At 38.6% G+C, this 115,343-nt stretch carries 121 protein-coding genes and 1 riboswitch (1 of these 122 cut by a window edge); of the genes, 48 read left to right on the plus strand and 73 right to left on the minus strand.

Annotated features, from left to right (window positions below; translation table 11 throughout):
- Nucleotides 1–254: 254 nt before the first annotated feature.
- Nucleotides 255–620, plus strand: coding sequence for a YugN family protein (locus tag ACDX78_RS00560; protein ID WP_486024455.1), 366 nt, complete (start codon nucleotides 255–257; stop codon nucleotides 618–620).
- 303 nt (nucleotides 621–923) lie between these two features.
- A complete protein-coding gene (ytvI, locus tag ACDX78_RS00565; protein ID WP_486024456.1) occupies nucleotides 924–1,982 on the plus strand; it encodes a sporulation integral membrane protein YtvI in 1,059 nt (352 codons plus the stop codon).
- 37 nt (nucleotides 1,983–2,019) lie between these two features.
- On the opposite strand, the gene ACDX78_RS00570 is transcribed toward ytvI, so the two are convergent.
- The 7 genes from ACDX78_RS00570 to ACDX78_RS00600 all read right to left on the minus strand — a co-directional run bounded on the left by ACDX78_RS00570 (nucleotide 2,020) and on the right by ACDX78_RS00600 (nucleotide 8,600).
- Nucleotides 2,020–2,475 carry a DUF420 domain-containing protein gene (locus ACDX78_RS00570; RefSeq protein WP_486024458.1) on the minus strand — a complete coding sequence of 152 codons (456 nt, stop codon included), beginning with the start codon at nucleotides 2,473–2,475 and terminating at the stop codon, nucleotides 2,020–2,022.
- 162 nt (nucleotides 2,476–2,637) lie between these two features.
- Complete coding sequence (ctaG, locus tag ACDX78_RS00575) at nucleotides 2,638–3,540, minus strand: cytochrome c oxidase assembly factor CtaG (protein ID WP_486024459.1); 903 nt, start codon at nucleotides 3,538–3,540, stop codon at nucleotides 2,638–2,640.
- Nucleotides 3,541–3,916: 376 nt separating this feature from the next.
- Nucleotides 3,917–4,240, minus strand: a complete 324-nt coding sequence (gene ctaF / locus ACDX78_RS00580) for a cytochrome c oxidase subunit IVB (RefSeq protein ID WP_486024460.1) — start codon at nucleotides 4,238–4,240, stop codon at nucleotides 3,917–3,919.
- Nucleotides 4,241–4,243: 3 nt separating this feature from the next.
- On the minus strand, nucleotides 4,244–4,867 hold the full coding sequence (locus tag ACDX78_RS00585; RefSeq protein ID WP_486024462.1) for a cytochrome (ubi)quinol oxidase subunit III: 624 nt from the start codon (nucleotides 4,865–4,867) through the stop codon (nucleotides 4,244–4,246).
- A 1-nt stretch (nucleotide 4,868) separates the two neighbouring features.
- Nucleotides 4,869–6,725, minus strand: coding sequence for a cytochrome c oxidase subunit I (gene ctaD / locus ACDX78_RS00590; protein ID WP_486024464.1), 1,857 nt, complete (start codon nucleotides 6,723–6,725; stop codon nucleotides 4,869–4,871).
- Between the two features lie 50 nt (nucleotides 6,726–6,775).
- The gene (coxB, locus tag ACDX78_RS00595) at nucleotides 6,776–7,831 is read right to left on the minus strand and encodes a cytochrome c oxidase subunit II (RefSeq protein WP_486024466.1); all 1,056 of its coding nucleotides are present in this window, start codon (nucleotides 7,829–7,831) and stop codon (nucleotides 6,776–6,778) included.
- Between the two features lie 436 nt (nucleotides 7,832–8,267).
- A complete protein-coding gene (locus tag ACDX78_RS00600; RefSeq protein ID WP_486024467.1) occupies nucleotides 8,268–8,600 on the minus strand; it encodes a UbiA family prenyltransferase in 333 nt (110 codons plus the stop codon).
- Between the two features lie 679 nt (nucleotides 8,601–9,279).
- Here ACDX78_RS00600 and ACDX78_RS00605 point away from each other — a divergent pair.
- The gene (locus ACDX78_RS00605; RefSeq protein ID WP_486024469.1) at nucleotides 9,280–10,239 is read left to right on the plus strand and encodes a COX15/CtaA family protein; all 960 of its coding nucleotides are present in this window, start codon (nucleotides 9,280–9,282) and stop codon (nucleotides 10,237–10,239) included.
- A 184-nt stretch (nucleotides 10,240–10,423) separates the two neighbouring features.
- On the opposite strand, the gene pyc is transcribed toward ACDX78_RS00605, so the two are convergent.
- From pyc to ACDX78_RS00620, 3 genes are all read right to left on the minus strand, one after another.
- Nucleotides 10,424–13,867, minus strand: a complete 3,444-nt coding sequence (pyc, locus tag ACDX78_RS00610) for a pyruvate carboxylase (RefSeq protein WP_486024471.1) — start codon at nucleotides 13,865–13,867, stop codon at nucleotides 10,424–10,426.
- Nucleotides 13,846–15,033: a putative lipid II flippase FtsW gene (gene ftsW, locus ACDX78_RS00615; protein ID WP_486024473.1), complete on the minus strand. Its 1,188-nt coding sequence runs from the start codon at nucleotides 15,031–15,033 to the stop codon at nucleotides 13,846–13,848. Before ftsW ends, pyc begins: the two co-directional genes overlap by 22 nt.
- Before the next feature lie 206 nt (nucleotides 15,034–15,239).
- On the minus strand, nucleotides 15,240–15,521 hold the full coding sequence (locus tag ACDX78_RS00620) for an Fpa/YlaN family protein (protein WP_486024864.1): 282 nt from the start codon (nucleotides 15,519–15,521) through the stop codon (nucleotides 15,240–15,242).
- A gap of 192 nt (nucleotides 15,522–15,713) precedes the next feature.
- Here ACDX78_RS00620 and ACDX78_RS00625 point away from each other — a divergent pair, with 192 nt between their 5' ends.
- A complete protein-coding gene (locus ACDX78_RS00625; protein WP_486024475.1) occupies nucleotides 15,714–16,199 on the plus strand; it encodes a hypothetical protein in 486 nt (161 codons plus the stop codon).
- 233 nt (nucleotides 16,200–16,432) lie between these two features.
- Nucleotides 16,433–17,044, plus strand: a complete 612-nt coding sequence (locus ACDX78_RS00630; protein WP_486024477.1) for a YhcN/YlaJ family sporulation lipoprotein — start codon at nucleotides 16,433–16,435, stop codon at nucleotides 17,042–17,044.
- A gap of 39 nt (nucleotides 17,045–17,083) precedes the next feature.
- Here ACDX78_RS00630 and ACDX78_RS00635 read toward each other — a convergent pair whose 3' ends face one another.
- Entirely contained in the window at nucleotides 17,084–17,395 is a 312-nt protein-coding gene (locus ACDX78_RS00635; protein ID WP_486024479.1) for a hypothetical protein, read from the minus strand.
- Nucleotides 17,396–17,837: 442 nt separating this feature from the next.
- Between ACDX78_RS00635 and ACDX78_RS00640 the strand changes: the two genes are divergently transcribed.
- Nucleotides 17,838–18,038 (plus strand): YlaI family protein, encoded by a 201-nt coding sequence (locus ACDX78_RS00640; protein ID WP_486024481.1) that lies wholly within the window; start codon nucleotides 17,838–17,840, stop codon nucleotides 18,036–18,038.
- A gap of 36 nt (nucleotides 18,039–18,074) precedes the next feature.
- Here ACDX78_RS00640 and ACDX78_RS00645 read toward each other — a convergent pair whose 3' ends face one another.
- Complete coding sequence (locus ACDX78_RS00645) at nucleotides 18,075–18,380, minus strand: YlaH-like family protein (RefSeq protein ID WP_486024482.1); 306 nt, start codon at nucleotides 18,378–18,380, stop codon at nucleotides 18,075–18,077.
- Between the two features lie 446 nt (nucleotides 18,381–18,826).
- On the opposite strand from ACDX78_RS00645, the gene ACDX78_RS00650 reads away from it, so the two are divergent.
- Nucleotides 18,827–19,000, plus strand: a complete 174-nt coding sequence (locus ACDX78_RS00650) for a DUF5325 family protein (protein ID WP_486024484.1) — start codon at nucleotides 18,827–18,829, stop codon at nucleotides 18,998–19,000.
- A gap of 16 nt (nucleotides 19,001–19,016) precedes the next feature.
- Here ACDX78_RS00650 and ACDX78_RS00655 read toward each other — a convergent pair whose 3' ends face one another.
- Both ACDX78_RS00655 and ACDX78_RS00660 read right to left on the minus strand, forming a co-directional pair.
- Complete coding sequence (locus tag ACDX78_RS00655) at nucleotides 19,017–19,826, minus strand: inositol monophosphatase family protein (protein ID WP_486024486.1); 810 nt, start codon at nucleotides 19,824–19,826, stop codon at nucleotides 19,017–19,019.
- Nucleotides 19,827–19,938: 112 nt separating this feature from the next.
- On the minus strand, nucleotides 19,939–20,130 hold the full coding sequence (locus ACDX78_RS00660) for a hypothetical protein (protein WP_486024488.1): 192 nt from the start codon (nucleotides 20,128–20,130) through the stop codon (nucleotides 19,939–19,941).
- A gap of 229 nt (nucleotides 20,131–20,359) precedes the next feature.
- Here ACDX78_RS00660 and ACDX78_RS00665 point away from each other — a divergent pair, with 229 nt between their 5' ends.
- Nucleotides 20,360–20,980, plus strand: coding sequence for a YktB family protein (locus ACDX78_RS00665; protein ID WP_486024489.1), 621 nt, complete (start codon nucleotides 20,360–20,362; stop codon nucleotides 20,978–20,980).
- 332 nt (nucleotides 20,981–21,312) lie between these two features.
- Here the strand turns inward: ACDX78_RS00665 and ACDX78_RS00670 are convergent, their stop codons facing one another.
- The 4 genes from ACDX78_RS00670 to ACDX78_RS00685 all read right to left on the minus strand — a co-directional run bounded on the left by ACDX78_RS00670 (nucleotide 21,313) and on the right by ACDX78_RS00685 (nucleotide 23,910).
- Nucleotides 21,313–21,582, minus strand: coding sequence for a UPF0223 family protein (locus ACDX78_RS00670; RefSeq protein ID WP_486024490.1), 270 nt, complete (start codon nucleotides 21,580–21,582; stop codon nucleotides 21,313–21,315).
- Between the two features lie 19 nt (nucleotides 21,583–21,601).
- Nucleotides 21,602–22,552, minus strand: coding sequence for an NAD(P)H-dependent flavin oxidoreductase (locus tag ACDX78_RS00675; protein WP_486024491.1), 951 nt, complete (start codon nucleotides 22,550–22,552; stop codon nucleotides 21,602–21,604).
- 113 nt (nucleotides 22,553–22,665) lie between these two features.
- The gene (locus ACDX78_RS00680) at nucleotides 22,666–22,782 is read right to left on the minus strand and encodes a GapA-binding peptide SR1P (protein WP_486024492.1); all 117 of its coding nucleotides are present in this window, start codon (nucleotides 22,780–22,782) and stop codon (nucleotides 22,666–22,668) included.
- Between the two features lie 276 nt (nucleotides 22,783–23,058).
- A complete protein-coding gene (locus ACDX78_RS00685) occupies nucleotides 23,059–23,910 on the minus strand; it encodes a polysaccharide deacetylase family protein (protein WP_486024494.1) in 852 nt (283 codons plus the stop codon).
- 230 nt (nucleotides 23,911–24,140) lie between these two features.
- Between ACDX78_RS00685 and ACDX78_RS00690 the strand changes: the two genes are divergently transcribed.
- On the plus strand, nucleotides 24,141–25,685 hold the full coding sequence (locus ACDX78_RS00690; RefSeq protein WP_486024496.1) for a glycine betaine uptake BCCT transporter: 1,545 nt from the start codon (nucleotides 24,141–24,143) through the stop codon (nucleotides 25,683–25,685).
- Nucleotides 25,686–26,205: 520 nt separating this feature from the next.
- Complete coding sequence (locus ACDX78_RS00695; protein WP_486024498.1) at nucleotides 26,206–26,580, plus strand: hypothetical protein; 375 nt, start codon at nucleotides 26,206–26,208, stop codon at nucleotides 26,578–26,580.
- A 175-nt stretch (nucleotides 26,581–26,755) separates the two neighbouring features.
- On the opposite strand, the gene lpdA is transcribed toward ACDX78_RS00695, so the two are convergent.
- The 5 genes from lpdA to ACDX78_RS00720 all read right to left on the minus strand — a co-directional run bounded on the left by lpdA (nucleotide 26,756) and on the right by ACDX78_RS00720 (nucleotide 32,629).
- Entirely contained in the window at nucleotides 26,756–28,162 is a 1,407-nt protein-coding gene (gene lpdA, locus ACDX78_RS00700; protein WP_486024499.1) for a dihydrolipoyl dehydrogenase, read from the minus strand.
- Nucleotides 28,163–28,166: 4 nt separating this feature from the next.
- A complete protein-coding gene (locus ACDX78_RS00705; protein WP_486024501.1) occupies nucleotides 28,167–29,441 on the minus strand; it encodes a dihydrolipoamide acetyltransferase family protein in 1,275 nt (424 codons plus the stop codon).
- A gap of 23 nt (nucleotides 29,442–29,464) precedes the next feature.
- Complete coding sequence (locus ACDX78_RS00710) at nucleotides 29,465–30,442, minus strand: alpha-ketoacid dehydrogenase subunit beta (protein ID WP_486024502.1); 978 nt, start codon at nucleotides 30,440–30,442, stop codon at nucleotides 29,465–29,467.
- A 3-nt stretch (nucleotides 30,443–30,445) separates the two neighbouring features.
- Nucleotides 30,446–31,528, minus strand: coding sequence for a pyruvate dehydrogenase (acetyl-transferring) E1 component subunit alpha (gene pdhA / locus ACDX78_RS00715; RefSeq protein WP_486024504.1), 1,083 nt, complete (start codon nucleotides 31,526–31,528; stop codon nucleotides 30,446–30,448).
- 414 nt (nucleotides 31,529–31,942) lie between these two features.
- On the minus strand, nucleotides 31,943–32,629 hold the full coding sequence (locus tag ACDX78_RS00720; protein ID WP_486024506.1) for a YkyA family protein: 687 nt from the start codon (nucleotides 32,627–32,629) through the stop codon (nucleotides 31,943–31,945).
- A gap of 218 nt (nucleotides 32,630–32,847) precedes the next feature.
- Between ACDX78_RS00720 and def the strand changes: the two genes are divergently transcribed.
- From def to rnjA, 3 genes are all read left to right on the plus strand, one after another.
- Nucleotides 32,848–33,399 carry a peptide deformylase gene (gene def / locus ACDX78_RS00725; protein WP_486024507.1) on the plus strand — a complete coding sequence of 184 codons (552 nt, stop codon included), beginning with the start codon at nucleotides 32,848–32,850 and terminating at the stop codon, nucleotides 33,397–33,399.
- 871 nt (nucleotides 33,400–34,270) lie between these two features.
- Nucleotides 34,271–34,480 carry a DNA-dependent RNA polymerase subunit epsilon gene (locus ACDX78_RS00730; RefSeq protein WP_486024509.1) on the plus strand — a complete coding sequence of 70 codons (210 nt, stop codon included), beginning with the start codon at nucleotides 34,271–34,273 and terminating at the stop codon, nucleotides 34,478–34,480.
- A 3-nt stretch (nucleotides 34,481–34,483) separates the two neighbouring features.
- Complete coding sequence (rnjA, locus tag ACDX78_RS00735) at nucleotides 34,484–36,151, plus strand: ribonuclease J1 (protein ID WP_486024511.1); 1,668 nt, start codon at nucleotides 34,484–34,486, stop codon at nucleotides 36,149–36,151.
- Nucleotides 36,152–36,646: 495 nt separating this feature from the next.
- On the opposite strand, the gene ACDX78_RS00740 is transcribed toward rnjA, so the two are convergent.
- The 6 genes from ACDX78_RS00740 to cbpB form a co-directional block, all read right to left on the minus strand.
- The gene (locus tag ACDX78_RS00740; protein WP_486024865.1) at nucleotides 36,647–38,377 is read right to left on the minus strand and encodes an ABC transporter ATP-binding protein; all 1,731 of its coding nucleotides are present in this window, start codon (nucleotides 38,375–38,377) and stop codon (nucleotides 36,647–36,649) included.
- A 112-nt stretch (nucleotides 38,378–38,489) separates the two neighbouring features.
- On the minus strand, nucleotides 38,490–40,241 hold the full coding sequence (locus ACDX78_RS00745; protein WP_486024513.1) for an ABC transporter ATP-binding protein: 1,752 nt from the start codon (nucleotides 40,239–40,241) through the stop codon (nucleotides 38,490–38,492).
- A gap of 185 nt (nucleotides 40,242–40,426) precedes the next feature.
- A complete protein-coding gene (locus ACDX78_RS00750; RefSeq protein ID WP_486024514.1) occupies nucleotides 40,427–40,867 on the minus strand; it encodes a redoxin family protein in 441 nt (146 codons plus the stop codon).
- 494 nt (nucleotides 40,868–41,361) lie between these two features.
- Nucleotides 41,362–41,607, minus strand: a complete 246-nt coding sequence (locus tag ACDX78_RS00755) for a YkuS family protein (protein ID WP_486024516.1) — start codon at nucleotides 41,605–41,607, stop codon at nucleotides 41,362–41,364.
- 178 nt (nucleotides 41,608–41,785) lie between these two features.
- Nucleotides 41,786–42,772, minus strand: coding sequence for a diaminopimelate dehydrogenase (locus ACDX78_RS00760; protein ID WP_486024517.1), 987 nt, complete (start codon nucleotides 42,770–42,772; stop codon nucleotides 41,786–41,788).
- A 301-nt stretch (nucleotides 42,773–43,073) separates the two neighbouring features.
- Entirely contained in the window at nucleotides 43,074–43,526 is a 453-nt protein-coding gene (gene cbpB / locus ACDX78_RS00765) for a cyclic-di-AMP-binding protein CbpB (RefSeq protein WP_486024518.1), read from the minus strand.
- Between the two features lie 458 nt (nucleotides 43,527–43,984).
- Between cbpB and ACDX78_RS00770 the strand changes: the two genes are divergently transcribed.
- The 4 genes from ACDX78_RS00770 to ACDX78_RS00785 all read left to right on the plus strand — a co-directional run bounded on the left by ACDX78_RS00770 (nucleotide 43,985) and on the right by ACDX78_RS00785 (nucleotide 46,572).
- The gene (locus ACDX78_RS00770; RefSeq protein ID WP_486024520.1) at nucleotides 43,985–44,839 is read left to right on the plus strand and encodes a metallophosphoesterase; all 855 of its coding nucleotides are present in this window, start codon (nucleotides 43,985–43,987) and stop codon (nucleotides 44,837–44,839) included.
- Nucleotides 44,840–45,023: 184 nt separating this feature from the next.
- Nucleotides 45,024–45,257 (plus strand): SCO family protein, encoded by a 234-nt coding sequence (locus ACDX78_RS00775; RefSeq protein WP_486024522.1) that lies wholly within the window; start codon nucleotides 45,024–45,026, stop codon nucleotides 45,255–45,257.
- Nucleotides 45,258–45,794: 537 nt separating this feature from the next.
- A complete protein-coding gene (locus ACDX78_RS00780) occupies nucleotides 45,795–46,259 on the plus strand; it encodes a YkyB family protein (protein WP_486024523.1) in 465 nt (154 codons plus the stop codon).
- Nucleotides 46,260–46,344: 85 nt separating this feature from the next.
- Nucleotides 46,345–46,572, plus strand: a complete 228-nt coding sequence (locus ACDX78_RS00785) for a hypothetical protein (RefSeq protein ID WP_486024525.1) — start codon at nucleotides 46,345–46,347, stop codon at nucleotides 46,570–46,572.
- 318 nt (nucleotides 46,573–46,890) lie between these two features.
- On the opposite strand, the gene ACDX78_RS00790 is transcribed toward ACDX78_RS00785, so the two are convergent.
- Complete coding sequence (locus tag ACDX78_RS00790; RefSeq protein ID WP_486024527.1) at nucleotides 46,891–47,232, minus strand: hypothetical protein; 342 nt, start codon at nucleotides 47,230–47,232, stop codon at nucleotides 46,891–46,893.
- A gap of 293 nt (nucleotides 47,233–47,525) precedes the next feature.
- On the opposite strand from ACDX78_RS00790, the gene ACDX78_RS00795 reads away from it, so the two are divergent.
- Nucleotides 47,526–48,428, plus strand: a complete 903-nt coding sequence (locus ACDX78_RS00795) for a DMT family transporter (protein ID WP_486024528.1) — start codon at nucleotides 47,526–47,528, stop codon at nucleotides 48,426–48,428.
- 71 nt (nucleotides 48,429–48,499) lie between these two features.
- The gene (locus ACDX78_RS00800; RefSeq protein WP_486024530.1) at nucleotides 48,500–48,772 is read left to right on the plus strand and encodes a hemerythrin domain-containing protein; all 273 of its coding nucleotides are present in this window, start codon (nucleotides 48,500–48,502) and stop codon (nucleotides 48,770–48,772) included.
- Between the two features lie 381 nt (nucleotides 48,773–49,153).
- On the opposite strand, the gene ACDX78_RS00805 is transcribed toward ACDX78_RS00800, so the two are convergent.
- Both ACDX78_RS00805 and ACDX78_RS00810 read right to left on the minus strand, forming a co-directional pair.
- Nucleotides 49,154–49,294, minus strand: a complete 141-nt coding sequence (locus ACDX78_RS00805; RefSeq protein WP_486024531.1) for an FbpB family small basic protein — start codon at nucleotides 49,292–49,294, stop codon at nucleotides 49,154–49,156.
- 440 nt (nucleotides 49,295–49,734) lie between these two features.
- On the minus strand, nucleotides 49,735–49,908 hold the full coding sequence (locus ACDX78_RS00810; RefSeq protein ID WP_486024533.1) for a Spo0E family sporulation regulatory protein-aspartic acid phosphatase: 174 nt from the start codon (nucleotides 49,906–49,908) through the stop codon (nucleotides 49,735–49,737).
- Nucleotides 49,909–50,192: 284 nt separating this feature from the next.
- Between ACDX78_RS00810 and lepB the strand changes: the two genes are divergently transcribed.
- From lepB to ACDX78_RS00830, 4 genes are all read left to right on the plus strand, one after another.
- Nucleotides 50,193–50,723, plus strand: a complete 531-nt coding sequence (gene lepB, locus ACDX78_RS00815) for a signal peptidase I (RefSeq protein WP_486024534.1) — start codon at nucleotides 50,193–50,195, stop codon at nucleotides 50,721–50,723.
- A 342-nt stretch (nucleotides 50,724–51,065) separates the two neighbouring features.
- Entirely contained in the window at nucleotides 51,066–52,226 is a 1,161-nt protein-coding gene (locus ACDX78_RS00820; protein WP_486024536.1) for an outer membrane protein assembly factor BamD, read from the plus strand.
- 24 nt (nucleotides 52,227–52,250) lie between these two features.
- Nucleotides 52,251–53,384 (plus strand): S1C family serine protease, encoded by a 1,134-nt coding sequence (locus tag ACDX78_RS00825; RefSeq protein WP_486024538.1) that lies wholly within the window; start codon nucleotides 52,251–52,253, stop codon nucleotides 53,382–53,384.
- 109 nt (nucleotides 53,385–53,493) lie between these two features.
- Complete coding sequence (locus ACDX78_RS00830; RefSeq protein ID WP_486024866.1) at nucleotides 53,494–53,628, plus strand: YjcZ family sporulation protein; 135 nt, start codon at nucleotides 53,494–53,496, stop codon at nucleotides 53,626–53,628.
- Nucleotides 53,629–53,657: 29 nt separating this feature from the next.
- Here the strand turns inward: ACDX78_RS00830 and ACDX78_RS00835 are convergent, their stop codons facing one another.
- From ACDX78_RS00835 to ACDX78_RS00855, 5 genes are all read right to left on the minus strand, one after another.
- Complete coding sequence (locus tag ACDX78_RS00835) at nucleotides 53,658–53,972, minus strand: EAL domain-containing protein (protein WP_486024867.1); 315 nt, start codon at nucleotides 53,970–53,972, stop codon at nucleotides 53,658–53,660.
- A gap of 51 nt (nucleotides 53,973–54,023) precedes the next feature.
- Nucleotides 54,024–54,206: a hypothetical protein gene (locus ACDX78_RS00840; protein WP_486024540.1), complete on the minus strand. Its 183-nt coding sequence runs from the start codon at nucleotides 54,204–54,206 to the stop codon at nucleotides 54,024–54,026.
- Between the two features lie 142 nt (nucleotides 54,207–54,348).
- A complete protein-coding gene (locus tag ACDX78_RS00845; protein ID WP_486024541.1) occupies nucleotides 54,349–54,765 on the minus strand; it encodes a YwpF family protein in 417 nt (138 codons plus the stop codon).
- 231 nt (nucleotides 54,766–54,996) lie between these two features.
- Nucleotides 54,997–56,019 carry a GTP 3',8-cyclase MoaA gene (moaA, locus tag ACDX78_RS00850; RefSeq protein ID WP_486024543.1) on the minus strand — a complete coding sequence of 341 codons (1,023 nt, stop codon included), beginning with the start codon at nucleotides 56,017–56,019 and terminating at the stop codon, nucleotides 54,997–54,999.
- A gap of 4 nt (nucleotides 56,020–56,023) precedes the next feature.
- Nucleotides 56,024–57,355, minus strand: coding sequence for a molybdopterin molybdotransferase MoeA (locus ACDX78_RS00855; protein ID WP_486024544.1), 1,332 nt, complete (start codon nucleotides 57,353–57,355; stop codon nucleotides 56,024–56,026).
- Between the two features lie 135 nt (nucleotides 57,356–57,490).
- On the opposite strand from ACDX78_RS00855, the gene ACDX78_RS00860 reads away from it, so the two are divergent.
- Both ACDX78_RS00860 and ACDX78_RS00865 read left to right on the plus strand, forming a co-directional pair.
- Nucleotides 57,491–57,811 carry a hypothetical protein gene (locus ACDX78_RS00860; protein WP_486024546.1) on the plus strand — a complete coding sequence of 107 codons (321 nt, stop codon included), beginning with the start codon at nucleotides 57,491–57,493 and terminating at the stop codon, nucleotides 57,809–57,811.
- Nucleotides 57,812–58,540: 729 nt separating this feature from the next.
- Nucleotides 58,541–59,284 (plus strand): hypothetical protein, encoded by a 744-nt coding sequence (locus ACDX78_RS00865; RefSeq protein WP_486024547.1) that lies wholly within the window; start codon nucleotides 58,541–58,543, stop codon nucleotides 59,282–59,284.
- Between the two features lie 191 nt (nucleotides 59,285–59,475).
- Here the strand turns inward: ACDX78_RS00865 and ACDX78_RS00870 are convergent, their stop codons facing one another.
- The gene (locus ACDX78_RS00870) at nucleotides 59,476–59,922 is read right to left on the minus strand and encodes a hypothetical protein (RefSeq protein ID WP_486024548.1); all 447 of its coding nucleotides are present in this window, start codon (nucleotides 59,920–59,922) and stop codon (nucleotides 59,476–59,478) included.
- Nucleotides 59,923–60,100: 178 nt separating this feature from the next.
- Here ACDX78_RS00870 and ACDX78_RS00875 point away from each other — a divergent pair, with 178 nt between their 5' ends.
- From ACDX78_RS00875 to ACDX78_RS00905, 7 genes are all read left to right on the plus strand, one after another.
- Nucleotides 60,101–60,307, plus strand: coding sequence for a DUF1657 domain-containing protein (locus ACDX78_RS00875; RefSeq protein WP_486024549.1), 207 nt, complete (start codon nucleotides 60,101–60,103; stop codon nucleotides 60,305–60,307).
- A gap of 160 nt (nucleotides 60,308–60,467) precedes the next feature.
- The gene (locus tag ACDX78_RS00880; RefSeq protein WP_486024551.1) at nucleotides 60,468–60,938 is read left to right on the plus strand and encodes a hypothetical protein; all 471 of its coding nucleotides are present in this window, start codon (nucleotides 60,468–60,470) and stop codon (nucleotides 60,936–60,938) included.
- A gap of 15 nt (nucleotides 60,939–60,953) precedes the next feature.
- Nucleotides 60,954–61,433 (plus strand): stage V sporulation protein AC, encoded by a 480-nt coding sequence (spoVAC, locus tag ACDX78_RS00885; RefSeq protein WP_486024552.1) that lies wholly within the window; start codon nucleotides 60,954–60,956, stop codon nucleotides 61,431–61,433.
- Nucleotides 61,434–62,450 (plus strand): stage V sporulation protein AD, encoded by a 1,017-nt coding sequence (gene spoVAD, locus ACDX78_RS00890; protein WP_486024553.1) that lies wholly within the window; start codon nucleotides 61,434–61,436, stop codon nucleotides 62,448–62,450.
- A complete protein-coding gene (spoVAE, locus tag ACDX78_RS00895; protein ID WP_486024555.1) occupies nucleotides 62,447–62,797 on the plus strand; it encodes a stage V sporulation protein AE in 351 nt (116 codons plus the stop codon). The genes spoVAD and spoVAE overlap by 4 nt, the downstream gene beginning before the upstream one ends.
- Nucleotides 62,798–62,808: 11 nt before the next feature.
- On the plus strand, nucleotides 62,809–63,009 hold the full coding sequence (locus ACDX78_RS00900; protein WP_486024557.1) for a DUF1657 domain-containing protein: 201 nt from the start codon (nucleotides 62,809–62,811) through the stop codon (nucleotides 63,007–63,009).
- Nucleotides 63,010–63,034: 25 nt separating this feature from the next.
- Nucleotides 63,035–63,892 (plus strand): DUF421 domain-containing protein, encoded by an 858-nt coding sequence (locus ACDX78_RS00905; RefSeq protein ID WP_486024558.1) that lies wholly within the window; start codon nucleotides 63,035–63,037, stop codon nucleotides 63,890–63,892.
- Between the two features lie 44 nt (nucleotides 63,893–63,936).
- Here ACDX78_RS00905 and ACDX78_RS00910 read toward each other — a convergent pair whose 3' ends face one another.
- The 6 genes from ACDX78_RS00910 to ACDX78_RS00935 all read right to left on the minus strand — a co-directional run bounded on the left by ACDX78_RS00910 (nucleotide 63,937) and on the right by ACDX78_RS00935 (nucleotide 71,180).
- A complete protein-coding gene (locus tag ACDX78_RS00910; RefSeq protein WP_486024559.1) occupies nucleotides 63,937–64,914 on the minus strand; it encodes a zinc-binding dehydrogenase in 978 nt (325 codons plus the stop codon).
- A 73-nt stretch (nucleotides 64,915–64,987) separates the two neighbouring features.
- On the minus strand, nucleotides 64,988–65,911 hold the full coding sequence (locus tag ACDX78_RS00915) for an ArsA family ATPase (RefSeq protein WP_486024561.1): 924 nt from the start codon (nucleotides 65,909–65,911) through the stop codon (nucleotides 64,988–64,990).
- 46 nt (nucleotides 65,912–65,957) lie between these two features.
- Entirely contained in the window at nucleotides 65,958–66,215 is a 258-nt protein-coding gene (locus ACDX78_RS00920) for a cory-CC-star protein (protein ID WP_486024562.1), read from the minus strand.
- A 126-nt stretch (nucleotides 66,216–66,341) separates the two neighbouring features.
- On the minus strand, nucleotides 66,342–68,081 hold the full coding sequence (locus ACDX78_RS00925) for a carbon starvation CstA family protein (RefSeq protein ID WP_486024563.1): 1,740 nt from the start codon (nucleotides 68,079–68,081) through the stop codon (nucleotides 66,342–66,344).
- A gap of 204 nt (nucleotides 68,082–68,285) precedes the next feature.
- A complete protein-coding gene (locus ACDX78_RS00930; RefSeq protein ID WP_486024565.1) occupies nucleotides 68,286–69,665 on the minus strand; it encodes a Glu/Leu/Phe/Val family dehydrogenase in 1,380 nt (459 codons plus the stop codon).
- Between the two features lie 93 nt (nucleotides 69,666–69,758).
- Nucleotides 69,759–71,180, minus strand: coding sequence for a hypothetical protein (locus ACDX78_RS00935; RefSeq protein ID WP_486024566.1), 1,422 nt, complete (start codon nucleotides 71,178–71,180; stop codon nucleotides 69,759–69,761).
- A 113-nt stretch (nucleotides 71,181–71,293) separates the two neighbouring features.
- Here ACDX78_RS00935 and ACDX78_RS00940 point away from each other — a divergent pair, with 113 nt between their 5' ends.
- Complete coding sequence (locus ACDX78_RS00940) at nucleotides 71,294–71,638, plus strand: YflT domain-containing protein (protein WP_486024568.1); 345 nt, start codon at nucleotides 71,294–71,296, stop codon at nucleotides 71,636–71,638.
- A 277-nt stretch (nucleotides 71,639–71,915) separates the two neighbouring features.
- On the opposite strand, the gene thiT is transcribed toward ACDX78_RS00940, so the two are convergent.
- A complete protein-coding gene (gene thiT / locus ACDX78_RS00945) occupies nucleotides 71,916–72,488 on the minus strand; it encodes an energy-coupled thiamine transporter ThiT (protein WP_486024570.1) in 573 nt (190 codons plus the stop codon).
- Nucleotides 72,489–72,668: 180 nt separating this feature from the next.
- Nucleotides 72,669–72,772, minus strand: a riboswitch (TPP riboswitch).
- 103 nt (nucleotides 72,773–72,875) lie between these two features.
- Nucleotides 72,876–74,681: a M3 family oligoendopeptidase gene (locus tag ACDX78_RS00950; RefSeq protein ID WP_486024571.1), complete on the minus strand. Its 1,806-nt coding sequence runs from the start codon at nucleotides 74,679–74,681 to the stop codon at nucleotides 72,876–72,878.
- A gap of 318 nt (nucleotides 74,682–74,999) precedes the next feature.
- Here ACDX78_RS00950 and ACDX78_RS00955 point away from each other — a divergent pair, with 318 nt between their 5' ends.
- Complete coding sequence (locus ACDX78_RS00955) at nucleotides 75,000–75,536, plus strand: YceI family protein (protein ID WP_486024572.1); 537 nt, start codon at nucleotides 75,000–75,002, stop codon at nucleotides 75,534–75,536.
- Nucleotides 75,537–75,619: 83 nt separating this feature from the next.
- Here the strand turns inward: ACDX78_RS00955 and ACDX78_RS00960 are convergent, their stop codons facing one another.
- Nucleotides 75,620–75,799, minus strand: coding sequence for a hypothetical protein (locus tag ACDX78_RS00960; protein WP_486024574.1), 180 nt, complete (start codon nucleotides 75,797–75,799; stop codon nucleotides 75,620–75,622).
- Between the two features lie 349 nt (nucleotides 75,800–76,148).
- Here ACDX78_RS00960 and ACDX78_RS00965 point away from each other — a divergent pair, with 349 nt between their 5' ends.
- Nucleotides 76,149–76,499, plus strand: a complete 351-nt coding sequence (locus ACDX78_RS00965) for a thiol-disulfide oxidoreductase DCC family protein (protein ID WP_486024576.1) — start codon at nucleotides 76,149–76,151, stop codon at nucleotides 76,497–76,499.
- Nucleotides 76,500–76,504: 5 nt separating this feature from the next.
- Here the strand turns inward: ACDX78_RS00965 and ACDX78_RS00970 are convergent, their stop codons facing one another.
- The 5 genes from ACDX78_RS00970 to ACDX78_RS00990 all read right to left on the minus strand — a co-directional run bounded on the left by ACDX78_RS00970 (nucleotide 76,505) and on the right by ACDX78_RS00990 (nucleotide 81,098).
- A complete protein-coding gene (locus ACDX78_RS00970) occupies nucleotides 76,505–77,371 on the minus strand; it encodes a VanW family protein (RefSeq protein WP_486024578.1) in 867 nt (288 codons plus the stop codon).
- Nucleotides 77,372–77,444: 73 nt separating this feature from the next.
- Nucleotides 77,445–77,696 carry a hypothetical protein gene (locus tag ACDX78_RS00975; protein ID WP_486024579.1) on the minus strand — a complete coding sequence of 84 codons (252 nt, stop codon included), beginning with the start codon at nucleotides 77,694–77,696 and terminating at the stop codon, nucleotides 77,445–77,447.
- Between the two features lie 328 nt (nucleotides 77,697–78,024).
- Nucleotides 78,025–79,239, minus strand: a complete 1,215-nt coding sequence (locus tag ACDX78_RS00980; RefSeq protein ID WP_486024581.1) for an NAD(P)/FAD-dependent oxidoreductase — start codon at nucleotides 79,237–79,239, stop codon at nucleotides 78,025–78,027.
- 433 nt (nucleotides 79,240–79,672) lie between these two features.
- Nucleotides 79,673–80,380, minus strand: coding sequence for an SDR family oxidoreductase (locus tag ACDX78_RS00985; protein ID WP_486024583.1), 708 nt, complete (start codon nucleotides 80,378–80,380; stop codon nucleotides 79,673–79,675).
- 25 nt (nucleotides 80,381–80,405) lie between these two features.
- Nucleotides 80,406–81,098: a hypothetical protein gene (locus ACDX78_RS00990; protein ID WP_486024584.1), complete on the minus strand. Its 693-nt coding sequence runs from the start codon at nucleotides 81,096–81,098 to the stop codon at nucleotides 80,406–80,408.
- A gap of 480 nt (nucleotides 81,099–81,578) precedes the next feature.
- Here ACDX78_RS00990 and ACDX78_RS00995 point away from each other — a divergent pair, with 480 nt between their 5' ends.
- Together ACDX78_RS00995 and uraA are read left to right on the plus strand one after the other, a co-directional pair.
- Nucleotides 81,579–82,082 carry a class I adenylate-forming enzyme family protein gene (locus tag ACDX78_RS00995; protein WP_486024586.1) on the plus strand — a complete coding sequence of 168 codons (504 nt, stop codon included), beginning with the start codon at nucleotides 81,579–81,581 and terminating at the stop codon, nucleotides 82,080–82,082.
- Nucleotides 82,083–82,704: 622 nt separating this feature from the next.
- Entirely contained in the window at nucleotides 82,705–83,988 is a 1,284-nt protein-coding gene (uraA, locus tag ACDX78_RS01000; protein WP_486024588.1) for a uracil permease, read from the plus strand.
- 37 nt (nucleotides 83,989–84,025) lie between these two features.
- Here the strand turns inward: uraA and ACDX78_RS01005 are convergent, their stop codons facing one another.
- From ACDX78_RS01005 to ACDX78_RS01015, 3 genes are all read right to left on the minus strand, one after another.
- Complete coding sequence (locus ACDX78_RS01005; protein WP_486024589.1) at nucleotides 84,026–86,188, minus strand: type IA DNA topoisomerase; 2,163 nt, start codon at nucleotides 86,186–86,188, stop codon at nucleotides 84,026–84,028.
- A gap of 155 nt (nucleotides 86,189–86,343) precedes the next feature.
- Complete coding sequence (locus ACDX78_RS01010) at nucleotides 86,344–87,525, minus strand: cation:proton antiporter (protein WP_486024590.1); 1,182 nt, start codon at nucleotides 87,523–87,525, stop codon at nucleotides 86,344–86,346.
- A 295-nt stretch (nucleotides 87,526–87,820) separates the two neighbouring features.
- On the minus strand, nucleotides 87,821–88,258 hold the full coding sequence (locus ACDX78_RS01015) for a CBS domain-containing protein (protein WP_486024591.1): 438 nt from the start codon (nucleotides 88,256–88,258) through the stop codon (nucleotides 87,821–87,823).
- 149 nt (nucleotides 88,259–88,407) lie between these two features.
- Here ACDX78_RS01015 and ACDX78_RS01020 point away from each other — a divergent pair, with 149 nt between their 5' ends.
- Nucleotides 88,408–88,578 (plus strand): hypothetical protein, encoded by a 171-nt coding sequence (locus ACDX78_RS01020; RefSeq protein WP_486024592.1) that lies wholly within the window; start codon nucleotides 88,408–88,410, stop codon nucleotides 88,576–88,578.
- A gap of 47 nt (nucleotides 88,579–88,625) precedes the next feature.
- Here ACDX78_RS01020 and ACDX78_RS01025 read toward each other — a convergent pair whose 3' ends face one another.
- Complete coding sequence (locus ACDX78_RS01025) at nucleotides 88,626–88,763, minus strand: hypothetical protein (RefSeq protein ID WP_486024593.1); 138 nt, start codon at nucleotides 88,761–88,763, stop codon at nucleotides 88,626–88,628.
- 34 nt (nucleotides 88,764–88,797) lie between these two features.
- Nucleotides 88,798–89,262 carry a GNAT family N-acetyltransferase gene (locus tag ACDX78_RS01030; RefSeq protein WP_486024594.1) on the minus strand — a complete coding sequence of 155 codons (465 nt, stop codon included), beginning with the start codon at nucleotides 89,260–89,262 and terminating at the stop codon, nucleotides 88,798–88,800.
- A gap of 149 nt (nucleotides 89,263–89,411) precedes the next feature.
- Here ACDX78_RS01030 and ACDX78_RS01035 point away from each other — a divergent pair, with 149 nt between their 5' ends.
- Nucleotides 89,412–90,200 carry a DUF2268 domain-containing putative Zn-dependent protease gene (locus ACDX78_RS01035; protein ID WP_486024595.1) on the plus strand — a complete coding sequence of 263 codons (789 nt, stop codon included), beginning with the start codon at nucleotides 89,412–89,414 and terminating at the stop codon, nucleotides 90,198–90,200.
- Nucleotides 90,201–90,364: 164 nt separating this feature from the next.
- Here ACDX78_RS01035 and ACDX78_RS01040 read toward each other — a convergent pair whose 3' ends face one another.
- Both ACDX78_RS01040 and ACDX78_RS01045 read right to left on the minus strand, forming a co-directional pair.
- The gene (locus ACDX78_RS01040) at nucleotides 90,365–90,622 is read right to left on the minus strand and encodes a hypothetical protein (protein ID WP_486024597.1); all 258 of its coding nucleotides are present in this window, start codon (nucleotides 90,620–90,622) and stop codon (nucleotides 90,365–90,367) included.
- Nucleotides 90,623–90,993: 371 nt separating this feature from the next.
- A complete protein-coding gene (locus ACDX78_RS01045) occupies nucleotides 90,994–91,251 on the minus strand; it encodes a hypothetical protein (RefSeq protein ID WP_486024598.1) in 258 nt (85 codons plus the stop codon).
- 267 nt (nucleotides 91,252–91,518) lie between these two features.
- Between ACDX78_RS01045 and ACDX78_RS01050 the strand changes: the two genes are divergently transcribed.
- Both ACDX78_RS01050 and ACDX78_RS01055 read left to right on the plus strand, forming a co-directional pair.
- Nucleotides 91,519–91,629 carry a YjcZ family sporulation protein gene (locus tag ACDX78_RS01050; protein WP_486024599.1) on the plus strand — a complete coding sequence of 37 codons (111 nt, stop codon included), beginning with the start codon at nucleotides 91,519–91,521 and terminating at the stop codon, nucleotides 91,627–91,629.
- 33 nt (nucleotides 91,630–91,662) lie between these two features.
- Nucleotides 91,663–91,851 carry a YjcZ family sporulation protein gene (locus ACDX78_RS01055; RefSeq protein ID WP_486024600.1) on the plus strand — a complete coding sequence of 63 codons (189 nt, stop codon included), beginning with the start codon at nucleotides 91,663–91,665 and terminating at the stop codon, nucleotides 91,849–91,851.
- A gap of 236 nt (nucleotides 91,852–92,087) precedes the next feature.
- Here ACDX78_RS01055 and ACDX78_RS01060 read toward each other — a convergent pair whose 3' ends face one another.
- The 4 genes from ACDX78_RS01060 to ACDX78_RS01075 all read right to left on the minus strand — a co-directional run bounded on the left by ACDX78_RS01060 (nucleotide 92,088) and on the right by ACDX78_RS01075 (nucleotide 97,385).
- Complete coding sequence (locus ACDX78_RS01060) at nucleotides 92,088–92,681, minus strand: hypothetical protein (protein WP_486024602.1); 594 nt, start codon at nucleotides 92,679–92,681, stop codon at nucleotides 92,088–92,090.
- Between the two features lie 21 nt (nucleotides 92,682–92,702).
- Nucleotides 92,703–94,145 carry a sodium:solute symporter family protein gene (locus tag ACDX78_RS01065; protein WP_486024603.1) on the minus strand — a complete coding sequence of 481 codons (1,443 nt, stop codon included), beginning with the start codon at nucleotides 94,143–94,145 and terminating at the stop codon, nucleotides 92,703–92,705.
- 26 nt (nucleotides 94,146–94,171) lie between these two features.
- Nucleotides 94,172–94,387 (minus strand): hypothetical protein, encoded by a 216-nt coding sequence (locus ACDX78_RS01070; RefSeq protein WP_486024604.1) that lies wholly within the window; start codon nucleotides 94,385–94,387, stop codon nucleotides 94,172–94,174.
- Between the two features lie 232 nt (nucleotides 94,388–94,619).
- Nucleotides 94,620–97,385: a UPF0182 family membrane protein gene (locus ACDX78_RS01075; RefSeq protein ID WP_486024869.1), complete on the minus strand. Its 2,766-nt coding sequence runs from the start codon at nucleotides 97,383–97,385 to the stop codon at nucleotides 94,620–94,622.
- Between the two features lie 301 nt (nucleotides 97,386–97,686).
- Between ACDX78_RS01075 and hpaB the strand changes: the two genes are divergently transcribed.
- The gene (gene hpaB / locus ACDX78_RS01080; protein ID WP_486024606.1) at nucleotides 97,687–99,084 is read left to right on the plus strand and encodes a 4-hydroxyphenylacetate 3-monooxygenase, oxygenase component; all 1,398 of its coding nucleotides are present in this window, start codon (nucleotides 97,687–97,689) and stop codon (nucleotides 99,082–99,084) included.
- Nucleotides 99,085–99,127: 43 nt separating this feature from the next.
- On the opposite strand, the gene ACDX78_RS01085 is transcribed toward hpaB, so the two are convergent.
- From ACDX78_RS01085 to ACDX78_RS01110, 6 genes are all read right to left on the minus strand, one after another.
- Complete coding sequence (locus tag ACDX78_RS01085; RefSeq protein WP_486024607.1) at nucleotides 99,128–100,213, minus strand: sodium-dependent transporter; 1,086 nt, start codon at nucleotides 100,211–100,213, stop codon at nucleotides 99,128–99,130.
- The gene (locus ACDX78_RS01090) at nucleotides 100,171–100,485 is read right to left on the minus strand and encodes a hypothetical protein (RefSeq protein WP_486024609.1); all 315 of its coding nucleotides are present in this window, start codon (nucleotides 100,483–100,485) and stop codon (nucleotides 100,171–100,173) included. The genes ACDX78_RS01085 and ACDX78_RS01090 overlap by 43 nt, the downstream gene beginning before the upstream one ends.
- 33 nt (nucleotides 100,486–100,518) lie before the next feature.
- Nucleotides 100,519–101,685, minus strand: a complete 1,167-nt coding sequence (locus ACDX78_RS01095) for an NAD(P)/FAD-dependent oxidoreductase (protein WP_486024611.1) — start codon at nucleotides 101,683–101,685, stop codon at nucleotides 100,519–100,521.
- Nucleotides 101,686–102,041: 356 nt separating this feature from the next.
- Complete coding sequence (locus ACDX78_RS01100; RefSeq protein WP_486024613.1) at nucleotides 102,042–103,484, minus strand: sodium:solute symporter family protein; 1,443 nt, start codon at nucleotides 103,482–103,484, stop codon at nucleotides 102,042–102,044.
- A 15-nt stretch (nucleotides 103,485–103,499) separates the two neighbouring features.
- Nucleotides 103,500–103,715, minus strand: a complete 216-nt coding sequence (locus ACDX78_RS01105; protein WP_486024614.1) for a hypothetical protein — start codon at nucleotides 103,713–103,715, stop codon at nucleotides 103,500–103,502.
- A gap of 73 nt (nucleotides 103,716–103,788) precedes the next feature.
- The gene (locus ACDX78_RS01110; protein WP_486024616.1) at nucleotides 103,789–104,751 is read right to left on the minus strand and encodes an ornithine cyclodeaminase family protein; all 963 of its coding nucleotides are present in this window, start codon (nucleotides 104,749–104,751) and stop codon (nucleotides 103,789–103,791) included.
- A gap of 209 nt (nucleotides 104,752–104,960) precedes the next feature.
- Here ACDX78_RS01110 and ACDX78_RS01115 point away from each other — a divergent pair, with 209 nt between their 5' ends.
- The 5 genes from ACDX78_RS01115 to ACDX78_RS01135 all read left to right on the plus strand — a co-directional run bounded on the left by ACDX78_RS01115 (nucleotide 104,961) and on the right by ACDX78_RS01135 (nucleotide 110,058).
- The gene (locus ACDX78_RS01115; RefSeq protein ID WP_486024618.1) at nucleotides 104,961–106,127 is read left to right on the plus strand and encodes a CdaR family transcriptional regulator; all 1,167 of its coding nucleotides are present in this window, start codon (nucleotides 104,961–104,963) and stop codon (nucleotides 106,125–106,127) included.
- Between the two features lie 430 nt (nucleotides 106,128–106,557).
- Nucleotides 106,558–108,030: a BCCT family transporter gene (locus ACDX78_RS01120; protein ID WP_486024619.1), complete on the plus strand. Its 1,473-nt coding sequence runs from the start codon at nucleotides 106,558–106,560 to the stop codon at nucleotides 108,028–108,030.
- A gap of 123 nt (nucleotides 108,031–108,153) precedes the next feature.
- Nucleotides 108,154–108,885, plus strand: coding sequence for an ABC transporter ATP-binding protein (locus ACDX78_RS01125; protein WP_486024621.1), 732 nt, complete (start codon nucleotides 108,154–108,156; stop codon nucleotides 108,883–108,885).
- Nucleotides 108,882–109,652 (plus strand): ABC transporter permease, encoded by a 771-nt coding sequence (locus tag ACDX78_RS01130; RefSeq protein WP_486024623.1) that lies wholly within the window; start codon nucleotides 108,882–108,884, stop codon nucleotides 109,650–109,652. Before ACDX78_RS01125 ends, ACDX78_RS01130 begins: the two co-directional genes overlap by 4 nt.
- Before the next feature lie 13 nt (nucleotides 109,653–109,665).
- Nucleotides 109,666–110,058, plus strand: coding sequence for an SLAP domain-containing protein (locus ACDX78_RS01135; RefSeq protein ID WP_486024625.1), 393 nt, complete (start codon nucleotides 109,666–109,668; stop codon nucleotides 110,056–110,058).
- Nucleotides 110,059–110,079: 21 nt separating this feature from the next.
- Here ACDX78_RS01135 and ACDX78_RS01140 read toward each other — a convergent pair whose 3' ends face one another.
- From ACDX78_RS01140 to ACDX78_RS01155, 4 genes are all read right to left on the minus strand, one after another.
- On the minus strand, nucleotides 110,080–110,688 hold the full coding sequence (locus ACDX78_RS01140; RefSeq protein ID WP_486024626.1) for a CAP domain-containing protein: 609 nt from the start codon (nucleotides 110,686–110,688) through the stop codon (nucleotides 110,080–110,082).
- A gap of 353 nt (nucleotides 110,689–111,041) precedes the next feature.
- Nucleotides 111,042–111,389, minus strand: a complete 348-nt coding sequence (locus ACDX78_RS01145; RefSeq protein ID WP_486024628.1) for a hypothetical protein — start codon at nucleotides 111,387–111,389, stop codon at nucleotides 111,042–111,044.
- Between the two features lie 159 nt (nucleotides 111,390–111,548).
- A complete protein-coding gene (locus ACDX78_RS01150) occupies nucleotides 111,549–113,507 on the minus strand; it encodes a TRAP transporter permease (RefSeq protein WP_486024630.1) in 1,959 nt (652 codons plus the stop codon).
- A gap of 222 nt (nucleotides 113,508–113,729) precedes the next feature.
- Nucleotides 113,730–114,716, minus strand: coding sequence for a TAXI family TRAP transporter solute-binding subunit (locus ACDX78_RS01155; RefSeq protein ID WP_486024631.1), 987 nt, complete (start codon nucleotides 114,714–114,716; stop codon nucleotides 113,730–113,732).
- 469 nt (nucleotides 114,717–115,185) lie between these two features.
- Here ACDX78_RS01155 and ACDX78_RS01160 point away from each other — a divergent pair, with 469 nt between their 5' ends.
- Nucleotides 115,186–115,343, plus strand: partial view of a DeoR family transcriptional regulator gene (locus tag ACDX78_RS01160; RefSeq protein ID WP_486024632.1) — the beginning only. 433 nt of this gene lie beyond the right edge of the window; 158 of the gene's 591 nt are visible here — the first part of the coding sequence; it begins with the start codon at nucleotides 115,186–115,188; the stop codon falls past the right edge of the window.

The following is a 115,343-nucleotide window of genomic DNA, read 5'->3' on the forward strand; positions in this document are numbered from 1 at the left end:
GTCAAAGGGATAAAATACATGCTTTTTTTCTATCAATTGTAGCATTTTTTTCGGCATTCTAGCGCCGTTAATTATAAAAATAGATTTCAATGAAGAATAAAGGTTTTTTTAGTCAGGTAATTTTTTTCATTACGTGACTTCGCAATTCACCATTAATGCTTTCCAGCAGGCAAGTTTTCTTACCTTTTCAATTGCAACTTCAAGCAATTCGTACTATTATTAGTAAGTGAGGACAAATACGCGAGGTGGATAAAATGAGAATAGAAAATACAGGAATTGATGAAATTGTTATCGACCTGAAACCACTGGATCATATTACTGCTAAACATGCTTTTATCCGAGCTGGTCAATGGGATTATGAGAGGGTTACGTACGACTATAGAGTTGATTCTAAAGAGAAAAATATTACATATTATATTCGAATCCAAGGCTATGCAGTGGAAGGTGACGTAGACCGTGGTGATGCAGTAATTAAAATCATTACTCCTCTACTGGGAAAGCATTATTATCCGCACGGAATTGAATACGGAGAAGATGAGAACTTCCCTGAGAACCTCATTGAACGGGCAAATAATCTAGTGGTAAAACTAAAAGAAGAAATTGAGCAACATCAAAAGTAAGAAGAACAGACAAGCCAGCTGCATCTTTTAGACAGCTGGCTTTTTAGAAAAACTGGGTTACTGACAAAGGGATTATTACGAATGTATGCTTTACTTACTTAGAAGCCCGTTGGAGTTCAAATGTAGTCGCATGACTCTAGCCAAAAAAATAAATTTTCATCAGCGACGTGCTCTGAAAGATTTAAATTTCCAAATATGCTAAAATACCTTCTACTTTACATATTTATTCATATATATATGCTACAATACAGTTTTTATTAATGTAACCTTCACTCTAAACTGGAAAGGGGCTACCATATTACTGTGTTTCGTTCAATTACAAAAAGACAATGGACGCTTATATTTCTTGCTATTATTCTTATTTTAGCTGCTGTTTTTATTTTGCCTATTTCCATACCCCTGATCTTGGCACTGATTACTGCCCTGATTCTTAACCCGCTTGTAAGATTAATACAGAATAAGGTGAAACTAAATAGAAAGCTATCTGTAATCATTGTTTTCACCCTATTTTTAGTGGTTGCAGCATTTATAGGGACCACCGTCGTTTCAAAAGCAGTAACACAGGTTGTTAACTTAGTGGAAGACGTTCCTGTTTATGTTAATCAAATGAATGAAATTTTCCTGACGTGGGAAGAGCAACTGCAAACTTTTACAGATGATTTGCCCGCTGAATTTGTGAATGAAGTAACTGAAGGCATCGAAACAAACCTGATTATGTTAGGTGAGACGTTAAGAGAAACAATCACACTGGATAATATCGCTCAGATTTTTGCAAAAATTCCTGAGTATCTCATTAGCATTATCGTATACTTGATTGCATTATTCTTATTTATGCTGGAATTTCCAATTCTAAAATCAAAATTGTTTCAATTATTTACTAAAGAGACAGCTGAAAAAGTAACCTTCATGAATAAAAGATTAGCCAGTGTCTTCTTTGGCTTCTTTAAAGCTCAATTTTTAGTTTCAATGATTATATTTGTCGTAGCTTTGGCAGGACTTTTTATCATCATGCCAGAAGTAGCAATAATTATGGCACTTATTATCTGGTTAATTGACTTAATCCCAATTATTGGATCCATTGCTATCTTAGGACCATGGGCGATATACGTATTATTGGCAGGAGACACTGTTTTAGGTATCCAACTCTCTGTATTGGCCATTATATTACTTGCGATCAGGAGAACAATAGAGCCTAAAGTGATGGGAGAACAAATTGGTCTAAGTCCGCTTGCAACCCTAATTTCCATGTTTCTCGGGCTAAAGCTTTTGGGCATATGGGGGTTCATACTTGGTCCATTAATTGTAATCATAATCACTTCTGCAAAAGAAGTCGGCATATTTAAATGGAATATAAAAATATAAAAGGGTGGAAGCTGTAAGCTTTCACCCTTTTATCATTTCACGTTCCAAATATCGCCCTTATAAGGCTGGTTGTTTCCCCGCCATCATATAATACATACAATAGTAAATATACCATAATCCCTGTCAACGCAGTGAAAAACCAAATAATGCTTGTCACCGGTCCGATCTTTCTGTGTGTGGAAATTTTCCGCTTTAAAGCAAGTCTAAGTGTAACTAATCCAAAGACCGCACCAGTTGTCGCTAAAATTATATGAAAAATGAGGAAGATCGTGTAAAAAATCCCCAGCTCTTCCGGTCCTCCGAAACTCGTATTTCCTACGAAAATTGTTCTTGATACATAGATGATAAAAAATAATAATGCACTGACAGCAGCTGCCAGCATTGCTTTCCTGTGGGCGGTTCTTTTATCTTTTGCAATCAATCTCCACCCAATCGCTATTAGTATTGCACTTAAAAGTATAAAAAAGGTACTGATTGTCGGTAACAATTCCATGAAATACACTGGTCCTTTCATTAATCAAGGGCTTTATTTATATTTCAGAATTGCTCTGAAATAATAGAGAAGACCCATTTATCCTTTCCTGCTGTATCTGCTGAAATTAATTGGGCCTGCCCTGCCGGGTTCATATAAAGCTCCTCTGTATATATTGCTCTATTAATAATTATGACTCTCTGCTGGGATAGGATCTACTTTTAGACTGTCTTTGTTAAACCATTTAAAGAAAACAATAGCTAAAATCACGCCATATGTGATCTCTTGCATAATTTTCATAATAATACCACCAAGCTGCTGGTCTTCCAGCGTACTCATAGGTGAAAACATCTGTGGTCCGGAAATAGCTGGTGCTATACCATCTAATACATTTCCTGGCACACACAATGCCATTGCTTGCATCCATGCACCTTCAGAACTATAGGTTGCATAAAGTGGTGTATTGGAAAATATGATTAGCGCACAAGCCGGCGTAATTAAAACCCCATTAGCAAATATATATAGTATTTTGACCAAAGGTTTCATTGTATCCATTTCTTTAATTGGCGATAAAACCGGCCACCATACAATAAATGCGGCTACTAAAATGGTTAATGATACGGATGTATGAACCAGCTGTGAAGTTTTTGTAAAATCATGAATCGCTGGGATATGATAAAGAGAAAACAATGAATTAAATAAAAGGATAGAAACTACCGGTTTTGTTAAAACACGTAATACAGGTTTAATAACCGGTGTATAAACAACTTTTTCCCAAATCCAAACCGGAATTCCTTTAATGACCAGTATTGGAAATAACAGATAAAAAATCGCCATTTGTGCCATGTGGAAACTTAACATAATATGCGACAATAAATCAATTGGGGAACCTTTAACAATATACAGCAAAACCAATGCTGTATAAACTAATATTTGCTGCTTAATGGTTGGCTTATCATCACCGCCAAATTTGTGCCGGAGTGGTCCTGTTACAAGAAAGTATAGTAGAGCCAGTCCTGCTACAAATAATAAGAAGTAAGGACTCCACAAGGCTCGGAACCCGAATACCTGTAATTCTAACCACATCTTAAATCCTCCCGATGCATCTCATTATTAGTGTTGATGCAGTGATATAACATTACGTTTAATACGAAGCAAGCTAATCATTTACCTTAGAAAACTTAGCTTATCACTAAATGTATTCTTAAGTGCGTACTTTGCTTTCTTAGAAACCCTTATGCTGTAAAATGCAATCCTTCGTGGCAAAAGTCTTCGTTACATTTTTGCAGTAAAGAAATACTTAGCAAAATACTATAGAATTATCTCTTCTTGCCTATCGATAAAATATTGTATCTATAATTATAACCGATTATTATTCAGTGTACTACTTTATATTGTGACAATTTATAAACAAAGTGGCGGCGTAATCATGAAAAAAGACTGGCTTAGCCAGTCTTTTCTCTTACCACCAGACGATCAAAACAAGTGCAGCAATCGTTAGCAATGCCGCCCAGACACCTCCGTAAATCATGGCTGCCGGCATTTCATGTCCCTTATCCTTCATATGCATAAAGTAGTAGAATTGAAATCCTACTTGAACTAAAGCAAGAATTAGGATTAAAGGTACAATAAACATTTGATCCATTGCATCTGAGGCTACTGCTATAAATGCAATAATGGTAAATCCGATCATTAATGCAAAGGAAATTAACTGTTTTTTCATTTCATCTTTATTTTTTCGCTTTTGAAATGAATCAACATGATTGGTATTGGTGTTTTCGGTCATGAATTAACCCACCCTTCCCATTAAATATACAACTGTAAAGATAAATACCCAAACTACATCAATAAAGTGCCAGTATAAACTGAACGTGTAGAATTTAGGCGCATTGTACAAATTTAATCCTCTTTTTGCATTTCGGACCATTAAGGCAATTAGCCATGTAATACCAAAGAGAACGTGACCTCCGTGAAAGCCGACCAATGTATAAAATGCAGATCCAAAAGCTGAAGAACGAAACGTAAATTCATAGTCTATAATGTAATGGGCGAACTCGTAAATCTCCAGTGCCAAAAAGCTAATCCCCAGTAATCCAGTAATTCCCAGCCATAGCATCATCTTTTTAAAATCATTATTTTTCATATGATACATTGCATAAACACTGGTTAAAGAACTGGTAAGAAGGATCATTGTCATAGCAAATACAAGCCCCAGGCCGAATATATCAGTCGAAGCCGGCCCGCCTGCAGTTGAATTTCTTAATGCAAGATATGTCCCGAAGAAACTTGCAAAAAGAACTGTTTCCCCTCCTAGAAAGAACCATAAACCAAGAAATTTATTTCTGCCTTCAAGGGTGGCTTTTTCAGGTTCTTGCGGCATTGTCTCAGGATTTAAGGAATGATCGTGACTCATATTAGTCAGCCTCCCTTTCAAGTTCTTCTTTCGTAATATGATATCCATGGTCATCTTTCAGAGAACGGATCAGCATGGAAAGAAGCGCAATTGCCATACCTGCAAATACAAGAATTAGGTATGCACTATGATCCACCTGGAAAATAAAACCGAACCCTGCGATTGTGAATCCAAGTGACATCATAAATGGCAGAACAGTTGAATTCGGCATATGAATATCACCTAATGGTTCTGCCGGCCTAATCTCCCCTTTTCCTTCCATTTTCTCTATCCACAATGGATCCAGTCCACGGACGAGTGGCGTTTGCTTAAAGTTATAATGTGGCGGTGGTGAAGAAATCGCCCACTCCAGTGAACGTCCATCCCAAGGGTCAGCCGGTGCTTTTTCACCTTTAGACCATGAGTAGAAAATATTAATTAGGAATATCACTACAGCGATCCCCATTAGAAATGCTCCAATGGTACTAACCAGGTTCCCCATATCCAATCCTTGATCTTCTAGGAAGACCCAGTAACGACGCGGCATACCCATTAATCCAAGGAAATGCTGTACAAAGAATGTTAAATGGAAACCGGAGAAGAAAATCCAGAATGTAATTTTCCCCATACCTTCGTGAAGTATTCTTCCAAACATTTTTGGCCACCAAAAATGCAAAGCAGCCAATATTCCAAATAACGTACCACCAACAATTACGTAGTGGAAATGCGCCACAACAAAGTATGTGTCATGATACTGGTAATCAGCAACAGCTGAACCAAGCATAACACCTGTCATACCACCAATTGTAAAGGTCGGAATAAATCCGAGAGTCCAAAGCATAGCCGAGTTTATCGTTATACTTCCGCCCCACATAGTAGCTAGCCAGTTAAATATCTTAATACCGGTCGGTACCGCGATCGCCATTGTAGCGATAGCAAATATGGAGTTCGCTACAGGACCGAGTCCAACTGTAAACATATGGTGAGCCCAGACCATAAATCCTAGAAAAGCAATTAATATAGTAGCAAACACCATGGCTGTATAACCAAATAATCTTTTCTTTGAAAGTGTTGAAGTTATATCACTAAATACACCGAAAGCCGGCAAAATTAGAATATAAACTTCGGGGTGACCGAATATCCAAAACAAATGCTGCCAGATAACGGAGTTACCACCGAGTGCTACATCGAAAAATGCTGAGTCGAACATTCTGTCAAACATTAATAGGAATAGACCGACAGTTAATGCTGGAAAAGCAAAAAGAATAAGCATACTAGTTACAAATGTAGCCCATGAAAATAGCGGCATACGCATGTAAGTCATACCAGGAGCACGCATGGTAACGATAGTTACCAGGAAGTTAATACCCCCCATTAATGTACCCGCACCCGATATTTGCAGTCCCAGGACGTAAAAATCGACCCCATGCCCGGGTGATTGCAGCGACAGCGGGGTATAAGAGGTCCACCCTGCATCAGGTGCTCCGCCCCCCATGAACCAACTGAAATTCAGTAGAATACCACCAAACATAAATAACCAGAAACCGAGTGAGTTTAAAAACGGAAATGCAACGTCACGTGCCCCAATTTGTAAAGGCATAATCGCGTTCATTAAACCCAGAAGTAATGGCATGGCTGCCAGGAAAATCATTGTCACACCATGCATGGTAAACATTTCATTGTATAAACCCGCACTAATAAAATCATTTTCGGGTACGACTAATTGTAAACGAATAATCAATGCTTCCAAGCCACCAAGCAGGAAGAAAAAGCCGCCTCCAAATAAATAGAGGTGAGCTATTTTTTTATGATCAACCGTAGTTATATAATCCCACAAGAAGGCTCCAAAGCCTTGTTTTTGAGTAGATGCTATACTCAAATCCCAAACCTCCCTTTATCATCTTTCATCCATTTGTATATATTCATCATTTACATACCGCCTGCACTATCAGGAGTGATATCGGAATGATCGAGCTGCAATAAGTATTCTGCGATACTGTCAGCATCTTCTTCCGATAGAGCGGGGTAGGCATCTGTCATCAAGTTCCCAGGTTTAAGCGATTCAGGGTCCATCAGCCAGTCAACCAGATTTTCTTTCGTTGGCTCTAAATAACCGGCAATGGTAGAGCGGTTGGCAAAGTTTGTCAGGTCAGGACCTACAGCTGAAGGTGAAGAACCGATGCCATGACAAGACATACAGTTATTCTCTTCAAACAATGCTTTTCCATCCTGAGCTACTGCCTCCTGTGGTTCTTCTTCAGGATCCACACTCTGCATATCACTTACCCACTGATCGTACTCTTCAGGACTTACTGCGATAACTTTGAAATCCATTAATGAGTGTGATGGTCCGCATAGCTCGGCACATTTACCCCAGTAGACGCCTTCCTCATATGCTTCCAGATACATTGTATTAACGTTCTCTGGGTTCACATCCATTTTACCAGAAATACTTGGTACCCAGAAAGAATGAATAACATCTCCGGAAAGCATGTGAATATAAACTCTTTCACCTACAGGAATATACATATCCTGACTTGTAGTAATTTCTTCGTCATCATATTCAAAATGCCACCAATACTGGTTACCGGTAACATCAATATTAATGCCATCACCCGAAGCGGATTCATCAGCTAGATCAAAGGTGGCAGCCACAGTGGGCACTGCAAGAATAAGCACTAAAATTATCGGAATTATTGTCCAGACAGTTTCCAGTGTTTTATTCCCCTCTACCTGTTTAGGTATGTAATCATCCTGTCCCTTCTTTTTACGGAAACGAATTAATACAATTGTGTAGACGAGCATTACAACAATAAATACAAATAGCATCACTACTGTAGAAAGAATAATCAAATTCATTGACGATTCAGCACCGTACCCTTTTGGAACAAGTGCGGTTAAATTATCTCTTCCACATCCTGCCAGAACAAGTGCGAGCGTGCTTAAAAGAAATAAAGATTTGAATTTTCCCATCCAACCTTTCATGTTTATACCTCTCTTTCTCTTTGTTGATTCCTTATATATTAATTCTATTAAGGACAATATTAACATAATACTTAACTAGATAAACTCGCAGTCATTGCAATCATGGATAAAAATATGATTAATAAATATCATATTTGCCCATTTTAAATGATTTTTCATGAAAAATCCGCTAATTCCCAGGATTAGCCAGCCTGCGTTTAGTAATGAAATTAGTGATAAATGCTGAACCAAGAGAACCTAAATGTAGTGGCAATGGCAGCAGGCATAATATAAATAGCTATTTGCCGTTTCGTCAGTTCAAACCCGCGCACTGCCGGAAACTTAGGATTTCCCGCTCTTTTGTATTCATCCTTTTTCTTCATTGCTAATATTAGGAAGTGTGGGGTTTACCAAATAAACATCATTAAAATAAACGGAACAATATGAAAGCCCGTCTCTACAGCAGCCCATCCAATAAGTGGCGGAGAACTCCGGAAAAACTTCCAGTTGCTGTATTCAACGTATATCGCCTCTTTAACCACATGGTATAGAGTACAATATAAACAAACCAACCCAAGAACGCGAATACTGCTGCTTGAACTGTGGTAAAAAGTAAGAGGATTAACCCGAGTACTGTGGTGCCTATGCCAAGTACTAACGCTGTATTCAGTGATATCCTGACTGTTACCGTAGGGCGCGTTTTCGTTCTCTTCATAACCGGATCAACGTCTGCACCATACCAGCTATTAACAAGACATCCTTCAATAATGAGAAGCGAAGTTCTTGCCATTCATTTTGTACAAGAAAATGTCCCATTTCGCTCCATAAAGAGGAGCCAGTGAAATATAGCGCCAGCCAAATCCAGTAAATCAAGGAAGTAAATTGGAATTTACGATCTCTATTTTAATATCACTACCAGCAGATACACCAACAATTCCCGCAGAAGGTGATTCCGCTTTGTCCACTGTTTCTCCCCCCCTTTTCACCCCATATTCAAAGGAATTACATAGCGAACCTGCCAATCTGGTTGATATATTTCTATTATTACCCTTAAACAAGCAAGCTATGAATTTAATTGTAGCATGGGAATGAAATACATTCTAATAAACCACACAGAGATTGTGACTTTTTTGTGAAGTGTATGACCGAGTTAGAAAATAAAAGATGGTCAGCTTTCCCTGCAATCACAGTAACACTGTGCAGTTTGGACATTTTCAATCTTTTTTTGCAAAGTGATGTATAGCACAGCAAAATCCCCTACATTATTTCTAGCAAACAAATGTCAACATTGCAAGCGTTTTTCACTTTTTACATAGTGAAAATGGAATTTATTAACGAGACTGTAACAATTCTGTGTCATTTATCACTTTTTTGGTCTATTTTATTGCAATGTGAATGATATACATGATAATAATAGTAGTATTGATAATTATGCTGTATTAATTACAACATAGAAGTGAGGCAGTTTTATGTTAAAGACTTTAAAATGGTTATCTGTCGTTACCACAATCGGGATGATGTTTGTCCTGCTAGGGGGCGCACTTGTAACTAAAACAGGCTCCGGTGAAGGTTGTGGTGATAGCTGGCCATTATGTGAAGGACAACTGGTTCCTTCAGTGATTACAGCCGAACTCGTAATTGAGTTTAGTCACAGACTGGTCTCCGGCGTAGTAGGAATTACTGTTATTTTACTTTCCATACTGGCTTGGAAGTATATTGGCCACATTCGGGAAATGAGGTTTCTGGCTGTTATGTCTGTCGCCTTTTTAATATTGCAGGCATTATTAGGAGCAGCAGTGGTGATGTGGGGACAACATGATTTTATAATGGCAGCACACTTTGGGATTTCATTAATTTCTTTTGCGGCTGTATTTCTTCTAACACTGCTTATATTTGAAATTGATAAAAAGCTTGACACAAGCGGGCTTTTAATAAAAAAGAAGCATCGTATCGAAATTTATGCGCTATCCATTTTTACCATGATCGTTGTTTATACCGGTGCTTTGGTACGTCACACGGAAGCAAATCTTGTATGCGCCGACTGGCCATTTTGCAATAATGCAGCACCATTTGATTTTGCCTCTTACAGCACGGAACAATGGATCCAGATGGGGCACCGCCTTATGGCAGGAATTTTATTTATATGGACCATACTGTTCTTCATCAAAGTAATGAAAAATTATCGGGTAAATAAGGTTATGTATTTTGGCTGGATGACAGCATTGGGGCTCATTTGCCTGCAGGTATTCTTTGGGGCCATGATCATTTTTACATTATTAAATTTAGGCGTTGCTCTGCTCCATGCTTTGGTAATTACATTATATTTTAGTGTATTATGCTATTTTATCCTATTGTCATCACGAAGCGCTAAACCAGAACAGATTGAAGCGAAAAAAGCAAAAGATTCCACAGCAGCAACAGCTGACTGATTTATCTTTCATAAAAATAAAAGCGCAAATTGCAGTTTTGCAATTTGCGCTTTTATTTTTATGCTTTGAGTCAGTTGTCAATGTTATTTGGCAGCGTCTGGATCCAGTATACAAATGTTCTCAGTCCGGCGAGCATTTAGCCCAGTCCGCACATTGCTGCTATACGGGTGCTTTTACCTTTGTATTATTCAAATTCTATAAGTAAATCATCTACCATAATCGCCTCACCATTGGAAACATGTATATCTTTAATAACACCGGAAAATGGTGCCTGAACCGTTGTTTCCATCTTCATAGCTTCTGTGATCATAATATGATCCCCTTTACTCACCCTATCACCTTTAGCACTCAAGACATCAATTACGGTACCAGGCATCGTGGCCCCAATGTGCTTTTCATTTGATTTATCCACTTTGGGCCTGGAAACAATTTCTGATTGTATACTACTGTCTTTTATAACCACTTCACGAGATTGTCCATTTAATTCAAAATAAACAACCCTTGTGCCATCAGGCTGTGCTTCGGAAATGGAAACGAGCTTTACTATTAATGTTTTACCCTGCTCAATCTCCACTTCGATTTCTTCACCCAGTTTCATTCCATAGAAGAAAGTGGGGGTATCCAGCACCGAAACGTTCCCATAAGCATCATGGAACTTCTGATAGTCCATGAAAACTTTCGGGTAAAGTGCATGGGATACCATATCAAAACTGGTTACCTGCCGATCAAGTGACTTAAATAGAGATTCCTTTAATTGGGTGAAATCAACAGGGTCAAGCTGTTCTCCTGGTCGTACTCTGATAGGTTCTTTCCCTTTTAAAATAATACGCTGCAGTTCCTGCGGGAAGCCTTGATAAGGCTGCCCAATATATCCTTGTGCAAATTCTATAACGGAATCAGGAAAATCAATGGATTCTCCGTGTTCATATATATCATCTACTGTTAAATCATTTTGCACCATAAATAATGTCATATCACCAATAACTTTTGATGATGGCGTCACTTTTACCACATCACCAAACATGTCATTCACTTGGCGAAACATGGATTTTACTTCATTCCAGCGGCTCTCAAGCCCTACTGCTTTCGCCTGTTGCTTTAGATTACTGTACTGGCCACCGGGCATTTCATGATGATAGATTTCTGTATGTGGAGCTTTCATTCCACTTTCAAAATCCTGATAATATTCCCGGATGCCTTCCCAATAATGGGACAGTTCTTCATAGGCATCTATATCCATTTTGGGCTGACGTCCTGTTCCTTCAAGCGCATGATAAAGCGTTTGGGCAGCAGGCTGTGATGTTAACCCTGCCAAAGGTGCTGCAGCCACATCCACTACATCCACTCCTGCATCAATGGCTCTGGCATAAAGGAAAGTACCATTTCCGCTCGTATCATGGGTATGAAGATGGATAGGAAGGTCAACCGTTTCCTTCAGACTGGAGATCAACTGATATGCCGCTTCTGGCTTTAGTAAGCCGGCCATATCCTTAATTCCAAGTATATGTGCTCCTGCCTGTTCCAATTCCTTCGCCATTTTCAAGTAATATTCCAGATCATATTTGGAACGTCCTTTATCCATTATATTCCCTGTATAACAAATAGAGGCTTCGGCAATTTTTTCTGTTTTTCTGACTTCTTCAATTGCCAATTGCATTCCTTCCAGCCAATTTAAGCTGTCAAATATCCGGAAAACATCGATTCCTGCACTTGCACTCTTATCCACAAATTCTTTAATCACATTATCTGGATAATTCTTATAGCCGACCGCATTACTCGCACGAATTAACATTTGCAATAGAAGATTTGGCATTTTTTCCCGGAATTTTAATAAACGATCCCATGGATCTTCTTTTAAAAATCGATAAGCAACATCGAATGTAGCTCCACCCCACATTTCCACCGAAAATAAATTCGGTAGCAATTTGGCAGTCGGTTCAGCGATCCGTTCTAAATCTTTTGTTCTTATTCTTGTTGCGAGTAATGACTGGTGGGCATCACGGAATGTTGTGTCCGTCAGCATGACTTCCTTTTGTTCTTTCAGCCATTTTGCAAGTCCAGCCGGTCCTTTTTCATCCAGTATTTGCTTCGTCCCGTCTGTTATGCTTTCCAATGTATCAATTTTTGGCACCTGTAATTTTGGAAAAGTTGGTTTTTCCTTTTTTGCCATGCCTTCAATACCGTTTATCGTGGTTTCTCCGATATAGGTCAGCATTTTTGTTCCGCGGTCTTTTCGTTTTGGAAATACGAATAACTCAGGTGTCTGGTCAATAAAAGTCGTATTATACGTACCTTTCAGGAATTGGTCATGTAATATAACATTTTCCAGGAACGGAATATTCGTTTTAATACCGCGGATCCTGAATTCCTTCAAGTTTCTGACCATTTTATGTGCAGCCTGTTCAAATGTCAGTGCCCATGTAGAAACCTTTACGAGCAATGAATCGTAATGCGGTGATATGATAGCACCCTGGAAACCATTTCCTGCATCCAGCCGTACACCAAAACCGCCACCGGTACGATAAGCCATGATTTTTCCTGTATCAGGCATAAAATTATTTAATGGATCTTCGGTTGTTACACGGGACTGAATCGCATACCCGTTTACGGCAACTTCATGTTGAGCGGGGATACCAACAGATGGCCCGTGGAGGTCCTCTCCCTGTGCCACTTTAATTTGAGTCTGAACAATATCCACTCCGGTAATCATTTCCGTAATCGTATGCTCCACTTGAACCCGCGGGTTTACTTCAATAAAGAAATAATCATCTTCAGTAACTAAAAATTCAACGGTACCGGCATTAATGTACTTTATATTTTCCATTAAGTTTACAGCTGCATCACAAATTTCATCGCGAAGCTTTTCAGATAAAGATAAACTTGGGGCAACCTCCACAACCTTCTGATGCCTGCGCTGTACAGAACAGTCCCGTTCATACAAATGAATGACATTATCGTGAGCATCACCAATGATCTGCACTTCAATATGTTTCGGGTTTTCGATTAATTTCTCCACGTAAATCTCATCATTGCCAAAAGCTGCTTTCGCCTCGGACCTTGCTCTTGCAAAGGCATCATCTAGATTATTCTGGCTTCTAACGATACGCATACCTCGTCCGCCACCGCCAAGGGAAGCTTTGATAATAATCGGGTACCCGTATTTTTCACCAAACGCTTTTACTTCTTCCACCGATGAGACAGGACCGTCAGTTCCGGGTATAACCGGCAGTCCAGCATTGACAGCCTGTGTTCTCGCCTTCACCTTGTCACCGAACATATTCAAATGTTCACTTGTCGGCCCGATAAAGGTAATGCCTTCTTCTTCACAGCGCCTTGCGAATTCAATATTTTCCGACAGAAAACCATATCCCGGGTGAATCGCATCGACATCTACACTTTTAGCGAGCTTAATAATACCTTCTATGTCCAAATAAGCATCAATCGGCTTCATGCCTTCTCCAATTAAGTAAGCTTCATCCGCTTTGTAGCGATGATAAGAACCGGAATCCTCCCTTGAATAAATAGCGACTGTTCTAATATTCAGCTCTGTACATGCGCGGAAAACACGTATCGCGATTTCTCCCCTGTTAGCTACTAATATTTTTTCTATCTTGTTTGTTTCTCCCATGTTCTCCCTCCCGAGTTAGCATAGTTTATAGTTTTTGAATTTGGTGTTTTCTCAGTTTCATTTTCACTCTTTTTCACTGTCATGGCTATATTATTAAGGATGCCCATGGAAATCAGCAATACTAGCAGTGATGAGCCTCCATAACTGACAAATGGGAGAGGCACTCCCGTAATCGGAAGAACACCACTGATCGCTCCCAAGTTAATAAAAGCCTGTATCCCTACCATGGAAGATATCCCAATGGCTAATAACGCTCCAAAGCTGTCCTCACATTTTCTGGCTATAAAAATCCCCCTTAACACAATGGCTGATAATAAGCCGATTACAATGATGACACCTAAAAATCCCAGCTCTTCGGCAATAATGGCCATAATGAAGTCTGTATGTGCCTCCATCAAGTACCCTAGTTTTTGTACACTTTGCCCTAGGCCTGTACCAGTTAAGCCCCCGCCTCCAATTGCAAGATAAGACTGGATTAAATGATACCCTCCATCGTCTGGAGCCTGAAAAGGCTGATAGGCACCGGTAAACCTCGACACTCTTACGTCTGTTACCATATTTGGTATCGCAACTGCAAGCAAGGCAAGTCCGGCTGCTGCCAAGGTAAATAAATGCTTAAAACGGATCCCCGAGCTGAAAATAACGGAACATGCTATGAGAAAAATGATTGCCGCTGTTCCTATATCAGGCTGCATTACTATTAGAGCTAAAATGAGTACGGTCAACACAAGCGGAGGCAGTACACCTTTACTAAAATCATTAATATATGCCTGTTTCTTTGAGTATACCGAAGCCAAATAGAGGATCAGTCCCAGCTTGGCAAACTCTGCTGGCTGCAGACTCAAAGGACCAAGAGCAAACCATGATTTCGCATTATTTATTGTAGTTCCAAATAACAATACACCAATCAACAGCAGAATAACAATTAAAATGATTATCTTCATTAATTTCTGATAGTATTTATACGGGAAAATACAGCAAAAAATAAATCCTGCCAATCCAATGCTAAACCATTGCAGCTGCCTGAAAAAATAATGTGCGCTATCATGGCCTTCAACTACTGCAGTGACCATACTGGCACTATAGATCATAACCATGCCAAATAATGATAAAAGTATTGGTGTAATGATTAAGGTGAAATCATAATCTTTTAATTTCCGTATCATCTTTTTTCTCCCCAAATTAAATATAAGCCAATGCTCAGATGAAAAAGAAATTTACAATAGTATAACACATTGCAAGGAATAGTATAGCACTTTTCGCCCGAAATTTATTGATCATAAAGCCTGGATATAAACAAAAAAACTTTGCCATTATGTATGCAAGCAAAGTTTTTACTAACCGTCGCACTCTCATTTAACTCACATAAATGTCATACGGTATTCTGAGCGGCTTCATGCAAAATATTCAGCTGCTTTTCCAGATTTTCAAGCAATGCATTTCCTTCATCTTCACTGATTAAGTCTAAACGTACTGCAAAATCAATTTCCTTTGAAAGTCCAAACATCTGTGTATCAAGGACTTCTTCATACACAGGACATTGCGGCATCGTCAGATTATCTATTTGCACTTCTATTAACCGTAAAATCCTTTCAGCATCAGCCTTAAGAAGGGCATAGGCTTTTTCACGATGGGTTATGGTCGCCTCTGGCATCAACTTTATCCCTCCATTAAAAAGACTTTCTTCTATATCATATTATCGTTTGCCTCGAAAAAATGCAAATAAAATTATAATTAATTAATTGCAGATAGTGGGTAAATGATGTAACCACTAAAAGCTATACACTTTCTTACCTGCAAATAGTCTGCTATTCTAAGTAGAGATTATTATAAAGAGGTGAAAGAAATGATTGTACCAATTACCGGCAAAGTTACATATCCAATTACCTTAGATCCAACTGTTTGGATTTTTGACGATCGAAAAATCGAGTTCGATAAGGCTTTTGAAAATACTTCAGGTAAAGTAGAAGAAGATGAACTAAAAAAAGCCGCAGAAAGATTTAATCGTGAAGTATATCAGCATGCTGCCAAGCCGCCGGTTAACCGAAGTATAAAAAAATTTGAACGAGAAAAAATTCTTCAGAGTACCTATGTTATGCCGCTCGAAGATTTTATTGCCAATGCCGAAGTAAGTCCGGAAGCAGAAAATGTTACGTTGGTTACAAAGGAAGATGAAATTATTATTTCCCTGCCGGAGCTTCAACAAAGCTATTTTCTATTTGCACGGGATGGAAAACCCTTAAAGGATGATGGCCCGGTTCATTTATACTTCCAGGACGGTTCCAATAAGAGTCAACCAATAAAAAGCATAACAAAGATTGTCATAAATTAGCATTTTTTAAAACTGGCGGGATTGTTTAATTACCTGAATACAGCTTGGCAAATAGGATAAAATGCGGGGTGATACGATTTCATGAGTATTTCCCCGCTTTTATTATTTTCCCCACAGCTTCTATCAATCTTTTCCTCTGCTCCTTGATAAAATTCTTCGTATAATTTTACTTATTTAACTCAAAATAACAATAGTTGATGTTCGTTAAAAGCGATCATTTGGAGGGATACTAAATGAAATTACGACGATCGATCATCATGGCTGCCATTCTGCTTGTGATAGCTGGATGCCAGCAAAATAATGAAGAAGAACCATTGGCAGCCAATGAAGCCGATAACAGCGATCGAATTATTCAAGTAAAGGATTCAGATCCAGCAGAAGAACAGAATTTAACGAATGGCGAAATTGCAGACCATCTTGCAAATGTAGCAAGCGAGGTACCTGAAGTGGACAATGCAGCCTCAGTTGTAGCCGGCCCTTATACTGTTGTAGGAATTGACGTGGATAAAGACCTTGATCGTTCCAGAGTAGGGACAATAAAGTATTCCGTACAAGAGTCACTCTACCATGACCCTTACGGAAAAACCGCAGTGGTTGTAGCAGATGCTGATGTCACAGAAAGAATCAGGGGAATGGGAGACAAAATCCAGCAAGGTCATCCAGTTCGTGGGATCGTTGATGAACTAGCTGCCATTGTAGGCAGATATATGCCACAATTTCCAATAAATGATAATCCGCCGGATGAAACCGACCAAAATAAACAGGTGATTCCGGAAGAAGACGAACAAAAAATAGAAGATGTGGAAGAAGAACAATCCCATAACCACAGTGAACAAGCGGATTAAAGCATGAAAGAAGGTTTCTGGTTAACCAGAAACCTCCTTTCATTGCTGCTGTTCTGCGTTATTATCATTCTTATATTCGTTATAGTAATGAACGCCAAATTGAGAACCTTCCGAGACCATTTTGGCATTTTCCAGTTGAGCCAGATCTTTATCCTCAGATTGATCCGGTGCACCAGCGTCTTCAAAAGTGGAATCAGATCCATTTGTATAATCTTTCACTTTATTCTGTACATTTTTCACTGTTTCGATAACTTTCTCCCTATTTTCTCTATCCTTTAAATAATATCCTGCCGCTGCAGCCCCAACTGCACCCGCTGCTCCTACTGCAGATAAAATATAACGTTTCCTCATTAGCTAAATCACCCTTCCCTTTATACTTAATCTTAATATTCCCGTTAAATTTTTAATAAAACATAACAAAAGCTTCTTTTTACTATACTTTTTATGTTAAACTTTAACATATTGAAACTTAAATAATGGTTGCTCTCGCATCGTTTGCTGCTAATTAATCATGCAACCCGAATACGCGCAAGTATCACCTCCGGGCACAAGTGCGACATCTCTTCAAACTCCCTTTGGTTGCTTTTTTAGAGTGTCTTATTTGCCGGGGGACGGCTATTGCTGGTGAGCCTCCTTGTGATCACATTCTCCGGTGTATCCCGATGCCTTTGAGGCGAATAGGGATGTTCCAGTGTCGCGTTGGTCACAGATCTCGGCAGGGCGAGTAATTACAGTCCCAATCTTTAAAAAACAGCATAACTAATACAAGTCATTATAGCTAGAAGGTGAAATGATGAAAGTAATATGTCCGCTATGTGATAAAATAGATGTTTTGGATGATAAATCCTTTCAGGCTAAGCGATTAAGGAATCGAAGAAAGCATATGTATTTATGCGAAGATTGCTATAAAAGAATTGAATCTAAAACAAAGGAAAGGCATGCAACAGGTGATTTCCAGTTATACAGGGTGAAAAAGAAATCCGATCTTATATAATAAAGGCTGGTGGCTCCAGAGGGGCCACCAGCCTTTTTATTTACTGTTCTTTCTTTGATTGTGCAGTCTAAATCTGTATATGGCTAAAACAAAGGAAATAATAATCAGACTCTCGGTAATCGGGAGTCCTAAAATACTGAATATCGTAATAATAAATACACCGATTGCAAACAAAATATAAATAACTACAGATTTTATTAACGGCAGTTTTTTTGCAAATCCCAATTTATATGCAATGACACCAAATATGAAGTTCAGTATATAAAATATCCAAAAGAAGTTGACTGACGTTCCATAATTATCTAATAGAAAATCAAAAATAAGATTAAAGTTTGTATCCATCCTTCTCCCCCATTACGTGAACATTCCATTCAAACTCTTGTACTATCATACTAAAACTGATGACGTGATGCTAGCTTTTCCACCGTTAATTTTTATTGAACATTTATTGCGTTTGAAAAAATTCCGGATCTTGCATCACTGATTATGTACTTAACATTTTTCATTTTCCTCAAATTTAGCGGAGGAGGCCCCATTAAAAACGATAATTTAGTTGGGAGTAAATTGGCCTTATTCAATACTTCTTTTCGAAACGAACAAATTAAAAAGAAATAATGAATATTGCATTTCAGGTGGTTAAAGATAGGAATTTACAGGAGCGTTAGTACTATTGGGTAGTTATAAATTCCATCCAAAATTGTTGATTTAGTTAGGGTAGTTGACATATACTGTCCTTGGCAAGTGTAAACAGAAAATTACTGGGGTCACTCCGGAATAGAGGTGGTACTGTGAAAAATATTGATTTTCCGCTGCTCTTATTAGCGTTATTTGTTATTTTATCATTTGCGGGAGTCGGCTTTGCCATTGCGCTCAGAAACGTTTGGCTTATTGTATTATTAATTATACTCGGTTTTAGTGCAATGGGATATGGTATTTCCTTAAAGAAAGAAAAGAAAAAGTGATTGCTCTTGTAAAGCGTCACTTTCTCCCTGTCCTAATATAATCATGTAATATGGGTTCCTGAATAGATGGATTACAAACAAAAATGGAATTATTATTTAACATATTTACTTCTTTCCCATCCACGTCGGTCATCACACAGCCAGTTTCTTCGAGTATAACCTTTCCTGCTGCAATATCCCACGGGGCAAGGCGCATCGTTAAATAACCGTCAAGTATGCCTTCAGCCACATAAGCAATTTCCAGTGCGGCAGAACCGTAAGTTCTAGAACCGCGAACTTTTTTGATTAATTTCTGCATAACCTGATGGTCTACCACTCGATTTTCACATAGCCATAAATGATTCAAACCAAGCATTGCTCGTTTTAATGGTACATATGCTTTTTCTGAATTCAATTTCAACTGACCTTTATAGGCGCCTTCATCCCGTGTTGCACTGTAAAGAACATCTTCCATTACGTTATAAATAAAACCAATCTCTCCGATGCCTTCATGGTATATGCCAACAGAGATCGCAAAGTTTCTTTTCTGATGAACAAAATTCATTGTCCCGTCGATAGGATCAATGATCCATACAGTACCATCCAGATTTGTAATTTCATCGCCATATCCTTCTTCACTCAATATTTGATGGTCAGGGTATATTGCTTTAATTTTATTCACAAAAAAGGTCTCTGTGTTTTGATCTACAGTTGTAACTAAGTCATTTTCATTAGATTTAGTATCAATTGTCAGCGGGTCATTTATTGTTTCTCTTATTTTTTTTCCAGCTTCAAGAACCCAATCTTTTGCCTGGCTGTAAATACTTTCCCGTATGTCTGAATTCATATCATTTCCTCCGAATATGTCGCTATTTATATATATAGTGTATTTATTAGTCATTAAATGTTATTTCTGGTATATTTTTTATGATTTATATTGCATTTGAGAAATTTTTTTCTTATTCATCATCTATCTCTGCCAGTTGTAATCTCAATTGTTCCAAACGTTCTTTTGACTTTATAATCTGGACTTTATCATTTTCTTTCAATGCATCATGCAGTGTAACCAATTCATAATCAATTTCCATTCGGATAACAGGTAATTTCTTCTGTGCCTCTTTGCGTCTCAATGCCTCCATTACATATTTCATTTTTTAACACCCTTTCAATCACCTTTTATTATAATTATGTTGCAGTTACTATTTTGGTTCAAATCATAGCATGCTTTACGAACAAACTATTTATGTTATAATTCCCAAATATTAATCTTTAAAACATAATCTTAGGCTGAACTTCTGAATGGTAACTCCCCGCTTGACTAGATATTTAATTTCATTAATAATCATATTTATAATTAAGATGTAAGAAAGGACGATTTTCATGACTTTCCAAGGCTTTGAACAAAAAGATTTCGATACGTTTTCCATTGACGGACTGGAAGCAAGAATGGAAGCCATTCAAAATCGAATTCAGCCTAAATTCCAGGAAATAGGCAGTGAACTCGTAGATTATTTATCATTCCAGTTGGGGAATGAAGTATACCTGCATATTGCAAAACATGCACGGAGAACGGTGAATCCTCCGAACGATACATGGCTCGCTATAGCTGACAATAAACGTGGATATAAAAAACATCCGCACTTCCAAATTGGCTTATTTGATGATCATGTTTTTATCTGGTTGGCTCTTATCTATGAATTAGATTATAAACGATCCATTGCTGAATCGTTTGTTGCCAGTTTTGATGAGATAAAGGAATTGCCTAATCATTACGTTATCTCTTTGGATCATATGAAAAAAGATGCAATCAGCCTGGATAATTTAAAACTTCAAGATGTGGAAAGATTTCGCGATGTAAAAAAATGCGAATTCCTAATTGGCCAGCATTTTTCACCTGATGATGAAAGGGTATCAGATGGAGATAAGTTTCTGGAAACAGCCAAAAATACATTCGATTCATTAATTCCATTATATCAGAAAGCGTTAAGAAGCCGAACATAAAGTGAAACTTCATTCAGTGGGGGTTTAGGCCTACAGGACGTAGGTCATGCAGACATTGCCACAATGTATTTCGGTGGGACGAGGAACCACTGTACCGTAGTCCCAGGACGTGGCGATTTTAGTCTGCGTTCCCCCTCCCCCACTGAATGTTAGCACCGCAAGGGTATGACCTAAAGGCCCTTGAACGAATCGGGCAGTTACTGGCTGTTGGATCTCCCACTTAGCATTTTCATGTTTCTTTCATTCTTGAAGTGGGAGTCTTACAGCCAGTTACACTGCGATAAATGTTATTTAAGGGTCATTCTGCAGTATGATGCATATGACCCTGTATATTATTTCATTGATATAAATTTTTCTACAGATTGATTTGCTTTCTTTATCACCCGATAGCTAGCGTAGCCTGCATGTTTTTCAAACTGTGCAAACAGTTTTTTTTCTTCACTTTTAGACGGTACAATCTGTTTAAAACGTTTATATTTTAAAAGAAGTTCTTCACGATTTGTTTTACTTTCATTCGCCTGTTCAATTAGCGAAAAAAATTGAACTACATCAATCACTTCTTCTTTTGACCATGTATCATCGATAGGGTAATGATAACTCATAGCACTAATATTCACCTGCCTATTTCCATTTATTCTTTATTTCATCAGCATCTTTTGCCATGGTCTGTATTAATTCAGCTACGGAAGGGATATCATTAATACCTGCTGCACTTTGTCCAGCCCAGCCAAACCCCTCATCAGCATCTCCATCATAAATATAACGTCTATTTGCTTCTCCGCTAATATGGTTTTTAAGGGAATCATAGCCCTGTTCCAATTTTTCGATCTCCATTATTTCATTCGTCCATTTATTTTTTAACGCTCTTGCCGGCGTTCCGAGTGAACGTTTGATTACAACAGTAGCATTTTCATCGGCATCCACGATTGCTTTTTTATAATTCTCATGTGCATCAATACACTCTTCTGTAGCAATGAAGCGAGTGCCCATCTCAACCCCCTCGGCACCGAGGGAGAGTGCAGCCATTAACCCCCGTCCGTCTACAATACCCCCTGAAGCAATAACAGGGATCGATACGCGGTCAACTACCTGAGGAGTAAGCACGAAGCTTCCGACATCTCCCCTGCCAAGATGCCCGCCGCCTTCCTGGCCGACAACCATGACAGCATCTGCTCCCAGCTCTTCTGCTTTTTCTGCCTGTCTTCTTGCCGCTACGAGTACAAGCTTTTTAATATTATGCCCTTCCACCATATCCAATACTCCCTTTGGATTGCCACCGGTAACAGAGATAACAGGAACCTGTTCTTCGACAGCGACATTTACCATATGTTCAAATGGCCGTCCATGCTGTCCAATTGCAAAGTTTACTCCAAACGGCTTATCTGTTAACGTTTTTACTTTATGTATTTCATCCCTTAATTTATTTTCGTCCGGTAAACTCATTGCTGTAATCTGACCAAGCCCGCCGGCATTTGATACGGCAGCAGCCAAATCCGCATATGCTAAGTAGGCAAGCCCACCTTGTATAATTGGATATTTGATGTTTAATAATTCGGTCACCCTGGTTTTCATTGAGACTCCCCCATTTTTTCAGTTAACATAATGGTATCATTAATCCATAGATTATTTCCAATTGTTTAACCGATGCAAATAATTAAGAGAACTGCAAATTGCAGCTCTCTTAATTATTTGGCTTTTCTATTTTCATTGCAGGTTGGGCATGTGCTGTAAAGTGTCGTTACTTTTTCTTCACTATAATGTTCTATAACTTTTTGACAATCCTGACAGATGATTGTGCCCATTTCGTCCACTCCTTAATTAAGGAATATCTTAATTATATTATATGATGTAATATTAAGAAAAAAAAGCCATTTAGTATATCATATTTTAAATATGTGTTATTTTGTTTACGGATTCTAAATCCTTGAGTTGGAGAAATAGTAAGAGATATTCAGCTGCAAAATGATTAAAAACCGATGAAGAAATTACATTCCTCATCGGTTTATATCCATGTTTCTGCTTATGAATTATATTCAATTATCAAGGTGACATGCACTTACGTATACACCCTGTCATTTTTACTCAATTAATGCAGGATCTACAATCTCGTATCCTTGATCACGGAGACCATTGACAATTTCACCTAACGCTCCGGCCGTCCATTCTCTATCGTGCATTAATAAATTTGCGCCATTCCCCAGCAATTCCGTGTGAACCATAATATCGGCTATTGCTTCACTTGACATGTATTCTTCTTCCCAATCATAGCCATAGGACCAATTCATTAAAGTCATGTCCTCTTCCTCAACCACTTCTATAACATGGTCTGTATTTGCTCCATTTGGTGCTCTGAAAAACCGAGGCCTTTCTCCAATGATTTCTTCAATGCGATCACTCAGAATAACAATTTCTTCCGTCTGCTCTTCCTCTGGTATATCAGGTAAAAATGGGTGATTATATGTATGGTTTCCTATATAAAAACCCATGTTATGAATTTCTTTTAAAATGTCTTCATCTTCTGGTGTATTCAAGAAATGACCATTCACAAAAAAGATGGCATTAGCATCAAGTTCATGCAATGTTTCAGCCATTTGGAGCGCATGTCCATCAGGCGCGTCATCAATTGTTAATAATACCACTTCTTCATTGGCATCATCTATCGGAACAATGGACCACGAATCGGCAACTGTATATACCGGCTCTGTTACTGTCTCTGTATTTACCTTCCCCTCTTCCCTTTCTTTCCCTTCTTCTGTTTCTGCTTTATCCTCTTCTCTTTGTGTCTCTTCAGCATTTTCATTTGTTTGTTCTTCGGTTTCTTGGTTTACCTGATCTGAAGCTTGGTCGTTATCCTCTATTTCGGGAGAATTATCACAAGCTGAAATAGCGAGTGCAGTCGTGTAAAATAAAATAAAAAGTAATTGTCTCATTGTAATTCCTCCGATGCTTATTTCCAAGTGTAGGTCTACTATATTTTACATCATTCAAACATCATTTCCTATTATTTTATGAGAAAAAATCTACGCATTCATTCATACTTAAATTAGGATTGAATTTAATTATACAGGGAACAGTAAGGTATGATACTGTTGAAATAAACCGCTACTTGTGTTTAACTACATAAAGAATGACTACATCATACGGAGAAAGGATATTTTATATGAAAAGAGTGACTCCAGTTTTTTATATTTCTGCAATTATTGCTTTTCTGTTTATTGTATGGGGAATCATACCTGAGAGCTTACTTCCAAATGCTAATTTAGACAATGTGACAACCGTGATACAAGGTTTTCTGGTTGACCGTTTTGGCTGGTTTTATTTGATGAGCGCATCCATATTTGTTGTTTTCGCGGTTTATTTGATTTTTTCAAAATACGGTAAGATTAAACTCGGAAGACCAAATGATAAACCGGAGTATAATTATATAACCTGGTTTGCCATGCTGTTTAGTGCTGGTATGGGAATTGGTTTAGTATTTTGGGGAGCGGCTGAACCGCTCTCGCATTTTTATGAACCTCCTTATGGGGAACCAGGAACAAATGAGGCTGCTAAAACAGCGTTGCAATACAGCTTTTTTCATTGGGGCTTTCACCCTTGGGCAACGTATGCAACACTCGCATTGGCACTAGCTTACTTCAAATTCCGCAAGCAGTCAGCAGGTGTTGTCAGTGCTACACTGGAACCTTTATTTGGGAAACATATGAAAGGTGGCTGGGGAACAACAGTTGATGTTATTGTTGTATTTGCCACTATATTCGGGGTTGCTACTTCACTCGGACTTGGAGCAATTCAAATCAGTGGAGGTGTCTCTTCTGTTTTTGATATAGAACAGACAGTTACACTGCAATTAATTATTATTGCCATCGTTACTGTTTTATTTCTAACTTCCTCGATGTCTGGATTAAATAGGGGAATAAAGTATTTAAGTAATACGAATTTAATCTTGGCTTTTTTACTCATGGTGTTTTTGCTGATTTTAGGACCGACTACTTTTATTATGAATTTATTTACAACAACCTTTGGAACCTACTTGCAAAACCTGCCTAGTATGAGTTTTCGCATGACGCCATTTAATGAAGGGAATGCAGATTGGATTAATGGGTGGACCGTATTTTATTGGGCATGGTGGATTGCCTGGGCGCCATTTGTCGGGTCATTTATTGCTCGGGTTTCTCGCGGAAGAACAGTAAGGGAGTTTGTTTCAGGTGTATTATTAGTTCCAGCCATTTTCGGGGGCTTCTGGTTCTCTGTTTTTGGTGGATCAGCGATTAATCTCGAATTTTTTGAAGGCGCAAATATATTTTCATTAATTGAACAGACCGGAGAAGAAGCTGCTTTATTTGCCGTATTAGACCATTTTCCGTTGACTACGCTTGTATCAAGCATTGCTATTCTGCTTATTAGTACGTTTTTTATTACTTCAGCAGACTCTGCAACATTCGTACTTGGTATGCAAACAACCGGAGGCAGTTTGGATCCGGCAAATCGTGTCAAATTTATCTGGGGTCTTATTCAATCTGGTGCAGCAGCTGTACTATTATGGCAAGGGGGACTGGTTGCACTGCAGACCGCATCCATTATTGTCGCATTCCCTTTTGCCATGATCATGCTATTAATTATCATTTCTTTAATGAAAGCATTTGGTCAGGAAAAAGAAGCATTGGAAAAAAACAAAAAGAAAGGGTCTGGGACATATCTAAAGTAAACCACTCTAAATATAAACAATGAACGAACCTAGCGGAGGTAATATACGTAGCCCCCTTAAAAAGGCATGCAATGTAACGCTATCGAAGCTTTTCTTATTTTATGGTAAGTAGGAGTTCGGTGAGACAGTAGCCATTTTTATTTGCGAGGAGTGCTGCAGCATTGAATCAACTTGCAACACAACGAGCATGAGGAAGCTCAACACTCACCACTCCCCCATTCCTCAGGACAAAAAGGACACCGGGAAAACAACCTAAGGAAGTTTTCTCGGATGTCGCATTTGTACCCGGAAGCATGAGAGTGAGTATATTTCCGGAGCGGGTTAGAGGTGTCCAGCATTTCTTTGTTAAAGATACTTTTATTCACACCTTCTTTTTTACATAACCCACCATGTATGTTTATTATATTTCCAACTCTACAATGCATTTTCATTTTCATAACAGTTTTATAACAAGTCTAGATTTCTCCTTTTATTCTGTTAAACTAACCACAACGTTAGAAAAAGAAGAAAGGTGATCCTGATGACACAGAAAACTGTTTATTCTCTCATCATAACTCTATTCTTTCTTACTTCATGTCAGCAACCGGATGAAAAATTAGATATCATTGCATTTCATCCATCGGATTACGATGTCTTTCTACTGACAGACAAATCAGATACAAGCATAGAAGAAATATATTTAGACGCTATTATTGAATTAAAAGCAAAATACCCCGATGAATTCAGTCAGGTTTCCTCTGAGGCAAAATCAAACCATGAAATTAATCTTACTATAAATGAAGAACAAAACCCTATCTTATTAATTACTAAAAATGGACAGACAGTGAAAGAACTTGCAGGACCAACCTCAAAAACAGAAATCAAAAAGCATCTGGAGATGACGATGGAAAAATAGAAAGGGAGCCTTTCTTCTTCCGTAAAAAAATATAATCAGATCAACAGCCAGCGACAGTTATACGTAAGTATGAGAAGAAGATCATGATAAAATAGAAAAAAACCGATGAGAAAAATATTCCCATCGGTTTTTTCTATATTTTGAAACAGTAGCTTTTCCAGCAATGATTACTTTATTACATCGTGTGAACTGGAGTGCCCAGCGCTACATCTGCTGCCTCCATTGTAATTTCACCCAAAGTTGGATGTGCATGGATAGTTAAAGCAATGTCTTCAGCAGTCATTCCTGCTTCAATGGCCAACCCAACTTCTGCAATCATGTCACTCGCATTTGGCCCTGCAACCTGGGCACCGATTACTAAACCGTCTTCTTCACGGGTAACCAGTTTTAAGAATCCGTCAGTACTATTTAGAGAAAGTGCTCTTCCGTTTGCCGCAAATGGGAACTTAGATGCTTTCACCTTGTAGCCTGCATCTTTTGCTTCTTTTTCATTATAACCGACAGTAGCTAGCTCAGGATCGGTAAATGCCACTGCTGGGATACCGATGTAATCAATCACGGATTTTTCTCCGCTGATCACTTCTGCTGCTACTTTTCCTTCGTAGGAAGCTTTGTGAGCCAGCGCAGGGCCGGCAACAACGTCACCGATGGCATAAATATTATCAACACTTGTACGGCACTGATCATTTATTTTAATAAGCCCTTTATCATCTGTTTCGATTCCTGCCTGCTCAAGCCCTATTTCTTCAGTATTTGGACGACGGCCAACAGTTACAAGCACGCAATCAGCGTCCACAGTTTCTTCTTTCCCTTTTACTTCATACGTTACAGTTACACCATCTTCTTTTTCTTCTACACCTTTAGCCATAGCTTCGGTGACAACCTGTACATCTTTTTTCTTCAGTTGCTTTTTAACAACCTGGGTCATTTGTTTTTCAAAACCGCCGAGAATATCTTTTGCACCTTCCAAAATGGTAACTTTTGAACCAAAGTTTGCGTATGCAGATCCGAGTTCGGTACCTACATATCCGCCGCCAATGACAACCATTTTTTCAGGAATCTTTTCCAGGCTAAGTGCGCCAGTTGAATCAAGCACACGGTCAGAAAACTTAAAGCTTGGAATTTCAATCGGTGAAGAACCTGTTGCGATAATAGCATTATTAAAAGTATAGGTCTGAGAATTTTTTTCATCCATTACCTTTGCTGTATTTTTATCAACGAAATAAACTTCTCCGTTTAAAATGTCCACCTTATTTCCTTTTAAAAGACCCTCGACCCCAGAAGTCAGCTTATTCACAATGCCGCCTTTCCATTCTTGTACTTTTGCAAAGTCGATGGATACATTTTCTGTCTTGATACCCAATTCTTCATTGCCAAAAGCCTTTTGCGCCATGTGTCCGGCCTCGATTAAAGCTTTAGAAGGAATACACCCTACGTTTAAGCACACACCGCCTAGTGCTTCTTTGTCAACGATGGTTACTTTTTGCCCCATCTGTGCTGCCCGAATTGCAGCCACATAGCCGCCAGGGCCAGCTCCTACAACTAATGTGTCTACCTCAATCGGAAAATCTCCTACTACCATAGTTTTACGCCTCCATCATGATTAATTGTGGATCGTTCAGCAATCGTTTGATTTGGTTTAGCGCCAGTTGTGCAGTTGCACCATCAATAATACGGTGATCAAACACAAATGATAATGCAAGTACCGGTGCAACTACAACCTCGCCGTTTCGGACAATTGGCTTCTCTGCGATACGTCCAATACCCAAAATGACAGCTTCAGGGTAATTCAATACAGGTGTAAACCATTGTCCTCCTGCTGAACCAATATTTGTTATTGTATTTGAAGCACCTTTCATCTCTTCAGAAGTAAGTTTACCACTTCGGGCTTTTTCTGCCAATTCATTAACTTCATTTGAAATATCAAAGACAGATTTGCGGTCAGCGTCTTTTACTACCGGTACTAGTAACCCTCTATCTGTATCTGCTGCGATACCGATATTATAATAATGCTTATGAATGATCTCTTCTGTTTCATCATCCATGGCTGCATTAAGAATTGGATATTTTTTAGAAGCCGATATCAGGGCTTTTACAACATATGGTAAATAAGTTAATTTAACTTCTTGCTCTGCTGCAATTTCTTTAAATTTCTTGCGATGTGCCACCAGGTCGGTTACATCTACTTCATCCATTAATGTAACATGTGGTGCTTTCGTTTTTGAGTTCACCATTGCATTTGCAATCGTTTTACGGATACCTGACAATTTTTCTCTCGTTTCAGGGTAAGCACCTTCCGGAACAGCAGCTGCTGCAGGCGCTTTTTCTTCCTCTGTTGCCTTAGAAGCAGCAGCAGGTTTTTCACCGCTTAAGAATTGATCCACATCTTCATTTGTTATCCGGCCATTTTTGCCAGTGCCCTCTACTTCTTTTATATTCACATCATTATCACGGGCATATTTTCTTACAGATGGCATGGCAATGACTCGTTTGTCATTTTCATCATCTGTTTTAGGCTCAGGTTTTGTTTCTTCCTGCTTATCTTCTTTTTCTTTGGAAGCGGGTTCTTCTGATTTATCTTCTTCTTCAGATGCTTCTTCTTCAGCGTCATCATCCTCATAGCCTTCTGCATCAAATGAAATGAGTGTATCACCTACAATTGCTACAGTGCCTTCTTCCACATGCCGTTTTTCAACCGTTCCATCTACAGGGGATGGGATTTCGACAACCGCTTTATCATTTTGAACCTCACAAAGCACGTCATCCTCTTTTACTTCATCGCCTTCATTAACGAACCATTTTACAATTTCACCTTCGTGTATCCCTTCACCGATGTCAGGGAGTTTGAAGTTAAAAGCCATGTTTTCTACCTCCTATCTCATTTTTAAAAGTTCATTACTGCATTAACTTTTTCTATGACGTCTTTATGGTTTGGAAGCCAAATCTCTTCTGCTTCGGAAAATGCATAAACAGTATCTGGAGCTGTGACGCGCAAAACAGGTGCTTCCAGATGCAGAATTGCTCTTTCCTGAATTTCTGATACCACATTGGCAGCAACTCCGGCTTGGCGCTGCGCTTCTTGAATAACTACAGCACGATTTGTTTTTTCAACAGATTCGATGATGGTTTCCATATCAATCGGTGATACAGTACGAAGGTCAATGACTTCTGCATTCACACCATCTTCTTCAAGTTCTTCAGCAGCTTTTAGCGCAGTATGAACCATTGCACCATAGGAGACAAGGGTAACATCGTTTCCTTCTCGTTTTACTTTCGCCTTTCCAAGTTCTACGGTGTATTCTTCTTCAGGAACTTCTTCACGGAAAGAGCGGTACAGCTTCATATGCTCTAGGAAAAGTACTGGATCATTATCACGAATGGCAGAAATCAATAACCCTTTTGCTTCATAGGGGGTGGAAGGAATAACTACTTTTATTCCCGGCTGTTGCGCGATTAAGCCTTCTAGTGAATCCGCATGTAATTCAGGTGTATGAACACCGCCGCCAAATGGAGCACGAATGGTTATTGGTGAAGTCCATCTTCCGCCTGAACGATAACGCATACGAGCCATTTGTCCATTAATCGAATCCATCGTTTCATATACGAAGCCGAAAAATTGAATTTCCGGTACTGGCCGGTAACCCTGTAATGCTAAACCGATGGCCAATCCGTTGATCCCTGATTCAGCCAGTGGTGTATCAAATACGCGTTCTTCCCCGAATTCTTTTTGCAAGCCTTCCGTGGCTCGGAATACACCGCCGTTTTGACCAACGTCTTCCCCAAACACAAGCACATTTTCATCATTTTCAAGTTCAGTGCGCATTGCATCTGTGATTGCTTGAATCATTGTCATTTCTGCCATGATTTATTTCGACTCCTTTTCTTTATATTCTTCCATTTGCTCTTGTAAATTGGCTGGAAGTTCTTCATGCATATTTTCAATCAGATCTGTAACCTTCTGTTTTGGATAATCATCCGCTTTTTTAATCGCTTTTTTAATATCTTCTTTTGCAGCTTCAATAACTTCATTTTCTTCTTCTTCTGACCATAGATTTTTCTCTTCCAGATATTTACGGAAACGAACGATAGGATCTTTTTTCTCCCATTCATCATCAAGATCATCCGTACGATATCTTGTAGGGTCATCCCCTGCCATCGTATGAGGGCCATAGCGATAGGTCAATGTTTCAATCAGCATCGGTCCTTCGCCGTTTATCGCACGTTCACGGGCATGCTTTGTAACTGCATAAACAGCTAATGGATCCATGCCATCTACTTGAATACCTTCTATACCTGCAGCCACAGACTTTTGAGCCAGTGTTTTTGCAGCTGATTGTAACTCCACCGGTACAGAAATAGCAAAATAGTTATTTTGAATGAAGAAAATTGCCGGAGCGGCATATGCACCTGCCATGTTAATTCCTTCATAGAAATCTCCCTGGGACGTCCCGCCATCTCCTGTATAGGTCACGGCAACATTTTTCTTTCCTCGTTTTTTCATACCCAAAGCGACACCTGCAGCCTGTACAAACTGTGCGCCGATAATAATCTGCGGGCTTAATGCCTGTAAATCATCCGGCATCTGATTTCCATGAAAATGTCCCCTGGAGAACAGAAATGCCTGGTACAATGGAAGTCCCTGCCAGATTAACTGAGGCACATCACGATATCCGGGCAAAAGAAAATCGTCTTGTTCCAAAGCAAACTGACTTGCAAGCTGTGATGCTTCCTGACCTGCAGTAGGTGCGTAAAAACCAAGACGTCCCTGACGATTTAGTGCAATGGAGCGCTGGTCTAATATACGGGTATACACCATCCGTTTCATCAGCTCTTTTAAATCATCGTCACTTAATTCAGGCATATCCTTCTCATTAACAATTTTCCCATCTTCGTTTAGAATCTGGAACATTTCAAATTGATTTTCTACATTTTCCAAAACCTGTTTCAAAACGGGTCACCTCTTCCTTTCTTATATCCTTATAGTGGTATATTTTTAGCTTTCCCAAAACCTGAAAAAATCTGTACTATATTCTCCTATTCTTGTACCCTTTTTCAAGCTGCATTAATCATATAATGCTGACAGATAAAACTGTTACATAAATAAAACGGAATGAATTAGTACAATCGATCCTAGTTTAAATAGTAGTATATTACTCACAATAGGTCAATTACTTTGATTTAATTTATTTATTGTTTGTGTAATTACAGAAAGCGTTTTATTTCATCTGTTACAACCAAATTATAAAGCTGTATTAATATCTGGCCTGAAGTATTAAAAAAACGGATCATGGACATCATTCCTGTCCATAATCCGTTGAAATTTAGATATGATGGGTGAAAGTCACCTTAATTAAGGGGATAATTAACTTTCCTCTTCTTCCGACTCTTCTTTCAGTTCATTTTCTTCATAAGTCACATTAATATCCGCCACATCATAAAAGTCCTTTTTCAAATCATTATACGCTACCGTATATTCATTAAACTGTTCATTATAATCAAGTACGGCCTGATAGCTTTCATTAATACTGTTTATTTGCTCATTCAGCGATTCCTGCTCTGTGTCCTCTTGCTGCAGCATGCTATAGAGTTCTTTTTCTAATTCAAGGGAATTCATATAAGCATCAAATAGTTCATAATAGGCGCTATAGCGATTTTCCATCACATTATACATTTCTTCGGCATTATCTTGTACGCCTTCATCCAATTCCGCAATTAACTCCTCTGTCATTTGAAACGATTCCTGTGACGCTTCGACACTTTCTCTTTCCTGTGTAATTTTTTCGGAACGTTCATCAATGACTTCTAATGCTTCTTCTGAAAGCGTCTGGATTTGCTCAAATTCTTCCATATCGAGCTGGATTATTTCACTGTATAATTCCTGCTCTCTTTGCTCCAATTCAGTGATTTGCTCTTGTTGCTCTTCAAACGCTGCTTCCTGAGCAACCGCTTCTTCCAAATGACTATGTATTTGCTCCTCTGTACTCTCGCTGTTGCAAGCTGACAAAAGAACAAAAGATGCAACAATAATTGTAAATTTAGTTTTCGTCATTTATTTTCCCCCTAAACATACTTCATGTCTCTATTTCATTTTACCAGTATAACATGTTCTACCGTGATATAATATAGTGAACCGCCTGCCAATTTGCTAAAATGTAAAGAGAGTTCTATTGCAAATCTGTAATTAATATATGTATATTATGTTAAAATATGAAATGGTGAAATGAAAGTAATTTGGCGTTATTTATTTTTTGGGGAGTGACAAATATTATGATAAAAATGAAAGATGTTGTTCGGGAAGGCCATCCGTCTTTAACAACAGTTGCTGAAGAAGTTACTATTCCTATAAACAATGAAGATAAAAAACTATTGGATGAAATGCTGACATTCTTAAAAAACAGTCAGAATGAGGAATTGGCTGAAAAACATGAGTTGCGTCCGGGAGTCGGTCTTGCTGCACCACAGCTAGGCATGAATAAACGACTGATCGCTGTCCATTTTGATGATTTAAACGGGAAGCACTACAGTTATGGATTAGTTAATCCGAAAATAATCAGCCATTCTGTTGAAAAAGCCTATTTAGCAGGCGGGGAAGGCTGCTTATCTGTTGATCGCAATGTAGAAGGATATGTTCCGAGAAACGCACGGATTACAGTAAAAGCAACGGATCAAAACGGTGAACAGGTTAAGCTCCGGTTAAAAGGATATGCCGCCATCGTTGTACAGCATGAAATTGATCATTTAAACGGAATCATGTTTTATGATCATATTAATAAAGAAAACCCTTATGCGGTCCCTGATAATGCAAAAGCAATTGAATAAAATATTTTTAATGAGAGCTTAGTCCTGATTTGACAGCTCTTTTTTTCTTTTTGTAAGAATGGTGTATAAGAATCCTCCCCTTGTAAAAAATAAACATAAAGTAGTCTCACGGCAGGTTTATAGAGCTAATTAATAAATTTTTATTACAAATAACGTATTTTTATTTCCAAATTTCTCAAATCATACTATACTATATAGTAAGAGGGATTGGACGGTAGAACGTTTTTGTTGCTTTTCTTAAAAATTCGAAGGGAGCCTATAATTATGTTAAAACGCCTGAGAGAAAAGCTCAAGAAACGCTGGAAAGATTTTATTGGACGTGGACAGGTACCTACAACTTGCAAAAATACTACCAATGATATTACCAATCGTTAGAAAACCCGGCTTTTTGCTAAAGGGGTTTTTATGGAAGCGTACTGTGCTTTCTTCAGAAACCCTTATTCTTTTGAGTGGAAACAGCCATTCGGCTTACCTAAAAGGTATGCATTGAACAACTTTACACTGGCAGATAGAAAAATTAAACCTTTTTAACTGCTGGCTATTTAGGGTACTATGGTTATAAAGTGATTACGGATGTGAATTAATAAACGGAAATTAATCTCAGAAGACTTGGCTTGTCGCCACGCCTTAATGGCGAAATCCTTAGTTGCACTTATGCAGTAAGAAAGTTTTATACTTTCTTATCTGCAAAAAAAATGCATAGCTTTTCATATTTTAAAAGCAACTTCCTGTTTTGCAGCAAGTATTTCAGATAGCAGGCAAGTATAAAATGCATAACCGACATTATTTTGCAGATGGTGAAAAAACGGTATTCCCATCTGCTAAAAAGTATGACTAATGAATATAAGAAATATGTTAGGAGAGGGATAAATTGATTTTTAAAGTATTATATCAAGAGTTAAGAGATGAAATTCCCGTTCGGGAACGTACCAAAGCTTTTTACGTAGAGGCAGACACAATTAGAGAAGTCCGAAAAAAAATAAATGATCGTCATGTTAATATCGAGTATATCCATGCATTAAATGAAGCACATCTATCTTATGAAAAACAATCTGAAAGCTTTGCTGTGGAGAATGTATAAATTATGAAATTTGTAAAAAATGATCAAGCAGCTGTATTTGCTTTTGGCGGATTAGGTGAAATTGGAAAGAATACCTATGGCGTACAATTCCAGGATGAAATCGTCTTAATAGATGCAGGGATGAAATTCCCTGAAGATGAACTGCTTGGAATTGACTATGTTATTCCGGATTATACTTACCTTGTCCAAAACCAGGATAAAATTAAAGGGTTATTCATCACCCATGGTCATGAAGACCATATTGGAGGTATTCCATACCTCCTGAAAGAAATAAATGTGCCTATTTATGCAGGAAAACTCGCAATCGGACTTATTAAAAATAAACTCGAAGAACATGGATTATTAAGAAGAACGAAACTGCATACGATTCAAGAAGATGATGTCATTAAATTCCGTAAAACATCCGTTGGTTTTTTCCGTACCACTCATAGTATTCCAGATGCATTCGGCATTGTTGTTAAGACCCCGCCAGGAAATATTGTGCATACCGGTGACTTTAAATTTGACTTCACCCCGGTTGGTGAAGCGGCTAATTTAACAAAAATGGCCGAAATAGGTAAAGAAGGCGTGCTTTGCCTGCTTTCAGACAGTACGAACAGTGAGGTACCCGGTTTTACGATGTCTGAGAGAGTGGTAGGAGAAAGTATAAATGAAATCTTTAGCCGGATTGATGGCAGATTAATATTTGCAACCTTTGCGTCCAATATTTATCGTCTGCAGCAAGTTGTAGAATCTGCAGTAAAATATAACCGGAAAGTTGCTGTGTTTGGCCGAAGTATGGAATCAGCCATTAATCTGGGGCAGGAATTGGGTTATATTCACGCACCGAAAAATACCTTTATCGACTCAAATGAACTAAACCGTCTCCCCGCCAACGAAGTAACAATACTTTGTACAGGCTCACAAGGGGAATCAATGGCAGCACTTTCCAGAATTGCCAATGGCACGCACCGCCAAATCCAGCTAATCCCTGGTGATACCGTGATATTTTCATCATCTCCAATCCCTGGAAACACGGTAAGTGTGAGCAAGACGATTAATAAATTATATCGTGCAGGCGCCGATGTAATTCATGGCAAATTAAATAATATTCATACATCCGGTCATGGAAGCCAGGAGGAGCAAAAGCTGATGCTCCGATTAATGAAGCCAAAATACTTCATGCCTATCCACGGGGAATATCGTATGTTAAAAGAGCATACAAAGCTTGCAACAGCTTGTGAAGTAAACCCGGAAAACTCCTTTGTCATGGATAATGGGGATGTACTTGCACTTGCCAAGGATCATGCAATAATAGCCGGTAAAATCCCTTCTGGTTCTGTTTATGTAGATGGGAGTGGAATTGGGGACATCGGCAATATTGTACTAAGAGACCGCCGCATATTATCGGAAGAAGGCCTGGTTATCGTTGTTGTAAGTATTAATATGAAAGAGTTTAAAATTGCTTCCGGACCGGATATTATATCACGAGGCTTTGTTTACATGCGGGAATCGGAAGACTTAATAAACGAAGCTCAAAAGCTCGTTAATTCCCATCTGAATAAATTGATGGAACGAAGAACTAACCAGTGGTCTGAAATCAAAAATGAAATTACTGATACTATTGCGCCTTTCCTCTATGAAAGAACAAAGCGCAGACCTATGGTATTGCCGATTATTATGGAAGTGTAATAATAGAGGTCGGAAGTCGGATAAGATATTCGTGGGGCTGAGGTAAGAGTTCCCCAGGAATCCAAGTATTACCGGTGGGTCGAAGGATGTCTCACAGCCCCAAATTGATGAATAGAGACGATTTTTCATAATCTCAACTAGGACACTATTTACTTTTCTATCTTTGAATAAAGAGGAAGTAACCGGTTTGAGAAAAGCCATAGATGCTCATAGCATCTGTGGCTTTATTTGTTTCATTGATAAGGAATTAAGCTACTTCACGGTAAATATAGAAGCAAAGACAATATAAAATTCACTCAAGAATTCTTTGGAGATAGAATATAAGCTATAGGTGAAATATGGTGAAATTATTTTATTCGTGTACTTATAGGCTTGAAGAGAGTTAACGAATTGCAGTGCTTTCCCTCCTCTTAATCATTTTATGATCTCCTAAATAACAATTTTTGCCATCATAAAAAAATGAAGCAACCTTTTTTTAGGCTGCTTCATTTTATCTTACATTACATCAAGCATTTGAAATTGGGATTTAACCAACCCGTAGTATTCTCCGCGTTTCTGCATTAATTCAGCATGATTGCCGTTCTCCAGTATTTTGCCATTTTCCAGAACAAAGATGTTGTCAGATTCTCTAATAGTGGAGAGTCTATGGGCAATAATAATTGCCGTTCTCCCTTTCAGCAGTTTGCCCAGTGCCTCCTGGATTTTTACTTCCGTTTCTGTATCAATGCTTGCAGTCGCTTCATCAAGAATAAGAATACTTGGATTAGCTAGCAGGGCACGCGCAAAGGACAACAGCTGCCGTTCACCTGCAGACAGAATATTTCCTCTCTCCTCTACTTCCGTTTTATACCCGTCTGCCATACGCTGAATGAAATCATCAGCACCAACGACTTTTGCTGCATTAATGACTTCTTGATCCGTGGCATTCGGTCTGCCAAAACGGATATTTTCCATGATGTTTCCGGAAAATATAAAGGTATCCTGCAGGACAACACTTATTTTTTGCCTGAGACTTTCAAGCTTAACATCTCTTAAATCGTGACCATCAATTTTAACGGCACCTTTAGTAGGGTCGTAAAAGCGGCTGATTAAATTCGCAATGGTGGATTTCCCGCTCCCTGTATGGCCCACGAGTGCGATTGTTTGCCCTTCCTTAATCTCAAAGGATATTTCATGTAATGCAATTCTATCCTGATCATAGGAAAATTGAACCTTATCAAAGGTGATTCTTCCCTGCATATTTGTAAAAACATGGGCATTTTCTTTTTCTTCTACATTAGGCTGTTCATCTAGAAATTCAAATATACGCTCTGATGCTGACATTGCCATCAAAAGTTGATTATAAGCCTGCCCGAGACGGGAAATTGGGTCCCAAAACATGCCAAGGAAAAATGCAAAGGTTACAAAGGTTCCGATTTCAAGGTTTCCATTCAGGATTAAGTATGCCCCAAAGGAAATCAGGATAATGGTACCAAGGGCATTGCTCATCTCCACGAAAGGACGAAACATGGCACTTTTCTTTGTCGCAGTTTTCCAGCTACTGTAATTTGCTTCATTTACCCCATCAAAATACTCAGCGTTTTCTTTTTCCTGCGTAAAGGATTGCGTAATACGCATGCCTTGAAGTCCTTCATTCAAATGAGAGTTCATCCGGGATTGCTGGATGCGCACATCCTGCCAGGAACGCCGAATATTTCTTCTCAACTTTGTGGAAATATAAAACATCAACGGCAGCACAATCATTACTGCTACGGCAAGGGTTGGATCCAACACGAATAAAATAACGATGATTCCTGTCAGGGTAATTATGTCCATTAGTAAATTAATGATTCCGTTTGTAAAAAGCTCCTGCAGTGAATTAATATCATTCATGATTCTGACCAATATGGAACCTGCCGAGCGGGAATCAAAGAAACGATGGGACAGGCGCTGGACATGTGAAAACAAATGCTGTCTTAAATCATAAATCACATTCTGGCCGAGAATATTTACCCATTTTATCCGATACACATTGCCTGCATAATTTAGTAAATAGAGGACACCTATAACAATTACCAAATAGGTAAGCATGGTTACATCGTCATTTTCAATCGCAACACCAATTGCCACTTCACCAATAAGGATTGGTACAGCTAGCCGTACCAGGGTGGAAATGAGCATCGCAATAATTGCAGCAGGCAAGTATGTTTTTGAATAAGGCTTTAAATAAACAAGCAAACGCCACATTTGCTTCCAATTAAACGGCTTCTCTACTGCATGATCCAACGTGTAATGAAATCGTTCAAGATGTTTGCTCTCTTTTGATTTGTTTGTTGTTTGAGCCAATCATATCCCCCCTCTAAAGTGCTGCTGTTTTCATAATCTCATTTCTGTCCTGATACTGAATATTGTAAATACGTTCATAAATTCCGTTGTTACTGATCAGTTCTTCATGCGTACCTCTTTCCACGATATTACCTTCTTCAAGTACGAGAATTTCATCCGCATGCTTTAACGATGATATACGGTGGGCGATGATAAATGATGTCCGGCCGTTCATTACCTCTTTTAACGCTTTTTGGATTTTAAACTCTGTTTCCATATCTACAGCAGACGTAGCATCGTCAAGCACCAGAATACTTGGATTAATACATATCGCCCTTGCAATGGCAATCCGCTGCTTTTGACCGCCGGATAAACCCATGCCTCGTTCTCCGAGCATGGTGTCATACCCTTTGGGCATATCCATAATAAACTCATGTGCCTGCGCCCGTTTTGCTGCATCGACGACTTGCTCATCCGTTGCATCAGGAATGCCATATGCAATATTTTCACGGATCGTAGTGGAAAACAAAAATGGTTCCTGCAAAACAAAACCGATGCCATTACGTAGTACCTTCAATTCATAATCTGCAACAGGATGACCATCCACAAGCACTTCCCCTTTTTCCGGTTCGTAAAAACGGGTAATCAGCTGGGTAACACTTGTTTTACCGGCACCAGTTGCACCAATTAATCCGATAACTTTCCCGGGTGGTGCATCAAATGAGATATTTTTTAATGCAGCATCATCATCCTCGATATACGTCAGCGTGACATCCTTAAAAGTAACATGGCCTTTTATCGGCTGCCTAATGGTATTTTCTTTTTCTACAATATCTTCTCTCGCTTCCAATATTTCAAGCAAACGTTCTGCAGACGCTTTAGCCTGGGAAAATAAATTAATAATAAACCCAAGATTCATCAGTGGACCCAATATATACCAGACCAAACTGAAGAAAGCCACCAATGCCCCAGGACTCAAGTCCCCGCTGATCACAAGGAATCCGCCGTATGCCAGTAAAGCTACAGCACAAACATTCCCAATGAATTCCATTAACGGGAAATATTTCGACCATATTTTTGATGTATCTAAATATCTTTGCCGGTAATGATCATTACTTGAAGAAAATCTATCTATCTCAAAACCTTCTCTCGATAATGATTTTACCGTGTTCATACCGCTTATATTTTCCTGTACGCGTGTGTTCAATCGACCCATTGACTTTCTGATTTTCCGGAATGCCGGATGAACCCGTTTATCAAACTGATACACAACCACCGCTAAAAATGGCATGGCAGCCATCGTTACAATGGCAAGGGGTGCGGAATAAAAAAACATAACGCTTAAACTAATCAGAATTAATAACACAACCCGCAACAGTTCTGCAAAACCGAGAGAAAGGAAAAAGCGAAACCCTTCCACATCCTGTGTAAGCCGCGACATGATATCACCGGTTCTGGCGTTATCATAGTACTTAAATGCCAATACCTGAAGCTTATCATATAATGCTTCGCGCAGTTTATATACAGAAGTTATACCAAATAGATCACCCAAATACTGGTGATAATACGTTGCTATCCCTTTTATTAGCATTAAAATAAAAAAGATGATTGAAATATATGGTATCAAAGCATATTGGTCTGCAAGCACGACATTATCAATCGTTTGCTGTAATACTATTGGATACACAACAGTAATTACGGTAACAAAAAGTAAAAAGAACAAAGATAAAAAGAATAACTTTTTGTATGGCCAATAAAATTGTTTAAGCTTTTTAAATGTATCCAAACACAATTCCTCCTCTGAAGTTTTTCCGTAATTACTAATATAACGGTTTCCGAAATAAATATCTATAGTTTTTGCTTAATTTTTTAAATTTTATTTTTAAATACTTATTCATTCTCTTAACGTGAAATAAAAGAAACACCTGTGTTATTTAATAAACACTGATGTTTCATTCTGAAAATAAATATTTATTTGAGTAATCGCTCCAGACGATTTTTTAACATTTGAATGTTTCCGCTGCCTTTTTGCATATAACGCAAGCTTTTCTGGTCATCAAATAAGTAATACGATGGCACTTGACGATTACCAAAAGCTTTTGTTAACTTTTCATCCCCATCAATAAATATAGGTTCAGTAATACTGTGTGATTCTGCTGTTTGTTGAATAAGATCCACATCCAAATCTTTTTGAGAGCGTGGCATATGAACAGCAATAACAGTTAGATCATCCTTATACTTGGTTTTAAGCAGCTGTATCCGGGGAATCGATCTTTTACATAAATCACAGCTTACAGACCAGAAATGAATTAATATTAGCTTGCTCTCAATCAGTTCCTCCCTATTGGTTTCTACACTATTAAGCCATTTTGTTGCTCCTGTCAATTCAGGCATTTTATCTCGCAGTTTCAATCCGTAACCTCCTTATTACCATTTACTTCCCATATTTATATATGCCTTTTTTATATAAAAGTTTCATGTGCTTATTTGAAGAAGGGGTCAGGATACTGTTTTTGTAGAAAATGAGCTTTAAGGCTCCAAACACAAAGTGTCCTGGTATGAGACTTTGAAATATGGTAAGTCTCTCAGTCATCATTTCTCACCTTTTTTACTTAATGGCGTACTTGAGACCTTTTCTATGGTGTGCCATTTGATTACTTCACTTGATGGCATACCTGAGAGTCTCTCTATGGTATGTCATTTGGATGTTTCACTTAATGATGTACCTGAGAGCTTTTCTATAGTATGTCATTTCTTTTTTTTACTCAATGACGTACCTGAGACGACTTATGGTTCTAATTTCCCTATTAAAAATAGTTGCATAAAAAATAACAGAAGGAAATCTTCTGTTATTTTTTATGCAACTCTCTTTGCGAATACTTTTAGGAACTGTGAAATTTTTTCCTTCATAAACTCAGCTTGTCATTTACCATATCACAGACTTCCTGTGCATTTGCTCCCTGGGCATTGATAACAGGTCCGGCAATACTTGTATCCTGCATGCCCATCACGTCTTTATCCTGTCCAGATATAATACAGCAATCACAATAAGCTGCATCCTCACTGGAGCGCAAATTAATTACTTCATGACCCATTTCCATTAAAGCTTCCTTCACATCTGTCAACGATTCCTCTATACCAATACGTGCCATTCTTATTTCCTCCCTCTATACATGAAATTTTCCTCTATAGTCTTTACATTCGTGCAGAGGATATACAATAACCATGAAACGGCCTGTTTAATAATAAAGCGTCTTCCGGCCACCGCCTCTACAAATAAAAAAGCCTGCAGAGATATCATTTCTTTATCTCTGCAAGCTTTCATTCTTTTTAGAGCAGCTCTTTTCTCAGCTGTTCCGGCGTTTTAGGCGATAACAACCCAATCGGAATATCAAAAGCTGTTTTTGCACCCTTATCCCCAGATTGCTTTAACCTGTAAGCAGCTCGAGCATATGCTACAAGCACGCTGGCAGTAAATTCAGGATTACTGTCAAGGTTTAAGGAGTATTCAATAAGCTGGTCTGTATCATTACCGGTTTTTCCGCTTCGGATTACAAATCCGCCATGCACTTTTTTCCAATGGCTTTCCGCTAACTCTTCTTCTGTGATAAAATTTACAACCGTATCATAGTCAGCAAAATAGTTCGGCATTGTTTTAATTTCTTCTTCAATGCGTTTCACATCGGCTCCGTCTTCCGGTACTATAAAACATTCCCTTAAGTGCTTTTCTCTTGTCGACAATTCAGGTTTCTCGCCATTCCTTACCAGATTAACTGCTTCTTCAATCGGAATAGTATACTGAACGCCATCTTTTACGCCATCTACTCTTCTTACTGCATCCGAATGTCCCTGACTAAGTCCTTTTCCCCAGAATGTATAAGTATCACCTTCAGGAAGGATAGCTTCACCCATCAGACGATTCATGGCAAACACACCCGGATCCCAGCCAACAGCAATTATACTTATTTTCCCCCCTGTTTTGGACGCTTCATCCATCTTTGGAAAATATTCAGGTATCTTTGCATGTGTATCATAGCTATCAATCGTGTTAAAGATTTTTGCAAATTCAGGCCCCTGTTCAGGCAGGTCCGTGGCAGAGCCTCCGCATAAGATCATGATATCTATCTCATCTGTATATTTTTCTGCTTCCGAAACATGTAAAACCTTTGTTCCTGAATCCAGCAATTGAACCGTTTCCGGATCTCTCCGGGAAAATACAGCAACAACTTCCATATCGCTATTTTGCTGGATAGCAGATTCTACTCCTCTGCCGAGATTGCCATAACCGTTGATTCCTATTTTAATTTTCCTATCCAAAATACCTACCTCCTAAAATCAACTTCGTATTTCATTACTTTAAGTTAACAGCTTGTACAATATTTCGCTAGTATTTTCACCTGAACTTTTGTATTTTTTTAGTCCAAGCGCTTGTGACAAAAGAGAGCCTTTTTTCACCTGAAAAAATTGGAATTTGTACCTCCAGCGAAGAAAGGCACCCCTAATTCTATCAAGCACATAAAATCGGGAGCTTTTCTGACAGCTACTTACATAATCCATTATTTATGCACACTTTTGATAAATATTCCTTGCTGAATGATTCAGCAAGGAATATCTGGTTTTATTCCACATTTTGTTTTGCGGTGTATATATCCTTCTTTATTTCTTTTAAAATAGCTCTTCTGGTTAATATTCCGTCAAAATAGCCATTTTTGTCTTGAACACATGCAAACGGGTAATTGATTAACGAATTTAGTCCTTTCATTAATGTATCTTCTTTTGTCAGTTGAGGTATATCATCACTCATCACCTCATGCACGCGCATATCCGAGAGTTTTTCAAATTCAAAACGTTCCAGTCCCAAAATCTGGTTGAGTATTACCGTTTTTCCGATGATGCCCACCAGCCTATAGGAAGAATCCAGAACAGGTACAGCAGAATAGCCCGATTTAACAAGTACCAGAAGTGCATGCTCTAAAGGATTATTCACCTGGACATGCGCCACTTTTTCTGAAGAAATCATCAAATCGCCCACCGTTGTTGATGTTAAACGTTGATCCTGTATTGTACTCATCATAAGCGCCCCCTTCATTGCTTTCAGCATCTATATTTGTAATTGGACACAGTTTGTATACTGATTTATATAAAACTCATTCATTTCCATTTTTTTATCGCCATATTTAGTTTACCATATATCATAGGTAAGCAAAAAAGTTATGAGTAATTTTGAATGATTTTTTCTCTAATATCATGGAAAAATACGCCATAAGCTCAATTTATTTTTTCATAAGAAATTCTTGTTTTGATAAGCATTATGAAAATGGTTGATGGACAATTAATCCAACTATTAAATTATTCACAGCAGCAGATAATAGAATATGTATTTCTGCTGTTTCATTCCAAGCGTTAATTTTTTTGCAATTGAATACCCTGTATTTAATATATGCATAATTAGAAAAAGAGATACTAACACAGAACTGCCAATGACTATTCATGATATAATTTTTTCATGAATGATGAAAGGGTGAAAATATGAATAGACGGTCTTTCTTAAAAAAGGCTTTAGGAAGTATCCTTGCCGTGGCAGGCTTAAGCGGGACAACCTACTATTACGCCAGAGAAATTGAGCCGAGCTCATTATATATAAATGAAAATGTGATTGCCTCCCCATCCATTCCACCAGCATTTAATCAATTTAAAATCGTACAATTCTCGGATACACATCTTGGTTTTCAATATACGTTGGACCAATTAAACGAATTAGTAAGAACTATTAATGACCTGCAGCCGGATATGATTGTTTTTACAGGCGATTTAGTCGATGAACCGCATCTTTATCACTGGGATAATAGACTAATTGATATACTTCGTTCATTACAGGCTCAATATGGGAAGTATTGGATATACGGAAACCATGATCATGGCGGCTATGGAACGGAAATTGTACTGGATGTAATGGAACAGGCAGCATTTACATTATTAAAAAATAGCCATACGCTTATCGAAAAAGAAAATGCCATGTTTATACTGGCAGGAATTGATGATGTACTGCTTGGTAAACCCGATGTACAAGAAGCGCTTCATAACGTAAATCCCGACGCCTTTACCATATTACTGGCACATGAACCCGATTATGCCGATAAAACAATTGATTTTCCAGTAGATATACAGCTTTCAGGGCATAGCCACGGCGGACAGATACGTCTTCCTTTTTTTGGAGACGTGTACACACCGGCATATGCCGAAAAATATGTAGAGGGAAAATATACAATTCAAAACGGGAAGCTTGACTTATATGTAAATAAAGGAATTGGTACAACAAGAGTACCTTACCGTTTTTTATGCCAGCCGGAAATTCATTTGTTTACATTGATGAATCAAGCTTGATAGATAGCACATTGTGTATGGTTAACAATTTATACATAGTATTATAGAAATCAACGTGCTAAACTATGAGAGAAATTTCACCGTAAATGGAGCTGATGGCTCTATATTGAAAAGAAATACTTGCTTTATTCTAATATTTTTTGGATCAATTCCCTTCTCTTGACAGCCTGTGGTGGTGAACAATATGAAGGTGAATTCTCCTTTGAAAATAGAAGACTTCACGTTTATCAATCAGGATAATGAGGTAGGACGACGAGTTTGGGTTGCCAACTTTATATTTACAAACTGTGTAACTGTTTGTCCTCCGATGACTTCCAATATGGCCGATTTGCAATCACAGTTAAGCGAGACTGGATTTTATTATGTGAATCTGATATCTTTTACGGTCGACCCGAAAAAGATATCCCGGAAGCATTAAAGAAATTTGGCGAATCAAGAGGAGCTTCTTTCCATAATCGGGACCTTCTCACCGGTTATGAATTTGAAAAAATACAGGATTTTTCCGTAGATAACTTTAATTCTGCGTTGGAAGAAGAACCCGATTCGGACTGCACACAGTGCGCTTTTTCCTCATTTATCCAGAAGGAAACGCCATAAACATGTACACCGGTACGCTAAGCTGCAGAAATGGAACAAATCGTACAGGACATTAGCAGTATGGAGTAACGAGCAAACGCCGAAGTAGCCTGTTTAGCAGCATACGTACTGTCCCAGGCCGCGCTAAATGCTCACACGACCGAAAAGATATACTGGTTGTCTGGCACCGAAGCAAGACGAGTCAATACTATTCCATTTTGGGATAGTCTTTTTGATCCATTCAAATTTTGCAACATTTCTAATAAGCACTTGCATAAGTATGTGCTTTGCGATAGGATAAATACAAGCTGTGAGACCTCATTTAAGCACTATTATTTACGAAAAGCAATACTGCAGAATATAGAAAGGAGGAGAATTCATGTCAGAAGAAACATCATTAAATGACATAGCCAAAGCATTATATACAATAAACCGTCATGCAAAAACAGCACCAAACCCAAAGCATTTATACGCTATGAAAAAAGAAGCGGTAAGTCAGCTGTTGAAAAAGGATCAGGCCGAAAAAATAGGACTTCACTTTTCCAATCATCCGAAATTAAGCAACCAGCATTCTACCCTGCTAGTTAAAGTAGATAAATATTATTTTCATATACCTCCAACAAAAGAAGATTTTAAAAATCTTGATCATCTGGGGTCTCTTGATGAAAGCTTTAGAAATCCGCGTGCAAAAATGTCCTTGTCACAGGCAAAAAGAGTAATCTATGATTACATCGGATGGAAGCCTCCTAAAACCCAAGGGGTTAAAAAACAATATTCTTCAGCCTATTTTACGCCATCATCACTCGGAAAAATGGAATGGCCGCCAAGAAAAACCCATCGTTAGATTAATGAGCACCCCCCCTCTTTAACTCACTATGTTTTACAACAACTGTTATAGGTAATTACATGGAGTAAAAGGAGGTTTCCTAATGGAAGAGTTAAACGATTTTCTTTATGAGCTGAACAAGTATGCCGGACAGACACATATACTGAAAGACAAGTATGAAAAGCTGAGTGAAATGGAAAAGAAAGAAGTTATGGATGCTGCTCCGGACAGTTTAAAATCTCCGGATCAATCTTATCAGCCGGTATTTGAATGGCTGGAGACAATGTACGAAAAAATGGATATCAGGGAAGAAGAAAAGACAAAAGGGTAATTCCTGCAAAATAATACCAAATGACCTACCTTACACATTGAAAGTCGCATTTTAAAGAGGTTGGGACAGAACTCTGAGTAAGCATTGAAAAGACGAACAACACAACACAATAGCTCCGGAAATATACGTAGCCTCCTGTGGGAGCAAAGGCATCGGTGAGACCCCGCAGTGCGACAGCACGAGGAGGCTCACCAGCCGCCCACGGAAAGCGAAGTATATTTCCGGAGCGGGTGATGTGCACAAAAGTTTGGATTTTCGTTTGCTAAAATGGTTCTGTCCCAGCCTCTTTTTCATCCTCTTATAATTACCTCCCCCTATTTATGATTGTTTTTTTATAAAACGCCCTAGAATGGATTGAATAAGCAAAAAAACGCCAAATACACTAAGACCCTGCAATGATATTTTCAATAAGCTTTGCAATGAATGTTCCAAACCGTCGATATTCATTGCCAGTGTAAAAAGCAGGATCAGCAAAAGTAAACTGCTCATCATGTAACTTAACAGCTTTGAGAACTGCAGGGAAATAATCCATTTAATAACCGGGGTAATCATGAAATAAAATATCCCCATCAATAACAATAAAACAATAAAATAAATATGATGTTCTTTCACACCCAAAATGGACAGCTGTGTCAAATTCAACCATGTTCCGGCAAACAAAATAAATCCTCTCCTTGCCTGCATAATAATAATAACCAGTCTCTACATCCGGAGAAAAGTATATACATAATTTTAACTGACCAATGCATTTATAGGCCCTTGAGTATGTTTCAAAAGAAAACATAAGGCTTGACTTTCCACATCCCCGGTCAGAAAATGGAGGTGTATTTGCAGCAAAATCGGTTTAGTGCCACTTATTTCACTAATTCATGTAAGTTAGATTTATAATTTCTCAGACATTCAAAATTATTTCATCGTCTCTCTTATTTTCGGACAGGAAAGGTTGGGATTAATTGAAAAAAGCATATTTATACATAATTACCGGCGCAGCTCTCTGGGGGACAATAGGATGGTACGTAAATCATTTATATGATTATGGATTTACTCCGATGGAGGTTGTTACATTACGGGCATGGACGACAGCTATTTTGCTGCTTATTTTCATGCTTGTGACAGCACCGAAGAAAATGAAGCTAAAATCCTATAAAGATATCAGATATTTCATCGGAACAGGAATTTTTAGCATTATATTTTTTAATTATTGTTTATTCACAGCTATAGAATTATCGACCATCCCGGTTGCAACTGCATTATTATATACAGCTCCGGCATTTGTCATTATTATTTCCTTTTTTCTTTTTAAAGAACCGCTCACTAGAGCAAAAATCATTTCGTTAATATTAACATTGTTTGGCACGGCATTAGTTGTTGGACTGATTCCTTTAAACCTGCAGGCAATTCAAGTCAGCAGTATTCTGTTTGGGATAGGCTCTGGCATTGGATATGCGCTTTATAGTATTTTCAGTAAGTTTGCTTTGAAAAAATATACCAGTCTAATTATTACAACATATACCTTTGTAGTAGCAGCCATTGCTTTAATTCCTTTTTTTCCATATAGTGAAAAAGCACATTTATTACTCGATCCACAAATCCTGCTGTATGCTTTTGGCTTAGGATTTCTTCCGACTGCATTTGCCTACATTATTTATACATATGGTCTAAATCAGACAGAAGCTTCTAAAGCCTCCATTCTGTCAACGATTGAACCTGTGGTTGCAACCCTTGTCGGTGTATTTATTTTTCAGGAAGTCTTCACTTTCATCCAAATGCTCGGGATGGCCTGTATTCTCGGTGCAGTGATTTTAATACAATATAAAAGAAAATCTGCTGGACACATGAAATCACCAGAAAATTGATTTATGCTGTGGGGGAAACCTCCCACTTCATGAAGTGTTTACGGAAATAAAATCTAAGTGAAACAGTTATTATGACTAATATAAATAGTACATATGAATCATGGAGCAAGGAAGATCATAAGACAGTTGATTGGGATAATGTACCTTTATCCCAATTGGTTGATCATATCGTGGAGACCCACCTGCATGAAGAGCTTGCACCGTTGGGACAATTTGTTACAAAGGTATACCGAAGACATGGAGCAGACAATCTACATCTTAAAGAGTTACATCGTCTCTATAACAATTTTAAAGTCGATATGGAAGAACATCTCGTGAACGAAGAAAATAAGTATTCCCTTTAATCAAGATATATGAGAAAAACTCAAGTGAAGAGCTAAAACAGCGGATTATAAAAGCAAATGGCGGGCTGGATGTGATCATCAGGCGTCCGGGGATTTCCTGAAGGAAATAAGAGAAATCACAAATGATTCTACCCCTCCACTCGGAGCATGCAATTCGTATAAAGTTACCTGCAAGACTGGATGAATTGCAATCAAATACCTTCCAGCATATCATTAGGAGAATAATGCCCTGTTGAAGCGAATTTAGTTTCGTAAAAATGAAAGTTGAACTTCGATGAACCTGGTTTTTTACGAAGAAAGGTCTGACCCTCCAATGAAAAGCATTACACTGCTTTCACTTGGGAAGTCAAACCTTTTTTAGTCCTTTATATGCTCATTTCTCTATGATGTTTTTTTTGCTGCTTCTTCTTCCTGCTTTTTCTCCAAACGCATCTCTATTTTTGAAATACTTTTTTCATCTTCCAATAACTCTTGTTTATTTTGCTGAACAAGCTGCTCAAAATTTAATGTTTTAGGTCTCATTCGAAACACTCCTTTTTATTTCTCAATTATTATTATACCCTATTTCACATGTTTTGAATCTAAATTATTTGAACAATTTATAACATTTTACAACATTTTTAACATACATATATTAATTGAAGGTCATATTTCAGAGAATTTACTGAATAATAAACAAGCTGACGTTGAAATTTCCTGATTCACAAATTTTTCGAATAAAGTATTTATAAATGGTTGGCCTGTGTGGAATTGGCTGCGTTAAGCCTAATCTAACATTTCTTCGGTTGTATTAAACTCTTTTCAATTAGGAATAGAATTGGCCATTCGAAGAACAGCGGCTTTGTGCCTGAAGCTTCCTCTCTTGGGTGAAGGGTTTAAGCGGCTTTCATATGCATAAAAGTTTGATGCTCTTCTGAGGAAAAAAACGGTTGGAAGCTTTTTTGCAGAAGAAATTAAATAAATTATACATTTTGTTCATCTTTTTGCTTTATATCTTCATATAGATTAAGCAGGCGATCCAACTCCTGGCTAATTGCTATCGACTCATAATCTGTTAAACCTTTTTTCAAGGCAACCGCAGTCATTTTGTTGCGCAAAAATTCAATACGTTTTAATATATGGTCTATGGCACACATGAGGATTATTCTAACCTCCTTAGTAATATATACTAAACATAACATATTTTTGCAAAAATCTACAAACTTTTATGCGCTTTTAACATGACATGTTAGACGAATCCACCATTTTTACATGATATTATTGTTTTTAATATCCTCATTCGCCATTATATTCCAGGTTAATTCCGGCAGCAGAATAAGCGATGCTCGAATAAATCCTCGTTATATGCTACTATTAAGTAATAAGAAGGAACATAAACAAAATGAACTATTATTTCTATGAATGAAATATACGAGAAGGGATGTCTCAGGTGATTCAAAAAAAGAAAAACGAATGGCTTGAATGGACAAAAGCAATTATTATTGCATTGCTGATAGCTTTCTTTATAAGATCTTTTATTTTCGCAACATCTATTGTAGAAGGCGTAAGCATGGAGCCAACACTGGAAGACGGCGAAAGAGTCATTTTTAATAAAATCGTTTATATTATTGATGAACCTGAACGCGGTGATATTGTCATCATTGAAAGGCCTATGATAAACTACGTAAAACGAATTATTGGCCTACCTGGTGAAACAATTGAAGTGAATGATGGTAATTTATATATAAATAACGAAAAATATGATCAGACATTTATAACGGATGAAACGAAAAGAAATACAGGCAGTTTAGGTCCAATCGAAATTCCTGAGGGCAGTTATTTTGTCATGGGAGATAATCGCGCAATTAGTAAAGACAGCAGAAATGGTCTTGGATTTATTGAAGAAGATAGTATCATCGGCAGATCCGAATTCGTCATATTCCCTTTCGATAGATGGACAAGAACCAAATAAGTATTAAGAGATAACATAAGGCTTGGAGTTACTGCCAAGCCTTTTTTATTTTCGTCACTGAGTTTCTTTCACGTCAGTTTTGTTATTCTATTTTTCCCTATCAAAGAACATATATCCTATATTTAATACAACAATTGCCAGAGAAGCGAGACCCAGCGCCCATTCCCATTCCATGTATATGCACCTCCTTAAACAATTTCTATGTACATATGTGTTGAATTGATGGGTTAACAAATTCTTTAAGCGTTCTCTTCTATATCATACCAATTTATTCTCCCTAAATAAAGTAAAAATATGATAATATAAAAGTGTAATAAATAATTCAAAAAGCAGGTGTATTACATGTTGCATTGCCCTTACTGCGGTTCATCCGTAAATGATAATGAAAGCTTCTGTGTAACATGTGGAAAGAAGCTTCCTGAAGATATTACACATCGAATCCTGCCGAACAGGAAATTTAATAAGCTTTGGATTGTTCCTATAAGTGTTTTGGTATTATTTCTGCTTTCATCAGCCATATACTATGTTTATTTGGAAAATCGTTCAACCAAAGCGATTGATTTATATAACGAGGCCGAGGAAAAAGTATTATCCGGGGAATATACTGCTGCCGAACAACTATTTGAAGAGGCATTGCACCTTAAAAGTAATTTTCCCCAGGGAGACATTTCATTGCTGTTCACCAAAAGAGCATTGGGAGTACAGTCAACTTTAACAGAAGCAGAAGATCATCGACTGGATAACAATTATGAAGAGGCATTGTCTATCATCAATGACGCTGAAAATAATATACAGAATTTTTATGGCCTTGCTGTAAGTGATATGATATCAAAAATAATCAGTCAAAGAAATGATGTTAAAATAGATCAATTGGAAGAAGTACTGCATAATGATCCATCCATTGATGATTTAAAGATTTTATTATGGGAAGCTGATGCCATTGATGAGGAACATGCTGAAGATATAGCTCATTCCATCCGCAGCCAAATAATAGACTATACATTTTCCCGGGCGAGTGAACAGCTTAATGAAAAACATTTCAATGATGCACTTCTCCTTGTGGAAGACGGTTTGAAATATGCACCAGATTCGGAAAAGCTCCAAAGTCTGGAAACAACCATTAATAATGAACAGGCTTCTTTTGAGTCTGCCCAGGAAGAACGGCTGGAGCAGGCGATGAATACAGCACTTGAGGAGCGGGAAATGAATGAATTAGATGCAGTTGAACTATTGGAAATGACTTTAGAAAATGATGAGCAGGACAATATCATTGTTAAAGGAGAAGTAAAAAGCGTTGCAACCGTACCTATTAACTCTATTATTGTTGATTACTCTTTATTGAATAAAGACGAGACGGAGTTCGTATCAAATGAAGTATTCGTTTATCCAGACAGGTTATATCCGGATGAGAAGGGAAATTTTGAATTTACCCATTTTGATATAGATGAAAATAGACAAAACCTGCAAATTGAAATAAATAAAATTACATGGTATACAGATTAACGTGAGAGAGTTGGGTGAGTACCTTTGCGCAACAAAAAATATCCTCCAATTATATTATCCGTGCTCATCGTGATAGCTGGAATCGTCACCATTGGCTGGATGTATAACAACTGGCAATCAGCGGAATTATCAGTAAGGAATCCTTCTATATCAAAAGTGATAGTAACAGAAGAACCGGATTTAAAAACAATTATTCATGAAGCAGAAAAAAATGTTATCCAAATTGAAGGGCAAACAGAAAATAGTACCATTACAGGATCCGGTTTTCTATTTAACAATAAAGGCGATATAATTACGAATGCCCATGTGATAAATAGGACGGATGCGATATATGTACGGACAGCAGATGCACAGATTTACCCTGCTGCTGTCGTTGGCATTAGCGAAGATGTGGATATAGCGCTCCTGAGAGTACCGCAGCTCGCGAATCAACGTTTAAATATTTCAGATGAAGCTTTTACCGAAATTGGAGATGAGGTGATTGCTTTAGGGAGTCCACATGGATTTCAAAATACAGTTACGTTAGGAATCATTTCCGGGATGGAAAGACAATTTACCATTGATGGGTATGATTATTCCAATGTATATCAAATATCCGCCCAAATTACACAAGGAAACAGCGGCGGCCCTTTAATAGACAGAAAAACAGGAAAAGTAATAGGGATTAATTCCGCCGGCACAGAAGATGGTTTAATTGGGTTTAGCATCCCCATCCATGATGTATACGAACAACTGGAACAATGGTCAAATGAAACACCTAATGACCAATTGGATTTTCCGAGCACATCCGACATTATCCCTTCGAATGATATGGAACAGCTGACAGAAGATGCAGATTATCTAATTCGTTACTTCCTGGACAGTATTCAAGTAAGAGATTATGTAAGTGCTTATACTATACTCGGAAGCAATATGCAAGCAAGCATCTCATATACGGACTTCAGGGAAAATTACATCGATACCATCTCATTGGACTACTCCGACTATACCATTGAAACAGATGAAGACAACGGGGTAACAACAGAAGTAGATGTGACGATAGAGAGCAACCTGCAAAATGAAGAGGATACAGCGGAAAACACTTTTACCTTTCAGTTTAGCATTGGATATGAAAACGATCAGCTTAAAATTTTAAGAAGTAATATTATTGAGGATTAAGTTATGATAAACTAACCGCCGTCTTGCATCATGCCTTCTTCCGTTTTACAACCCTGGGCAGCCATCCATACATTCCATGATCTATATCATAACGTATTAGTGTTGACTTATAGGTTACGGATATGGAGGGTTCGGCGGCTGTAGTTATGGCTACCCGGTTGCCGACGGACTTAATAGAAACTTTGCGTTAATTGTCGTGCTTTTTATTTTACTAATCATCGCAGGCGCAGCTTTTTATTGTTAAGAAAGAACAGAAGCTGCCCTATCCCCAGGTCAGCCTCGATGGCTCTCTCTATCTGCCCAATTGAAAAATTGATTTAACTCATTTGGCGACAGTGGTTTACTGAAATAGAATCCTTCATCGCATTTCTCTTCTTCCAAAAATGTAAATTGCTCCTTCGTTTCTACCCTTTCTGCAATTACTTTCATATTAAGTGCATGGGAAAGATCTATAATTGATTTTACAATTGCCTTTTTTTGTTCCTGGCTGTTATCCATAAATATTTTGTCAATTTTCAATTTGGTAATGGGAAATAAACTCAAGTATTTTAATGATGAATAACCAGTACCACAATCATCGATGGAAATATTTCACCTAGATTTTGAAATCCATTAAAAGATTTGCATCATTTACTGGTTTTATGAACGCAAAATCAAGGTAATATCAATCGAGATACTAAAATCGGGATCATGATTTAACAATAAGTACGCATGCTCATTTCCTGTAACAATGCTGCCTCTTTTATTCACAAAAAGGATGGCTTCTTTCATGCTTCTAAGAATGTTTTGATGTATTGGTATACTAGTTACCTCTTCTGACATATCGTTTCTCTCCTAATTTAAACCTTAAGTCTTCCCTTCGCTTGTAATATCGGTTTTCTCTAATAGAAACTTAAGGAAATGAGGGAAGAAACTGATCTGATAGGCACAATTCAGAAAAAAGCCTCGCATACGGAGACTTTATTCAGGAAATTAATTCTTTAAATTTCTCAAGCAAATCATTTCCCTGATACCCTTCTTCAATTAAGGAGGTCAGCATTTCTTCAATTTTATTGATTCGCCTGTCTACAATAGTGCCAACCAATAAAATATTCATATTGTCTCCAATAACGTTCATGCCCATGATAGAGGTAATAAAAGTAGCCGGTTCATTGCTTTCTTTCGTTATTTTCACCTGTATCATGATTTCATCATTTTCTTCCTTTAATTCTTCAAAGAATTGAAAATTTGATTTGTCTAGAAAGGCTTCTATCGTCCATTGATCCAGGTCATCCTCCCTGTTAATAATCAAACCGTCCAGTAACGGTATATTATGCTGCACTATTTCCTCTTCCTTCTGGTCAAAGATTTCCAAGGATTTTAATTTAAATGTTTTCATCATTAACCGCCTCTTTATTGTTTATTGAATTTTTGGCATTGTCATAGCAACTAAGCTCAGATTCTATAACATGTCGGGAAGTCATTTTCACCAAAAAATCCTACGCGTTATCCTTTTAGAACCCCTATTTGAGATTTTTAATCGTGAAACAAGGCTTTTTTTCTATAACCTCTGTGGAAGTCATTTCATCGAAAGATCTAATGCTATTCTTTTGATCATTGGTTTTACAGACCATCATCCACCTATATAGGACATCTCAACCTTCTTCTTTCTCACATAGTTTTCTCCATTCCGTTCATCTGAATACCGGTCTTTTCGTCTGCCCCATAGACCTGTAAGTTTTTCACTTAATTGTACATCAGTCAGACCCGCACGTAATTTTTCCTTTACGTCATAACCACTCGAAGCAAACAAGCAAGTATAGAGCTTTCCATCTGCAGATAAACGAATTCGTGTACATGTACCGCAAAAAGAATCTGTTACAGAGGAAATTACACCTATCTCCCCTCCCCCACTTTTATATCGGTATCTTGAGGCCACTTCACCATAATAATTTTCTTCAACTGGCACTAAGGGCATTTCTTCATGAATCATCTCGATAATATCTCTTTTGGATATGACATGATTTAAGTCCCAGCCATTGTGATTTCCAACGTCCATAAATTCTATATATCTTAAAATTATATCTTTGCCTTTAAAATACCTTGCCATTGGCAGGATCTGGTTTTCATTCATGCCTTTCTTAACAACCATATTCACTTTGATTTCCAAACCGGCTTCCTTGGCCGCTTCTATTCCTTTTAATACGGGAAGAGTAACGACACCTCTCCCGTTAATTTTTTTAAAAGCTTCATCTTCTATGGCATCAAGACTTATATTTACTCTTTTCAGTCCCGCATCTTTTAATTTTTGGGCACGTTTTGGTAACAGTATAGCATTTGTCGTTAACGCAATGTCTTTAATTCCGGGGATTTCCGTTAGCCTGGCGATTAGCAGGTGCAAGTTTTTTCTCATTAACGGTTCACCGCCGGTCAGGCGAATTTTTTCAACCCCAAGACTTGCAATTGATGTTGCCATACGAACAATTTCATTAAAGCTTAATAATTCACTTTCAGGCAAAAAGGGATAATCTTTCCCGAATATTTCCTTAGGCATGCAATAAGTACAGCGAAGATTGCACTGATCTATGACTGAAATTCTTAAATCCTTTAATGTTCTGCCGAAATGATCCTTAATTGGTGATACTTCATCCTTCATGTAATCACTCCTTATAATCATTAAAATTCTGCTGTCCTTCCGTATCATTCAGCAATAAGACATCCACCACATCATCACGCTTAAATCCTCTTGTTCCTCCCGGCAGCACCATTAAACTGGCAGCATTTGCTAGGGAAGATACAACATTTGATTTATCTATTCCGGATAAATGAACATATACCTCAGTCTTATCATAAGTGATATAGCTGCGCACAAATCTTGTAAATGGGTTTGGCTTTGGAAAATCATCCGCTAAAATTGCTTTTATTCGTTTTAAATAAACATTATTATTATATAAAGCATGCTGGATTACCGGCCGTACGAAAAGCTCAAATCCAACATAGCATGCTGATGGGTTGCCGGATAATCCGTATAATAATTTTGAGCCCTTTAACGCTACGGTTGTCACACTTCCTGGCCGCATCGCAACTTTATTAAACAAAACCTCTGCGCCCAGTTTATCGTAAATATCAGGTATTAAATCAAAGTCGCCAACCGATACACCGCCGGTAGTAATTAAGATATCCACTTCTTCCAATGTTTGTTTTATTTTTTCAAAGCTGGAATCCAGTTCATCGGGCAGCTTTCCTATGTATTTTGCAACCCCTCCTGCGCGTTCTATCTGAGATGTAATCATATAGGCATTGGAATTACGGATTTTTCCCGGCTGAAGCGACTCATTTACCTCTAACAGCTCTGTGCCAGTAGCAATAACTGCTATGACAGGTTTTTTTGCTACTTGTACCTGAGCATATCCGAACGTTGCGAGCAGTGCTTTTACACCCGGATTAATCAATGTTCCTTTCTCAACAAGGGGGTCCCCTTTAGTCACCTCTGACCCCTCCTGAATAATGTTTTGGCCCGCTTGCATTTTCCGTTTTATAGACATATATGGTTTATTATTTTTTTCATAGGATTTACAGACTTCAAACATGGCTACACAATCTGCACCTTTTGGTATCTGTGCGCCGGTCATGATTCTTGTTACTTGCCCAGCCTTTAACTCTCTTTGCGGTACCTGACCTGCACCAATATGCTCTACAACTTCAAATTCCACTGGATTATTTCTTGAAGCTTCTGCTGTATCTTTGGAACAGAGTGCAAAACCATCATATGGCGATTTGTCAAAAGAAGGCACCGGGTGTTTGGCGATCACCGGCTCGGCAAGCCTTCTATTATCACATGATTGAATGGATATGGTTTCACTGCTGCCCGTGATCCGGTACTTCATCAAGTTTTCGATTGCTTCCTCCACCGGGATCGGTTTACGTCTTTCTACTTCCACCCCACCCACTCCTTTTTTCTTCATTAAATTATATTCGAATAAATCATTCATTATCTTCTTATACTTCCTTAGTTTAACAAAAATTACTGACTATTGATATTATTTCTTTCCCTTGCAATGTTTCACATGTCTCTGCACGGGGTACGGATTATTAAAGAAAAAAACTTACAACTTGAGGTGAATACCATGGAGGAGATTTCATCCTACAAAATTAAACTTACCAAAAAATTGGAAACAGCAGATATAATAAATATTCATGAGCTTGCCCTTAAATCCAATTTTACAATTTATGTATACCGTGAAGACACAATTGCAGATGCGACAAACCTGGCGAATCTTATATCGTTTTTCTCATTTTCATCAAAAAACCGATCTCTCGTAATGATCATAGACGGACAGTATGCGGAAAATGGCTATCACAAAGTAAAGTCTCTTTTAAAAAACACAATCAAAGGCGAATGGAGAGTCACGCATAAAATTCAAAACGACATTTCTGTTGCCATATAACGAGGTGAATATAATGGATGATCATAAAGAAATAGAGCGTAAAGAAAAGAAAACCGATTCAAGTAAGGTAGGAGTAGCATTTATCAAGTATTTAACCTATTTGATAATCTTTTTTGGAATCCTTTGGTTTTTAATAAGTTACGTTTTTCCGATGTTTTAACTAAGCAGGCATTAGAAAGGTTTAATTATATAATGGAAAGAAAGATAAATAACTTTTAGCATTTAAGCATTGCTTTATAAAGCGATGCTTTTTTCGTTGCTTAGGAAAATATAAAATTTTTGATCTGTGGATAATCTTCTATATAAGAATAGCCACGTCTAACTCCAGCGCCCAGCGATAGCGGGTCTTTACGGTGGGACGAGGAACGACTGTACCGCAGTCCCGGACTTCCTTCACCTCCGTGCGATAAGTCAACATCGGCTCCTTTCGTCGCCGTGTTTCCTTTATCTCCTGCGGAAGGAATGATCAGCTAAAACCGCCGCTTTGCGAGGCAACGCCGATCCACCTGGCTTGGCCAGGCGCAGTCCGTACGTCGCTAAACGGGCGCTTGCGCTTTTGTTCTTGAAAAATGGTCCTCATTTTTATTTCTTTATGCTATAATGCAAATTTATTGTATAATTAAAATATAATATGTGCTGTATTCTAGAGAGGTTTTCTTAAGCTGTTTCATACGAGCATGAAAGGAGGTAAACACTTCTTCACATTACGCGTGTGGGGTGTGCTTTAAAATGAAAAAATATCTATTCATTGCTTTGTTATTAATGATCTTATTCATCGTTTCCTGCACCAGCAGTGTGGAATCCGATATTGAAAATGTAATTAGCGATCCGGAAAATAATAAAACTGAACCCGAACTTGTGGAGGAAGAAACAGATGATGAAGTAGAAGAGTATATTGAATTTTTTTTAGATGATGAACAAGTAACCATAAACTTGAGAGGTTTGCCCATATTAAATAATTATTTACAGGGTGCCTCCAACCGGGAACAATCCATAGAAGAAATGGAACTTACTCGCATTTATTCAGATGAAGAAAGCATCTATCTGCTTAAGTTTTCCTGTTATGACAGCTTCTGTTCTTATATTATTTTGAATCAAAATAGGGATAATCCATCTTTCCTCATTGCAGACTTAGCAAGATTATCGGAAACAAGAATATCCCCTGAAGCGTCAAAATTACTATTTCTGTTTGAACGGGATTCAGGTCCTTCCGAAGAGCTGAAAGACATTGTGGTTATCGACATCGGGGATTGGAGCCGCTTGCAATTAGTTAATGAAACAACTGCTGACCCCATTCTTGATTACAAATGGCCCCTTAGTGAAGTGGAGTGGGTTGATGACGATACAATTTCTGTTAACAAACCCGATTCAATTGAACCGGAAGATTCTGCTAAAGCTATCGAGGAAACACCGGTTACCAATGTTATATTACGTGTTTTTCCGGAAGGGCAAGAGACCGATAATGCTCAGTAACTATTATGTTGTGCAGAAGCACGTGGAGAAAATTGCTTCTCTGATATGTTTTCTTAGACAAATCGCTAAGTCACATACCGGAGAGGCAATTTGGTTTACAACCAAGACTAAGTGCTGATAATGGATCCTTGCGGCAAAAAAACAATCACAAGGAAATCAAAATCACTTCTCACTTTACCGCCTACAAGTAATTATTCAAACTTTAACTCCTCTACATGTTCGATGCTCTTCATTTCGTCATTCACATAGAACCTTGCTTTTATGTATAGATCAGATTCATTCTCATAAGGGAGAGATAAAATATCTGCTTCTTGCGAATGATATATATCTCCTCCTTCCATTGACTTTATAACATAGCTGCCCGTGAAATCATGTTGATCATTAAGCAGGGAAACAGAAATGAGCGGGGTTTGGTGCTTAATTTCCACATTATCCTTCCCTGTATATTGAATCGAGTGTTTTACCTCGATCCCGTCCTCATTATCATTTACCCGTACATGCAAAATAAAGTCATCCAATGCTTTGGCAATCGTTTTATTTTCAGATAAAGTAGCGTATGACTTTGTAAATCCTCCATACGTATATCCAACCGAAACAATAATAGCTAACAATAATAAAATCCCAATAACCTTTTTCAATAAGCTCACCCTTTTATACGCTCTATTACTTATTAAACGAAACAAAGGGTGAAATTGTTTCACTTCTCAGGAAGCTTTTATCCGTATTTTATTTCCATAAGGAAAAAAATAGAAAGTATAAATGCGTTTATAAATCAAATTATAAATAGTGAAGTTGAAATAAAAGGAGGATACTGTTATGACTGTTGGATCACAAGTGAAACAAACGATCGCAGGACTTAAAAGTGCACAGGCAAGCTTTGAACAATTTGCATTGCAGACAGAAAACAAACAGGCAAAACAATTATATGAAAATGCAGCACAACAAACTATGGCTATTTTACAACAAGTTGAACCGAGAGTTCAGCAAATAGAGCAGCAGGAACCGCAATATAAAGGCTTTTAACCATTACCACCCAGTTCAATTTCACCCACATACAATCGACCATTTATCATGCTTGAGGAAGAAGATCCCAGTGTTTTCTTGAGCCTCTAGACTGAAACACAATGAGGCGGGGAAACCTGCCTCCTTTAAACTTATGAAAAAAAGAAATGAGTGAGAAATTATGCCTGTAATGAAATGGTTATTCATCATGAGTATCATTGCCGTCATTGCTGGATGTAATACAAATGAATCGGTTCTGGAACCGGCAGGCACACCAAATCAGGATATCAACTTAATGAAAATATCAAAAAATCATGAGCTGGATCAGCATATTTCCAATCAAGCAAAAGACAGCATGCGAAAATATGCAGAGATCACTACAGCCAAAGCAGTAAATACAGACAGAAAAATGCTTATGGCAATAGAAGTAGAACATAATGAACGTTTTAATCTCGCCAAAATACAGGAGCAGCTTCAGAAAGAAGTCGAAGAACAATTCTCACATATCTCCGTGGAATTATCAACAGATAAAAAAATAATTATAGAACTAGATAAGCTGGAAAAAGAAATACAACAAGACAATACCTATTCCCCCAAAAAACTCGAAAAAGAGCTGGATAAATTAATCAGCCTATCGAAAGAACAAGCATAAAGGAATGAAAGCATAATGGCGGATGAAAAGAAAAAAAACTTACCTCCTGATGCACAGGAATACCAGGCTTTTCAGGATAAAAGAGAAGTAAAACGTCCGATCTTTAAAAATTGTATAAAAGCTTTTCTTGTTGGCGGTTTTATCTGTTTTATCGGTCAGCTTATTACTACTTTTTATATTTATTTCTTTAATTTCACCGAACAAACTGCAGGAAGCCCCACTGTTGCCACGCTTATTTTTATGACTATGCTTTTTACCGGGTTTGGCGTGTACGACAGATTTGGACAATTTGCCGGTGCAGGAACTGCTGTCCCTGTGACCGGATTTGGGAATGCAGTAATTTCCTCGGCGATTGAATACCGCACAGAAGGATTTATTCTCGGGGTCGGGAGCAATATGTTAAAGTTAGCCGGACCGGTTATCGTATATGGAGTCTTTAGCGCCTTTGTTATCGCACTTATCAAAACAATTCTCATTCAATGGGGTGGACTATAAATGTTGACAGGTCATCAAACATGGATATATTCAAATAAACCGGTCATTATCTCAACAGGTACTGTAGGCGGCCCGTTTGAAGCAAAAGGTAACATTGCCAATGATTTTGATCTTTTACATGAAGATATGTGGCTGGAACAGGGTTCATTTGAAAAATCCCAGCAAACATTCATGGAAGAAGCTTGTCAAATTGCAATTAAAAAAACTTCAATCGAAAAAGAAGATGTCCAATTTTTTATTAGCGGTGATTTAATAAATCAAATCACCCCATCCAGTTTTGCAGCTAAAACACTTGGAATCCCTTATTTCGGATTGTTTAGTGCATGTGCCACATCGACGGAAAGCCTTGCCTTAGCCGCAACCATAATCAATGCCAATGGTGCAGACTATATTTTAAGCGGAACTTCCAGCCATAATGCAGCTGCGGAAAAGCAGTTCAGATACCCGACTGAATATGGCGGACAAAAACCACCCACTGCCCAATGGACCGTTACTGGAGCAGGTTGTGCACTTGTGGCAAAAGAAGGAAACGGTCCTGTTATTACTTCGGCTACCATCGGAAAAATTGTAGACATGGGGCTTACCGATCCTTTCAATATGGGTGGTGCCATGGCACCGGCAGCAGTAGATACTATTGAAACACATTTTAAGGAAACAAATGTCGATCCTTCTTATTATGATTTGATTATAACAGGGGATTTAGGTCATATAGGCAGGGAAGCTTCCCTTGATCTTTTAAATAAAAGAGGACTCGTCATCCCGGAGGAAAAGTATGTTGATTGCGGGTTGACCATATACAGGGAAAGCCAGCCTGTATTGGCGGGAGCAAGTGGCCCGGCCTGCTCCGCAATCGTTACATTTGGCCATTTTTTAAACCGGATGAAAAGAGGAGAACTAAAACGGATTCTCGTGGTTGCAACAGGTTCTCTTCATTCTCCGTTAAGCATTCAGCAGAGTGATCCGATTCCTTGTATTGCACATGCAGTATCGATAGAGTCAGGAAGTGATGTATCATGATCTTTTTTTGGGCTTTCGTCATCGGCGGATTAATTTGTGTCATAGGACAAATAATGTTTGATGTTTTTAAGTTAAATCCGGGGCAAACATTGACCATTCTGGTTGTTTCAGGTGCTATACTGGATGGCTTGGGATTGTATGAACCATTAATTGACTTTGCAGGGGCCGGTGTTACTGTTCCAATTACCAGCTTCGGCAACCAACTAGTACACGGGGCCATGCAAGAAGCGGAAAAACACGGATTAATCGGTGTTGTAACGGGAATGTTTGAAGTAACAAGTGCAGGTATATCAGCAGCGATCATTTTTGGAGTTATCGGGGCCATTTTATTTAAACCAAAAGGCTAGGAGGATTTTGAATGACAGTAGGTGCGCAGGTAAAAAGTTGTTTTTCATCCATTAAGAGTGCAGAAGCAACCATTCAATCACTGGCAAGTAAAACACAGGAGTATGAATCACATGAAAAATTTAAAGAAGCAGAAAAAATAATGACAAGTATAAAAGAGGACCTGCAGCAGCAAGTAATACAGCTGACAAAAGAAGAACCGCAATATAAGTAAGTTGAAAAGGAGGCAATGGAACAAAATGCCCGAATGGATTTTCGTGATTATAAAATCACTCGTTTTGTTAATTGTATTATTTTCCCTCACAAAATGGCTCGGAAAAAAGCAAATGGGTCAAATGAATGTGTTTGAATATATTGCTGGGATTGTACTTGGTGGAATTGTTGCTATTCATACTGTCACGCCTGACTCAAATATCTTTTACGGCTTGATTGCCATGTTCATTTGGTTCATTATTCCCTTTGGAGTCGAATTCTTTTCACTCAAAAGCAAACGTTTTCGTAATTTTTCTCAGGGAAAGAGTACCGTATTTATTCAGGACGGCAAAATTATGGAAGATAACTTAAAAAAAGAAGGCTATTCCAGCGATGATCTTCTGGAAAAACTTCGTGACAATAATATATTTCTGGCAAGTGATGTGGAATTTGCCATTTTGGAACCAACAGGGAAATTAAGTGTATTGCCAAAAAGGGAAAACCGCCCATTGACCGCAAAAGACCTTGGCTTAAAGCTGGCACCGGACAAAGAACCGCAAACGGTAATTATGGATGGGAAAGTATTGCTTGAACCTTTAGCAAACCTAAACCTAAGTACAAACTGGCTTGAAACAGAATTGGATAAAATGAACGTAAGCATTGAAAATGTTTTTTTAGGACAGGCGGATAATAATGGACAACTCACGATTGACCTATATGACGATAAACTCGTCGTACCCGCTCCAACGGAAAAACCGCTCCTTTTGGCTACCATGAATAAATGTCAAGCAGATCTGGAGCTCTTTGCGTTAGCCACAGATAATATAGAATCAAAAGAACTTTATGAGAGAAACAGCAGAAAATTGCAGCATGCGATAGACCTGATTCGTCCTTATTTAAAATAATACTGCTCCTTACATTATTTAATGTAAAGAGCAGTTTGTTAATTTTACATTTTTATGGCAATTTTTCCGAACTGCTTATTATCATCTAAATAGTCAAATGCATCCTGGATATTTTCAAGGGCAAATGTTTTATCGACCACCGGATGCATTTTAAAATTACCCATATGATTCAATAATGCATGAAGCTCCTGCCTGCTTCCCATCGTGGAACCAATGAGCTGATACTGTCCGTAAAAGAAGGCACGCAAATTAAAATCAATGGTGGCTTCTGTCGTGGCACCAAACGTTACCATTTTTCCGCCTTTTTTCAGCACTTCCAATGAACGGTTAAAGGTGGCCCGGCCCACACTGTCAATAACAATATCCACGGTTTCATTTTCCAATTCCGTTGGCCAGTCACTGTTCGTATCCATCGTTATGTCTGCTCCCAGTTCTATTGCCTTTTTCAGCTTATCTTCACTGCGAGAGGTTACAATTACCTTGGCACCTGCGTTTTTTGCAAAGTTAATTAAATAGGTGGACACTCCGCTTCCCGCTCCCGGGATAAATACCGTATCTTCTTCTTTCACCTGTGCTTTTGTAAACAGGGATCTATATCCTGTTAAAGCTGATAAACTGAGGACACCTGCTTCTTCCCATGATATATACTCCGGCTTTTTTTCCACTTGTTCTGCTGAAATAGCGATCTTTTCAGCAAATGTTCCATGATCAGGCATCCCCAAAATATCGAATCCTTCAGGCGGTGCATCGCTATTTTCGAACCATCTGAGAGCAGGGTTAATAATTACTTCATCTCCTTGTTTAAATTCCGTGACACCTTTTCCGACAATTTCAATCACACCTGCACCATCTGAACCGAGAATCAAAGCCTCTTTATCGCCCCCTCTGCGTTTTGGAATCATTAGATCCCGGCGATTTAAGCCTGCAGTCTTTAATTTGATGACTAGTTCCCCTTCTTTGGCGGTTGGATCATCCATTTCTTTTATTTTTAGTTTTCCATATTCATGTACAAATGCTTTCATGTCTAGTCCCCTCTCTTCTTCTAAATAACGTGGCCTTCCTCCGAAATTGAAGGAGAAATATTCGTTTTGTTCATCAAAAATTTCCACTGACTAACTTTAACTGTTCTTCACTGGTAATATCCTGCGGGAGCAAAGGAATATAAATCAGATTATTTCCAGCAAATGTTTCTTCGATCAATTTCAAATATTGCTTTTCATGTTTCTTTCGTTGCAAAAAAAATTCACCATCTGCATCCTCTGGCAGCACTTTGTTTACAATCAGTGTTTTTACATGTAAATGATACTGATCAAGCAGTTTAATTGCTTTTTTTGTCTCAGCAATCGGCAGCCTTTCCGGATTCAGCACAAAGATAAACCCTGTCATTTTTGCATCCAGCAATATTTCCCTGGCCTTGGAAAATCTTTCCTGACGTTCCTTTAACACATCATAAATGGGATCCTCGACTGGTTCTCCATCATTTAACAGCCGGGTATAGTTTTCGTTCGTTTTTCGGCGTTTTTGCAATAGTCCTTCAATCCACACTCCCATTAATTCAGGCAAAGAAAGCAATCGTATCGTATGCCCGGTAGGAGCAGTATCAAATACGATTTTGTCATACTTTTCACTTTCTTCCAGTATAACAGAAATCAGTTTATCAAACAGTGCTGCTTCATCAGCTCCCGGAGAAGCTTTTGCCGTGTCCAGCTGACGGTGAACCTCTTCCATCATACCTGCATGTACTGTACCCTTTATATTATTTTTTACACTATTAATGTAATTTGTTGTTTCTATTTCAGGGTCAATTTCCAGCGCGAATAAGAATTCGGATAATTTTTTACTCCTTCCGCCGATGGACTGCCCAAATATATCCCCGAGGTTATGGGCGGGATCTGTGGAGACAAGCAGTGTTTTATTCCCCTCCTCAGCTAATTTCCAGGCAACACCGGCTGCTGAAGTCGATTTACCGACGCCTCCCTTTCCGCCAAGGAATAATATTTTTCGATTTAGTTCCTGCATAGCAATTCACCTTTTTCTATCTTATGTAAATCTTGCGGGCCTTACCTCAGCAGCAGCGTATACCTGATAATGGTGATTTATCCATCCCCATCCGGAGATGCCAGTCGTGAAACTTTTCAATCATATACGGGTAAAGCTCCAGTGTGTAATAATAAACCGGATTCGGTATCCCAATCATCTCAGAATAAAGCATAAGCAGAAACAGATCATCTTCATCCCTGAGCTCACGGGCAATTTCCTGGCGATGCGGCATGCTTAACACTTCTTCGTAAAATGCAACTAATTTTTTTACTTTATCCAGCATCTTAAACACCTCAAATCTGTTTATATAATCGCCTGCCGACATTCTATTATCAAATTACCATTAATCCGAGGAATTATACAAGAAAAGGGATCCAGTAAAGTGATCCCTTTTCTTGATAAGCTATAATTACTGATCATTGTCCAGCGGTTTATCAAATTTGCCTGTCATTACCTGGAATGCGGTCAGGATGATCCATACCGCAAATACGAAGATGATGGCTCCAAGGACAAATAACAGCATATTTGACTCGGTTCCAAACCACCAGGACCACTCAAAGATGACCTGCTGGAACATGGCCCATAATGTCATCACCATAACAAATATCATGGGAACGATCACCACTACGTAATTTCGTCCGAGCCGTTTCAGCCAAACAGCAATCAGCGTTAAACTAATAGCTGCCAGTAACTGATTCGAGGTACCGAATAATGGCCATAGTAAATAGCCGCCGGAACCAAAGCCTTGTGGTCCCTCCGGCAATAATACAAGTGCTGCACTTGTTCCGACTGCAATTGTTGTTGCCACGTGTCTTTTCGTTAATACAGGTACTTTATACTCTATGCCCAATTCAGAAATAATATATCGCATTAACCGTACCGACGTGTCCAGTGATGTCGCAGCAAAACTGATCACCATAATGGAAACAAGCGTTGTTGCAATATCCGGCGGGATTGCCAATCCACCGGCAAGCCCAGCTGCCCCTTCAATAAATGTTCCCAGCCCTGCTTCATTTGCATCAACAAAGCTGCCATACGTTCCAAAGAAATCATTCTGTGTAGCAAAAAACGTTCCAACTGCTATAATAGAAAGAACCGCTAAAGTCCCTTCTCCCACTGCTCCAAAGTATCCTACAAAACGGGCTTCTGTCTCATTATTTAACTGCTTGGATGATGTTCCCGACGATACCAGTCCGTGGAACCCGGAAATAGCCCCACAGGCAATGGTAATAAATAATAACGGCAGCCACGGTGTGTCCGCACCTGAATTTGTCATTGGCGCTGTCATTTCAGGGTTGGTAAAGAATAGGCCCAAATATAAAATGACAAGGCCTAATACAAGCTGATGAGAATTAATGAAATCCCTTGGCTGCAGGAGTTTCCAAACAGGTAAAGTAGAAGCAATATACACATATATCATTAAGATAATAATCCAAATGAAGAACGCTGAAGATACCGCGCCTAACCCAAAAATTCCAGTCTCTCCTTCACCGCCAAAATACCCCACAATGTCGATTTGTAAAAAGTCTACTCTGCTGGCGATAATTGCTGTACCATACATAACAGCCAAAGCAATCAATGATGGTATCAGCATTTTAGTCTTGCCTTTATACACTGCATAACCAATCCAAATAGCGAGTGGAATTTGTATAAATACAGGCACTACACTCGAAGGATAGGTAATAAATAAATTGGCAACAACCCACGCAAAAACAGCATTTACCATTAATACGAGAATAAGAATAATAAATAAAAATAATATTTTCGCTCTCTGTCCCACCAGCCTGTGAGCGAGGGTACCAACTGATTGCCCTTTATTACGAACAGATAAAACAAGCGTACCAAAATCATGCACACCTGCCGCAAACACCGTACCTAAAACTACCCAAAGAAGCGCTGGCAGCCATCCCCAATAAATAGCAATGGCCGGTCCAAGAATAGGAGCCGCTCCGGCGATTGACGAAAAATGATGTCCCCAAAGTACAAATTTATTTGTCGGAACGAAATCCACCCCATCTTTGTACTTGTGCGCCGGGGTAACATAATTCGGATCCAGCCTGAAAATCCTTTCAGCTATAAACTTTGAATAAAAACGGTAACCAATCACAAAAATAGCTATACTAATAAGTGCAAGCAAAATACCAGACAAAATTTTATACCTCCCCTTTTTAAATTTATCCATTTTTCTGACAATAGACAGGATCTTTTCCTATAATAAAACTATGTATAGGAATCTCTATTTATTATAAACTTTATACTAATTTATTATATTAAAAATTTCAATATATTCTATCTTATAAATTGAAAAAATCGACAGGAAATGTAAAAAGCCTGTCGATTTTTCGATTGTTTATTAATAAAGTTTACCTTGACGGTATAGGACGGTGGAAAGTTTTGTTACGGCATGAATATAGCAATTTTCCCTTAATGAATACGGATCACCAAAATATTGCGGGTACACTGTATCACATGTTTCCCGGAATTTTTCAAACAGCCGTTCGGATACTTCTTCTTCCGTATAAAACTGTGTTTCCCTACCCTGCAGCCATTCCAGATAAGAGACAATTACTCCCCCGGCATTTGCCAGAATATCGGGGATAACAACTTTTCCTTTTTCTTTAAAATGGGAGTCTGCTTCTCCGGTAACAGGCGCATTCGCACCCTCTACTATAATATCCGCTTTTATATCCTGCATATTATCACGGTGGAGCTGTTCTTCCAGAGCAGCTAAAAATAACACATCCACATCTAAAGTCAGCAAGTCATCACGATCCAATATGGTGGCTTTAACATCTGCAGCAGTTAACTCATCCTGATTCACCGGTAAATCACCTTGATTAGATTTCACAAAATTGATTAGACTTGGTATATCAAGGCCATCAGAGTTATAAAGCGTTACATTATGATCACTGACTGATACCAGTTTATTATTCAATAAATTACAGTTATGAGCTTCCCTTGCAATAACTGAACCAACATTTCCGAATCCCTGCACAGCAATTTTTAATGGTTTTCCATAATACGCTAGTACTGTTTTTGCAAAAGGACTATCTTTTTCAATCAACCACTTATACTGTTTTTCTATAAAGTCATGAAGCAAATAGCGAAAAGAATAATAAACTCCTTTTCCTGTAGCGTCCTTTCTACCTAAAGAACCGCCATTCAGGACGCTTTTACCTGTAAAACTGCCCAGATAGCTTTGTCCAGGGTGAATACTTTTAAACTCCCCCATCATCCAGTCCATTTCCCGTTCACTCGTACCAACATCAGGCGCCGGAATATCCTTTTCCGGACCAAGGCTTTCGCTGAAGTATTGCACATATTTTTTACAGATGAGATTTAGCTCTTTATCACTGAAATCTCTTGGATTAACCACAACACCACCTTTTCCTCCACCAAAAGGCACATCATGCAGCGCATTTTTCAGCGTCATCAAGGATGCAAGATTGCTCGTTTCATTTTCGTTTACGGATTCATGAAAACGAATCCCGCCTTTGTAAGGACCTAATATATTGTTATGCTGTACTCGATAAGCGGGCACCCGTACCACTTTCCTGTTTTCCAATGCAATTCTCAAAAAAGATTTATTCACATGATTTGGTGTAGACAGGATAGAAACCAGGGATAAAAAAGCCTTCTCCCTGATTTCACCTGTTAAATCAGGGAGAAATGTTTTATCATCCAATAACGCCTGAAGTGATTCTTCAATAATTGTTCCAGTTCTTCCAGCCATATTATTGCCTCCTTTGCTACTATTATTAGCCTCAGTTAGAAATAAGTGTAGCAAAAGAAAAAGCTAAATAACAAGGAATTACCTATACATGTTCTATAGAAAGAATACTGCAAATAATGTGCTTAGAAGCAACCCTGCCATAACAGGGATAAAATTTTTCCGTACCAGTTCCATCACGGACACACCGCAAAATCCAGCAATCGCAATCAGTGAAGACCAAGCTACAATGGTTCCGCCACCGGTCCAGATTGAACCCATTTGTCCAATTGCCGCAAGCGTCTCCGCATCAATCGAGGAATTTGCGAGTGAAGCAGACAATGCACCGGTTAGCGGCAATCCGGAAAAACCGGAACCGTCCAGGCCGGTTATAATCCCGATGATTAAAATGCTAAATGCAGCAAGTAAGGCGCTCTGTGGTATATACTGCTGTGAAGCTTCCACAAGATCGAACAGGAAAGCCGGCGCATTTTCTTCAATTCCTAATATACTTCCTGAAAAATCCGGACTTCCCAAAAAGAAAAACCCAGCAATTGGAATGACAGGCCCCATCGCTTTAAAAGCAAAAGTAAAACCATCTGTAATATGCGTGCTGATATAATCCAATGCATGCTTTTTGCCGAACGCTATCGTGGAGAGCAGTAGCAGAATTACTGCTACTCCACCAACAAACGCGGCTCCGTCTCCGCCTTCCAGTCCGCTCATTCTGCCACTTAGCAGCTTTTCATAAATCATATAAATAATAACACCTAAAAGTGTTAATGGAACAACGACCGCAAACACCCTGCTCCAACTATCCAGATTATTTGTGCCCGGTTTTTTGGTTTCATTTGAGGCAGATTGCATATTTTGCACTTCTACTTCATTTCTTTCATCATCCTTCGAACGAATGTTTTTTCTGTAGAGCAAATAAGCAAGCAGGATAGCTATACCGCCAGCAACAATTGATAATATCAATGCTGTATCAGCAACAGCGATTGTATCAACCCCTGCTGCTGTCGCAGATAAACTTGGTGCTACTTGTACGATGTAGTCGGAAGATAAAGCCATTCCCTGTCCTGCTATTGCAATAGCTACTGCAGCTGTCATTACAGGTAAACCGGTACGAACCGCTGCAGGCACGAGTAGCGCACAGATTAATGGAACGGCCGGCGTTGGCCAAAAGAACAATGAAATAACATACGTAACACCGACTAATACAAAGAAAGATACGTGACCGTTAGTCATCATCTTTTGAATAGGCTGGATCATTTGTCTGTCAGCACCTAGATCCCTTAAAGAATTTAGCAGTGCAAGCATAAATGTAATGATTAGAAATATGTTAAACAATTCCTGAGCAGCTACGAGATTAGCCTGAAATATGGCTGTGAATGCATCAATCAGATTTCCCTGATAAACCCAGGCAACAATAAATGTTCCAAACAAAGTCGGCATTACCACGCCTTTACGAAAAATCATGGTAGCAATGATGACTAAAGTAATCAAGCCATACAACCAATGGGTAAGCGTAAGTTCCATGTTTCTCTCTTCCTCTCGTTATTGGTCATATAGCCTATGTAAAAGTTAAGTGTTTAGTTCATCCATGAGAGGGAATTAAAATAAATGAATATACTTTAAGGAGGTATTTCAAAATGAAACCATTTATCAAAGAATATACAAATGACGAACAGCTGGTTAATGATGTAAGCACCTTAAAGGACAGAGGAATAGACAAAGACAATGTCTATGTCCTTTCACATGATGACGACCGTACAGATCGCATTGCAGGCAATGCAGAGGCTAATACGATCGGAATGAAAGAGATGGATTTTGGAAATGCAGTTGGAAATCTCTTCTCAAGCAAAGGAGACGAATTGCGCACGAAGCTGGAAGAAATGGGTTTCTCCGATGCTGAAGCAGACAAGTATGAAGAAGAAATGGACGAAGGAAAAGTATTACTGATTGTAACGAATGAAGATGTTGACTTCTTATTATAAAAGATGGAAGGGAAATCGGCCGCCGTGCCGTTTTCCCTTTTTCCACTTTCATCATTCTTCTTTTCCTGTTTGACTCTCTTCGCACTTCACACAATAAAGCACCCCAACCATATACCTTCCTTCAAAATAGCCATATTCACAGTAGATACTTTAATTACAACCCTCGAAAATACCGATCAGTTCAGCATATTTTTTCTTCTTTAAAGTCATGTCACCTGATAAAACAGCAAAGGTAACCCCATATATCCGAGGTTACCTATTGTGAGCGAATTTTTATTTATGCTGCGTTAACCAATGTTTTAGGCTGTTTGTGGAATAAGAAGAATACAAGCACTGTACATAAAACAAATGACGGAACCATGTAGGTCGCATTATATATTAATGAGTACAACCAGGCTGGCTGATCTTCCACGGCAGATCCGAAAAAGACCGTTCCCGCTATATAATGTGCAAGGAAACGTAATGCACTGCCTAATAAGACCCCAAACGTAATATAGGTTAAATACGTTTTTGTTTCTCCATTTTTAACAGCTTGCTGTACTGTTTTTGCAAACACGCCGGCAAAGCCTATGACAGTAAATGCTACTGCATAATCAAGCATACCCTGCACTGGATGCAAAATATAGGCGGTTCCGGTAGCGACCTGTAATACACCCAGCAGAAAACCTGAAAGCAAACCACCTTTTAGCCCCCAGCGGAAAGCAACGATAAAAATAGGTATCATGGCAAACGAAACGGAGCCACCCTGTGCCCATATTTTAAATGATAAAAACGGCAAGATGTCCAATAACAATGCAAGCGCTGTAAAAATAGCCACTTCAATTAGAAATAAAACTCTTTTGGAACGCATTTATAAAACCTCCCCTTATTTTTTAAACGTTAGAAAACTTGGCTTATCGCCAAGCCTTTATGGCGAAAGCCTTAGTTGCACTTATGCATGTAAGAAAGTTTTATACTTTTTTACATGCCAAAAAAAGCAATGCCAAGGGGAAGACTTCCTGATGGGAGATCCGCTCACATTACTTTTTTCCATCAAAAAAGCCACCATCCCTACGCTAGTATTAACTAACAGGTTCTAAGGGTAAGAACATGTTTATGTTCACTCTCAGCCAAAAGGCTCCCCCTGCAGGCTTTCTATATTCTGCTTTTTTCACTATCATCATTGTATACCAGATAAATAGAAACTGCAATAAACTAGCTACTTCCGAACTTGCCCGCCGTTTTAAATGGAAATGACTTATTGGGTTTTTGTGGCTGTGTTTGCCAAAGATAAAAACTCTTTCACGTCAGCCACGCATAATGCAATGGCTGATTCCCAAAAATCAGTTGTTGTTAAATCCACATTTAAGTGTTTTTTTGCTAAGTCTTCCACATTCATTCTTCCCGTATCCCGTAACAATGCAATATAATCATCTTCAAATGCATTGCCATGTTCCTTTGCAGCAGCATAAATTCCCAGGCTGAATAAGTAACCGAATGTGTAAGGAAAGTTATAAAATGGTACTCCCGTAATATGAAAATGAAGCTTGGACGACCAGAAATTTTCATCATACGCATCAAGGGCATTGCTGTACGCTTCCTTTTGCGCTTCAACCATTAATTCATTTAATCGGTCTACAGGAACCATTCCCTGCTTCCGCTCTTCATAAAATTGCGTTTCAAAAAGAAATCTGGCATGAATATTCATGAAAAATGCTACACTTCTTTGTATTTTATCTTCCAGTAAAGCCAGCTTTCCCTCATTATTTTGTGCGCTCTTAACATTGGCGTCAGCAACAATCATTTCTGCAAATGTAGATGCAGTTTCTGCTACATTCATCGCATAACGCTGATTCAATCCGTTAACATCATTCATGACATGCTGATGATAAGCATGTCCCAATTCGTGAGCTAGCGTGGCAATGTTGGATGACGTTCCTGAATAGGTCATGAAAATACGTGTCTGCTCACTATCGGGAAAACTAGTACAAAATCCGCCGGGTCTTTTTCCTGCACGATCTTCTGCTTCTATCCAGCGCTTTTCAAAAGCCATTTCTGCAAAATCAGCCATTTTGGGGCTGAACTTACCAAATTGTTCAACAATAAAGTCTGCTCCCTCTGAATAAGAAACTGTATTAACCGATTTGGAAATAGGTGCGCTAACATCGTATATACTTAGCTTTTCAAGACCCAGCAATTCTGCTTTTTTATTTAAAAACTCCACAAAGTATTTCTTGTTATTCGTGATTGCAGTCCACATGGCATCCAATGTTTCTTTCTTCATCCGGTTTATCGCCAAAGGCTCTTCTAAAACATCTTCCCAATTCCTGTGTTTATATTTCTGCAGGCGGAATCCGGCTAAATGGTTTAAGGTTTGTCCAAATAAATCAGCATTTTCTTTCCACGCTTTGCTAATTTGGCTGAACACATGCTTTCGTACATTGCGGTCCGGGTTTACTACTTTATTAGATGCCTGACCCACGGAATATGAATTCACCTTTCCATCCTCTTCAATCTCCACTTGCAGTTTCCCAACAATTGCATCATACATTTGACTCCAGGCATGATACCCATCTACTTCCAGGTCATTGATTAATACTTCTTCATCAACAGAAAGCCGCTCTTTTGCTTTTTCCCTATTTTCATTTAATACGAAAGATACTTCCTGAAGCGGATCCGATTGTAAGATTTCATGCCAGCTTGTTTCATCAATTTGTATGAGCTTTTGTTCCATATTCGTCTGAATCGCGTCCATTTTTGCTTTTAGTTCACTGCGTTTTCCAACCAGCAGGCTCGCTTTTTTATCATTAACATCCTGTGCGCTTAAACAACTGACAAAAGCAGAAGCCTCTCTTGCTTTTTTTGTTATTTTTTCAAGCTGATTAACGATATTTGTCAAACCTTCATTAATATTCGACTGTTCAGGAGAAAAGCGGTCTACCTCAATTGCCAGATTTTCCATTTCTTTTTCGTTGTCTGTTATATATGTATGAAATTCTTCTGATTCACTCCCGCCCGGGAAAATGACATCTAAATCCCAAGTAGGTTTATAGGTTTTTGGCATGTAATCTCTCCTCTAATAAACTTTCTTCCTAATAACTTTCATTATAACAAAAAATCTGAATTTTTCCAGGTTATTTCCAGAAAAATTTAAGAAACTTGAATTGCCGCCAATCCCTAAAAGCAAATGTAGGAATCTTGTAAATAATATTTTAAAATAATTCGAATAATGATTGTTTACTTTTTGAAATATCGGGTATCTTATTATGGAATAGTTTTAGCTGAGCAAAATAACATTACTTGACATTACTTATTTATGATTATATACTAGGTGACATAAAGTAACTGCAGTGTTACATAATTACTAAGGAGGGCTTTATAAATGGCAAAAACAGTATGGAATGTAGATACAGTACACAGTGACCTCGGTTTTTCCGTAAAACACATGATGATCTCAAAAGCGAAAGGAACTTTTAATGATTTCGATGCGGTTCTCGAAGCAGACGTAGATGATTTAACTGATTCAAAACTAGAAATTACAATTGATGCAGCAAGCATTGATACAAAAAATAAAGATCGTGATGATCACCTTCGTTCTGCGGATTTCTTTGATGTAGAAAATCACCCGAAAATCACATTTAAAGCAACTGATATTAAGAAGAAATCAGAAAACAATTACGATGTTACAGGAGATCTTACTGTTCGCGGTACGACAAAACCGGTTGTACTTGATGTGGATTTTGAAGGGCAAAGTAAAGATCCAATGAGCGGAAATACAGTTGCCGGATTCAGTGGCGAAACAAAAATTAACCGTAAAGATTTCGGACTTACATGGAATGCTGCAGTGGAAACAGGCGGCGTACTTGTTGGCGAAGAAGTAAAGATTAACTTTGAAATCGAAGCACATAAAGAAGGCTAAACATAAAACTTTAAAGGGACTGTCTCTATAAGTCAAAAGTGGGCTATAAGGACAGTCCCTTTTTATATTCATTGTCGTTTTCATCAATCATCGGAGGAAGAGATATTCGTCTGATCAATAAAGGAAATGATATCAGCAAGCGCGTTCTCTAACAATTCACAATTATTTGACTTTTCCAGTTCACTTACTGCTAATTCATAATTTCTTCCAGCAAGTGAAAGATTACTTTTCTTTTTATGCTCGAGACAATATGCATATTGCATATAAATCATTCCCAGCTTTCTGGCAAAGTGTGTCTAGAGCCCCTGATATACACGTATAGTTTCCTTATAAAAGGAAACAGCTTCTGTAAGCATGGACTGGTTAAAGTTTAGTATATTACAAATCGGAAATAACTGTGGCAGATTCATTCATTGCCCAAATTCTAATTGCCCCTGGCTCACTGCCCCATTTAGTAATGAAATTTTTTCTGATTTCTCTTGTTTATATTTTTTACTGAATTCTTTCGCTTTCGTCACTAGATTCGGATAATGACCTTCTTTAAACTCATGCACATTTAATGCAACACAAATAGCACATGTTATAATGGAGTGAGAGTGGAGGTGCATAAAAATGATTGTTTATTATGACGGTCATTGCTCAATATGTAAAACGTCTAAATCTGTATGGCAAAAAGCAGATTGGAGAAAGAAGTTAACCTTTCAGTCTTTCCGTGATCTACCTTCCTATCCGGAAGCAATGGAAAAAAGCCTTCATGTCTCCCATAAAGGCAATTGGGCTCAAGGCTATCAGGCATTAATCGAAATTGCAAAACGACTTCCCCTCCTGTGGATTGCGCTACCTTTCATGTACGCTGTGAAATGGCTCGGCTTTGGAGAAAAGATATATCAAGTTATTGCCAAAAACCGAAAAGTAGTTCCGGTTAATCAATGCAAGGGGAATGAATGTCGAATTGATCAATAGAGCGATCAATTCCCAGTAAAATAATCCACCGTATCCGAGGAATAGATGTGAATAACCAGGCTGCCATCTTTTGCAGCCGCACGAATTAATAACGGCTGATTATATATGTTTTTAAATACAAAATCAGGCCCCCACCAGCTGACTGCGGCATCTTTACCTGGTGGTACATAAGGAACTTCCTTGGAGTGTGCGTACCTTTCTATAATTTGAATTCCCTTTAAATCCACTGCATTAAAAAGTGTGGAAGAAACTTGGCATATCCCTCCACCAATGTCTTCTGACAACTCTCCTTTTACAATCACCGGTGCCTGTTTATACCCCTTTTCTTTCGTCCGTTCGCCAACAACTTCATTAAATGAAAACGTCTCTCCAGGGAAAACGACATAATTATTGATGGCCTCTGTCGCCAAGGAAATATTATGGGAACGTTCTTCATTACCTTTATTAAAATTTGTGGAATAGCTACCAAGCATATTTGACCGAATATCCTCCAATAAAGCACGATCCACTTTCGGAAATATTTCTTTCACAGGAACTTTCAGCACACCCTCCTCATTGTTGCTATAAAACGTCTCCCTGAACGACCTTTGAAATTCCATTTTATCCAACATGATACCCTGTTTGCCATCAATGACCTTTCCCGCTTCATTTATGGCTGCATTTTCCGGAGCTGTATAAATCTTATTCTCAAGGCTGTCTATCAATTGATTTAATTTTGTTTCATCTATAAAAAGACGATCAATATGATGGAGCGAATATTGTTTGATTTCCACTTTTTCTATTTTTGGTATCTCACTCGCTTCTTCGGAATGAGCTAATACAATATGCAAAGGAATGAGCAAAATAATAATAAATACAGTTAAAACCCTCATTTCAGATACCTCCCAACTATAGTATGGGAAATAGACAAAAAAATAACCAGGATTCCTCCCGGCTGTTAAAAAGTTATATCAAATAGATAACAAAAGCTAACAATGATAAAAGTATTGCAATTGTATAAATCCAAATTTGAATAGGAATATTTGATTTTAATGAACTTTTTTCATAATCTAGGGACCGTTTTATTTCTTCCTGTGGTGTGTCCCCTTCTTCTTCGTACTTTTTTATTTTATTTTCCTCTTGTCTGAGCGCATAAAATGTAGCTAACAACGACACTATAAATAATATAACTAAGAATATTATCAGTCCCGTACTCATAAACACCTCTCCACAGTTATTATACCGATCAATTCATACTTTCTCCGTGATGAATATCACGCTTTAAAAGTATTAATTGTATTATCCTTTTTATCCGTTATAGGAAAAAGGCCACCTAACAATAGCCAGGCGGCCTTTTATTTTTCATCGGAAATCCCTTGTATCTTCCATGTAATCACTTAATAAACGATAACCAACTAAAGAAGCAATTACTAATAAAATACTGCAAAAAGTTCTATTTTTCATATATTTGACCTCCCGAATTTATTAACAGATTTGGCTTTGATCATGAAAACCAAACATCAATAAAAAATGATAGTTATGAATCTTAAAATGGACGGACTTTTCCTTTTTTAAGCACCAGTTTCGGCCCGCCCATAAGGTAAAGGGATCGGTTATCCACCACTTTTTTCATTGTTGCAGCACTTTTTCCGGAAAGTTTGTAATTGGATAATATATTTCCAATACCATCTGAAACCCCAAGGGAAGCAACAGTTCCTTTATCATCAAACACAAAATCTGTTAATGGCCCATTTGTAAGAAGAGCTTCCAAATTGGCTGCCACCACGTCTGCTTCCTGTACAGCTAACTGTGCAGTTGGCGGGTACGGGCGATCTGCTTCTTTGTTCCAAACCCAGGAACAATCCCCAACAACAAAAATATTTTCTTCGTCTTGCATACGCAGGTCAGCATTAACATTAACTTTCCCTTTAACGAGTTCAAATCCGGAGTTTCCAAGTACAGCACTTCCTTTTACACCACCAGTCCAGACAACAGTGCCTGCTTTGATTAATTCATTATCTTCTCCGACAACAAATCCTTCTGTTGTACATTCTGAGATTGGTGCTCCGATTCTGAATTCCACACCACGATCTTCCAGTGATTTCATCGCATAGCTTACAAGATCCTTATCGAACATAGGCAAAATGGATGGAGCTGCTTCCACGTTAATAATGCGTACTTTACTGCGGTCTACATCATATTTTTTGCAAAGCTCTGGTACTTTTTCAGCGAGTTCCCCAACAAATTCAATGCCAGTAAAGCCAGCACCGCCAACTAAGATGTCCAGGCTGTGATCCGGCGCATTCTTATCATTATTGTACTTTGCAAATTGATATTCGATATGTTCACTAATCAAACGGCTGGAATCAATGTCTTCAATGGCAAAAGCATGATCACCCATTCCCTTGATACCAAAATCATTGGATTCAAATCCTAAAGCTACTACTAAATAGTCATAAGTTAGTTCACTATTTTCCAATACAACGGTTTGATTATCTTTCTTGATTTCTGTCACTGTATCATAGATGAGGCGAACCCTGTTTGGGTTTACAATATCACTGATCATCACACGTGCCTGATTTGGATTAATCGTTCCTGCAGCCACTTCATGCAGCCAGGTTGATTCATAATGATAATTATGTTTGTTAACTAATACGATTTCTGCCTGGTCAGGGGTTAATTGTTTGGACAGGCGTCTTGCAGTGGTCAGTCCAGCATATCCTGCTCCCAGAATAACTATTTTTGGTTTGTTCAAACTCATAAAACTTCCACCTTCCTTTATTCTTCTAAGTATTAAGCGATCTAAAAAAATTAAGCTATTAGTTCAAGTAGATACACTTTTAACTATAATCTATCATAGTTATCATATCAAAGTTTTTTAAAATAGGCTAACGAACTTAATACTTTTGAGTGAAAATATTTGGAGACCGTATTTATTTGGCTGTTTTTGCATATTTTGTTGCTAATACATCCGTAACCCGAATACTCCGAGGGGTTGGTGTACTTCCTCGTGATCATCATGTTGCTAACTTATTCAGTACAACAGCAAATGTATTCGGTGCTGCGAGGAACCACTGTACCGTAGTCCCACTCCTCGCAAATAAAGACGCTAACGCACTCCGGGGACTTCACCGATGCCTTTTCGATGGGAAGAGAATATCTCGCAGTCCTCCCTTTAGAAAATAGCCATTTATTTATACAGGCCTTACCGTAATTTCGTTTACATTCACATAATCCGGCTGTGTCACGGCATAAATAACCGCTCTGGCGATATCCTCTGTGTGCAGCGGTTTTCGGTCACGTGAAGCCAGACTAGCTGCGTTACGCTCAGTTTCAACCATTCCCGGTGAAATATTCGTTACACGCACCCCCGTACGGGCCAGTTCTTTTTCCAGACCTTGTGAAATCGCGCGCACCGCAAACTTGGTTGCACTGTAAACGGTGCTTGTTTTGGTAACCTCAAAGCCAGACACAGATGCGGTATTTATAATATGCCCCGTGGCTCGCTGTATCATGTCTGGTAATACAGTATTAACTCCATGTAAGACACCTTTTATATTCACATCAACCATTTGCTCCCAATCGGTCACTTCACCATCTGTCACGCTGGATGAGAGCATCAAACCTGCGTTATTTACTAAAATATCAACTTGCCCAAATTCTTCCTTTGTTTTTGCAGCCATTTTTTGCACATCTGATTCGACAGCAACATCTGTGACTATGGCCAAAGCCTTTCCTTCACCTTTTTTATGTATTTCCTGTACGATTGCATCAAGTTTTTCTTTTCTCCTTGCTGCCAGAACAACATTTGCCCCTTCTTCAGCTAAACACTTAGCAATGGAAGCTCCTATTCCACTGCTGGCTCCAATTACAATTGCCGTTTTGCCTGTTAGTTTTTTCATTTGAGATTCTCCTGTCTATTATCAATTAATCATCATCTTCTGTGCTCTCTTTTTCTCCTTCATCTTCACTTTTTTCTTCCTCATCTTTCTCACTATCATCATTATCATTTCCTTCCCCGCTGCCGTCCTCGGTTTCGCTTTCACTGTCGCTTTCACTGTCGCTTTCATTGCTGTTTCCGCTTCCATCCTCATCATCATTCTCGCTTCTACTGTCGTTTTCGTTTGCCTTGTTGTCTCCGCTTCCGCTTTCCTCTCCGCTCCCATCATCTTCGCTTTTTTCTTCGCTGGTTCCGTTGTCACCCTCACTTCTATCATCAGCGCCATTGCCACTGCTACTTCTGTTTCTATTACTGCTTACGTCATTGCTGTTTTCCTCAGCTACAATCGGTTCTTCCACTTCTTCTTCCATGTTTATTTCCTCAATTTCTTCCTCAGCCTCTTCCCTCTGCACGATAAGCCAGTCTCTATCCTGAAGGATCAGTGCCCCAATTGTCACTTTTCTTTCTATGGAAGCAGGAGTTATTTTTTCTATTTCATTATCGGATAATAAAATTTCATCTCTTTCTTCTAAGTCATTCTTTGTCGTCTCATGGTCGATGGCGGCAAATTCATCGTATTTATCCCTATCTAATCCTGTCTGGTATATACCTGCTCCGACCACTGCGATAAACGCAAAAAGGGCGAGCACATTGATTAGCAAAAGTTTTTTATTCCCCATTAACCTGCACCTTCTTTATGTAACTAACTGACTGATTTTCTGGAATATTGTCATTTCCTATATTGTAAACTTTCCCAACTGCTCGTTCAACTATTAATATTTCTGAAACTCCAAAGAGCCATTATAAAAAATAATAGAAGCGAGGATCAATAACAATCCTTTTTTCTAATTCATTTGTAAATTGGTCTTGGTACATTTATAAAGTGAAAGCGATCTATAGACACAACAATTTGAACAATTGGCTGGATTCGCAGTACTATATGAATATGAGCCACATAATTGGTTCAGCCTATCTAAAGAGTCCTCATGTTATAGATGATACAAATTAAAGTATAAAGGGACGGCCTTTACCTTAACTAAGCAGGCGAACAATTTTATGAAAATAGCTTTTTAGTAAAACGCTTTCAGTAAAATATGATATAATTTTCATATTAAATAAATAAACAACAGGAAATTTTAGATAAAAAGGTGGGAAATTTCATGGCTCAAACAGAGGTTAGAGTAGTAAATGAACACGGGAAAGATGTTAAGCATAACGGGGCAGAAGTTGGAGAAATCATTGTTAAAGGCCAAGGGGTTGTTGACCAAAACAGCAGTTTGCCAGATTCTGTAGACAACTGGGTTCGAACTGGTGATATGGGGACGATCGATGAAAAAGGCAATATACATGTTGTAGAATCAAAAAAAGATATTACATCCAGTGAAACACCATTTTCATCCATAGAAATTGAAAATGTTCTACATGCTCATACTGCTGTGCAGGAAACAGTAATCATCCCTGTGCCTGATGAAACATTAGGGGAAGTAGTGCAAGCATTTGTCGTATTACACAAAGACCAATCGGCAACAGAACAGGAACTGATCGACTTCTGTTTGAAAAGAATAGATCCAGCTAAAGCTCCAAAAGAGATAACATTTATGGAAGAACTCCCCAAAACAGCGAGTGGCAAAATATTAAAAGCACAATTACGAGTCAACTCATAAATTCAAAGTTTCAAAAATTTTACCGTTGACAGCTGGAAGACATCCTGCGATAATAATCTGGGATATACTTCATACGGTTACCTTTAATCCAGTCCCGTGAGGCTGGCAAGGTGAAGCAGATGAGCATCTGCTGTAAATAAAAATATACTGGTTTATTCGCTTGCATATTTTTATTTAGAAAACACCTTGCCCAAAAAGCAAGGTGTTTTTTTATTATTTACCAGAACTTAGAAATTAGAAGCTATGGATAAATGGCAAGGGTCCTTAGCCACGTCCAGCTCCAGCACCCAGCGATAGCGGGGCTTTACGGTGGGACGAGGAACGACTGTACCGCAATCCCAGACTTCCTTCACCTCCGTACGATAAGTCAACATCGGCTAAGAAGTTTAAGGATGGCCGGCTAAAACCGGGCTTGAGCCCAACGCCGGCTTACCCCTATGAAGGGGCATGTTTTCTTTATCTCCTACGGAAGGATTGATCAGTTAAAACCGCCGCTTTGCGCGGCAACACTGATCCACCTGGCATGGCCAGGCGCAGTACGTACGTCGCTAACCGGTCGCTTCCACCTTTGTTCTGTTTAGTGGTAACCCTTTATGAAATCAACTTTAGGAGGAGAATATAATTGGCAAAATACACGGAAATCAAAGTCGATCAACGATTACCTTTACTACAAAGTTTACCACTAAGTTTTCAGCATTTATTTGCAATGTTTGGCTCTACTGTTTTAGTTCCTATTCTTTTTGGGGTTAACCCTGCAACCATTCTATTAATGAACGGGGTAGGGACGTTAATCTATCTATTTATTACAAAGGGAAAAATCCCGGCATACTTGGGTTCCAGTTTTGCATTTATTTCCCCAGTTTTTGTTGTCTTAGGTCAGTATGCCGGTGCAGAGGGATACAGTTATGCGCTGGGGGGCTTCCTTGTTGTTGGTATTGTATTAACGCTCGTTGGTCTGATTGTAAAAGTTGCCGGAACAAGATGGATTGATGTCGTATTTCCACCTGCAGCCATGGGCGCCATCGTTGCCGTTATCGGTCTAGAGCTTGTGCCGGTAGCAGCAGAAATGGCTGGTTTAATACCTGATGAAGAGGCTGGATCCGGCTGGGCCATGGACCCCAACACAGTGACGGTCGCTGTATTAACCTTGGCAATCACGATTATCTGCTGGGTAACCTTGCGCGGGTTCTTGAAAATCATCCCGATTTTAATCGGTATTGTTGCTGGTTACATCATTGCCTTTATGTTTGGATTAGTTGATTTTACAGCAGTGGAAGAAGCTGCATGGTTCTCTATGCCGGAATATTATCAAATGAAAATTGACTGGGCGGCCATTCTCGTCATTTTGCCTGCTGCATTGGTTTTAATCCCTGAGCATATCGGGCACTTATTCGTGACAAGTAATATCGTAAAAAAAGATTTGGCAAAAGATCCCGGGCTTGATCGTTCATTAATGGGGAACGGGATATCTACCATCATATCCAGTTTTGTCGGTTCCACGCCAAATACAACTTATGGTGAAAATATTGGGGTGCTCGCTATCACGAGAGTGTACTCCACCTGGATTATTGGAGGAGCAGCAGTGGTTGCCATTATTCTATCTTTTGTCGGAAAACTGGCTGCACTCATTTCCTCCATACCTACCGCAGTAATGGGCGGTATATCACTATTGCTTTTTGGTATTATTGCAGCGAGCGGAATCCGGATGCTCGTAGAAGCGAATGTGGATTATAACCGGTCACAGAACCTGATTCTGACTTCTGTCGTTTTAATTATAGGGATCAGCGGAGCAACCATTCAGATAGGTTCTGTGGAATTAACCGGAATGGGACTTGCCACTGTTGTAGCTATTATACTCAGTTTATTCTTTAAGGTCCTGGATGTACTAAAGTTATCCAATGAATAAAAAACACTTAGTCCGGACGATTAGCTGCTCTATGAAGTTAACGTCCGGATTTATTCTTAAACGACATTTCCCAGCTGTAATAGCTATTATCCTTATTTTTCCGATAGCTCAAATAAGCACTGAATTTCTTTCCTTTTTTGCTTGTCAGCCCTTTTACATAGGCTTTATTATTTTTTAATAGTTGCTTCACCATTGTTTTTGTTGGTTTTTTCCTTAAAGCAGCCAAATACTTATCATTCTTCCAGACAATAAAGTCACAGCCCTTTTTCCAATCTTTACAAGAAAAACCAATATAAGCATCCACAACAGCTTTCCCGCATTGCGGACACGCACCTAAAACCTCCTCTTCTTTCGGTGTGGAAGGAATTTCATTGATGATTCCTTGCTGGTCTTCTTTAATTTTTTCCACTGATTCATTTGTAAATGTAAAAATCTGCTGCAGAAATGTGCTTCTGCTTTCCGCTCCCTTTTGAATATCGGACAATGATTTTTCAAGACGGCCGGTAAACTCGAGGTCAAACAGATTTTTTACTGGAAAAGTTTCCACAAGCTTTCTGCCAAGGGCTGTACATTCCAGATTTTTCCCTTTTGCACTAATGTAGCCTACATCTTTAAGCTTCTTTATTGTTTCTGCCCTGGTGGCAGCAGTTCCAATACTAAAACCGGATAAAATACTTTCGATACTTTCTTCATTATCTTCTTTATAGCTTTTACCACACGTCTCCATTACTCGCAGCAATGTTCTCTCCGTATGGTTTTTTGGCGGTTTAGTTACATGGGAAGAAACCTCGGAATCTATGAGACTCACTTTGTCATTTTCTTTAACGAATGGCAGAATAACTTCTTTCGACTGGATATGCTCAACTTTTTTCCACCCTTCGATGAGCTGCACCCGTCCTTTCGATATAAATAGACCGCTATCTATGCCATTTACTTCTGTGCTTAGTTTTGTCTCTTCATATTCTGCTACAGGCATGAACTGCATAATAAAACGATTCTTAATTGCCGTGTAGACAATTTGTTCATCGCGTGAAAGCCGTTTTGGCTTTAAATAAGTAGGCGTAATTGCACTATGGCTTTCCACTTTCGCATTGTTAAATACCCGCTTTGTCTTCATAAATTTAATTTCATCTTTATATGGCAAATCTTCAGCGTGCGTTTTGAGCACTTTAGCTGTTTTTCCTGTCAAACTTTCTTCCAGCGCGGTACTTGCAGTTCTTGGATATGTAATCAATTTTTTTTCATAAAGGGATTGTGCTGCTTTTAGTACTTTATCCGATGTCCAGCCTTTATATTTATTTGTAATATACCCTTGCAGATTGGAAAGATTAAAAAGGAACGGCGGGAATTCCTTCTTTTTCTCTATTTGTTTTTCTGTTATGGTCCCTTGTTTTTGTTTGATTGCCTCCTGAATTTCTTCCAGCGTTTCTTTCTTTTTAAATTTTTCCTTTTTCTCTTCTGTATAGGTACCTTCATACACTTTTTCGTCCGCAGTTTGAAACGTTGCACTTAGTTTAAAATAATCTTCGGGAACAAATTTTTCTATTTCCTTATCACGATCATATATGATTTTGAGTGTTGGAAGGAGAACACGGCCAATATTAAGTGCTTTTCCCTTCCCTTTCTGATATTTTAATGTAGCAACAGAAGTCAAGTTAATTCCAATCAGCCAATCTGCCCATTGCCTGCTGATACCGGCGTCTCTTAGTGATTTCATTGCCTGGTTTGGTTTGATGGACGCAAGCCCTTTCATCACTTCAGCAGGTGTCCACTCATTTAACAATAATCGGTAAACAGGTTTCTTTTGTTTGCCTCCCCGGTAGATAATACTGTCCCCAATTAATTGCCCTTCCCGGTCATAATCACAGGCAGAGATAATACCTTCCACATCCGGCAGTTTAATTAATTGGTGTATAACTTTCATTTGTTTTGCAGCACCAGGATCAATTTGTCCCCTGTCCCTGGGATTACTTTTTATTTTATATTTAAATTCCTGAGGAATGAACGGGAAGTTATCCATTTTCCAGTGCAACATTTTATTGTCGTAATCTTTCGCGTCATAAAGCTCCACCAAATGCCCAAAAGCCCAGGTAATGATATAATCTTCACCTTCAAAATAACCGTCTTTTTTCGTTTTTATTTTCAAAGCATCAGCGATATTTTTTGCTACAGAGGGTTTTTCTGCGAGAATTAATTTCATACATGATCACCTTTTCTATTATAATGGAGTGTTTAACGCGAGGAGACAGAAGAAATAAGCGTAGTTTCATATATTTTACCACAACTTTAAATAAGAAACACAGAGTCAGCTCTCCACTTTTTTCACCAATCGAAACTAGAGAACTATCCCTATGTTTACAGTTTTTTTGAAAGCGGGTATACTGCGAAGCTCTGGATCACCAGTGATAATATAATTGCGCCAAAAGCTAATGAAATGAGCGTATCGTCGTCTTGCGCTGCTGTTTCCAGTCCTAAAAGCAACACGACCGAAACGGCGCCTTTTATCCCCGAGAAAGAAATTATTCCAACATCTTTTATCGAAAATTCACGTCTCCATGTAGGAATGAACTGGGTTATACCACTTAAAATAATAAATCGCACTATCAATGAAAATACAAAAATAATAGTGATAAGTATCCATTCTGAGAATAAAAGATAATCCATGGTCAAAATACCAATTAACAAGAACATAATGGAAAGAATAGATGGCTCTGCAACTTCCCAAAAACCATTCAATGCCTCATAAAAATGTTTTTCATCTTTAATATTTTTTCCGAATTCATATGAAAGCATTATACCGGCAGTAACTGTTGCCAAAACACCAGAAACACTAAGCAGTTCACCTAGATGAAAGCTGCCGTATGCAATAATAATACTGAGCATAACTTGATATTGCCAGCTTTCTGAATAGGAAACAGCTTTACTCATCACCCAGCCAAAAGTAAGCCCAATTAAAATTCCTCCAATCGAGACGACAAGGAATTCACCGAGAAATAACATGGGAGCAAAGCTTGTTTGATTGATTAACATCCCCAAAAGGACGGTATATAAAACAATACTTGTCCCGTCGTTTAATAAAGATTCCCCTTCTACAATATCTGCCAGTTTTTCATTATTTAATGATTTTTTCAGGATAGATACAACGGAAACCGGATCTGTCGGAGCAAGTATCGCGGCAATAAGCAAAGAAGCAACAAAAGAAATGTTAATAAAAATATTGCCGACTGCAAAAATGCCTGCTCCTAAAACGATAACATTTAATAACACCCCTAATGTCCCCAGACTGCCAATTATCCACTTCTCCTTGCGCAAAATATCAAGTGGAAATTGATAAGCCGAAACAAAAAGAACAGCAGGCAAAAACACAAGAAATATAATATCCTGAGTAATAGACATGTTTTCGAAATATGGAATAAATGATAAAACAATACCTAATCCCAGCAAGACCACTGGAACTGGAAAAAACTCCTGCTTCTTATCGATCGAATAAACGATATAGCCAATGACAATTAATAACAGAACCTGATAACTATCCAATAAAAATTCCTCCTCCCGCAGTTAAGTAAATTGAGTAGATAAAATGGAATCTTTTTCTGGCATGTAATACAACCTAAACACCATGTATATTATTACAACAAAAAAATCTAAATCTTTTTCCATGAAAGATTAATTGAATGGGATATTCCCCTGATTAAATATAACTAAACGAAATGGCCACAAATGATGGCAGAATAAAAAACAGGCTGCTTCAAAAATTGATCTGAAACAGCCTGCGCAAAGAAGGTAAGGCTTAATAAAATCTTACAACATAGTTACGAATTGTCGGCATCAGTTACTTTTGAGGCGCTGAAGGGGTTGAAATACTGCTTAATGCTTCTTCTGCCTCATCGTCATAGTGACTGTCCACTGCCATATCTTCAAGTGCAACCACACCAACAACTTGCCCATTTTCTACAACAGGCAAGCGGCGGACTTGTTGCTGAGACATTAATTCTGCTGCTTGTTCAACATTCATCTCAGGGGAACCTTGAACAACCTGTTGGGCTGTCATTACATCTGAAACTTTTGTTCCGGCAGCTTCGCCCTGAGCAGTTGAGCGGAGCGTGATGTCTCGGTCCGTGATGATACCTACCATTTCACCGTTATTATTAATTACTGGCATAGACCCAATATTAAATTCACTCATGATGGCCGCTGCTTCCTGGACTGATTGTGTTTCATTCACTGTATAAACATCTGATGTCATGATATTCCGTAATTGCTGGCTCATTAAAAAACCTCCCTTTCGTCTATAGGTTGGATGATGTTTTTTAAAATATGAAAGGTATTTTTTTCTTTCTTGCAGCCACCATTTTCCAGTTTATAAATGAATTGCTCCTGAGATAATTGGTAGAATAAAAAAAGAATGGAGGGATTTTATTGCGAAATAATAAAGATAAAAAAGAGCATAAAATACTCAATACAGAGGCTCCAGGTATAGATCCTGATGATTCTTTCGGCAATAAAGCAAATGAGAAAGAAGTAAAAAAAGGTGAATCCACCCGTGTAACGCGGCTTGTCTATGATGAATACGAGCAAACTGACGGATAAGAACGAAAGTGAAGAACGAAAGCATGGTTCTTCACTTTTATTTTCATTTAAATATCATAAATGGAATCAGCGTTTTTATAACGCAGCTTTTCTGATTTGACTTCAGCTTCTTTTTCAACTGTTTGACCTGAACGGGTTAGTCTGCTATTTTCCCGTTCTTGCTTAGATTTCTTATTTTTTTGCACATTACAGACCTCCTGACTATATGCTACTTCATGCTTACTTTGTCCAATTTGCTTGCGTTTCATTTATATTCTTTTCCATAATCGTAGATATATCGTGAAATCCAATTTTTTCATATAATGTTTTTGCTTTATTACCTGCATAAATGTTTAATTGTACGCGCTCGTACCCCAGCTTTTCAAACTGTACAAGCGCCTCTCTAAGTAACTTTTCTGCTATTCCCTGTTTTCGCCAAGTTGGGATGATAAAAAGCTCTGATATAAAACCGATCGGCTCATCGGTATTATAATCCATCCCATTGCTGAGACCGATCCATCCTTTGATTACTTCTTCTTCACTGCAAACAAGGTAATATCCTCCGTTTGATATAAAGCTTTCCGTATGCTGGATTGCTTTTGCTTTTTTCGGGGTAACGTATCCCATACTTGCTTCCTTCAACACAACAAGCGAGTGTTCAAGTATTTTTGCCGTCTCATTACTGGTAGCTTTTCGTATAGTCATATTCTCCCTCCACGATTCCCTGATTCAATAGTTTATGGAATGATGTTTAAATTAGTTACATGTACAGGTGGAGATTTACCTGCAGTAATGAACACCAGCCTTGAAAAATCATAGGCTAAATAATAAATGAAGAAATCAGGTGAAAACCAATGGGAGTTATTTCTACAGATAAATGGCTATCGAATGCCTATGATGATCCGATAAAAGTATGTGAAAAAATGGAAAAATTATTCCCCGGAGCTGATGCTGCAGATATATATCATCATTTAACGGTAAATGGTATGTATCAAATTCCATTAAAAAATGGTGAAAAGCTTATCCGGCGTTTGCAGCAGAAAAAAGTTTGGAGTTATGTTCAAAAGGAATTTACACATTTAAAAGACATTTGGGATGGACCGGATATCCCGATTTTTATTTTTCCTTCTGATCCGTATAACCGAAAATTAAAACAAGAGAGTAACGGGAAATCAGGACTTGCTTTTAGAGATAAATTATTTCTGTTTATTTCTGATGAAACTTCCAAAACGGAAACGAAAGCACTACTCATTCATGAATATAACCATGTCTGCAGACTGGAAAAATATGCAAAAAAAGAACAGGATTATAAGTTACTGGACTCCGTTATCTTGGAAGGATTGGCTGAACAGGCGGTTCATGAGAAACTTGGGGAGGATTACGTAGCAAGCTGGTGTAAATATTATTCAGATGAAATGCTTGAAAAATGGTGGAAAACAAAGCTATCTCCAAACAGCAATATTTCCAAATCAGACCGAAATCATCAAGCTTTATTATATGGCTTACACTTCCAGCCGAAAATGCTCGGTTACAGCGTTGGATACTATCTTGTGCAAAAATATGCGACAGAAAATAATGTTAGTACAAAAGACCTAATGACGTTATCTTCTGAAGAGATTTCTCAATTGAAAACAAAAAAATAAATTACTGCCGCACTACGGTTCCATCTAAAAAAGTGTATTTTCATTCACATAATCGAAATTATATTTAACAAGTGAAACAAAAATAAGAGACAGACATCCTTCAGCCTATCTGCCTCTTTTCACTTTTTTATTTTAAATCGTTTATCAAATTTTTTGATATTCTTTTAAATAAAGAAACCAGGCATTAAGGCTAATCCTGCAATTCCACCAAGTGCTAACCCGATACCGAAGCCTCCGATCCCCCAGCCTAGGCCCCACCCAAAGCCACCTAGGCCACCAGCTCCGCCAAGTGGGTGTATAAATACGTTTGATCCATCAACATGCCGAATAATACCTCTGTGAACACTTCCGTCTTTCATTCTAATTTCAACAGCTCTTCCCTTATATTTCTGGCAAAGTCCATGATAATGTGCAACCGACACTAAATCACCTCCATAAAGATCCAGTTATAACAATATATGAACTTATCCAGCTAAGCGTAATGGACAGATATAATAAAAAGCTATAGAAATACAACTTGGAATATCCAATGTGAAATACAGTAAAACTTCTTTTTTCCTTGCTTGAGAGAAGTCAGCTGCCATATGAGTATCAGAACCAGATACGCTTCAAGTAAAGGGAAAGCGTATACTTTCATTGATAAAACTTCAAAATCCTATAAACGTTATTTGTTACAAAATCCAATACAAATTTTTACAAGTATAATCAAAATTAGAGACAGATTTGCTTACAGCCCAACTGCCTCTTTTACTTTGTTTACTTTCATTCATTTCTTAACTATTTTATTATCCATTTAAATAAAGAATAGGGGTAATAAAGCTAATCCTACAATTCCACCAAGTGCTAACCCGATGCCGAAACCGCCGATTCCCCAGCCCCATCCCCAGCCAAAGCCGCCTAGACCTCCAGCTCCGCCGAGTGGTTGTAAATATACGTTTCTTCCATCAACATGTTTAATAATACCTCTGTGAACTTTTCCGTCTTTCATTCTAACTTCAACAGGTCTGCCCATATATCTTTGGCAAAGCCCATGATAATGTGCAACCGACATTAAATCACCTCCATATTGATCTGGTTATAACAATATATGAACATACCAAACTATACGCAATGGACATATGCAATGGAAAGAACGCGGAAATACAAAAACCCCATGCTTTTTAGTTACAAAATGCTTATTATGAAAGTATCGTACTAGTTACAGAGAGAATGTAAATCATTAAAAAAGTGCCTAATTTCATCTTTCTAGGTACCTATCCAGTTCCCTTATAGGGTATTTACCATATATTAATGTTAGATAGTTAGGGAGGTGTTATTGATGGGTGCACCAGCTGCAGGAGTTGGTTATGGCGGAGGTTTCGCCTTTATTGTTGTATTATTTATTCTGCTTATTATTGTAGGAGCTTCCTTTGTAGGCTATGGCTATTAATTTTAAAATCACAGCATCGTTAGGAGGTTAAATATGGGATTCGGTTATGGACCAGGTTTTGGTTATGGCGGCGGCTACGGCGGTCAAGTTGCCGGAGCTGGTGCATGTGGCGCCGGATATGGTGCCCCAGCTGGCGGCGCAGGATTTGGCGGCGGTAGAGGTTTTGCCTTGATTGTTGTACTGTTTATTCTGCTTATTATCGTTGGAGCAGCCTGGTTTTAAAAACTATTGATGTAACTTTTGCTCATAAGAGCTATATCAGCTACTTTCTCTCCAAATACGTGACCACTCTTTTTAAATAAAAAATGTAGAGAGCAGGGATTTTCCTGCTCTCTTCTCCATGTGATAGAGGCAGTCCACTTTCTTCGCTTGGCTAATGGCTTTGTACACTCATAAAGGGCTGCCCATCATAAGTGAGTTTTTCTGCTTATGAAAGACATCTCCTATAAGCAAATTAATTATTCAAGCAAATCCTTCCCTCTTTCCCAACGATCACTCATAAACTTCTCCGATTCACCGGTGTTCCCATTAATATAGAAAGTTTCATCTAGCTCATCACTCTTTACCTTCGCCTTCCATATCGGTAAATAAACAAGCGTAATTTCCTTTACTTCATGTTTTGGCTTTTTTAAAACATAGGAGCGATTGATTTGTTTTTCCTGCACATTTCTTATATACTTAGTCACATCTTCATCCATGCTAATCCGTAATGTTGCTAAAGCATGTGCTTCTACTTCTTCTTCTGTAATCGGAGGAATCTTTGAAAATAAACCGCGATACCCCGATACTGCATCAATAAAAATGACATTTGGCATTTTTTTTGATGGAAACGGAGGGCGTTCAGCGATTACTAAGTTTTTGACAATCCAGAACGGGTGATAAATCAGTTCCTTTTTCAAAAGATGATGACGAATATAATCGGGGCTGATTTTTTTACTCACCCTCCCCTTCACACCTAAACTTTTATAGATAGATTTATAAAGCATTTCATCAGCAATTGTCTTATTGCCAATTCGCTGTATTTTTTTTACGGCCATTTTATTTGTTTGCATAATAATCTATCCTTTTCTCATTTATTTACTGTCCAGATGCGAATGATACATATCCACTTTTGCCTGTATTTCTTTTGATGGAGGCTCTGTCATTAAGCTGACAACAATCATTAAAATAAGTGAAAGCGGTGCCGCGATAATTGGTTCTGCGTTCGTAGGTAGTACCTGCATGGAAACGAGAATTAAGAAAGTGATTGCCCCTCCCAGCATACCAATAAACGCAGCTTGTCTGTTCGCTCTTTTCCACCATATACCAAGCACAAATGGAAAACCAAAGGAAGACAGTAAAAATCCACCTACCCATCCGACCATGATAGCAATGATTCCAGGCGGATTTATCGCAATGGCAATTCCGATGATAACCGCAACAAACATTACCACAAGACCGACTAAAGTAACAAATCGCTCACTGGCTTGTTTGTTTATATGTGCTTTATATATATCATGTGCCACCCCGGCAGATATTGCAAGCAGCATCGCATCTGCGGATGACATAATGGCCGCCAGTAAACCCGCAAGCATAATTCCGCCTATAATCGGTGGCAGATAGTGTTCAATAACAGACACAAAGATCATATCCGTATTATCCAATGTTCCTACAATGTCGAGGCTTGCACCGGCTGCTGCAACAAAGAATCCCCCAACAAATAATAATAAATATAATAATGTTGCCCACATTGATGAACGTCGTGCTGTTTTAGCATCCCGAGAAGCAAAATTACGCATTACGACAGATGGCGAAATAATACCAAACCACAGAAACGCAATAAATAATCCGAAATATGACATCCAGGGCTGTGTGATATCCCCGAAATTCGGATCAACTGCCAGCGCGCTGTTAAGTAAATTACCTATGCTGTTAAAATCGACCCATATAAACGCTGCTAAAATAATAATACCTATAAGCATAATGGCTCCCTGGATCAGGTCAGTAAAAGTAATAGCCCACATACCGCCCAGTGCGGCATAAATCGTGAAGCCAAGTCCGAGAATTATAGTGGCAGTAACATAATCAATACCCAGCACGTAAGATCCAATCAGTCCCGCTGCTGTTAATTGTGGTACCATATAAAAAGTCATACCGACTACCACTATAATTGCCGATAGAATTTGTACAGAAGTCCCAAACCGCTGGTTGAAAAAATCGGGCATTGTTTTTACTCCGGCACGGCGTACCTGGCCGGAAATTAAAAACATGGCAAATGGCAAAATAGCAATAACACCAAAGGCATAGGTAAAGAAATACGGCAGACCAAGCGTCACCCCTGATCCTACCGCTCCCATCAGGGAACTGGAGCTTGTTACTGCTGCAAAAATAGCAAATGCCCCTACAAATGTATTAATGCTTTGCCCCGCAGTAAAATAATCACTTTCCGACTTACGTGCCCGCCGGTAAAAATAAATACCGATAATTGTCATAAGTAATAAATACATTAATAGAATAATACCCTCTGTTAGTTGCATGCATAAATCCCCTCACTTTCTACACCCTATTTGTTATCTTTTTCTATTCGTTCAATCCATACCGTATAAATAACGCCGAGTAAATACCAGTAAAATAATCCAATAAACATGAGCCATGCTACAAGAGATATTCCAGCCACATAAATATCCGTTGGCCACCAAACAAAAACCAATAATGCATAAGCGACCAGAAGTACCGTTAATATGAGACCCGGATCCTTAAACTTTGATCTTGATGCCATAGAACATACTACCTCCCTTTACTATTTATAATATTTCATTATATTGGAATTGAAATGAAATTTCAAAAAACACGTTCATATATTTGTTACAATTTATGATACAAAATTTATAAATAAAGGGACGGGTCTCCTGTTTTATTTACAGAAATTTCATTTTTTTGAAACAAGAGAACCGTCCCCAGTTAATGGCAAAAAGTAAAAGCGTCCCATTTGCATGGAACGCCTTTCTCATTTATTGCATTTGATTTAAACGTGCTTCTATTTCTTCCATGATACTTCCTGCTTCTGCCCAATCTCCATTGGACATGGCCTCCTGGTATGCCTCAAATAAATCCGAAAGCTCGATTAATATTTCGTCAGCACCCTCCGCAGGATCTGCAGGTTCAACTGGATCCTCTATCTCCTCTTCAGGGTCTGCCGGGTCTTCGATTTCCTCTGGATCTACAGGCTCTTCAGGAATTTCTATATCCGTTTCAAAATCCGGATCCACGAGTGACAGTATCTGTTCCAAAGCCTCATCGAATGTAGCTGCCATGACTATTTCATCCTCATAAGCAACAATCATTTGTTGTACTTCCGGTAATGAAGTCTGATTGGAGGATTCAATATATACTGGTTCCACATACATGACGGTATCTTCAATAGGAATAGTTAATAAGTTTCCTCGGATCACTTCCGAACCACCCTGTGACCAGAGATTCAGTTCCTGGGAAATCCTTGGATCCTGATTAATCCGGTTCTCAATCTGCTGAGGACCATATACATTCCGCTGTTGCGGGAACCGGTGTACGAACATTTCACCATAATTGTCCCCATCGTTCCGGACGCCCATCCAAGCAACCATATTTTGCCGGTTTCTAGGGGAATAAGGCGTCATTAAAATAAATTCTTCTTCCTCATATCCAGGCAGAACCATGGTAATGTAGTATGGGTCCATTTCGATATCCTCATTGAAGTATCTTTCGGTTGGGAATTCCCAATTATCTTCTCTATTATAGAATACTTCCAAATTGGTCATATGGTAGGTACCATACATGTCAGCCTGAATTTTAAACAGTCTTTCCGGATAACGAAAATGTCCCTGGACATCTTCTGGTATTTCCTCTGTGAATAAATCAGGGAATATATTCTGATATGTCTGCAGCAATGGATCTTCAGGTTCAACCGGATAGAAATCCACTTCCCCAGTATAGGCATCAACAACAACTTTCACTGAATTTCTTATATAATTTTCATTCCCTTGATGCGCTTCAGCATACGGATAACGTTCTGCAGTTAAATAGGCATCCATCATCCAGGCGAGAGAACCATCATCTCTGATGAAAATATATGGGTCATTGTCATAATCGAAAAATGGAGCAATTCGTTGTACCCGATCCATAATATTACGGGTCTCCATCAGCAAACTCTCCGAATGAACCTGATCTGAAACCAGCATACGGAAGGATCCTTCATTAATGGCAAATAACAATCGATTCATAAAGGTCATTGGAATACCAACATCTCCTTCATAACGATAATTTATATTTTCTTCGCCTGATGGATAATCAAATTCATCCACTTCTGTATTGACAATTACATTTTCATAGTCATTCTGCTCTCCAAAATAGATCTGCGGACGAGTGATATCTAAATCTCCTTGCGGCGGGAGGTTGCTCAGCATGTATTGTGGCTGTCCCTGCGCAGTCAACTCATTAACATGACTCATTGCCACACCATAACCATGTGTATAGCGAAGTGTACGGTTCACCCATGTGTGAGCTTGTTCTGGCAAATCCTGTGTACTCAATTCCCGTGCGCCAATAAATACTTGCTGATACTCACCATCAATTTCATACCGGTCAACATCGACATCATTAAATTGATAATACGTACGGAAAGTTTGCAACTGATTATAAATATCAAGTAATGGCCTTGCATCATTGATTCGAACATTATTGATAGTAAGCTCATTTCGTTCTATCATATCTGCATCCAGCGAAGGATTAGCAGGGTGTTCTTCTTCATTGATGTCCTCCAGATTATATGCTGCTCTTGTATAATCCAAGTTATGTTGCAGATAAGGCTCTTCCCTGGAAAACTCATTCGGACTTACCATAAATTGCTGGACGGCCACGGAAGCCCCTTGAGCCGCGATTAGAAGTACTACATAAGCAATGACCGGGATGGCCATAGCAGTAATTTTCCCTCTAACCAGGGAGATAATCATCCAAATGGTCCCTACAATTGCAGCACCGGCTAAAATATAAGCTGCCGGTATATTAACCAAATCATCTGTGTAGCTTAACCCATGCACGACACTATTCTGAAAAACATTAACATTATTTGTAAGCAATGTGTTATATGGTGCTAGTACATGTAAGCCTGCCAGCAACAAACCGATGAAGCTAAGTGTGACACCCATATGCAGCTGGGCAGAGCGGCTCATCCGGTAAATATGAAATACGGAATAGGCAGCAATTTCTATGGCAATAAAAAAGATTGCCAGTCCCAATAAGACATATACAATAAATTGTAAAAACGGAAGGATAAATACGAAAAATGAAATATCCAAATTAAAGTATGGATCCGTTTGCCCGAATGATGCATGATTTAAAAGCTTCAACAGTGGTTCCCAGCCAAGCCCCTGAATAATACTGCTGCCAACTAAACCAACAAGGGCGGAAATCCCAAGCATCGCCCATATACTTTGTTTTTTATTCGTAATAAGCGAAGGCAGCTGCTCTTTGCTTAAATGACCAATGTATGATTTACGTATCCAGGAAAGGGTAACATACATCAGGATCGAAAATAGGAGAAATCCAATAACCCCCAGCATAATCCTGCTGCCAAGGATAGTTGTAAATACAGTTTCAAATCCAAGGTGCCCCATCCAAATATAGTCAATGATCCACTGGTAGGATGTTATTCCTATAATTAATAAAAGCAGTACAATACCGACAATAGTTCCAATACGGTTCCCCCGCTTTTTCCAAGCTTGCTTTTGTTCTTCACTCATTTCATTAAAATCCAATGGTGTACCCCCTAAGTTTCTAACATAACTCCTAGTCTATCATAACAAATTTTCTGGTCACTTTCTTTTCATATGTATAAGTATTTAAAAGAAAATAGTTTCATAAAATTATTATTTTGTTCTAAAGACTTGTCCTGTGCAGTTTATATAGATGATAAAAATAGCTGGAAACCTAAGCTTGAAGTATTCCTTTTAAAAATATCACCGTCCTCGGCGAACCATTTCTCTCCAACATAATATAGTGGTATTAGGTATACTTTATTATTTTAAACAGAGGTGGAGATGAATGCCTGCAATTACCGGAAATGAATATATTCAACGTATCGACGGTTTAAACACGACGATCTGGTATGACGGAGAAAAAATCAAAGGAATAAAATCAGAACATTCTTTGTTTAAAGGAGTTATAAAAAGTCAAGCCGTGCTTTATGATTTACAGAATGATAATAGCAAACTAAACCTGATGACATGTGAATCGCCAGTGAGCGGAAACAGGATTGGCACTTCTTATTTGAAGCCCACTTCAAAAGATGAACTGAAAAAACGGAGCAAAATGATCCAAGCATGGGCGAAATTAACAAATGGCATGCTTGGCAGAAGTCCGGATTATATGAACACAGTAATTATGGCTTTAGCTGCCTCCGCTCATCTTTTGAAAGGCAAAGAAAACTGCTTTCCCGATAACCTCTTAAATTTCTATGAATATGCACGGGAAAAAGACCTTTCTTTCACACATACATTTGTTAATCCTCAGGTAAATCGATCACCATTTTATATGGAAGAAGACGATGAACCGATTGCCGCTAAAATTATGGAAGAAACAAAAGAAGGACTTGTTATAAAAGGGGCAAAGCTGCTCGCAACCCAAGGGGGAATTACAGATGAATTGCTTGTCCTTTCTCCGGGGGGCGTGAACGAACCTGCTCACGCGTTTGCTTTTTCCATACCAAGTGATACAGACGGGTTGTCTTTTCTATGCCGGGAATCCTTTCATATGGGTGATTCCTCATATAACTACCCGTTGTCTTCCAGGTTTGAAGAAATGGATACCATTGTAGTTTTTCAGGATGTTATTATTCCATGGGACCGAGTTTTCTTTTATAAAAACATGGAAGTGGCAAACAGTTTTCAGGGTGAGAGCGCATTTCGCCCATTTGCCCTGCATCAGGTGTTGAACAGAAGAATCGTAAAGACCGAATTTCTTTTAGAACTAGCTGAAGAAATTATCCAAACCATTGATATTGGAAGCTATTCACATGTTCACGAAAAAATGGCAGAAATGATTGTAACGTATGAATCTATGAAAGCACTACTATTAAAGGCCGAAGCAAATGCTGCAATTGATGAATTCGGACTAATGCGTCCGGAAATAGCAGCTTTGCAATCTGCTAATAGCTATTTTGTGAAAATGTATCCGCGTATGATTGAGATTATACAGTTACTTGGCGCAAGCGGTTTGGTTACCATACCAAGGGAAGCGGATTTCAAGTCGGGAATACGGCCGTTGCTGGATCAGTATTTACAAAGTGCCAAATTAGATGCTGAGGAACGTGTAAAACTGTTTCGTCTGGCCTGGGATGCAACGATGAGCCCATTTGGAACAAGGCAAACACAGTATGAACGTTTCTTCTTTGGAAATCCAAGTACGTTTGCCACTGGAATGTACCTGAGTTATTTTTCTTAGGTTAACTAATGGATCCTGACTCAAAAGCCAGGATCCTTTTCTTTTAAATAAAGCTGCTAATAAAAATGGTAGCGATTACAATTGGAATAGCAAAAGTGATAATCGGCTTTACTACATAAGGAATTTTTACATCTGTCGTTCCCACATTGATATCATCAATGAAATTCTCCGTTTTCCATTTAAATACAACATACAGGGAAAGCAAGAGTGCTCCTACGACGAGCATAATATTTCCCGAGAAGTAATCAATAAATGTGAATATATCCATTCCGAAAATCTGTATATTTGACCACGGCCCCTGAGATAATATGGACGGGATTGCCAACACGAAGCTTACTGCTGTTACAAGCCAGACACTTGCCTTACGTTCCAGATTGAGCAGCTCGGAGGCGTTGGCTGCCAGTGTTTCTACAAATCCTGCTCCGGTTGTAAGTGCTGCTATAATAAACAGGAGGAAGAACACTAACCCGAATATAGTACCTCCAGGCATTTGATCAAATATAGATGGAAGCGTCAGGAAAAGCAGTCCAGGCCCTGAATCCGGAGCCATATTGAAGGCAAATAATGCCGGAAATATGACCAAACCCGATATGAAAGCGACAAATGTATCAAGCGAGATTACCCAAGCACCGTCTATCACAAGATTAGAATTGTTTTTGTTTAAATAACTTCCATAAGTAAAAGCAGCTGCAAATCCGATACCTATAGAGAAGAATGCCTGACCCAGCGCCTCCAGTAATGTGCTACCGGTAATTTGAGAAAAGTCCGGCTGCAGATACCATACAAACCCTTCCCACGAACCCTGCAAGGAAAGTGAAAATACAGCTAAAACAATCAACATTATGATTAATAGCGGCATTAATACTTTCACAAATTTTTCAGTTCCATCTTTTAACCCTTTCACTACTACAAAAGCCAGAATTAATGTTGGAATGATAGTGTATCCGATTACAAGCCACGGATTTGCTACAAAATCTTCATAAATGACTGCTGCCTGCTCAGATGTTACCCCCTGGAAAGTGCCAAGTCCCACTTTCACAAAATAGGCAAAAAGCCAACCCATGATCATTAAGTAGTACGAAAAAATTAATAAAGTCGTAAGTACACCGAGCCCCCTATGGACACCCACGGGCTGCCATTCTTCGTCAATTTTCGCATTCCGGTAATAGCACCAGCCTGTGCCTTCCTTCCAAGACCAGCTTCAACATAGAATAAAGGTATACCTATTAAAATGACCATCGCTATATAAATAAGGAGAAAAGCACCTCCTCCATTTTCTCCAACAACGTATGGAAACCTCCAAATATTTCCTAACCCAATGGCAAACCCGGATGCCGCCATGATAAACCCAATTCTGCTACCCCAATTTTCTCTTTTCTTTTCCATTATGGGATCACTCATGAAATTCTCCTCTCTATGAATTGTGTATTACAGCTACACGATTGCCCCTTCGATAACCAGCTCTCTTTCTGCAAATCGTTCAAACCTAAGTGGACGCAGATCCAATGTTGCATATCTACCTGTTCGAATCAGCTCAGACAGCCCTTTCCCTACAGCAGGTGCCTGCTGCATTCCATGTCCGCTGAATCCGACTGCCATAAAATATCCTTCCATTTTCGGATGACCACCGATGATCGCATTTTGATCCTCTGTATTGTGGCTGTACATTCCTGCCCAACCGCCGGTAATTTTTGCTCTTTCAAAATTCGGAATACGTTCAGCCAGCACTGGCCATAGCAGTTCTTCAAAGAAAGAGCGGTGCCACCTGAAATCGATCCCCGGCTTTACTTTTTCTCCGTATCCCGAAATAATGGAGGTTCCTTCATGCCTGAAATAAACACCTGTTGGATCCACCGTTAGTGGCAGCTGATTTGTTAGTGGATCTGCCACATCAAATTGAATGACTTGCCTTTTCAGCGGCACTACCGGTATCGGCAATCCTGCCTGCTCGCTTAACATTGGAGCCCATGGTCCTGCACAATTAATTACTGTAGAAGCCTCATATGTTCCCCCATTTTTCAAATGGACGCCGGTCACTCTCCCTCGATCTGACTTTACTGCACCTACCTCCTCATATACATAATTTGCTCCTAGCTCTTTCGCTTTTCGAGCATATCCCTGCATTACGGAATACGGATCCAAGTATCCATCTTCCCCGCAGTACAGCCCTCCCTGCAGATCTTCCATATGCAATTCAGGTATAATCGACTGTAATTCCTCCTTTGACAGCAATTCTGAGGGAACACCATAGCTTTGCTGCAGCTCCATCTGTTTCTTTAATTGATCAATATTTTCATTTTTGGCCAGAAAGAGATAACCAGGTTGCTTAAAGTCAATTTCCGCTTTCTCATTTCCGATTGCCATATCTTCTGCAAACGTGGTATATTTCTTTAATCCATAACGGCTGATTTGTACATTGATCCCTGTTGTAAACAGCTGTCTGAACCCGCCGGCGCTTCTTGGCGTAGAAGCCAATTCATATACCTTATCCTTCTCAAAAACCGTAACTTCCCCTGTATATCCGTCATTCAGTAAGTTGTAAGCAATACTTGAACCAATTACACCTCCGCCAATAATGATGATATCTGTTTTATTTGCCATATAAATCACCTCATGTAAATAAAATTAGACAATTCCTAATTGCGATTTCATTTAGTTATATCTTATTTTATTTTTATATGCTATAGGCAAATTAACTAAAAATTACTGTTTTTCTGTTCTCAATTTGAAATTAAAGCTTGTATAGCACACCTAATGTTTAAAGCAATCTTCCGATAATTTATTCACAATGGCACTTCGAGCATTTTATGCAAATTGCACAAAAAAATGAAAGCGATTACAGTTGGTTTTATGATTACTTAGTAATTGCTTTGGATAATCATTCTTATAAAGGAAGCCTGCCTCCAATTTTTTTGGCAGACAGGCCACGGTACCTTTATTTTATCATATACCTGTATTTAAGATGCTTTTTCTTCGCCATGATATCGATCCACTTGATTTTGCATTTCCTCTGATGGCGGGGATGTCATTAAACTTACAACAATAACTAAAATTAATGACACAGGTGCAGCGATGATCGGCTCAGCTACGAGTGCAAATGGCTCTGTAATGACAAGTATGAGGAAAACCAGTCCCCCTCCGAGCATTCCTGCAAGTGCACCGGCTGTATTGGCTCGCTTCCACCAGATTCCCAGAACAAGCGGAAATCCGAATGTGGAAAGCAAACCTCCGCCAACCCAGCCGACCATAATTGCAATCAATTGAGGTGGTTCGACGGCAATCAAAATTCCTACTATACTGGCAATAACCATAACGATAAACCCTAGCCTTGTAACCTGTTTTTCCGTGGCATCCTTTTTAAAATACTCCTTATAAATGTCACGGGCAACTCCTGCAGAAATAGCAAGCAGCATGGCATCTGCAGAAGACATAATAGCTGCAAGCAGTCCGGCAAACATAATTCCAGCTAGTATTGGCGACATGTAATTTTCAATAACCGAAACAAATATCATATCCTGATTATCGAGCGTTTCTGCTAAGCCAAGGGAAGCACCTGCTGCAGCAATAATAAGCCCAAAGATAAAAATAACCAGGTAGAGCAAACAGGCCCACATTGCCGAACGACGGGCTATTCGGGCATCACGTGAAGCAAAGTTACGCATTACCGCTGAAGGTGAGACTATACCGAACCAAAGAAAAGCCAAAAATAAACCAAAATAGGACATCCATGGCTGTGTTATATCTCCAAATTGCGGGGTAATCGTAAGCGCATCCTGAATTAGGGAAGCAAAACCATTATGCTGCGTTAAAATTATAATTGACAATACAAACATTCCAACAAGAATAATTGCTCCCTGGATGAGATCGGTATAAGTGATCGCCCACATGCCTCCCAGTGCTGCGTACACTGTAAAACCAATTCCAAGCACAATAACCGCAGTGGTATAATCTATACCTAATACATAGGATCCAATAAGTCCTGATGCTGTATATTGTGGTACCATATAAAAAGTCATCCCAATAACAACAATGACTACAGCTACAATTTGAACCGAATTACCAAAGCGCTGTTTAAAAAATTCGGGCAAGGTACTCACACCCGATCTTCTTATTTGCCCGGATACCAAAAACATGGTGAACGGAAGAATCGCTACCGCACCAAAGCCATAGGCAAACAGAAATGGAATACCTAGCGAAACCCCTGAACCAACAGCCCCCATTAAAGAGCTGGAACTTGCAAGTGCGGCAAACAGAGCAAACGCACCAACAAAAGTATTGATTTTTTTTCCTGCTGTCCAATAGTCACTTTCCGAAGCGTGTGCCCGCCTTGTAAAATATATCCCCATTATTGTCATAGCCACAAGATATATCATCAATATAATTGTTTCCGTTAATTGCATATTTTTCCCTCCTATCTATTCAGATTCCTTTTCTTTTTCAACTTTCTCTATCCATAGCACGTATACAACAGCCAACAAAAACCATATAAAATACGTGGAAAACATTAACCATCCAGCTAAAGAAATACCCATAAGATAAATATCCGTCGGCCACCATATCAGTACAATTGCAGACACCGCCACTAAGACAACCAATAAAATAATACCGGGGTCTTTCAGCTTAGGATTCATCTCACTTTCCTCCTCTCTTTTTCATTTTTTCAAGAAACTCCAAATAAGATAGCAATGGCTGAAATTTCACCTTTTAATCCAGTTTCATACCAACCCCCTTTTCAATTGCCTTCTGATATACCAAATTGCCAACAACTACATCAAACAAAGCCATTCCTGTCGATTTGAATACAACACTCCTCCCCTTTTCCTTGTTGACCTTTTTTGAATCAGCTAAAAAGGCTGCCATATTTTCTATAGCATCGCTCTTAATCCAGCTTTTTTCTAATGGATCCGCAATGTCCCCGGACTCCTCCACCGCATGATCTGTATCAATATATATTTTGTCTGTTAATTCATATAATGTTTTTGGAAATTCTCGCATGGTCGGCTGGAATGAGCCAACACCAATTACCACTTTATCTTTTAAAAGTTCTTTATTATCCGGCAATACCGGTTCGTTTGAAGTTGTCGCAGTGATAATGACTTCCGCATTTTCCACCGCTATGTCTGCGGAATCTGCAGTATGCAATTGAATATCATCTCCCAGCCAACCTCGTAATTTCTCTTTAAAAGCAGGTATTTTTTCCGGACTTCGATTGTATAAATAAATGTCCGTAATATCTCGCTCAGCACAGGCTGCAATGGATTGGTACAGACCCTGTACACCCGTTCCGATAATAGCCAGCTTCGTTGCATCATTATCTGTCAAATGTCTGACCGCTGAACCACCAATCGCTCCTGTCCGAAATCCTGTCAGAAAAGAACCATCAATCAGGCCTTTAACCTGACCTGTATTACTATCATTTAAAATAACCAAACCGTGCAGCGTCGGATGTTTAGTGTTGTTCGGAAATAAAGTGACAAGCTTTGTTCCTATCGCATCTTCGGTAATACAGGGCATTAACAGTAATGTATCGTCACCTTCTTTCACCTGCATTCTTTCAGGCATTTGAAAATCATTTTTTTTATAAAGTTTATAGGTTGCGTCTATAGCATCTATTACATCCTTCATCGTAACCGCGTCCCGAATTGCCTGTTCATTTAAATACAACAAAAAAATCAGCCTCCTAATAAACCGGTAAATAATATTTGATAATTCTAAATTAATATTATTTTATTAGTTAAAGTTATAACTTATTACAAGCACTAATTCTATAGACAATTTGCCTAAAAATACGTTCTACAAATTCGACTTTATTTAATTATCTTAATTATGGTAAGATGTAAATAGTAATAGTCTCCTGTATGAAAGGATTGAACGATATGAATCTCTTGGTGCAATTTGCACAAAAAGTTGTGAAAGCGGTTTCAAAAATATTGCCATTTGGAATTAGTCTTAGTGATGACAATGGATATATTATTGGTGCAACTAGCCCCGAACGGATAGGTACATATCACCTGCCATCCAAAGAAGTAATTGAGAAAAATGATTATATTATTTTTGATAAGGAGAAAATAAGAAACATGGATAATGTATTTGAAGGGATTGCTTTCCCCCTGCAATTTGACTATAAAACAGTCGGTGTTTTGGGCGTCATCGGCCCGCCGGAACAAGTAGAACCATACGGTTTGTTGATCAAAAACTATGTTGAAATGATGTGGCAGGAAACATTTCATCAGCAAATAACAGATATGGAAGCAAAAACCAAAGAAACATTTGCCCAATATATATTATTAAATAAAACAGTCGAGTCCCAAAGGGTGAAACAATATTGTGAAATGGTTGGTATTTCTTATGGAAAACAGAACTTTTGTACTGTTATAGACATTGGTAATTCCCTCCTAAATAGTGCAAAAAAACATATTTCCGTTGACCAGCTAAAAGACAATCTGCTTAGGTGCACCCAGGAAGCATACGCCTGTTCTGCCCATGCATTATGTACTTTTTTAAATACCGAAAAAATAGTCGTGGTAAGACAGGTGAATAATATGGCGGATTATCGGAAGCTGCTTGGGCAATTTAACAAACAAAGCAGGAATTTGATCAGGTTGTTGGAGGTGTATTCCATTAAAGAACCCTCTATTGCTGCCGGCAGCTTGTCCCCATTCATTGAAAAGATAAGTGAATCATACCAGAAAGCAGAACATTTAATTCGATTCGCTAAAGAACGAGATATTGAACCTAAAATACACACGATCTATGATTGGAATATCCTTTTGGAACAGTTTCCTCTAAAGTTTAGTGAAGATTTTCGAGAAACAATCAAATTCCGTATAAACACATTTATGGAACACGACCGTTTCAGTGAAATGGCCGGACTTTTTATAACATACTGTGAAAACAATCTGAATATCAGCCAAACAGCTAAAGCATTATTTATCCATAGAAACACACTAATATACAGGCTAAAAAAAATAGAAGAAATGACCACCCTCAATACCAGCAACTTCCAGGACTGCATGATCCTTTATTTAGCATTAAAAAATTGAAACAGCGGGCCAGTTCTGCTGTTTCAATTCATCAGGAAACTCCATGTTTTTTCTGGCACTTTTTACTGAAAAGTCGTGCGATCAACCTCTTTATACTTGGCATCCGAGCAACGCTGTCCAGCGTCAGTTCAAACTCCACCTGCAACCAGATATCCTTATTTAGAATATATACGAATCATCTGTCAAATCAGTATCACTTCCTAAAAATTGCCATCGCACCCTTTCCCACCCGAAAATCCTTATACATTTACCTGCTTACCGGTATAATCCCCTTGTCTTTGATGTAAAATAACAAAACGGTTGATGAAATAAGCAGACAATAGTGAGTAAAGGGGATCTTGCAACAAAAGAACTTTACCGCTGTTTCATCTGTGCTTAGAACAGGAGAACTGTCCTGTATTTACAAGTCACATCATTGCAGGAGGATTTCATGAAGAAGGTTTCTAGTGTTTTTTATATTACCATTTCATTGGTTATTGTAGCGGTTATTCTGGGTGCTATTTTTCCAGATCAGTTTGAACAGGTTACTTCATTAACAAATATATTTCTTTCTACTAACTTCGGCTGGTATTACATGTGGCTGTTTTCAGCTATTATTTTATTTTCACTAATTGTAGCATTCAGCCCTTACGGTAAAATAAAACTTGGTAAAAAGAACGAAAAACCGGAATTCTCCACTATTTCATGGATTGCCATGTTATTTTCAGCAGGGCTTGGAATTGGTCTCGTTTTTTATGGCGCAGCTGAACCTTTATATCATTTTGTTACAGATGCACCGATTGCCGATCCAGGTTCAGATGAAGCATTTAAACAAAGCTTGTCTTTTACTTTTTTCCATTGGGGGATCCACGGCTGGTCTATGTATGGATTTATTGCATTAGCTTTAGCTTTTTCCCAATTTAGAAAAGGGGAACCTGGATTAATATCTGCCACGTTAAAACCACTCTTCGGGGATAAAATGGACGGCCCATTTGGCATTACTATAGATGTATTGGCTACCTTTGCAACTGTATTTGGCGTTGCAACATCTCTTGGGTTTGGTGCTTCGCAAATAAATGGAGGCTTGGATCATTTATTTGGTATTGAAGTAGGTTTTACGGCGCAGTTCTTTATTATTCTGATTGTAACCGTATTATTTCTCATCTCCGCCTGGACGGGATTAAGCAAAGGAATTAAATATTTATCCAATACCAATTTGGTTTTGGCACTGCTATTACTTATCACTGTTATCATTACGGGACCTACCCTGCTCATTTTCAACATGTTTACGGATGCATTTGGGACATACTTGCAGAATATTGTTCAGCTAAGTTTCCGAACAGCACCCCTCGGTTCAGATAACAGAGGGTGGCTTGATGCATGGACGGTTTTTTATTGGGCATGGTGGATTTCCTGGGGGCCGTTTGTCGGCATGTTTATAGCCAGGGTGTCACGTGGACGTACCATTCGGCAATTTATCCTTGGTGTAATTCTTGCCCCTACTCTTTTGGTTAGTATTTGGTTTGCAGCCTTTGGCACAACTGCAGGGAATATTCAAAATAGCGGGGTGGATTTGTCTCAGTATGTGACAGAACTTGTATTGTTTAACATGTTTGATCATCTTCCTATGTCTTTTTTACTTTCGATGATTGCTATTCTGCTCATTATATCTTACTTCATCACCTCCGCAGATTCAGCTACTTTTGTACTGGGCATGCAGGCAACAAGAGGTTCATTGTCCCCGCCGAATAGTGTGAAAATAGTTTGGGGACTTGCTCAATCATCTATTGCGCTCATTTTACTGTATGTCGGAGGTCTCACAGCCTTGCAAAACACCATTATTGCAGTAGCTTTGCCATTCTCTTTTATCCTCATCCTGATGATGATTTCCTTGTTTCGGGCTTTGAGTAAAGAAAATGTATAAGTATTTATCCCTAATCAGAAATTCTCTTTTTGGGGGTCTCTGCTGTTATGGTATCTCTTGAAAAAAGCAAAGCTTATCATTACACTTGTTAGATAAACTACTTGCCTGAAAGAAGTGAGAAAGATGCCGAATCATACCAACTCAGCTATTCGATTTAATGAAGTCAATTTTAATGCAGATGGTGTACACATAATAAAAAATATTTCCGGCTCTATTATGAAAGGGAAAATCACTACATTAATAGGTCCTTCTGGAGCAGGAAAATCAACCTTATTCCGCATGTGTAATGGGTTAATTTCACCCTCGTCCGGAGAGATTTATCTAAATGAAGAGCCTATCCAATCCTATGATCCGGTAAATTTACGCAGAAATGTCGGGTATGCCTTGCAGGATGCAACAATGTTAGGAGGAACGGTAAGAGAAAATCTTGCCCTCCCCCGTATCCTCAATGGCAAAACATTGCCTGATGATGAAGCAGAAGAACTTATGCAGCTGGTTGGTCTGGAAAAAGATTTTTTAAGAAAAAAAGCAAAAGATTTATCGGGTGGCCAAAGACAAAAATTATCCATCGCCCGCACATTGGTAAACCGGCCGGATATTTTACTGCTGGATGAGATCACTTCTTCCCTCGACAGGATTTCAACACAGGATATAGAGGAATTGATCCAGAAAATCAATGATAAATATAAAGTAACAATTATCTGGATTACTCATAATTTAGAGCAGGCAATTACGATCGGGAATCATACCTGGGTATTGATGGATGGGGAATTGATGGAAAGTGGGGAAAGCGACTTTTTAAACAATCCAACAAATGATGACGTCAAGCGATTTGTAAGCGGTGAAGTGCAATGAGCTTTTTAACATTGGGAATTTCCCTTATATTTGTCCTTATCCCCTTGATTTTATCAAAAGCCTTAAATCTGGGGCTGGAAAAAGATACATTTGTAGCCACAGTTCGTTCGATTATTCAATTAATTGCGGTGGGATATGTGCTGCAGTTTGTTTTTGATGCAGAGAATATGCTGTATATTATATTAATGATAGTTTTAATGATTGTAGCCGCTACACATAACGCGCAAAAGAAAGGCGCTTCCATTAAAGGGATTATTTGGAAGCTTGTTTTGACATTTACCTTTATAGAAATACTGACACAGGCGATTTTAATCGGGTTTATGATAACCCCGCCAACAGCACAGTATATTATTCCTATCAGTGGGATGATAATTGGTAATTCCATGGTGCTCAGTATCCTGTTTTTAAACAGATTCACTTCAGAAATGGAAGAAAAGGACAAGGAAACGGAACTGGTTCTATCCCTTGGAGGCACCCCGAAACAGGCGGTGCACAAGCCGTTAATTTCCTCCATTCAAGCAAGTACAATCCCTACCATTGAAAGTCAAAAAACAATTGGTCTTGTTCAGCTACCCGGGATGATGAGCGGTCAGATTATCGCTGGAGCAGATCCTGTACAAGCAGTGCTATTTCAATTGCTTATCTTGTTTCTTCTGTTAACAACGGCAGTGATTACAAGTATAATGATCGGGTATTTATCCTATCCGACATTATTCAATGAGCGAATGCAATTTTTGAAGGAGCGATTAGCAACAAAAGAGAAATGATGGGGGAGCTTATATGCAAAAGTTATTACTTGAGAAAGCCTGGGAGAAGACTATTTCTGAAACGGACCGCTCCAGAATTATGGAAGCTTTTCATGAAGCTGTGTTATCGGATAAACCGGCAGTTCAATTCAGCCCGTTGTGGCAGGCAATAAACCATAAAGGTGAACGCTTGGTTACAGTAATCATTCACAATATAAGTAAAGAAACATTTTCTTTTGTAGATAAAACAGTAAAATATAGTGTTGCAGCAAAAACAGCTGCCCAAAATACCTTCAGCCTGCCTTTTTTCGTTAAAGGAGAAACAAGTACACCATGGACATTTATTTTTCCTAAAACATGCATTTTCTTCGACCATAATCTGGAAAATGGAAAGCTGGAATTAGTAAATAGCTATGACCCTGATTAGGACCATAGCTATTTTTTACTTCTATTTTTTTATAAACATTTGTGTCCAATAATTTCCTGATTCAACATAACCCACACCAATATGTGTAAAGTCGCTGCTCATAATATTTGCTCTATGTCCGGAGCTGTTCATCCAAGCATTGACAACCTGCTCGGCAGACCCTTGACCTCTCGCAATATTTTCACCGGCAGTTGTATAATTGATACCGAAATCCTGCATCATGGTGAATGGTGAACCATAAACAGGACTGTCATGACTGAAATAGTTTTGATCTTTCATATCCTGAGACTTATATTTTGCCACTCTCGCCAGTTCCCAGTCATATTTCAAAGCAGACAAACCAGCTTTTTCCCGTTCTTGGTTTACCAAATCGATTACTTCTTGTTCCTGCGAAAATTCAGCATTGCTCGCTATGTTTATTTTTTGTCCGGGATAAATATGATTCGGATTGGCCAGCTGGGGATTGGCATCAACCAGTTCACTGACCCCTGTTTCTGTTTTTACTGCAATTTTCCATAATGCATCTCCAGGTGTTACTGTATAAGTATTAGCTGCTAATGAGCTCGCAGGAAATAGTAAAGCTATAGTTAATATAGACACAAATGTAAGCTTACTGACTTTCTTAAGCATTCCCATCATCCTTTCTTTTTGATATAAACATAGGATAAATAGTTTTTGAGAAAAAGTCATTATTAAATTTTTGGCAAGATTATTACCGTATCGTTACAATCCGGTGGAAGTGGTTTTGAAGGCTTGGAACCATCGTTTGAGGGAAAATAATAAGGTAATAAAAATGTAATATTTACGGGGCTTTTTAAAGAATATCATCCATTGAGTTCCCTACAGAAGAATTATTTTTACGCTTAAACTATTAGACTTGTCTACAAAGTTATTACGGAACAGCAGGCTTATCTCGCATTCTTCATAAGAAAAAAACACAGCATTACGGACTAAGCCCGCATGCTGTATAAAATCATTATTAATCAATATCCGTACGGGCCAAATCCGGCTCCTGTACTATAAGGGGACCCGTAGCCGGGACCATATGCACCTGGTCCCAAGCCGCCATACCCCGGCCCATATGCCCCGGGACCAGGACCAAAGCCTGGGCCAAACCCTGGACCAGGTCCATACCCCGGACCTCCTGCACCGTAACCAGGTCCAAAACCTCCAAAACCCGGCCCTCCAGCAAGCAATCCTCCACCTAAAAACCCAAGGCCCGCACCAATCAAACCGGAAGTCATCGGGTCAATTCCCGCTGCACCAGGTGGTCCAAATCTGTGAGGTGGTTCCATAGGCAGCATAGGTGGATGATTTTCATATCTATACATTTAAATTCCCCTTTTCATTTAAATTTGCGCTGTATTTTCCAACTCTTCCTTATAGCCTATGTAGCCTGAAGCAAAATGAACTGGGCAAATGTTTAGATCCACAGAAAAAGACAGTCTTTCACCTAATTTAAAGTAGGAAAAGACTGTCTTTATACTATACTACCGAGAAGCACGCAAAACCATTTGACCTGCGTCATCTTTACGCTGTTTCTGAATAAACCAAATACCAATCATAAGCACAAGACCGATGAGACTGATTATTATATTCGGTATGATCAGCATGATACCTGCCGGAAATAATACAAGACGTTCCCAAGCATACGCATTTCGTATAAAGAAACCAACAGTGGAACTACTGACTGCAGCCATACCTATTAAGGACGTAGTGACAGCCAAGATGATCCCCATCACTGTAACATCCACCATGACAAGAATTGGATTATAAACCAGTATATACGGAACGATAAAAGCAGCAATTGCCAGTTTAAGTGCTGTTACCCCAGACTGAAACGGATTTGCCCTCGCTATACCGGCACCGGCATATGCAGCAAGACAAACAGGGGGGGTAATATCTGCAACAATACCAAAGTAAAACACAAACATATGCGCAGCGATCGGCGCAACGCCAAACTCATTAATTAAAATTGGCGCAGCAATAGTAGCTGTAACAACATAATTTGCCGTTGTCGGAAGCCCCATCCCTAAAATGATACATGCAATCATCGTAAAAAACAGTGCAAATATCAGGATACCTCCAGACAGCGCAATAACGCCTGCAGCAAACTTTGAACCTAGGCCGGTAATGCTGACAACACCAGCAATAATACCAGCTGTACCAACCGCGGCGATAACCGGTAAAGCTACACGGGCCCCTTGTTCCAGCACATAAATAATTTTTTTAAAGCCCATTCTTGTATCTTTCCTGAACAAACTAATAATGAAAGCTGATACTATCCCCATTAAAGCAGCCATTTGAGGTGTATAACCAATCATGATCGTTCCAATAATTACAAATATCGGTAAAATCATATACCCATCTTTAAAAATTAACCTTTTAAAATTTGGAAGATCAGCTTTTGGTAAACCGACAATGCCCATTTTTTTAGCCTCAAAATGAGTGCCTATAAATATACCACTAAAATATAATATGGCTGGAATGAGCGCTGCCAGCATAATAGTGCCATAAGAAACACCAATATACTCCATCATAATAAATGCAGCCGCTCCCATGATCGGCGGCATAATTTGTCCACCGGTCGAAGCCGATGCTTCTGTCGCAGCAGCAAATTCCGGTTTAAAGCCGGAACGTTTCATCATCGGAATCGTAAACGACCCGGATGCAACTGTATTACCAACGGAACTCCCCGAAACCATGCCTTGCATAGAGCTTGCGACTACAGCCGTTTTAGCTGTACCTCCTGTAAATCTTCCTGTTAATGCTAAAGCCAAGTCATTAAAAAACCGTCCAATTTTTGTATGGACAAGGAGAACACCAAAGAAAAGGAACAGGAATATAAATCTGGCAGAAATTTGAACAGGTGTTCCAAATACACCACTTTCCTGATACCAAAGGTTAGTGGCAAGCCGATCAACCGAAAAGCCGGGATGGGATAATATTTGCCCTGGAATATAATTACCAAAAATAGTATATAAAATCGCCACACCTGCTACTATAACGATCGGCAGTCCCACCGTTCTTCTTGTAGCTTCCAGCAGCAATAATATCCCCAAAATAGAAATGATGACATCAATTGTTGAATAGCCGGAAATTCTGCTTTGAAGAATCGAATCAAAGAATATAATTTTATGATAGGTAACATACATACCAGTGAATGCGAGAATGACATCATACCATGGTACAGTAGTCTGTTTTTTTCCCAATCCTTTCTTTGCAGGGAAAAGCAAATATATTAATCCCAGTGCTGTCCCTACGTGTATTGCACCCTGCTGCTGAGAAGGTAATGTTCCAAAATAGGCAGTATATAAATGAAAGACGGTTAAAGCCACACTAAGAAATGTAACAACCCAGACCCATTTTCCAATCTTCTTTCTGAAAGTACTTTCCCTATCATATTTTTCAAGGATTGCCTCTGAAGATGCTTTTCCCTTTTGTGCCATCTGTTCACATCCTTTCAAAACACATAAATATTACGAGATATTAACTATTTTTCTAATAATATGATAGAAAATCGTATCCAGGAAGGAATTAATCGTCTCCTTGGCAAAATCAAAATACATGATAGAAAAATGGTTTTTCAATTAAAACTAGAAGCCATGTGAACCTGTTGGTTTAATAAAAATCAAGCACATTTGAAACAGGAGAACCGTCCCTGTGTTTCATTAATCCACTAGGTCTTCCAAGCCTTCAATGCCTGTGTTTTCCCGTGTAACAATTTGAACAACTTCCGGATAAATGTGACCGATAAATGCTGCATTGGTTACTTCATTATCCTCAAAATCTCCGCTTCCATCCATCGCATCAAGTGCTGGTACATGGACAGCCATTCCCAGATCCATGTTACCATCACGAATGCTTGCAAGGTTTTCAATAGAAGCACCTGTTTCTGTATTTGTTACATTTACCCCATCAATGTTATTATTCCATACCGTTGCCATTTCCCCGCCAAGTGGATAATAGGTGCCACCCTGACTGCCAGTACCTAAAATATATTCATCTTTTTCTTCACTGACATTTAAGTCAGCCACCGGATTATCTACTGTTAACCCTTGTTCTTCATAATAACGTTTTGCGCCAGGATGAATTGGCAGATCCTCTGCACCTGCCAGGGCATTTTCCAACGTCATTTGCTCTGATTGTGCATGGGTATTTTCATCTGCATTTTCGACCATACTTTTTGCCAATTCATACCCAAGTTCTTCATCAATCGTATCGGTATTTCCCATTAATATGGCATAGGCCGTTACTGTTTCTACATCTTCCTCCAGAAAATCATAGGCATCTGCAGGTATGGTATATCTTAAATAACCGCTGTTTTCTTCCATGTATTCAATTGCTTCATCTGTTAAACTGAGCATTTTTACATCACCAGCAGAAGCTTGTAAACTTTCTATGCTTCCTGCAGGTACACCAAGTATCCCAACAGATATATCAATATTTCCGTCCTGTACGCCATCCGCGGCATCCCCAAAGCCTTCCTGAAACTCACTATAATCACCTTCACCAATTCCATATGCTTCAAATAATAACTGAGAAACGGAATTTGTTTCACTTGCTGGCGGTCCAATTGCAATGCTGGTTCCGCCGCCGCCACATGCAGCAAGAAATAAAACAGCAGCCATCATCGTAAAAAAAATACTTTTTCTCATTTCTCTCTCCCCTTTTAATTTGAATTATCGCTTCATTTTTGTATGCGCTGTCATTCCTCTCAATAGAACCTATACAAAAAATATTTCTCTTTCATCTGCAATATGCAAACTTTGGAAAAGAAGCTTATCTCAATTATACTTATATTCTGAATGATATCAATGAAAAAAATATATAAATTAAAAAATCTGTTTCATTATTTAGCAACTATGAATATATAAGAATATTTTTATTTATTTTCAAATGTGTTTTTACCTTAATGAAAGAGTTTCTTCTTTTATAATTTTCTGTGACAAACTCCTTTTATATAAACTTAATCATTAAAAAGCACAAAGCCATAAATATGATATAAACTTGTAACAGTATTTTCACATTTGGCTGTTGCCTATGTTATTTTCCACTGATACGCTTATGTTAAGAAATGATTTAATTTGTTAAAAAACAACACGCAAGCGGAATGGTGGTGATCACATGTTTCCAGTTGAACGTCAAAATCGGATTAAAGAGCTTATCGCTAAAGAGCATAATATGAAGATATCTGATTTAAGTGAAATATTAAGTGTTTCGGAAATGACGATACACCGGGATATAAAACCTTTAATTGATGAAGGGTACATAACAAAAACATT

The organism is Virgibacillus oceani, assembly GCF_041521345.1.
Taxonomy (GTDB): Bacteria; Bacillota; Bacilli; order Bacillales; family Amphibacillaceae; genus Virgibacillus_N; species Virgibacillus_N oceani_A.

Bases quoted from the DNA above. Each gene is read 5' to 3' on its own strand.
- ACDX78_RS00970 (WP_486024578.1), bottom strand. From the start codon at position 77,371: ATGAGGGTTTTAACTGTATTTATTATTATTTTGCTCATTCCTTTGCAT.
- ACDX78_RS00840 (WP_486024540.1), bottom strand. From the start codon at position 54,206: ATGTCAGAAGAGGTAACTAGTATACCAATACATCAAAACATTCTTAGA.
- ctaG (WP_486024459.1), bottom strand. From the start codon at position 3,540: ATGTGGTTAGAATTACAGGTATTCGGGTTCCGAGCCTTGTGGAGTCCT.
- ACDX78_RS01050 (WP_486024599.1), top strand. From the start codon at position 91,519: ATGGGTGCACCAGCTGCAGGAGTTGGTTATGGCGGAGGTTTCGCCTTT.
- coxB (WP_486024466.1), bottom strand. From the start codon at position 7,831: ATGAAAGGTTGGATGGGAAAATTCAAATCTTTATTTCTTTTAAGCACG.
- spoVAD (WP_486024553.1), top strand. From the start codon at position 61,434: ATGTTGACAGGTCATCAAACATGGATATATTCAAATAAACCGGTCATT.
- cbpB (WP_486024518.1), bottom strand. From the start codon at position 43,526: ATGAGTACAATACAGGATCAACGTTTAACATCAACAACGGTGGGCGAT.
- ACDX78_RS01140 (WP_486024626.1), bottom strand. From the start codon at position 110,688: ATGCTTAAGAAAGTCAGTAAGCTTACATTTGTGTCTATATTAACTATA.
- ACDX78_RS00640 (WP_486024481.1), top strand. From the start codon at position 17,838: ATGAAAGTAATATGTCCGCTATGTGATAAAATAGATGTTTTGGATGAT.
- ACDX78_RS00665 (WP_486024489.1), top strand. From the start codon at position 20,360: ATGACTTTCCAAGGCTTTGAACAAAAAGATTTCGATACGTTTTCCATT.
- ACDX78_RS00855 (WP_486024544.1), bottom strand. From the start codon at position 57,355: ATGAATGATTTATTCGAATATAATTTAATGAAGAAAAAAGGAGTGGGT.
- ACDX78_RS00600 (WP_486024467.1), bottom strand. From the start codon at position 8,600: ATGGCAAGAACTTCGCTTCTCATTATTGAAGGATGTCTTGTTAATAGC.
- ctaF (WP_486024460.1), bottom strand. From the start codon at position 4,240: ATGACCGAAAACACCAATACCAATCATGTTGATTCATTTCAAAAGCGA.
- ACDX78_RS01100 (WP_486024613.1), bottom strand. From the start codon at position 103,484: ATGCAATTAACGGAAACAATTATATTGATGATATATCTTGTGGCTATG.
- ACDX78_RS00775 (WP_486024522.1), top strand. From the start codon at position 45,024: ATGAAGGTGAATTCTCCTTTGAAAATAGAAGACTTCACGTTTATCAAT.
- spoVAC (WP_486024552.1), top strand. From the start codon at position 60,954: ATGGCGGATGAAAAGAAAAAAAACTTACCTCCTGATGCACAGGAATAC.
- hpaB (WP_486024606.1), top strand. From the start codon at position 97,687: ATGCCTGCAATTACCGGAAATGAATATATTCAACGTATCGACGGTTTA.
- ACDX78_RS00625 (WP_486024475.1), top strand. From the start codon at position 15,714: ATGATTGTACCAATTACCGGCAAAGTTACATATCCAATTACCTTAGAT.
- ACDX78_RS00875 (WP_486024549.1), top strand. From the start codon at position 60,101: ATGACTGTTGGATCACAAGTGAAACAAACGATCGCAGGACTTAAAAGT.
- lepB (WP_486024534.1), top strand. From the start codon at position 50,193: ATGTCTCAGGTGATTCAAAAAAAGAAAAACGAATGGCTTGAATGGACA.
- ACDX78_RS01075 (WP_486024869.1), bottom strand. From the start codon at position 97,385: ATGAGTGAAGAACAAAAGCAAGCTTGGAAAAAGCGGGGGAACCGTATT.
- ACDX78_RS00990 (WP_486024584.1), bottom strand. From the start codon at position 81,098: ATGGGGAATAAAAAACTTTTGCTAATCAATGTGCTCGCCCTTTTTGCG.
- ACDX78_RS00865 (WP_486024547.1), top strand. From the start codon at position 58,541: ATGAAAAAATATCTATTCATTGCTTTGTTATTAATGATCTTATTCATC.
- ACDX78_RS01125 (WP_486024621.1), top strand. From the start codon at position 108,154: ATGCCGAATCATACCAACTCAGCTATTCGATTTAATGAAGTCAATTTT.
- ACDX78_RS00675 (WP_486024491.1), bottom strand. From the start codon at position 22,552: ATGAAAACCAGGGTGACCGAATTATTAAACATCAAATATCCAATTATA.
- ACDX78_RS00820 (WP_486024536.1), top strand. From the start codon at position 51,066: ATGTTGCATTGCCCTTACTGCGGTTCATCCGTAAATGATAATGAAAGC.
- ACDX78_RS01055 (WP_486024600.1), top strand. From the start codon at position 91,663: ATGGGATTCGGTTATGGACCAGGTTTTGGTTATGGCGGCGGCTACGGC.
- ACDX78_RS00785 (WP_486024525.1), top strand. From the start codon at position 46,345: ATGGAAGAGTTAAACGATTTTCTTTATGAGCTGAACAAGTATGCCGGA.
- ACDX78_RS00655 (WP_486024486.1), bottom strand. From the start codon at position 19,826: ATGAATTCAGACATACGGGAAAGTATTTACAGCCAGGCAAAAGATTGG.
- ACDX78_RS01150 (WP_486024630.1), bottom strand. From the start codon at position 113,507: ATGGCACAAAAGGGAAAAGCATCTTCAGAGGCAATCCTTGAAAAATAT.
- ACDX78_RS00910 (WP_486024559.1), bottom strand. From the start codon at position 64,914: ATGAAAGCATTTGTACATGAATATGGAAAACTAAAAATAAAAGAAATG.
- ACDX78_RS01095 (WP_486024611.1), bottom strand. From the start codon at position 101,685: ATGGCAAATAAAACAGATATCATCATTATTGGCGGAGGTGTAATTGGT.
- ACDX78_RS00635 (WP_486024479.1), bottom strand. From the start codon at position 17,395: ATGAGGAAACGTTATATTTTATCTGCAGTAGGAGCAGCGGGTGCAGTT.
- ACDX78_RS00905 (WP_486024558.1), top strand. From the start codon at position 63,035: ATGCCCGAATGGATTTTCGTGATTATAAAATCACTCGTTTTGTTAATT.
- ACDX78_RS00930 (WP_486024565.1), bottom strand. From the start codon at position 69,665: ATGGCTGGAAGAACTGGAACAATTATTGAAGAATCACTTCAGGCGTTA.
- ACDX78_RS00880 (WP_486024551.1), top strand. From the start codon at position 60,468: ATGCCTGTAATGAAATGGTTATTCATCATGAGTATCATTGCCGTCATT.
- ACDX78_RS00995 (WP_486024586.1), top strand. From the start codon at position 81,579: ATGGCTCAAACAGAGGTTAGAGTAGTAAATGAACACGGGAAAGATGTT.
- ACDX78_RS01015 (WP_486024591.1), bottom strand. From the start codon at position 88,258: ATGAGCCAGCAATTACGGAATATCATGACATCAGATGTTTATACAGTG.
- ACDX78_RS00810 (WP_486024533.1), bottom strand. From the start codon at position 49,908: ATGTGTGCCATAGACCATATATTAAAACGTATTGAATTTTTGCGCAAC.
- ACDX78_RS00710 (WP_486024502.1), bottom strand. From the start codon at position 30,442: ATGGCAGAAATGACAATGATTCAAGCAATCACAGATGCAATGCGCACT.
- ACDX78_RS00660 (WP_486024488.1), bottom strand. From the start codon at position 20,130: ATGAAATATGTAATGGAGGCATTGAGACGCAAAGAGGCACAGAAGAAA.
- ACDX78_RS00685 (WP_486024494.1), bottom strand. From the start codon at position 23,910: ATGAGACAATTACTTTTTATTTTATTTTACACGACTGCACTCGCTATT.
- ACDX78_RS00755 (WP_486024516.1), bottom strand. From the start codon at position 41,607: ATGGCACGTATTGGTATAGAGGAATCGTTGACAGATGTGAAGGAAGCT.
- ACDX78_RS00800 (WP_486024530.1), top strand. From the start codon at position 48,500: ATGACTAATATAAATAGTACATATGAATCATGGAGCAAGGAAGATCAT.
- ACDX78_RS01135 (WP_486024625.1), top strand. From the start codon at position 109,666: ATGCAAAAGTTATTACTTGAGAAAGCCTGGGAGAAGACTATTTCTGAA.
- ACDX78_RS00560 (WP_486024455.1), top strand. From the start codon at position 255: ATGAGAATAGAAAATACAGGAATTGATGAAATTGTTATCGACCTGAAA.
- ACDX78_RS01045 (WP_486024598.1), bottom strand. From the start codon at position 91,251: ATGTCGGTTGCACATTATCATGGGCTTTGCCAAAGATATATGGGCAGA.
- ACDX78_RS01030 (WP_486024594.1), bottom strand. From the start codon at position 89,262: ATGACTATACGAAAAGCTACCAGTAATGAGACGGCAAAAATACTTGAA.
- ACDX78_RS01070 (WP_486024604.1), bottom strand. From the start codon at position 94,387: ATGGCATCAAGATCAAAGTTTAAGGATCCGGGTCTCATATTAACGGTA.
- ACDX78_RS00920 (WP_486024562.1), bottom strand. From the start codon at position 66,215: ATGCTGGATAAAGTAAAAAAATTAGTTGCATTTTACGAAGAAGTGTTA.
- ACDX78_RS00805 (WP_486024531.1), bottom strand. From the start codon at position 49,294: ATGAGACCTAAAACATTAAATTTTGAGCAGCTTGTTCAGCAAAATAAA.
- ACDX78_RS01105 (WP_486024614.1), bottom strand. From the start codon at position 103,715: ATGAATCCTAAGCTGAAAGACCCCGGTATTATTTTATTGGTTGTCTTA.
- ACDX78_RS00950 (WP_486024571.1), bottom strand. From the start codon at position 74,681: ATGCCAAAAACCTATAAACCTACTTGGGATTTAGATGTCATTTTCCCG.
- ACDX78_RS00940 (WP_486024568.1), top strand. From the start codon at position 71,294: ATGAAACCATTTATCAAAGAATATACAAATGACGAACAGCTGGTTAAT.
- ACDX78_RS00985 (WP_486024583.1), bottom strand. From the start codon at position 80,380: ATGAAAAAACTAACAGGCAAAACGGCAATTGTAATTGGAGCCAGCAGT.
- ACDX78_RS00900 (WP_486024557.1), top strand. From the start codon at position 62,809: ATGACAGTAGGTGCGCAGGTAAAAAGTTGTTTTTCATCCATTAAGAGT.
- ACDX78_RS00705 (WP_486024501.1), bottom strand. From the start codon at position 29,441: ATGGCTTTTAACTTCAAACTCCCTGACATCGGTGAAGGGATACACGAA.
- ACDX78_RS00570 (WP_486024458.1), bottom strand. From the start codon at position 2,475: ATGGAATTGTTACCGACAATCAGTACCTTTTTTATACTTTTAAGTGCA.
- ACDX78_RS00860 (WP_486024546.1), top strand. From the start codon at position 57,491: ATGGAGGAGATTTCATCCTACAAAATTAAACTTACCAAAAAATTGGAA.
- ACDX78_RS00780 (WP_486024523.1), top strand. From the start codon at position 45,795: ATGTCAGAAGAAACATCATTAAATGACATAGCCAAAGCATTATATACA.
- ACDX78_RS01005 (WP_486024589.1), bottom strand. From the start codon at position 86,188: ATGAAATTAATTCTCGCAGAAAAACCCTCTGTAGCAAAAAATATCGCT.
- ACDX78_RS01145 (WP_486024628.1), bottom strand. From the start codon at position 111,389: ATGTATAGATATGAAAATCATCCACCTATGCTGCCTATGGAACCACCT.
- rnjA (WP_486024511.1), top strand. From the start codon at position 34,484: ATGAAATTTGTAAAAAATGATCAAGCAGCTGTATTTGCTTTTGGCGGA.
- ACDX78_RS00845 (WP_486024541.1), bottom strand. From the start codon at position 54,765: ATGATGAAAACATTTAAATTAAAATCCTTGGAAATCTTTGACCAGAAG.
- ACDX78_RS00695 (WP_486024498.1), top strand. From the start codon at position 26,206: ATGACACAGAAAACTGTTTATTCTCTCATCATAACTCTATTCTTTCTT.
- ACDX78_RS00690 (WP_486024496.1), top strand. From the start codon at position 24,141: ATGAAAAGAGTGACTCCAGTTTTTTATATTTCTGCAATTATTGCTTTT.
- ACDX78_RS00960 (WP_486024574.1), bottom strand. From the start codon at position 75,799: ATGCAATATGCATATTGTCTCGAGCATAAAAAGAAAAGTAATCTTTCA.
- ACDX78_RS00915 (WP_486024561.1), bottom strand. From the start codon at position 65,911: ATGCAGGAACTAAATCGAAAAATATTATTCCTTGGCGGAAAGGGAGGC.
- ACDX78_RS01115 (WP_486024618.1), top strand. From the start codon at position 104,961: ATGAATCTCTTGGTGCAATTTGCACAAAAAGTTGTGAAAGCGGTTTCA.
- thiT (WP_486024570.1), bottom strand. From the start codon at position 72,488: ATGCGTTCCAAAAGAGTTTTATTTCTAATTGAAGTGGCTATTTTTACA.
- ACDX78_RS00645 (WP_486024482.1), bottom strand. From the start codon at position 18,380: ATGGATACAAACTTTAATCTTATTTTTGATTTTCTATTAGATAATTAT.
- moaA (WP_486024543.1), bottom strand. From the start codon at position 56,019: ATGAAGGATGAAGTATCACCAATTAAGGATCATTTCGGCAGAACATTA.
- ACDX78_RS01060 (WP_486024602.1), bottom strand. From the start codon at position 92,681: ATGCAAACAAATAAAATGGCCGTAAAAAAAATACAGCGAATTGGCAAT.
- ACDX78_RS00670 (WP_486024490.1), bottom strand. From the start codon at position 21,582: ATGAGTTATCATTACCCTATCGATGATACATGGTCAAAAGAAGAAGTG.
- ACDX78_RS01155 (WP_486024631.1), bottom strand. From the start codon at position 114,716: ATGAGAAAAAGTATTTTTTTTACGATGATGGCTGCTGTTTTATTTCTT.
- pyc (WP_486024471.1), bottom strand. From the start codon at position 13,867: ATGGGAGAAACAAACAAGATAGAAAAAATATTAGTAGCTAACAGGGGA.
- ACDX78_RS00935 (WP_486024566.1), bottom strand. From the start codon at position 71,180: ATGGAACTTACGCTTACCCATTGGTTGTATGGCTTGATTACTTTAGTC.
- ACDX78_RS00975 (WP_486024579.1), bottom strand. From the start codon at position 77,696: ATGAGTACGGGACTGATAATATTCTTAGTTATATTATTTATAGTGTCG.
- ACDX78_RS01120 (WP_486024619.1), top strand. From the start codon at position 106,558: ATGAAGAAGGTTTCTAGTGTTTTTTATATTACCATTTCATTGGTTATT.
- ACDX78_RS00770 (WP_486024520.1), top strand. From the start codon at position 43,985: ATGAATAGACGGTCTTTCTTAAAAAAGGCTTTAGGAAGTATCCTTGCC.
- ACDX78_RS00680 (WP_486024492.1), bottom strand. From the start codon at position 22,782: ATGGGCACAATCATCTGTCAGGATTGTCAAAAAGTTATAGAACATTAT.
- spoVAE (WP_486024555.1), top strand. From the start codon at position 62,447: ATGATCTTTTTTTGGGCTTTCGTCATCGGCGGATTAATTTGTGTCATA.
- ACDX78_RS00630 (WP_486024477.1), top strand. From the start codon at position 16,433: ATGAAATTACGACGATCGATCATCATGGCTGCCATTCTGCTTGTGATA.
- ACDX78_RS00955 (WP_486024572.1), top strand. From the start codon at position 75,000: ATGGCAAAAACAGTATGGAATGTAGATACAGTACACAGTGACCTCGGT.
- ACDX78_RS01130 (WP_486024623.1), top strand. From the start codon at position 108,882: ATGAGCTTTTTAACATTGGGAATTTCCCTTATATTTGTCCTTATCCCC.
- ACDX78_RS01090 (WP_486024609.1), bottom strand. From the start codon at position 100,485: ATGAGTGATCCCATAATGGAAAAGAAAAGAGAAAATTGGGGTAGCAGA.
- ACDX78_RS00605 (WP_486024469.1), top strand. From the start codon at position 9,280: ATGTTAAAGACTTTAAAATGGTTATCTGTCGTTACCACAATCGGGATG.
- ACDX78_RS00720 (WP_486024506.1), bottom strand. From the start codon at position 32,629: ATGACGAAAACTAAATTTACAATTATTGTTGCATCTTTTGTTCTTTTG.
- ACDX78_RS01035 (WP_486024595.1), top strand. From the start codon at position 89,412: ATGGGAGTTATTTCTACAGATAAATGGCTATCGAATGCCTATGATGAT.
- ACDX78_RS00620 (WP_486024864.1), bottom strand. From the start codon at position 15,521: ATGCCAGAGGCGACCATAACCCATCGTGAAAAAGCCTATGCCCTTCTT.
- ACDX78_RS00980 (WP_486024581.1), bottom strand. From the start codon at position 79,239: ATGAGTTTGAACAAACCAAAAATAGTTATTCTGGGAGCAGGATATGCT.
- ftsW (WP_486024473.1), bottom strand. From the start codon at position 15,033: ATGATACGGAAATTAAAAGATTATGATTTCACCTTAATCATTACACCA.
- ACDX78_RS00740 (WP_486024865.1), bottom strand. From the start codon at position 38,377: ATGTGGCGTTTGCTTGTTTATTTAAAGCCTTATTCAAAAACATACTTG.
- ACDX78_RS00585 (WP_486024462.1), bottom strand. From the start codon at position 4,867: ATGAGTCACGATCATTCCTTAAATCCTGAGACAATGCCGCAAGAACCT.
- ACDX78_RS01065 (WP_486024603.1), bottom strand. From the start codon at position 94,145: ATGCAACTAACAGAGGGTATTATTCTATTAATGTATTTATTACTTATG.
- def (WP_486024507.1), top strand. From the start codon at position 32,848: ATGATAAAAATGAAAGATGTTGTTCGGGAAGGCCATCCGTCTTTAACA.
- lpdA (WP_486024499.1), bottom strand. From the start codon at position 28,162: ATGGTAGTAGGAGATTTTCCGATTGAGGTAGACACATTAGTTGTAGGA.
- ACDX78_RS00965 (WP_486024576.1), top strand. From the start codon at position 76,149: ATGATTGTTTATTATGACGGTCATTGCTCAATATGTAAAACGTCTAAA.